The organism is Spirosoma sp. SC4-14, from assembly GCF_037201965.1.
GTDB lineage: Bacteria > Bacteroidota > Bacteroidia > Cytophagales > Spirosomataceae > Spirosoma.
The window spans coordinates 7338439-7453781 of the sequence record NZ_CP147518.1 but is presented as its reverse complement, the minus strand read 5'-3'; the positions used below and the strand labels follow the sequence as shown (position 1 = coordinate 7453781).

The 115343-nt window shown below is 47.0% G+C and carries 93 protein-coding genes and 1 tRNA gene (2 of these 94 only partly in view); 42 read left to right on the top strand and 52 right to left on the bottom strand.

The window, feature by feature from the left end; all coding sequences use genetic code 11:
* The 4 genes in view from WBJ53_RS30765 to WBJ53_RS30750 are tightly spaced (at most 60 nt apart) and all read right to left on the bottom strand, a layout consistent with a single transcriptional unit that may run on beyond the window.
* Positions 1 to 601: the 5' portion of an efflux RND transporter periplasmic adaptor subunit gene (locus WBJ53_RS30765; RefSeq protein ID WP_338873525.1), read on the bottom strand. The gene continues 455 nt to the left of window position 1, outside the view; the window shows 601 of its 1056 coding nt (coding positions 1–601); its start codon is at positions 599 to 601; its stop codon lies beyond the left edge, outside the window.
* A 2-nt stretch (positions 602 to 603) separates the two neighbouring features.
* Positions 604 to 1032, bottom strand: coding sequence for a DUF3995 domain-containing protein (locus WBJ53_RS30760; protein WP_338873523.1), 429 nt, complete (start codon positions 1030 to 1032; stop codon positions 604 to 606).
* Between the two features lie 18 nt (positions 1033 to 1050).
* Entirely contained in the window at positions 1051 to 2430 is a 1380-nt protein-coding gene (locus WBJ53_RS30755) for a TolC family protein (RefSeq protein ID WP_338873521.1), read from the bottom strand.
* Between the two features lie 60 nt (positions 2431 to 2490).
* Positions 2491 to 3102 carry a TetR/AcrR family transcriptional regulator gene (locus WBJ53_RS30750; RefSeq protein ID WP_338873519.1) on the bottom strand — a complete coding sequence of 204 codons (612 nt, stop codon included), beginning with the start codon at positions 3100 to 3102 and terminating at the stop codon, positions 2491 to 2493.
* Positions 3103 to 3529: 427 nt separating this feature from the next.
* Between WBJ53_RS30750 and WBJ53_RS30745 the strand changes: the two genes are divergently transcribed.
* The 10 genes from WBJ53_RS30745 to WBJ53_RS30700 all read left to right on the top strand — a co-directional run bounded on the left by WBJ53_RS30745 (position 3530) and on the right by WBJ53_RS30700 (position 25140).
* The gene (locus tag WBJ53_RS30745; RefSeq protein WP_338873518.1) at positions 3530 to 5467 is read left to right on the top strand and encodes a tetratricopeptide repeat protein; all 1938 of its coding nucleotides are present in this window, start codon (positions 3530 to 3532) and stop codon (positions 5465 to 5467) included.
* Positions 5468 to 5549: 82 nt separating this feature from the next.
* The gene (locus WBJ53_RS30740; RefSeq protein ID WP_338873516.1) at positions 5550 to 6203 is read left to right on the top strand and encodes a response regulator transcription factor; all 654 of its coding nucleotides are present in this window, start codon (positions 5550 to 5552) and stop codon (positions 6201 to 6203) included.
* A gap of 223 nt (positions 6204 to 6426) precedes the next feature.
* Positions 6427 to 8121: a hypothetical protein gene (locus WBJ53_RS30735; RefSeq protein ID WP_338873514.1), complete on the top strand. Its 1695-nt coding sequence runs from the start codon at positions 6427 to 6429 to the stop codon at positions 8119 to 8121.
* Positions 8122 to 8169: 48 nt separating this feature from the next.
* Entirely contained in the window at positions 8170 to 15432 is a 7263-nt protein-coding gene (locus WBJ53_RS30730; RefSeq protein ID WP_338873512.1) for a hypothetical protein, read from the top strand.
* Complete coding sequence (locus WBJ53_RS30725) at positions 15429 to 17429, top strand: hypothetical protein (protein WP_338873510.1); 2001 nt, start codon at positions 15429 to 15431, stop codon at positions 17427 to 17429. The genes WBJ53_RS30730 and WBJ53_RS30725 overlap by 4 nt, the downstream gene beginning before the upstream one ends.
* Before the next feature lie 14 nt (positions 17430 to 17443).
* Positions 17444 to 20587 (top strand): fibronectin type III domain-containing protein, encoded by a 3144-nt coding sequence (locus WBJ53_RS30720; RefSeq protein WP_338873508.1) that lies wholly within the window; start codon positions 17444 to 17446, stop codon positions 20585 to 20587.
* On the top strand, positions 20584 to 21024 hold the full coding sequence (locus WBJ53_RS30715; protein WP_338873506.1) for a hypothetical protein: 441 nt from the start codon (positions 20584 to 20586) through the stop codon (positions 21022 to 21024). Before WBJ53_RS30720 ends, WBJ53_RS30715 begins: the two co-directional genes overlap by 4 nt.
* 317 nt (positions 21025 to 21341) lie before the next feature.
* Complete coding sequence (locus WBJ53_RS30710; RefSeq protein ID WP_338873504.1) at positions 21342 to 21932, top strand: thioredoxin family protein; 591 nt, start codon at positions 21342 to 21344, stop codon at positions 21930 to 21932.
* A gap of 140 nt (positions 21933 to 22072) precedes the next feature.
* The gene (locus WBJ53_RS30705) at positions 22073 to 22624 is read left to right on the top strand and encodes a hypothetical protein (protein ID WP_338873502.1); all 552 of its coding nucleotides are present in this window, start codon (positions 22073 to 22075) and stop codon (positions 22622 to 22624) included.
* Between the two features lie 401 nt (positions 22625 to 23025).
* Complete coding sequence (locus WBJ53_RS30700; protein ID WP_338873500.1) at positions 23026 to 25140, top strand: SurA N-terminal domain-containing protein; 2115 nt, start codon at positions 23026 to 23028, stop codon at positions 25138 to 25140.
* A 70-nt stretch (positions 25141 to 25210) separates the two neighbouring features.
* Here WBJ53_RS30700 and rdgB read toward each other — a convergent pair whose 3' ends face one another.
* The 3 genes from rdgB to WBJ53_RS30685 all read right to left on the bottom strand — a co-directional run bounded on the left by rdgB (position 25211) and on the right by WBJ53_RS30685 (position 27897).
* A complete protein-coding gene (gene rdgB, locus WBJ53_RS30695; protein WP_338873498.1) occupies positions 25211 to 25789 on the bottom strand; it encodes an RdgB/HAM1 family non-canonical purine NTP pyrophosphatase in 579 nt (192 codons plus the stop codon).
* A gap of 72 nt (positions 25790 to 25861) precedes the next feature.
* The gene (locus WBJ53_RS30690) at positions 25862 to 26779 is read right to left on the bottom strand and encodes an FKBP-type peptidyl-prolyl cis-trans isomerase (RefSeq protein WP_338873496.1); all 918 of its coding nucleotides are present in this window, start codon (positions 26777 to 26779) and stop codon (positions 25862 to 25864) included.
* Between the two features lie 101 nt (positions 26780 to 26880).
* Positions 26881 to 27897: a bifunctional oligoribonuclease/PAP phosphatase NrnA gene (locus WBJ53_RS30685; protein WP_338873494.1), complete on the bottom strand. Its 1017-nt coding sequence runs from the start codon at positions 27895 to 27897 to the stop codon at positions 26881 to 26883.
* Between the two features lie 133 nt (positions 27898 to 28030).
* Between WBJ53_RS30685 and WBJ53_RS30680 the strand changes: the two genes are divergently transcribed.
* Positions 28031 to 28450 (top strand): nucleoside-diphosphate kinase, encoded by a 420-nt coding sequence (locus tag WBJ53_RS30680; protein WP_338873492.1) that lies wholly within the window; start codon positions 28031 to 28033, stop codon positions 28448 to 28450.
* Positions 28451 to 28548: 98 nt separating this feature from the next.
* Here the strand turns inward: WBJ53_RS30680 and nth are convergent, their stop codons facing one another.
* The 3 genes from nth to WBJ53_RS30665 all read right to left on the bottom strand — a co-directional run bounded on the left by nth (position 28549) and on the right by WBJ53_RS30665 (position 30123).
* Positions 28549 to 29193 carry an endonuclease III gene (gene nth / locus WBJ53_RS30675; protein ID WP_338873490.1) on the bottom strand — a complete coding sequence of 215 codons (645 nt, stop codon included), beginning with the start codon at positions 29191 to 29193 and terminating at the stop codon, positions 28549 to 28551.
* A gap of 104 nt (positions 29194 to 29297) precedes the next feature.
* Positions 29298 to 29549 (bottom strand): hypothetical protein, encoded by a 252-nt coding sequence (locus WBJ53_RS30670; RefSeq protein WP_338873488.1) that lies wholly within the window; start codon positions 29547 to 29549, stop codon positions 29298 to 29300.
* Complete coding sequence (locus WBJ53_RS30665; RefSeq protein WP_338873486.1) at positions 29524 to 30123, bottom strand: RNA polymerase sigma factor; 600 nt, start codon at positions 30121 to 30123, stop codon at positions 29524 to 29526. Before WBJ53_RS30665 ends, WBJ53_RS30670 begins: the two co-directional genes overlap by 26 nt.
* 477 nt (positions 30124 to 30600) lie before the next feature.
* Here WBJ53_RS30665 and WBJ53_RS30660 point away from each other — a divergent pair, with 477 nt between their 5' ends.
* From WBJ53_RS30660 to WBJ53_RS30650, 3 genes are all read left to right on the top strand, one after another.
* Positions 30601 to 32790, top strand: a complete 2190-nt coding sequence (locus tag WBJ53_RS30660; RefSeq protein WP_338873484.1) for a tetratricopeptide repeat protein — start codon at positions 30601 to 30603, stop codon at positions 32788 to 32790.
* Positions 32791 to 32922: 132 nt separating this feature from the next.
* A complete protein-coding gene (locus WBJ53_RS30655) occupies positions 32923 to 35259 on the top strand; it encodes a DUF5916 domain-containing protein (protein ID WP_338873482.1) in 2337 nt (778 codons plus the stop codon).
* Positions 35260 to 35444: 185 nt separating this feature from the next.
* Positions 35445 to 35639, top strand: coding sequence for a hypothetical protein (locus WBJ53_RS30650; protein ID WP_338873480.1), 195 nt, complete (start codon positions 35445 to 35447; stop codon positions 35637 to 35639).
* Here WBJ53_RS30650 and WBJ53_RS30645 read toward each other — a convergent pair.
* The 3 genes from WBJ53_RS30645 to WBJ53_RS30635 form a co-directional block, all read right to left on the bottom strand.
* Entirely contained in the window at positions 35636 to 35821 is a 186-nt protein-coding gene (locus WBJ53_RS30645; RefSeq protein WP_338873478.1) for a hypothetical protein, read from the bottom strand. The two genes, WBJ53_RS30650 and WBJ53_RS30645, sit on opposite strands and share 4 nt — an antisense overlap.
* 498 nt (positions 35822 to 36319) lie before the next feature.
* On the bottom strand, positions 36320 to 36895 hold the full coding sequence (gene lpcA / locus WBJ53_RS30640) for a D-sedoheptulose 7-phosphate isomerase (protein ID WP_338873476.1): 576 nt from the start codon (positions 36893 to 36895) through the stop codon (positions 36320 to 36322).
* 115 nt (positions 36896 to 37010) lie between these two features.
* Positions 37011 to 38810, bottom strand: a complete 1800-nt coding sequence (locus tag WBJ53_RS30635) for a hypothetical protein (protein WP_338873474.1) — start codon at positions 38808 to 38810, stop codon at positions 37011 to 37013.
* 131 nt (positions 38811 to 38941) lie between these two features.
* Between WBJ53_RS30635 and upp the strand changes: the two genes are divergently transcribed.
* Positions 38942 to 39589: a uracil phosphoribosyltransferase gene (upp, locus tag WBJ53_RS30630; protein ID WP_338873472.1), complete on the top strand. Its 648-nt coding sequence runs from the start codon at positions 38942 to 38944 to the stop codon at positions 39587 to 39589.
* A gap of 81 nt (positions 39590 to 39670) precedes the next feature.
* Here upp and WBJ53_RS30625 read toward each other — a convergent pair whose 3' ends face one another.
* The 4 genes from WBJ53_RS30625 to cysM all read right to left on the bottom strand — a co-directional run bounded on the left by WBJ53_RS30625 (position 39671) and on the right by cysM (position 45162).
* Positions 39671 to 40312: an outer membrane lipoprotein carrier protein LolA gene (locus WBJ53_RS30625; RefSeq protein ID WP_338873470.1), complete on the bottom strand. Its 642-nt coding sequence runs from the start codon at positions 40310 to 40312 to the stop codon at positions 39671 to 39673.
* A gap of 145 nt (positions 40313 to 40457) precedes the next feature.
* Positions 40458 to 43043 (bottom strand): DNA translocase FtsK, encoded by a 2586-nt coding sequence (locus WBJ53_RS30620; RefSeq protein ID WP_338873468.1) that lies wholly within the window; start codon positions 43041 to 43043, stop codon positions 40458 to 40460.
* Between the two features lie 122 nt (positions 43044 to 43165).
* Positions 43166 to 44239: a quinone-dependent dihydroorotate dehydrogenase gene (locus WBJ53_RS30615; protein ID WP_338873466.1), complete on the bottom strand. Its 1074-nt coding sequence runs from the start codon at positions 44237 to 44239 to the stop codon at positions 43166 to 43168.
* A 50-nt stretch (positions 44240 to 44289) separates the two neighbouring features.
* Positions 44290 to 45162, bottom strand: coding sequence for a cysteine synthase CysM (cysM, locus tag WBJ53_RS30610; RefSeq protein ID WP_338873464.1), 873 nt, complete (start codon positions 45160 to 45162; stop codon positions 44290 to 44292).
* 266 nt (positions 45163 to 45428) lie between these two features.
* Between cysM and WBJ53_RS30605 the strand changes: the two genes are divergently transcribed.
* On the top strand, positions 45429 to 45902 hold the full coding sequence (locus tag WBJ53_RS30605) for a LytTR family DNA-binding domain-containing protein (RefSeq protein WP_338873462.1): 474 nt from the start codon (positions 45429 to 45431) through the stop codon (positions 45900 to 45902).
* 82 nt (positions 45903 to 45984) lie between these two features.
* On the opposite strand, the gene WBJ53_RS30600 is transcribed toward WBJ53_RS30605, so the two are convergent.
* The 4 genes from WBJ53_RS30600 to WBJ53_RS30585 form a co-directional block, all read right to left on the bottom strand.
* Positions 45985 to 47691: an AMP-binding protein gene (locus tag WBJ53_RS30600; RefSeq protein ID WP_338873460.1), complete on the bottom strand. Its 1707-nt coding sequence runs from the start codon at positions 47689 to 47691 to the stop codon at positions 45985 to 45987.
* Positions 47692 to 47817: 126 nt separating this feature from the next.
* Positions 47818 to 48021: a hypothetical protein gene (locus WBJ53_RS30595; RefSeq protein WP_338873458.1), complete on the bottom strand. Its 204-nt coding sequence runs from the start codon at positions 48019 to 48021 to the stop codon at positions 47818 to 47820.
* On the bottom strand, positions 48018 to 48611 hold the full coding sequence (locus tag WBJ53_RS30590) for an IS5 family transposase (protein ID WP_338873456.1): 594 nt from the start codon (positions 48609 to 48611) through the stop codon (positions 48018 to 48020). Before WBJ53_RS30590 ends, WBJ53_RS30595 begins: the two co-directional genes overlap by 4 nt.
* A gap of 684 nt (positions 48612 to 49295) precedes the next feature.
* The gene (locus WBJ53_RS30585) at positions 49296 to 50483 is read right to left on the bottom strand and encodes a hypothetical protein (protein ID WP_338873454.1); all 1188 of its coding nucleotides are present in this window, start codon (positions 50481 to 50483) and stop codon (positions 49296 to 49298) included.
* A gap of 208 nt (positions 50484 to 50691) precedes the next feature.
* Between WBJ53_RS30585 and WBJ53_RS30580 the strand changes: the two genes are divergently transcribed.
* Both WBJ53_RS30580 and WBJ53_RS30575 read left to right on the top strand, forming a co-directional pair.
* Positions 50692 to 51369, top strand: coding sequence for a recombinase family protein (locus tag WBJ53_RS30580; protein ID WP_338873452.1), 678 nt, complete (start codon positions 50692 to 50694; stop codon positions 51367 to 51369).
* On the top strand, positions 51350 to 52240 hold the full coding sequence (locus WBJ53_RS30575) for a hypothetical protein (RefSeq protein ID WP_338873450.1): 891 nt from the start codon (positions 51350 to 51352) through the stop codon (positions 52238 to 52240). The genes WBJ53_RS30580 and WBJ53_RS30575 overlap by 20 nt, the downstream gene beginning before the upstream one ends.
* Before the next feature lie 390 nt (positions 52241 to 52630).
* Here the strand turns inward: WBJ53_RS30575 and WBJ53_RS30570 are convergent, their stop codons facing one another.
* The 5 genes from WBJ53_RS30570 to WBJ53_RS30550 form a co-directional block, all read right to left on the bottom strand.
* Positions 52631 to 52837, bottom strand: a complete 207-nt coding sequence (locus WBJ53_RS30570) for a hypothetical protein (protein ID WP_338873448.1) — start codon at positions 52835 to 52837, stop codon at positions 52631 to 52633.
* A 144-nt stretch (positions 52838 to 52981) separates the two neighbouring features.
* Positions 52982 to 53329, bottom strand: a complete 348-nt coding sequence (locus tag WBJ53_RS30565; protein WP_338873446.1) for a hypothetical protein — start codon at positions 53327 to 53329, stop codon at positions 52982 to 52984.
* Between the two features lie 315 nt (positions 53330 to 53644).
* A complete protein-coding gene (locus WBJ53_RS30560; protein WP_338873444.1) occupies positions 53645 to 54154 on the bottom strand; it encodes a hypothetical protein in 510 nt (169 codons plus the stop codon).
* Positions 54155 to 54479: 325 nt separating this feature from the next.
* Positions 54480 to 54551, bottom strand: a tRNA-Arg gene (locus tag WBJ53_RS30555).
* A 105-nt stretch (positions 54552 to 54656) separates the two neighbouring features.
* Complete coding sequence (locus WBJ53_RS30550; protein WP_338873442.1) at positions 54657 to 55808, bottom strand: AI-2E family transporter; 1152 nt, start codon at positions 55806 to 55808, stop codon at positions 54657 to 54659.
* 285 nt (positions 55809 to 56093) lie between these two features.
* On the opposite strand from WBJ53_RS30550, the gene WBJ53_RS30545 reads away from it, so the two are divergent.
* Both WBJ53_RS30545 and WBJ53_RS30540 read left to right on the top strand, forming a co-directional pair.
* Positions 56094 to 56801, top strand: coding sequence for a response regulator transcription factor (locus WBJ53_RS30545; protein WP_338873440.1), 708 nt, complete (start codon positions 56094 to 56096; stop codon positions 56799 to 56801).
* An 81-nt stretch (positions 56802 to 56882) separates the two neighbouring features.
* Positions 56883 to 57917, top strand: coding sequence for an ATP-binding protein (locus WBJ53_RS30540; RefSeq protein WP_338873438.1), 1035 nt, complete (start codon positions 56883 to 56885; stop codon positions 57915 to 57917).
* 4 nt (positions 57918 to 57921) lie between these two features.
* Here WBJ53_RS30540 and WBJ53_RS30535 read toward each other — a convergent pair whose 3' ends face one another.
* Positions 57922 to 59187 (bottom strand): aspartyl protease family protein, encoded by a 1266-nt coding sequence (locus WBJ53_RS30535; RefSeq protein ID WP_338873436.1) that lies wholly within the window; start codon positions 59185 to 59187, stop codon positions 57922 to 57924.
* 237 nt (positions 59188 to 59424) lie between these two features.
* Between WBJ53_RS30535 and tpiA the strand changes: the two genes are divergently transcribed.
* Entirely contained in the window at positions 59425 to 60189 is a 765-nt protein-coding gene (tpiA, locus tag WBJ53_RS30530) for a triose-phosphate isomerase (RefSeq protein WP_338873434.1), read from the top strand.
* 57 nt (positions 60190 to 60246) lie between these two features.
* Positions 60247 to 60750: a cupin domain-containing protein gene (locus WBJ53_RS30525; RefSeq protein ID WP_338873432.1), complete on the top strand. Its 504-nt coding sequence runs from the start codon at positions 60247 to 60249 to the stop codon at positions 60748 to 60750.
* A gap of 18 nt (positions 60751 to 60768) precedes the next feature.
* Here the strand turns inward: WBJ53_RS30525 and WBJ53_RS30520 are convergent, their stop codons facing one another.
* The 4 genes from WBJ53_RS30520 to WBJ53_RS30505 all read right to left on the bottom strand — a co-directional run bounded on the left by WBJ53_RS30520 (position 60769) and on the right by WBJ53_RS30505 (position 65443).
* A complete protein-coding gene (locus WBJ53_RS30520; RefSeq protein ID WP_338873430.1) occupies positions 60769 to 61824 on the bottom strand; it encodes a DUF4097 family beta strand repeat-containing protein in 1056 nt (351 codons plus the stop codon).
* Positions 61808 to 62464 carry a hypothetical protein gene (locus WBJ53_RS30515; protein WP_338877255.1) on the bottom strand — a complete coding sequence of 219 codons (657 nt, stop codon included), beginning with the start codon at positions 62462 to 62464 and terminating at the stop codon, positions 61808 to 61810. Before WBJ53_RS30515 ends, WBJ53_RS30520 begins: the two co-directional genes overlap by 17 nt.
* Before the next feature lie 15 nt (positions 62465 to 62479).
* The gene (locus WBJ53_RS30510) at positions 62480 to 63055 is read right to left on the bottom strand and encodes an RNA polymerase sigma factor (RefSeq protein ID WP_338873428.1); all 576 of its coding nucleotides are present in this window, start codon (positions 63053 to 63055) and stop codon (positions 62480 to 62482) included.
* A gap of 216 nt (positions 63056 to 63271) precedes the next feature.
* Complete coding sequence (locus tag WBJ53_RS30505) at positions 63272 to 65443, bottom strand: S46 family peptidase (RefSeq protein ID WP_338873426.1); 2172 nt, start codon at positions 65441 to 65443, stop codon at positions 63272 to 63274.
* Positions 65444 to 65713: 270 nt separating this feature from the next.
* On the opposite strand from WBJ53_RS30505, the gene WBJ53_RS30500 reads away from it, so the two are divergent.
* Positions 65714 to 65902, top strand: coding sequence for a hypothetical protein (locus WBJ53_RS30500; RefSeq protein ID WP_338873424.1), 189 nt, complete (start codon positions 65714 to 65716; stop codon positions 65900 to 65902).
* A 66-nt stretch (positions 65903 to 65968) separates the two neighbouring features.
* On the opposite strand, the gene WBJ53_RS30495 is transcribed toward WBJ53_RS30500, so the two are convergent.
* Positions 65969 to 67309: an NAD(P)/FAD-dependent oxidoreductase gene (locus WBJ53_RS30495; protein ID WP_338873422.1), complete on the bottom strand. Its 1341-nt coding sequence runs from the start codon at positions 67307 to 67309 to the stop codon at positions 65969 to 65971.
* A 221-nt stretch (positions 67310 to 67530) separates the two neighbouring features.
* Here WBJ53_RS30495 and WBJ53_RS30490 point away from each other — a divergent pair, with 221 nt between their 5' ends.
* Together WBJ53_RS30490 and WBJ53_RS30485 are read left to right on the top strand one after the other, a co-directional pair.
* Positions 67531 to 69939 (top strand): TonB-dependent receptor, encoded by a 2409-nt coding sequence (locus tag WBJ53_RS30490; RefSeq protein ID WP_338873420.1) that lies wholly within the window; start codon positions 67531 to 67533, stop codon positions 69937 to 69939.
* Between the two features lie 2 nt (positions 69940 to 69941).
* Positions 69942 to 70895 carry a DUF4249 domain-containing protein gene (locus WBJ53_RS30485; RefSeq protein ID WP_338873418.1) on the top strand — a complete coding sequence of 318 codons (954 nt, stop codon included), beginning with the start codon at positions 69942 to 69944 and terminating at the stop codon, positions 70893 to 70895.
* Between the two features lie 95 nt (positions 70896 to 70990).
* Here the strand turns inward: WBJ53_RS30485 and WBJ53_RS30480 are convergent, their stop codons facing one another.
* On the bottom strand, positions 70991 to 72094 hold the full coding sequence (locus WBJ53_RS30480) for a chorismate mutase (RefSeq protein ID WP_338873416.1): 1104 nt from the start codon (positions 72092 to 72094) through the stop codon (positions 70991 to 70993).
* 274 nt (positions 72095 to 72368) lie between these two features.
* Between WBJ53_RS30480 and WBJ53_RS30475 the strand changes: the two genes are divergently transcribed.
* Complete coding sequence (locus WBJ53_RS30475) at positions 72369 to 73604, top strand: proline dehydrogenase family protein (protein ID WP_338877254.1); 1236 nt, start codon at positions 72369 to 72371, stop codon at positions 73602 to 73604.
* 77 nt (positions 73605 to 73681) lie between these two features.
* Entirely contained in the window at positions 73682 to 74467 is a 786-nt protein-coding gene (locus WBJ53_RS30470) for a lipoprotein signal peptidase (protein WP_338873414.1), read from the top strand.
* 80 nt (positions 74468 to 74547) lie between these two features.
* Here the strand turns inward: WBJ53_RS30470 and WBJ53_RS30465 are convergent, their stop codons facing one another.
* The 5 genes from WBJ53_RS30465 to WBJ53_RS30445 form a co-directional block, all read right to left on the bottom strand.
* The gene (locus WBJ53_RS30465; RefSeq protein WP_338873412.1) at positions 74548 to 76119 is read right to left on the bottom strand and encodes a hypothetical protein; all 1572 of its coding nucleotides are present in this window, start codon (positions 76117 to 76119) and stop codon (positions 74548 to 74550) included.
* Between the two features lie 317 nt (positions 76120 to 76436).
* On the bottom strand, positions 76437 to 77090 hold the full coding sequence (locus tag WBJ53_RS30460; RefSeq protein ID WP_338873410.1) for an OmpH family outer membrane protein: 654 nt from the start codon (positions 77088 to 77090) through the stop codon (positions 76437 to 76439).
* Positions 77091 to 77109: 19 nt separating this feature from the next.
* Complete coding sequence (locus WBJ53_RS30455; protein ID WP_338873408.1) at positions 77110 to 77712, bottom strand: OmpH family outer membrane protein; 603 nt, start codon at positions 77710 to 77712, stop codon at positions 77110 to 77112.
* Positions 77713 to 77947: 235 nt separating this feature from the next.
* The gene (gene bamA, locus WBJ53_RS30450; protein ID WP_338873406.1) at positions 77948 to 80542 is read right to left on the bottom strand and encodes an outer membrane protein assembly factor BamA; all 2595 of its coding nucleotides are present in this window, start codon (positions 80540 to 80542) and stop codon (positions 77948 to 77950) included.
* Between the two features lie 98 nt (positions 80543 to 80640).
* Positions 80641 to 81378: an isoprenyl transferase gene (locus WBJ53_RS30445; protein ID WP_338873404.1), complete on the bottom strand. Its 738-nt coding sequence runs from the start codon at positions 81376 to 81378 to the stop codon at positions 80641 to 80643.
* A 735-nt stretch (positions 81379 to 82113) separates the two neighbouring features.
* Here WBJ53_RS30445 and WBJ53_RS30440 point away from each other — a divergent pair.
* From WBJ53_RS30440 to WBJ53_RS30425, 4 genes are all read left to right on the top strand, one after another.
* Positions 82114 to 83070 carry a fasciclin domain-containing protein gene (locus WBJ53_RS30440; RefSeq protein ID WP_338873402.1) on the top strand — a complete coding sequence of 319 codons (957 nt, stop codon included), beginning with the start codon at positions 82114 to 82116 and terminating at the stop codon, positions 83068 to 83070.
* Between the two features lie 41 nt (positions 83071 to 83111).
* Positions 83112 to 84167, top strand: coding sequence for an MBL fold metallo-hydrolase (locus WBJ53_RS30435; protein ID WP_338873400.1), 1056 nt, complete (start codon positions 83112 to 83114; stop codon positions 84165 to 84167).
* An 86-nt stretch (positions 84168 to 84253) separates the two neighbouring features.
* Positions 84254 to 85138, top strand: coding sequence for an FKBP-type peptidyl-prolyl cis-trans isomerase (locus WBJ53_RS30430; protein WP_338873398.1), 885 nt, complete (start codon positions 84254 to 84256; stop codon positions 85136 to 85138).
* A 257-nt stretch (positions 85139 to 85395) separates the two neighbouring features.
* Positions 85396 to 88395, top strand: coding sequence for a TonB-dependent receptor (locus WBJ53_RS30425; RefSeq protein WP_338873396.1), 3000 nt, complete (start codon positions 85396 to 85398; stop codon positions 88393 to 88395).
* Positions 88396 to 88490: 95 nt separating this feature from the next.
* Here the strand turns inward: WBJ53_RS30425 and WBJ53_RS30420 are convergent, their stop codons facing one another.
* The 7 genes from WBJ53_RS30420 to WBJ53_RS30390 all read right to left on the bottom strand — a co-directional run bounded on the left by WBJ53_RS30420 (position 88491) and on the right by WBJ53_RS30390 (position 94314).
* Positions 88491 to 89270 carry a 3-hydroxyacyl-CoA dehydrogenase gene (locus WBJ53_RS30420; RefSeq protein ID WP_338873394.1) on the bottom strand — a complete coding sequence of 260 codons (780 nt, stop codon included), beginning with the start codon at positions 89268 to 89270 and terminating at the stop codon, positions 88491 to 88493.
* 28 nt (positions 89271 to 89298) lie between these two features.
* Entirely contained in the window at positions 89299 to 89988 is a 690-nt protein-coding gene (locus WBJ53_RS30415; protein ID WP_338873392.1) for a YjjG family noncanonical pyrimidine nucleotidase, read from the bottom strand.
* 6 nt (positions 89989 to 89994) lie between these two features.
* The gene (locus WBJ53_RS30410) at positions 89995 to 90300 is read right to left on the bottom strand and encodes a (2Fe-2S) ferredoxin domain-containing protein (RefSeq protein WP_080058459.1); all 306 of its coding nucleotides are present in this window, start codon (positions 90298 to 90300) and stop codon (positions 89995 to 89997) included.
* Between the two features lie 183 nt (positions 90301 to 90483).
* Complete coding sequence (locus tag WBJ53_RS30405) at positions 90484 to 91527, bottom strand: class I SAM-dependent methyltransferase (protein ID WP_338873387.1); 1044 nt, start codon at positions 91525 to 91527, stop codon at positions 90484 to 90486.
* Positions 91528 to 91572: 45 nt separating this feature from the next.
* On the bottom strand, positions 91573 to 92274 hold the full coding sequence (locus tag WBJ53_RS30400) for a hypothetical protein (protein ID WP_338873385.1): 702 nt from the start codon (positions 92272 to 92274) through the stop codon (positions 91573 to 91575).
* Positions 92275 to 92369: 95 nt separating this feature from the next.
* Positions 92370 to 93842 (bottom strand): Gfo/Idh/MocA family oxidoreductase, encoded by a 1473-nt coding sequence (locus WBJ53_RS30395; RefSeq protein ID WP_338873384.1) that lies wholly within the window; start codon positions 93840 to 93842, stop codon positions 92370 to 92372.
* Positions 93843 to 93969: 127 nt separating this feature from the next.
* Positions 93970 to 94314 (bottom strand): hypothetical protein, encoded by a 345-nt coding sequence (locus tag WBJ53_RS30390; protein WP_338873382.1) that lies wholly within the window; start codon positions 94312 to 94314, stop codon positions 93970 to 93972.
* Between the two features lie 239 nt (positions 94315 to 94553).
* Here WBJ53_RS30390 and WBJ53_RS30385 point away from each other — a divergent pair, with 239 nt between their 5' ends.
* The 5 genes from WBJ53_RS30385 to WBJ53_RS30365 all read left to right on the top strand — a co-directional run bounded on the left by WBJ53_RS30385 (position 94554) and on the right by WBJ53_RS30365 (position 99400).
* The gene (locus tag WBJ53_RS30385) at positions 94554 to 95717 is read left to right on the top strand and encodes a histidine kinase (protein ID WP_338873380.1); all 1164 of its coding nucleotides are present in this window, start codon (positions 94554 to 94556) and stop codon (positions 95715 to 95717) included.
* Positions 95718 to 95721: 4 nt separating this feature from the next.
* The gene (locus WBJ53_RS30380; RefSeq protein ID WP_338873378.1) at positions 95722 to 96474 is read left to right on the top strand and encodes a LytTR family DNA-binding domain-containing protein; all 753 of its coding nucleotides are present in this window, start codon (positions 95722 to 95724) and stop codon (positions 96472 to 96474) included.
* 64 nt (positions 96475 to 96538) lie between these two features.
* Positions 96539 to 97471, top strand: coding sequence for a sugar phosphate isomerase/epimerase (locus tag WBJ53_RS30375; RefSeq protein ID WP_338873376.1), 933 nt, complete (start codon positions 96539 to 96541; stop codon positions 97469 to 97471).
* Between the two features lie 193 nt (positions 97472 to 97664).
* Entirely contained in the window at positions 97665 to 98915 is a 1251-nt protein-coding gene (locus tag WBJ53_RS30370) for a hypothetical protein (RefSeq protein WP_338873374.1), read from the top strand.
* A gap of 89 nt (positions 98916 to 99004) precedes the next feature.
* Positions 99005 to 99400: a hypothetical protein gene (locus WBJ53_RS30365; RefSeq protein WP_338873372.1), complete on the top strand. Its 396-nt coding sequence runs from the start codon at positions 99005 to 99007 to the stop codon at positions 99398 to 99400.
* 50 nt (positions 99401 to 99450) lie between these two features.
* Here the strand turns inward: WBJ53_RS30365 and WBJ53_RS30360 are convergent, their stop codons facing one another.
* The gene (locus WBJ53_RS30360; RefSeq protein WP_338873370.1) at positions 99451 to 99978 is read right to left on the bottom strand and encodes an ABC transporter permease; all 528 of its coding nucleotides are present in this window, start codon (positions 99976 to 99978) and stop codon (positions 99451 to 99453) included.
* Between the two features lie 117 nt (positions 99979 to 100095).
* Positions 100096 to 101529: a glycoside hydrolase family 125 protein gene (locus tag WBJ53_RS30355; RefSeq protein ID WP_338873368.1), complete on the bottom strand. Its 1434-nt coding sequence runs from the start codon at positions 101527 to 101529 to the stop codon at positions 100096 to 100098.
* A gap of 237 nt (positions 101530 to 101766) precedes the next feature.
* Here WBJ53_RS30355 and WBJ53_RS30350 point away from each other — a divergent pair, with 237 nt between their 5' ends.
* The 3 genes from WBJ53_RS30350 (at position 101767) to WBJ53_RS30340 (ending at position 107248) form a co-directional block, all read left to right on the top strand.
* On the top strand, positions 101767 to 105375 hold the full coding sequence (locus WBJ53_RS30350; protein WP_338873366.1) for a ThuA domain-containing protein: 3609 nt from the start codon (positions 101767 to 101769) through the stop codon (positions 105373 to 105375).
* A 113-nt stretch (positions 105376 to 105488) separates the two neighbouring features.
* Positions 105489 to 106496 carry a histidine kinase gene (locus WBJ53_RS30345; RefSeq protein WP_338873364.1) on the top strand — a complete coding sequence of 336 codons (1008 nt, stop codon included), beginning with the start codon at positions 105489 to 105491 and terminating at the stop codon, positions 106494 to 106496.
* Complete coding sequence (locus WBJ53_RS30340) at positions 106493 to 107248, top strand: LytTR family DNA-binding domain-containing protein (RefSeq protein ID WP_338873362.1); 756 nt, start codon at positions 106493 to 106495, stop codon at positions 107246 to 107248. Before WBJ53_RS30345 ends, WBJ53_RS30340 begins: the two co-directional genes overlap by 4 nt.
* Before the next feature lie 17 nt (positions 107249 to 107265).
* On the opposite strand, the gene WBJ53_RS30335 is transcribed toward WBJ53_RS30340, so the two are convergent.
* From WBJ53_RS30335 to WBJ53_RS30315, 5 genes are all read right to left on the bottom strand, one after another.
* Complete coding sequence (locus WBJ53_RS30335; RefSeq protein WP_338873360.1) at positions 107266 to 108072, bottom strand: AraC family transcriptional regulator; 807 nt, start codon at positions 108070 to 108072, stop codon at positions 107266 to 107268.
* A gap of 104 nt (positions 108073 to 108176) precedes the next feature.
* Entirely contained in the window at positions 108177 to 109208 is a 1032-nt protein-coding gene (locus WBJ53_RS30330; RefSeq protein WP_338873358.1) for an SDR family NAD(P)-dependent oxidoreductase, read from the bottom strand.
* A 128-nt stretch (positions 109209 to 109336) separates the two neighbouring features.
* Positions 109337 to 110665, bottom strand: coding sequence for a ferric reductase-like transmembrane domain-containing protein (locus tag WBJ53_RS30325; protein ID WP_338873356.1), 1329 nt, complete (start codon positions 110663 to 110665; stop codon positions 109337 to 109339).
* Positions 110666 to 110686: 21 nt separating this feature from the next.
* The gene (locus WBJ53_RS30320) at positions 110687 to 111664 is read right to left on the bottom strand and encodes a zinc-binding alcohol dehydrogenase family protein (RefSeq protein WP_338873354.1); all 978 of its coding nucleotides are present in this window, start codon (positions 111662 to 111664) and stop codon (positions 110687 to 110689) included.
* Positions 111665 to 111752: 88 nt separating this feature from the next.
* On the bottom strand, positions 111753 to 112331 hold the full coding sequence (locus WBJ53_RS30315) for a Crp/Fnr family transcriptional regulator (RefSeq protein ID WP_338873352.1): 579 nt from the start codon (positions 112329 to 112331) through the stop codon (positions 111753 to 111755).
* Positions 112332 to 112544: 213 nt separating this feature from the next.
* On the opposite strand from WBJ53_RS30315, the gene WBJ53_RS30310 reads away from it, so the two are divergent.
* The 3 genes in view from WBJ53_RS30310 to WBJ53_RS30300 are tightly spaced (at most 7 nt apart) and all read left to right on the top strand, a layout consistent with a single transcriptional unit that may run on beyond the window.
* On the top strand, positions 112545 to 112943 hold the full coding sequence (locus WBJ53_RS30310) for a DUF2147 domain-containing protein (protein ID WP_338873350.1): 399 nt from the start codon (positions 112545 to 112547) through the stop codon (positions 112941 to 112943).
* Complete coding sequence (locus WBJ53_RS30305; protein ID WP_338873348.1) at positions 112940 to 114268, top strand: TolC family protein; 1329 nt, start codon at positions 112940 to 112942, stop codon at positions 114266 to 114268. Before WBJ53_RS30310 ends, WBJ53_RS30305 begins: the two co-directional genes overlap by 4 nt.
* A gap of 7 nt (positions 114269 to 114275) precedes the next feature.
* Positions 114276 to 115343: the 5' portion of an HlyD family efflux transporter periplasmic adaptor subunit gene (locus tag WBJ53_RS30300; protein WP_338873346.1), read on the top strand. Its footprint extends 33 nt past the window's final position; only the first 1068 of its 1101 coding nucleotides appear in the window; it begins with the start codon at positions 114276 to 114278; the stop codon falls past the right edge of the window.

The following is a 115343-nucleotide window of genomic DNA, read 5'->3' as shown; positions in this document are numbered from 1 at the left end:
CCCGTACGACCCAGTCGCTCCGGCGATTGGAGGAAAGTAAATAAACCGATCCGCCGGGAGCGATAAACTCACCTGCATTGGCAATTTTGCGCGTTACGGTCCCATCGACTGTTGCCCGAATTTGGGCATAGCTGCGGTTAAACTGAGCGATGGTCAGATTTTGCTTTGCTACATTCATGCCCGTCGTTGCATTCTGTAATTGTTCGAGCGTGGCAGCCGTATCGGCATATAAGCTTTTGACCCGACCAAGATCGCGTTCGGCTTTTTCGGTGGCCAATTGTGCCTGACTAACCTGGGCGTTAATTTCGGTGAGGTCGAGTGTGGCCAATAGTTGCCCTTTATGTACGGTCTGGCCTTCTTCAACAAACATTTGATTGATAATACCGCCAATTTTAAAGGAAAGGCGGGCTTCTTCAGCCGACGAAACGATACCGGAAGCTATTACGGGCTCGGCTCTGACAACGGTGCTCACCGGCGTTAGCTTCACGGGAACAACTGCTTCATCGGTTTTGACTTCGGCCGGTTTATCCTCGGCTTTGGTACCGCACGACCATAAAATGACCGCGAGCAGAAAAGAAAGTAAAATGTGTAGTGTTTTCATGACTATTTCAGAAAGGCAATAAGCAGAAATGTATTGATGCTCAGAAGAAGACACAATGGAGAATAAAACCGACTATCGAGATAAGCAAAGCGACTCCCATACACTTGCTTGAAAAAGCCAACATACCTAAAGTCGCCGATAGCACGAAGCAGGAAAACGCCAGCTAGAAACCACAGTCCGTATTGATCTAGCCAAGGCAAATTGAATGAATTAAATATGGCTAACTCATTTATTTTATACAGATAGAACAATGCCATACAACCCAAAATGACGGCAACAATAAACGTAGCTACAGGGCCAGGTCGAAGCACTTTTGTGTTATTATGTTCAGGCAAGGCTGCCATTAGCCCCCATTTCCCACCAACTCCCCAATAGATATGAATTGCACTGATAAGAAACAGGATTAGGCTATTTATATAAGCTATTATCATATCGGTTATGCTTAAGTGTTACTGAACCGCTACTGCCCGATCCAGAGCCGCACGTTTGACAAGCACATCCATACGCGCTACCGAATGCTGCAACTGAGCCGTTAGCCGGTCGTTCTGGTAGCGGAGAAACTCAATCAGCAGTGCCTGCCCATTCCGATATTTGCTATCGACAACCCGAAACGACTGGTCGGCATTGGTCATCCCGCTTTGTGTGGCAACCAGGCTCTGATTAGCTGCATCCAGATCATAATACGCCTGCAAAACCTGCAACTGAATCTGGCGCTGTGCTTCGGCTATGCGGGTTTGCAGCGCATTGGTCTGAATTTTTGCCTGCTGAATTTTTGAGCGCTTTTCGTAGCCGCGAAACAGATCCCACTGCAAACCAACCTGTGCTACCACATACGCCTGATTCTGAAACGTATAGCCAAATCCCTGAAAACCAGTACTACCTCCGACATACAGATTCGGGATTTTGGCATTGGCTTCGTTAAGCCGAACCGCTGTTTGGGCGGCTTCTAATGACTGGCCAAGCTGAGTAAGTTCCTGGCGCCCGTGCAAAGCCGTCTGTTGTAAATCGGGCAGATTTTCTTTCGATTCGGGTAGAATTTTGGTAAGCGACGAATCAACGTCAATGGCTGTTGTAAGATCGCGATTCAGTAAAAAATTGAAGTAGGCCTGAGCGGTTTCCCGATTCTTTTGGGCTACGGCTAATTGCTGATCGACTTTGCTGACCTCGTAACGGGCCGACGTAACGACCTCTTTCGTGGCTACGTTGTTACTAACCAGCTTTTCGTTCAAACGAGCCAGTTCGTTTAATACCGTGCGTGCGCTTTCGAAAATGCGAATAGCCTCCAGCGTTTGCAGATACTGGTAATAAGCAGTAGCAATAGTATACCGCAGCTCGTTCTCAACAACGCGTTTCCGAGCCTCCTGTGCCGATAATAACTGCTTTTGAATGAGATAATTATACTGAATGTCGGTGTTGAAGATAGCATAGCTCACACTGAACTTAGTGTCGTGGAAGTTATTGGGAGCCAACAACTGATTGACATTCTGGATGTTGGTTGGGAAGTTATCGGAGCCAGTGAGCTGATTCAGCGTTTTGTAGGCTGGATTTAGCAAATCACCTACCGGAAACTCCAGCCGCCGACCGCCTGCTGCTACCGAGTAGGTTGGGTTGAAAGCAATGCGTGGATAGAAGAGCGACTTTGCCTGGTTCAACGACTCCGTTACGCGACCAATCTCAAGCGATTCCTGACGGAGTGCAAGATTGTTGGTCAACCCTTCGCGGATGTAGCTCTCGACAATCGGCGACTTGCCGTTTAGAGAAGGCTGAGCCAATGCTGTCAGAGGAAATAGCAGGCCCAAATAGCGGATGCGTCTGAGAATGAATTTCATGATCGTTTATTAGTTAATGAACAGTGTTTAGCATATGGGTAAAAAAATTTGCGGTCTTTTTTACAGACCGTGTCGTAGTGTTTCGCAGAACAGATTAAAGGCTTCGTCCATAATGAGTTGGCGGTCGCACTCTGGAAACATTCCCAGGCGTTTCCGTAAAAAAAGAGCCGTATAGCCATGAATTGAGCTCCAGATCATCATCGATGTTGCCTGAACATCGTGTCGCTGGAAAATACCAGCGTCCATACACTCTTCAACAACCTGCATTAGCAAGCCAAATGCCTGATCGCCCTCAACCCAATCTTCTTTGTCGAGCTTATCCATTGGCGCTGTCATAATAAACATCAGATCGAACAGTTCTGGGTTTTCGACAGCAAATCGAATGTAAGCCCGACCCATTCCAACTAGTTTTTCGAACGGGTCGGTCATTGTCAGAATAGGCTGAAATTCAGCCACCATCTTAATAAATCCGCGTTGATGCAGCGCGAACAGAAGCTCGTTCTTATCCTTGTAATACAGATAAATAGTGGCCGGGCTGTATTCAATTTCGTCGGCAATGTTGCGTAGACTAACTTTTTCGTAGCCGTTTGCCAGAAACAACTTTTGGGCAGCGTCCAGAATCAGCTTCCTCATCTCTTCCCGTTCCCGTTCTTTCCGCTCAGTAATTCCCATTGTAACTTTTCGTTTACAAAGCAAAGATAATGAACAGTGTTTAGTAAACAATCGTCGTTTATAAAAAATGAGAAAAAAATGAGCAACCGGTAACTGTAGTGTCTGCTGTTACCGAAAACTAAATCAATTGCTTTGCACTACTGATTTAGTAGTAATTAGCCATCTGACTTTATGGTCCACAATGATATACAGGTATTTAGTTGGTAGATCGATTGGGGGGCTGTCAGATTCTGGAGTCGAAACCTATTCGGTTGTCGGTTCTGACCCGTTCGGGTTTAGGCAATGCTGCGCTGATATGGATGGGAGTTCACCGGAATTTATATTTGATTAGAAAAGTGGCTATGAGGGAGTACATTAAGCATTCGGTCGGCACTGGGTCAGGGAACCCGTCTGCAGGTGATGGACGGACTGCTACAACCTGTATTGTATGAGCAACACGTTCCTGAAAGCCTGTCTTGTTTTCTGGCTGCTAACGCAGTTTCTGGCGACCTGTGGCTGGGCACAACTTCCTAAGAGTCTTGATTCGCTGGCGCAGTATCTGAAAACGGCGCGTCGGGATACGAACTACGTTAATGCCCTGAATGATTTTGGCTGGAAACTGATTTTTGAGAAAGCGGCCTACGATTCTACCATCGTTCTGGCTCGTCAGGCCGAATCGCTGGCCGTACGGCTAAAGTTTAACCGTGGAATTTATACGGCTCATCATCGGGAAGCTGCGGCCTATTTTCACAAAAATGACTTGCCTAAGGCGCTGGCGTATTTCCAGAAAACGCTGGAAGATGTGAAGCGTTTTGGTTTGTCCAAACGGCAGCAGGTAGTGGCCATGGGCAATGTTGCTCTGGTTTATAGCCACCTGAATCAGCCGCAGAAAGCGATTGATACTGCTTTGGCTGCTATCCGGTTTCAGGAAGCCCAGCAGTTGCCCGAAGAGTGTCTGTCGGCTATTTATCCAACAATTGGACTCATGCTCAAACAAACGGGGCATCCGGCGCAGGCATTACCCTATTATCGAAAAGCAGTTGCTATTGATAGGGCTATGCATGATTCTACTGGAATAGCCATCTCCAACAATCATATTGGGAATATTTATGATGATCTGAATAATCCTGCTCAAGCCTTAACATCCTACAAGGCCTCATTAAGAGGAGCCGAAGCTGTTGGTTATGAATTGCTACAGATTGATGCGTTGCAGAATATAGGCCGAATGTATGATAAGCTTGGGCAGGCCAAACAAGGATTGCCTTATTTGTTTCGAGCCGTGAAGCTTGCCGAAAAACAGAATGCCGATGCATCGGTAACCAGGGCTAATTATAACATTGCCGGTCTTTATCAGTCCTTGCACGACTACCCAAATGCCGAACGGTATGCGTTGAAAGCCCTCGCAATGGCTGAGAAAAATGAAGATGGTGAAGCTATTGTATCATATCGGAAGGGAATTGCAGAAATTTATGCCGAACAGAAAAAATACCAGCAGGCTTATTCATTCCTGAATCAGAGCTACAACTTTACCGACTCAATGGCTACCGCGCAGGCCAAAGTAGAAGTCCAGAAACTTATTGCTGGCTATGAGACGGAGAAAAAAGAAGCTCGTTTACGGTTGTTGCAAAAAGAAGCGCAACTCCGTCAGCGCGATCTGGAACGAAGTCAGTTTCAGGCTACTGCCTTGCTGGTGGGTGGCGCTCTGTTGCTACTGCTGGGTGGGGCTGTTAGCGCCTGGCTGCTCAACCGGGCTCGACTCCGTCGGCTTCAGGAAGCCCAGCAACTCCGCCAGCAAATTGCTCAGGATCTGCACGACGAGGTGGGTAGCACGCTGAGTAGTATCTCCCTGCTGAGTGGTCATACCGATACGCTGCTGAGTCAAAATAGACCGGAGTCGGCTCAGAAGATGGTGCAAAAAATTTACCAGGATGCCCGCCAGATTCTGGAGTCGATCGATGAGATTATCTGGACCATCAATCCGGGCAATGATTCGTTGCCGCAGATTGCGCTTCGCCTGCAAGAGTACGCTCAGCCCCTTATGGAGTCGAAACATATTCGGTTTTCGTTCGCGATAGACCCTTCTTTTGATATGATACCCATCTCAATGGAAGTTCGCCGGAATTTGTATTTAATAGGAAAAGAAGCCATTAATAACCTGGTTAAATATTCGGGAGCTACCGAGGCTACCGTTCGCTTTGAAAGCCAGCAAGGTCGACTACAGGTGTTAATTCAGGACAACGGGCATGGGTTTGACCCGGCGCGGCCCAGTGCTCGAACAGGCCAGCAGAGTATGAATCAGCGGGCCCAGGCGATGTCTGGGTCGCTGGATGTACACTCGGGCACCGGCGCAGGCACGACCGTACGATTGTTGGTCCCTATCGGATAATTATCCGATAGTATGCCAGAGCAGAACGGTCTACCTTTGTTTGCGCCTTACGTTGATACTGTTACAGGAAACCTTGCTCCCTATGATCCGCATCGCTCTATTTGATGATAATGATTCATTACGCGAAACGCTTGCGCTGGTGTTTGATGCTACAGACGATCTGATTGTTACGGGTCAATATCCGGATGCACTCGATGTGGTAGCCGTTGTTGGGGAAAGTCGGCCCGATGTTATTCTGATGGATATTGATATGCCGGGCCGAACGGGTATCGAAGCGGTTCAACTGATCCGTGAGCAGACGACATTTCCTAAAATTCTGATGCTGACCGTATTTGACGATGTCGAGCGGATTTTTGCCGCTATCTCGGCCGGAGCCGTTGGGTATTTACTAAAAAAGACGCCCGCCGATAAAATTATTGATGCCATTCGAGAGGTGGCTTCGGGTGGTGCTGCCATGACACCTTCCATTGCTATGAAGGTGCTCGATGCTTTCCGGGCGCAGGGCAATCAGAATAAACCGGGCTCCAGTAGGGGAAATACATACCAGTTGACCGATAAAGAAAAGGACGTATTATACCGATTGGTAGAAGGAGACAGTTATAAGCTGATTGCCTATCACTGCGGCATTAGCATGGGAACTGTTCGTACGCATATTGTTAATATCTATGAAAAATTACACGTAAACTCCAAATCCGAAGCCGTGATCAAGGCGATGAAAACGGGCTTGTTTAAGTAGCTTTCTCTACGTGCTGACTGCTCCAGACTACGCAATTCTACGGAGTCGCTAATTCTAATAGCTTCCTTAATTTGGCATTAATGACCTGTTAGTCAGTGTGTTGCCTCCTAGGGTGTCGTGCCGCGTAGTTTCCCGGTCATATATTTATCCGATTGACGGGCGAATGGGTTTAGGGTAGTTTTGATTCAGATTTTCAATGCTACCTCTAACGATCAATCGCCTTATGCGCCTATGTCTACTGCTTGCTTTGGGCTGGAGTAGTTGTATGGTTCCGGCCACTGCTCAAACCAACCCATCGCCCAATGGGGCATTGCCTGCAAAGGTATCGGGCGGGTTCAGTGCCTATGCCGGATTCTACGCTGGTTCCGGCATGGTGGCCCGCAATCAGCCAACCCCGTTTGGCCTGAGTGGTTCCATAACGGTTGCATTGCCAGGGGGCATTTCATTACCATTTTCGGCCGTACTCGGTAATCAGGGGAATAGTTTTCGGCAGCCCTTCAATCAGTTTGGCGTATCGCCGACCTATAAATGGGCTACCATCCATGCTGGCTATCGTAATGTTACGTTTTCACCGTTTACGCTGGCAGGGCATACATTTTTAGGAGGAGGTGCTGAACTGAATCCGGGCAAATTACGGCTGGGGGCAGTATATGGGCGTTTCAATAAAGCAATTTCAACCAACCTGGCCCAGCCCGATATTATTCCGGCCTACCAACGAACGGGCTATGCTCTAAAAGTTGGTTATGGCAAACCCGGCAACTACGTCGATCTGTTGCTGCTTCGGGCCCATGACGATTCGACCTCCATTACTTCCCTACCGCAGTCGGCGACCCAAAGCGTTGCACCTGCCGAGAATCTGGTCGTTGGGGCTACTTCGCGGCTACTCATTCGGAAACACATTACGGTAGAACTCGATGCTGCCGTTAGCGCCTATACCCGCGATGTTCGGAGTACGGTGGTGGCGGCTGAAGGGAGTAATGCTGTTACCCGGTTTTTTGGCCGGATGTTTACAGCCCGAATTTCGACCCAGCTCACCCAGGCTACCCAGGCTGCCATTGGCTATCGCACTAAAAACGCAGGCATCAAACTTCAGTACAAACGAATTGATCCCAATTTTCAGACAATGGGATCATACTACTTCCAGAGCGATATAGAAAGCTATGCTATTGCACCTAATTTGACCTTGCTGGAGGGTAAACTGCGGCTGTCGGGGAGTTATGGAATACAGATTGACAATCTGGCTAAAAACAAAAATGCCCGAACAGGACGAACCATTGGCTCGCTGGTTGTATCCTATAATCCGGCAACGGCTTTTGGTATCGATCTGCAACTTTCTAATTATGGAATCAGCCAGCAGGCCGGACTTCGGCCCATTATCGATACAATCCGATTAGCCCAAAATAATTTTTCGGCAACGATCAATACGCGCTATACAATTCAGAATGAACAGGTTGTGCAGTTAGTTACGCTAATCGCCACTCGCCAGCAACTTACAGATCTGAATGAACGAACGGCCGCTTTTACCAATAATACAAATACCAATCTCAACCTTGGCTATTTCTACCAGTCCATCAGGAGTGGACTGGGAATTAGTTTACTGCTTTCCTATACAGAATCGAATCTGTCAATGGGTATGCAGACCACTTTCTACGGGCCAACGCTGGGGCTAACGAAGAATTTTCTGACCAATAAACTAACAACGGCACTCAATGCCAGCTATCTGATTAATAAACAAACTGATGGCGGTGGGGCAATGCTGAACGGGAAAATTCTGAATGCGTCGGGCAATGTCGCCTATCAGCTGGCAAAACGCCAGAATCTGAGCCTTCAACTAGCTTATCTGAATACGGATACAGGCCTATTGGAACAACGCTACAACGAAATCAGAGGGACGCTTGGCTATGGAATTTCATTCTGAACTGAACACGACACTCCCAAATTCTGACCTATTCATGTTATCAGAACAATGAAACGTGCGCTCTTTATTACCGCTTTCCTACTGTTGTTTCGGGTGGTTTCGGCCCAGCAGCAGGTGCAGGTACTTATTAATAGTAACCCGCCCTACAGTGCCTATTTGCAGGACTATGCCGGAGCTGGGCAACAACTGCAGATTCGACTGATCAATACCACTGGTGGGTCGCTGGAAATTCGGTTGCAGGGCAGCGTAACGGGCGACAATGGCGTTTCGATCCGAACCCTGCCAAACTATCGTCCGCCGGTTCCTTTGGTGCTACCTGCTGGCACAACGCTACTGACCCGCCGGGATCTCGAAGGGTTATTTGATCTCAATCAGATCAGTGTTGATGGGATGGACAAGAACCTGTTGTATCAGGGAAAACCTTTGCCCGAAGGCGATTATCAGGTTTGTGTTCAGGTATATGATAACCGCACCAGTCAGATGCTGTCGGCGGGCGAACCGCTGGGTTGTAGCCCACCCTTTCCGGTCAGGGCCATTGAGCCTCCAATGCTGATTTCGCCCCTATGCGATGGCGAAGTGCTGCCGACAACACCGCAGGCTACCGTTTTTACATGGACACCACCCGCCGGAATTTTACCGACACAGGTCAGTTATACCCTTCGGGTGGTCGAACTGCCACTCAGCAATGTAGACCCTAACGTATTTATCGATGCTATAAATCTGCCTCCTTCGGGTATCGAAATAAAGAATCTGTCCACCAGTACTTTTCTATATGGCCCCAGTTACCTGCCACTTAAACTGGGTAAGCGCTATGCCTGGCGCGTGCAGGCGATCGATAAGTTTGGTCGGCTAAACCTGTTGAATGATGGCAAAAGCCCTGCCTGCGCCTTTCAGTACGGTTCAGTACCTGAAACGAGAGAACGCTTAAATCCCTATTTGACGATTACGAAACCAACGCCTGGGCGGGCCAAACAACTTGCAACGGTAGAGGTCGGAACGAATAACCCCTTTAGTATTGCCTGGGAAATTGATAAAGGTCTGGAAACAAGCCTGCGTAAAGCGTATAATGCACAACCTGGCAAAACCCTTTTCGACCGCATTGCGAGCCTCAACTACCGAGTCCGTATCCGGGCTATACAGAACGGAAAGCCCGGTGCTGTTGTCCTCGACCGGCAGGTACGAACACCCTATCTGGAGCTGGAACGTAGTGATTTGCCGACTGGTATGAGTACTGGCCGGATTTATCGGGCCGAGGTTGAATTGGTTGGCATAGCCGACAATCAGCGCCGGCAGGCGAATCTGTCGGAGCGGCCATTAGCGGCTGAACCTCGTTCGTTTTTGCTTGTTGCCAGCGATAAGGGTGATCCGGCCGATAGCCTGACCGTGACGGGTATTCTGGCTTACCGATATCCCGGCGAATCGGGCGGGGTTCATGCGCTGCCGAATACGAAGGTGGTTCTGATGAAGGTTTATCCGAATAATTATCGTGAAAATGTTGCCTATGGTCAGTCCGATGCAGCGGGTAACTATCGGATTCAGGTACTACGGTCCCGATTACATAGTGCCGATACGACCCAGACGTTTACCCGCTGTCTGGTCGATGCCATTAATCCGTTTATTCAGCCCATTGCCGAAGTCGGTAGTTATTATCAGACCAATAACCAGAACACATTTCAGATTGCCCGATCCGAAATAGGGCCTTATCAGGTAAGTGGTGTTAGCTGGCTGGCGTCGGGTTATCAGCTTAGCGTAACGGCCAGCCAGTCGTTTCAGAACTGGCCGGGCGTACCCGATGTGAACCTGGCTGGTCAGTATCTGGTCTTATACCGAAAACCAGGTAAGGCGAACGATTATGATAAGTACCGATTACCGGTTGAAGGACAGGTTGAAAAGTACAGGCTGACCGATGATGTGCCGGTTTCGGGAGGGAGCCAATCGGTGGGCAAGGCTTCTCCGGTTGTTAGTATGGGTCAGCAACAAATTTCCGGAATTGGCCTGCCGTCTTTACCTGCCGAAATGATCCGGAAAGAAGTAGAGTCGCTGGGTTATGAGTTTATTGGGCTGGCTCCTCTCCAGCAGAATGGCACGGCTTATGGCACCACCTTCAACCGGCTGATCTATGCGGTTAGTGCCTTCGACACGTATATGATCTATTGCCCCGGTTGTGGGCAGAAGCCCCAGGATGCTGACCCCGTTGTGTTTCTGACTCCCAAAGGTAAACTGGCAACTACACCAGCCCGAATAGAAAAATATGCCTTCAATATTCAGACAAATGAAGCACCGACAGCAGTTTTCAGAGGTAGGCTATTCTATAAGTTTGCTGATCCGGGTAAAGACGGGGCCAACAGTCGTCCGCTCGCCAGTATGTCTGTCCGGCTACAGGTGATTTATCAGGAAGTTGGCAGTAAAAAAATGTACGTAGAAAGCCCACCGCCGGGTCTGGAGGAGTTTCACAAAACGTTCAGTCAAACACTGGGAGTAAGCAAAACCAACTCGGCTGGCGAGGTTACGTTCACTGTGAAAATGACCAAACCTCTCCCGCTTGGCAAGGTGAGTGCCGATTATCAGACGCCAAAGTATTCGGGCGATATTCTCCTGCCGGGCGAGAGCGTAACCAAAACCGGAACCTACATTCGAACTCTGCGTGTATTGGTCGATAATTCGTATTACGCGTATCCGATAGAAGATTTTGGAAACACGGACGACGAAAAAATTAACCTTCAGACTCCGAACCAGCTCGGCGATTTAACAGCTAAAGTTCGCAGCTTCAATCTGGCTATACAGTTGCGTTCGGATACGACCGGAACCGTTGGCGCGCAGAAACAGAAGGCGGGTATCCAGCAAAACTTATTTGGTATTAACGTTTATGTACTCCGTCGGCCGGGCTATGCCAAATCGGGGAGTGGCAGCATGTTGCCGCCTGCCGACGAAGGCCAGGGACTGACCGAAACATACCAGTATAATGGAGTTAATTATCCGGTCGTTGCCAAGGGTAAAACGGCCGCCGACGGTAAGGTAAACTTTTCGCGGATGGTAATAGCCCTTAGCCAAGACGATGCCTACCTGATTGCTACCGAATCGGGCATAAGTGGCTTGAATAACTACGGCCTGGTGAGCCTGAAGAGTATGCTGGTTAGTGAAAGGTACTTGCCCGACTACCTCGACAGTCCAACACAAAGTCAGCAAAAAGAAGCCCGCAAATTGAATTGGGTGAATTGTTATACGCCCAACGGTGCACTTGTTGGTTCTGTGGTGTGCAACTATTGGCTGAATTATAGGGTGGGCGACGGACCCGTAAATAGCCAATATGTTATTGGTATCTATTCGAACAATGCACAGGCCTCTCTTTTTGCCGATCAGTATACTTATACCACATCCGACCTTGTTCAGCGCTACCTTCAGCCGGGCGATCCGACAATTAATCTGCGTGTGGTCGATAAAACAAATCCGACTCAGGGTCTTAAAAATGCCTGGATAACGCTGACTTATGATGAAGAGGGTTACGGAAAACGAACAAAATTCGGCTTAACCGGCCCTGATGGCTGGCTTTTAAAGCCGTTTGAGCTGAAACCCGGCAAAAATGCATCGATGGTGATCGAGAAGGCTGGGTATTGCTATTACGACTCGGTAGCCAACCAGATTGTAGCCGATAATAAAATAAAGATTGGTGATCTGATGCTTGGGCAAAACAGCTATTTCGATCGGCTGTTGATGCAACCCAATACGATAATTATGGGCCGTACGGTCGATGCCGATAACAAAGCAATTTTTGTCGGTTTGACCGATAAGAAACAGACAGTTGAAGCCTATGTTCAGGTCGATAATGGTTACCTGTTCAAAACATTTCGGACCAATATGGGAGAGTGGCGGTTTAACGTCGATGCGCCGTCGACGGCTGATTCACTCAAAATTTTCCCGGTAAATAGGAGCTACTTTGGCGAACAGCGCCACATTAAAACACAATTGCCTAAGCCCGTTACGGGCAACGACAAACGCTATCTCATTAATGCGGGTGATATTGTCGTCTACGAACGCGATCATCGGATCAATTTTCAGATTCTGGACGCTCTGACCAACAATGGCATAGGAGGAGCAACTGTTAAACTTTTTGGCAAAAACAGCCAGGGCTACAAATTCGGCCCAAGTAATACGCTTGGCTTAATCGAAACTAAATTCAAAAATATTTCTGTCGAAAATCTGTTCGTAGAGGTATCGTCGCCTGGTTATGTTACCCGAACCGTATCGGTAACAAATGTAGAGACTAAAACAGCAGATCTCCGTCTGGTTGCGCTCGAGCCAGCCCGCACCGTGACGGGAATTGTGGTTGTGGCATCGGCTGATGGCAAAGAAACACCGCTCGAAGGGGTCGAGGTTTTTGTGCCATCGGGGAGCAATACACCCGTCAAATACAGCACCCGATCGGGGAAAGGTGGCGTTTTTTCGCTCGATGTATCTAAAACGTTCGATGGCTCGATGGTTCCGGTCGAAGCCTCATACGACAAGTTGAGTCAGGGTAGTTTAACGACCTATGTGGGTGCCAGTAGCAAACAGTCTATTCCGCAGGCCAAGGGCGAATCGCTCAAACTAACACTGACAACCTTCACAAAATTCAGGATTGCTACACTTTGGGGCTTCCCGGTCAATGTCGAAAAGCTGGATACCAAAACGATGAGCGTAACGGGCGAAGTCGATTTAACTAACCCGGCTTTGGGGCCTTTTGCCCTGCTTGACTCCAAAGTGAAAGTGCGGTTTAAAAATGTAGTGTTCAAAGCCAATCCCGACAATCCTGAGGAAGGTATTCCTGCGAGCGAAACAGTTGAATTAGAAACGGGGCTGCTCGATAATCTGGTCTATCATACTACGGCTGCGGTAGAGCTTCAGAATATTAGCTACAACGTTCGGCTGACATCGCCGGATGGGCAGTATGGCAAACTGAAAATTGTACGGACGCCCGGCAAATCAACGGGTACAATTATGGCTCAGGCGCAAATAATTGATAATTCGTTCAATTTTTCGGCTGCTCTGCTCTCTTACGAAAAGGGTCAGTTTTTTTTATACGACCCGGCAATTAATGGCCAACCCGGTACTAAACCCGTACTAACGGCCTTCGACGCGAGCTTAACTAACATAAAATGGACTCATTTCGGCATTGCTCAGAAAGACGGACAGCCTATGAAGTTGAAATTGCTCGGGTTCGACGCCGTAAGTCAGTTAGACGGGTCACGGTTAGTGGGCGATGAAATTCATCTGAATCCTACCATGACCTGTACGATCAAAGACGCTAACCCCTCGAAACTGACAGTAACGATTGGCGATCTGGTCCTGAAAAACAATACAGTTGATGCCAAAACCAGCCAGACGCCACTTACATTTAACCTGGGAGGAACGTGGAGTGTTGCCGTTCGGAACTGGCAGCTCGATTACAAACAGGGCGGATTTTATGCGACCGAAGGTATTGTGAAAACCGGTAAAGTCGACGTGCCGATTAAGCTGTTTAATCTCCGTAGCGACTTTTTTAAGCTGGAAGTTGAACCAAAAAACAACTTCGAACTAGCCGGTATTGCTCAACTAAAACTTGGTGGGAAAGCCTATTTTGGCTATGATGCGCAAACTGGTTCCGACATGAAAGGTCACTGGTCGGTGGTGGTAGTACCCGATGGAAATTCAGCCGCGGCTATACTGCCTGCCAAATCGGTGCCCGGACTCTCGCAGGACCTGACTTTCGCTACCCTGTCGTTGCTGGATAATGGCGAGGATGTGGTATCGTTTGGGTCCGGTAGTCAGGCTGTTAATTACTTCAACATCATCGACGTTCGACCCGTAACAATCGAAACCGGCACCAACTACTTTGCCTTCGATGCGGGTATGTCGGCCAGGATTCCCAATGCCCCACAGGATGTGCCGATGCGGTTCATCTATTCCAGACCCAACGGTGGGGCCGTAAAACTGAAAACAATTGTGCCGGGAGGCTACAAATTCGAAACCAAAGGTTATCTGGGTTTCGACGCCGGTAAGGATGTTGCAGCCGACGGTAGCCAGAGTACGGCTCTATATTTTGCCGATGGTATTATGGCAATTCGGGGCAAAGCCGAAGAACCCGATAAACTGCTCCTGAACGATGTGCTGCTGGTACATACCAACGGCTACACCCATATTACCCACAACCGGAATCTCGATTTGCGGGACGAAGCCAAACTTGGCTTGCTTCGGGATAACCCTGCCGACATTATCGATTCTAAAAATGATGCCAATTATTACACAGAAAGCGGTTCGTTCAGGAAGCTGTCTATGCCTATTGAGGGCTCTCGTGAGCTTCGGCAACTCTATTGTCATCAGGCAGTTTCGGGCGGACAATGGGGGCTGATGACCTTTTCCGGATTGCCTAAAGGCTTCGATATGCTCGCCGAGCAGGAACAGAACCGATTATCGTTTACGGCCTATGGTGAAATAAGGGCTGATAACCAGCAAATTAAACTCGACGGTATTGATACCGGAATGGGGGGGCTAAGTCTGGTTTATGACCGTCGGGAGCATCGTTTTACGGGAACACTTGCCATGAGTCATCTGCCCGTGCCCCCAACGATGACCTTCAGCGGAATAGCCCAGGTTCGACTGGATGGAAAAGGGTTCTACCTCGTGGCTTCGGGCAATGTGCAGAATGTGCCACTCATTGTTCCGGTCGATATGAAAGGGGGGCTGATGCTGGGGTTCTACGACAGTCAGGATCTGGGCGATGCCAATGCTGTCTTGTTTGCCAATAGCCACCGGAAAGCCTTACCCTGTGCATTCGCGCAGCGGTTCAAAGGCTTTTACGTTACCGGCGAAATTCCGGTTCCCATTATTGGCGAATGGAAAGAGCAAAAAAGTTTGCCAGGAGTGGGCGAATACAAACTAGGGCTGGATGCTTATGCCGATGGCTATCTGTTTGGCAACTATAGCAGCGGGAACTGGAGCTATGGTTCGGGCCTGGGTGTGGGGGCACATGCCTATGCCTACGGTCGTATTCTGGTTGTGGAGGCATCGGGTGAGGTACACATAAACGGGGCGGCAGATGCTGTTTTGACGGCAAATCCGGGCGATAAAAGCATTGCTCTAACACTGGGTATGCAACTTAATGCTGGTTTCTTGGTAAATCTGAAAGTTGACCCGCCCGGCGACCTGCTGGACTACTCAACGGAAACAAACGCTGATTTCTGTCTAAAACTGGGTGCTACAGCAGCCTATAGGTATGGTGAAAAACCAGCCATAAAACCCGATGTAAGCTGCACATTCGATAAATGCACAGGAGGCTGTGCTACCAACGACCAATGAAAACCCAACTTTCGTTTATAATACTGCTGATTTTAGGGCTGTCGTCAGCCGTATCAGCCCAACAAACGCGGGCTACGGCTGGCCGCTACGGTGTGTTTATTCAGACCGACCGATTACTGCATGGACCCCGTTATATAATCGAACGACTCGAAACGAATGTTGGTCAGACAGATTGGAAACCTGTATACACAACCGATGAATCGCCCCATAGCGCTACCGATCTGGTTGCCCGGCTTACACTGCTGACACGCAAAAATCCACTATATGAATTACCCGCCGATTCACTTATTGAATTACTGTATGCGCGGTATCGGGATGTGTCTACGGTCGATTCTCTGGAGTCATACGGGTGGAATCCGCAGTATCTGGAAGCCTTTGGTATTGGCTTTTTAGATACGGCAGTGGTGCAGAACCGTCGGTACGATTATCGGATTCGTCCCCTGACAGTAGCCGGTAGTGGAGCAAGTCGAAGCCCTGTTACGGTCAGTGTTCCTGGTCCAACGATCGCGGCTACGGCCCGTTCCATACGACATAGTGCAGATGGGAGTGTAGTGAAGATTACGTACCTGTTGCGGAGAACTACCCCCGATCTTGCCGGGGCGCGCTTGCTTCGGGCTACCTACAATCAGACCGGCTTTGCCGAATGTGGTGCCGAATGGGGTTTTCGTAAAGGGAAAAAAGACTCCCTGTTTCTGGAAATCACCGACGCGAATGCCCGCCATAAAATGGTGTATCAGTATGTTGTTTTACTAAACGATTTTCTGGGTAATGAAAGTCGCCCATCCGATACATTAACCATTGCCAATCTGCGTCCGCTGGAGCAACTACCGGCTATTTTGAGCTTTCGAACATCTTCTGAAGAAGCTAGCAATGCAATTCGGCTTTCGTGGCAACTGTCGTCTGTGAAGGATGTTCGGTCGATCGAAATCTGGCGTAGCGATCGGTATGATGACGGCTATCGGCGGATTGCGTCGGCGTTACCCACCGACACGACGTATAGTGACAATCGGGTCGATCCCATCAGGGGCTATTACTATCAGATTCGACCCAACGGTACCTACGATGCCCTGCCTGCTTCGGTGCGGGTATCGGGAATGCTTCGGGCCAATCGTTTGGCTTTGCTGCCGCCCTCCCATCTGAAATTAACCCAGCTAAACGATACGTTGTACTTCCGCTGGCAACGTGCCGATGTAGATACCCGTGGCTACTATATCTATGTATCGAACAGCGCAATGGGCTCCATGATGCCGTATTCCGGTATTATTCTTTCGACCGATTCTATGGTTCATTACCGTATTCCGGTCAGTAAACTAGCTGTTGGCGTTGGTTATCGGTGGGCAGTTGTGGCAGTCAATACAAGCTATAACACAGGGCCTTTGAGTCAGATCGTATATTCCGATCCACGTTTGCCAGACAGAGTTGCCACACCCCTCAACCCTGAACTTGTCGTTAAAGAAGGCCACGCGCTACTGATTTGGGAGAATATGCGGGATATTGATCCTTATGTGCGGGGCTATGTGGTGGAGCGGCAGACTGATGACGAAAAAACATTTAAAGAACTCTATCGGCAAACCCCTGCCGACCGCGCTCAAAACAGTTATGAAGATGGCAGTGTAGAGCCTGGTCATCGCTATACATACCGGATTTGGGCTTATGGGCTGAACGACAAACGAAGTGCCTTTAGCCCGGAAGTCGTCTATTTTGCGGCATTAAGCCCCGTATTGCCCGTGCGTGGAGTGGTTGCGGTCGTAACCGATAAAGGGGTGCGGGTAGGGTGGGATGCTCCTCTGGATAAGTCGCTGGAGAAAATTCTGGTGTATCGATATACCGCCAAAACAGAGCGCCCCCGCCTGATGGGCACCTTGCCAGGGCGTCAGATCGAATTCATTGACCGGGAAGCTACACCGGGTATTTCCTATTTCTATTCGATAGTAGCCGTTCAGACCGATAATCGCGAAAGCGCGCCTACTGATCCCGTTGGGGTGGAGTGGCAATAAATCTAGTTACACTCATGAAAACGCGTTTATTCATACTCGTTTGCCTTTTGTTCTGCACAGTATCAGTACGGGCGCAATCGAACACGCCCTCCAATCTGACAGGTTCGGCGGTAGCTTATAACCAGATTAATCTTTCGTGGAGTGATAATTCGACGAACGAAACCCGGTTTGACATTGAACGTAATGACTTTAGCGGTTTTATTAAAATTGGGGAAGCTGCGGCTAATGTGACTTCATATCAGGATAAAACAGTTCAGGCAAATGGATCGTATATGTATCGGGTTCGGGCCGTATTGGCTACGGGAACATCTCGATATTCGAATGAGATAACCGTTAACACACCTACTCAGCCTCCTGGCGCTCCCGCTGGGCTGACGGTTTCGGCGCAGGGGAATACGAGCATCAAACTTAGCTGGAATGCCGGAGCGGGCGGAACCGCTGCTAACTATTTAATTGAGCGTAGTTTTAGCGGGCCTGGCAACGGGTTCACGCAAGTTGCTGTTGTTGCTTATAGTCGTACTCCTTCTTATACCGACAATGCCGTTTCGGGCGGTACTCAATACTGCTATCGGGTTCGGGCTCAGAACGATGGAGGTACCAGCGGTTATTCAACTACGGCCTGCCAGACTACGGCTAATCTACCATCGAACTTATCGAACCTGAAAGCCCAGGCCGTTGGGGCGAGTTCTATTACGCTGAGCTGGACACCCTTCGGAAAAGAGTCGGGAATTGGTATTGAGCGTCGTACGGGTCAAACAGGAAACTGGACAAATGTAGCCTCTACGCTGGGCGATAATGGTAGCTATACCGATAATGGATTGGCAGAATCAACAGAATATTGTTATCGTATTTCGCAATCGGGTCATGATTATTCGACGGTTGTTTGCGCCACAACCCCCTCCGCTGGACCTAACGCGCCAGCCCGGTTAACGGCTCAGGCTGTTTCAAGCTCGCAGATCAATTTGCAATGGGCCGACGTATCGGACAATGAAACAGGATTTACGATCGAAACCAGTTCGAATGGTAACGATCCCTGGATAAAAATAGCGAATATCGGAGCCAATACCACCGCCTATGCCCATACGGGCTTGCCAGCCAACACCCGTTATTTTTACCGGATTCGGGCGTTCAATGATGCGAGTGTCTCTGGATATTCAAATGTTGCTAACGCAACAACACAGGCCCCACCCATTACAATTCCGGGCTCACCCAGCAATCTGGCAGCTACAGCCGCATCATTTTCACAAATCAATCTGACCTGGTCCGATAATGCCGATAATGAAACGGGTTTTGAACTCGAACGAAGCACTACAGGCGCTGACTCCTGGAGCAAACTGGCAGACCTGTCGGCAAACACAACAACATTTACTGATCCGGGTCTACAACCGCGCAGCCGCTATTACTATCGAATCCGGGCAAAAAATTCGGCTGGAAACTCGGCTTACTCCAATAGTGCTGACGCTACCACACCCGACTTGCCACCCGGCACACCTACACGGCTTACCGCTACGGCAACATCGCCTGATCAGATCAATCTGGTGTGGGTCGATCTGGCCGATAATGAAACCGGTTTTCAGCTTGAACAAAGTACCGACAACCGCAATTGGGCAGGTATTGCGGACCTACCAGCCAATTCAACATCGTTTCAGAAAACAGGATTGATGCCCTCAACCCACTATTATTACCGGGTCCGGGCGATGAATGCCGTTGGTGTGTCTGATTTTTCGAACGTTGCAGAAGCCACAACTCAGGATAAACCCCTGACTCCTCCCCTGGCTCCCGATCGTCTGTCGGCTACGGCTGTGTCGGCAACACAAATTAACCTGGTCTGGAGCGATTTGTCGGATAATGAATCCAGTTTTGATATTGAGCGCAGTGCTGATGGGATTACCTGGGCAAAGCTTGCCGATGCTGCCGCTAATGTAACGGTTTATCAAAATTCAGGACTAACGCCCAATACGCGTTATTACTATCGGATTCGGGCCATAAATGTGGCTGGACAGTCGGCCTACTCGGCTACTGCCGATGCAATTACACCTGATGTGCCGCCGGTAGCTCCTGCTCAACTCATGGTTGTACCAACGTCGGCCAGTGAGATACGTATTAGCTGGGCTGACCAATCGGGTAACGAAACCAGTTTTGAGCTCGAACGCAGCAATAGTGCTGGTAGTGTATTCGCCAAACTTGCTGATTTGCCCGCTAACTCGACCAGTTATGAAGATCGGGGGTTAACCCCAGCTACGGCTTATTGTTATCGGGTACGAGCGAAAAATGCCATTGGCGAATCCGACTATTCAACGGTGACTTGTGTAACTACGCCAGATTTGCCCCCTACTGCGCCCAATCGGCTGATTGCCAAGCCAGTATCGGCCATGCAAATCAACCTGGCCTGGGCTGATAATGCCGATAACGAAACCGGTTTTGAGCTCGAACGCAGCAATAGTGCTGGTGGTGTATTCGCCAAACTTGCTGATTTGCCCGCTAACTCGACTAATTATGAAGATCGGGAGTTGAACGACAATACCGCCTATTGTTATCGAATTCGGGCTAAAAATAGCGTTGGTGCATCGGCTTATACGGATGTTGTCTGTGCCACAACGCCTTTAGCTCCACCGCCATCGCCTACTAACCTAATGGCTCAAACGCAGGACTATGACCAGGTAAAGCTGTCGTTTTCGCCCTTGTCTGCCAATGCCGTTACTGTTTCTATTGAGCGATCGACTGAGCCAAATGCCGGTTTTATGGAGATTAATCAACAGCCTGCTACACAGACGACCTATACAGATAAGGGATTACAGGAATTTACAACCTATTATTACCGAATTCGGGCAATTAATTCGGCGGGCAATTCAGCTTACTCGAATGTGGCCTCTGCGCGTATCAATGAAGTGATTATTGCAATTGAAGACGAGCTGGATGCGCATACAACGCTGTATATGAGCGAACGAACGCTCCACATCAGCACGGACTGGCACACTGCTATGCAGGCGACGATCCAATTTACTACAGCAACAGGACAAGTGTTATTTACCGAAGAACGGCGTGTTAACCTGGCCGGGACATGGCATTATGTACTGGATCGATACCCGGCTGGTAGCTATATCATTGCTATGGTTGCTAACAATCGCCTATTCTCCAAACGAATTTTACTGCCATGAAAACGCAACTCGTTTTTTCGTTTTTACTGATAAGCCTGATCGGATGCCGGGCAAAAAACATAACGCCAATTACGGATCTGCTTCGAAAAATCTGGCAAGCCGAAAGCGTTACGGAGTCGCAACAGCTTGTATATGCAAAAGGGGCTACCAACAATATAAAACCGGGTTACATTAATTTTCGACTCGACCTGAGTCAGCCTGGAGTCGTACATCTAAAAGATATTGACGGCCGACTGATAACGGGCACCTATACCGTTTCAACGGACAACAAGCGGTTGATTCTGGATAGTCTAATTCCAAAGCCGAGCAATACGGGCGGCATTATCGAATACTATATTCTGGCCGGATCGGATGGGGGGAGCCTTAAACTGGAACGGACAGCCGAAAGCCGTAAAACGGGCAATACTGTAAATCAGTATGCGCTCATTCCTGAATAAAAAAGCATTAAAACTCACCGAATCCCCCTGAATTTTGTCAAATCCCAAAAGTTAATATACTATACTATCTGCGAACAACTACGAGAATTAACTACTCAGATTGTTTTTTATTTAGTTTTAATGCCTGAAATTATTGGCTGTTGGTTACACGAACTATCGGTTGGTTCATTAGCTTTGAACACGAAACGCTTGTCGATACAAAAGTAGGTACTTGGCCCAGAACCAGCCGGTTAATCTTTTGGCGTCATTCATTATCTAATAGGCAAATGCTAAAAGAATTATTACTTATGAACCGCCCGGCAAGACCGATAATGACTATGGTATTGACTTTAGGAATTGCAGTTAGTTTATATGCTCAGGTTCCTAAAGGGTATGCAATAGGTGATGCGGTGGCTAATTTTCAGGCGAAAAATGTAGATGGTCGCACTGTTTCGCTGGGCGACTACCGATCTCAGAAGGGATTAATTGTTGTCTTTACCAGCAATCATTGCCCATTCTCGAAAGCCTATGAAGATCGGCTGAGTGCCATTGATCGAAAATTTGCGCCACAGGGGTATCCTGTGCTGGCTATTATGCCTAACGACCCGACAATTTACGAAGACGATTCCTTCGAAAATATGAAAGTCAGAGCGCGTGAAAAAGCCTATACGTACCCTTATGCAATGGACGAAAGCCAGAAGGTAGCACGGGCATTTGGAGCTACCCGAACCCCGCAGGTATATGTGCTTAAACAAACCAACGGTCAGTTTATTCTCGAATATGTTGGTACTGTTGATGATAATCCACAGGATGTAGCCAATGCGCAACGGCATTATGTTGACGAAGCTGTTACCAATTTGCTGGCCAACCGCCCAGTTCCGTCACCTATAACAAAACCCATTGGATGCGCAATTAAGTGGAAAAACTGAAATAAGAAGCCAGGAGGGCTGAAAGGGGCAGAAGCGAAACTTTGGTGAACACGCGTTTGACCGTTTTAAGCCCTTTTGTTTTTAATTCTGGCACATCATTTGTCAACTTGATTGGTGACAATCAAACTACACAAAACGTTATGAAAAAGTATCAACACAACCTGGACCAGTTGAAGCATATTTTTGGCGCACTCATTCTGGCAGGGTCATTGTCTTTCTTTCAGGCCTGTAGTTCGGATGGAAAAAAGGAATCTCGCACCGAAGACGCTCTTGAAAATACTGGAGATGCCATTTCGGCCGATGCAAAAGACGCTGCCGATGAAGCAAAAGCTGATTTGAAAGACGCTGGCGAAAATGCCGAAGAGAAAACAGACGAAGCGGTGGCTGATTTTAAACGCGAACGCGATGAAGCTGTCGCTAAAATGAATGTTCAGAAGGATAAGCTAGATGCTAAGATCGATGAGTTGCGGGCCGATATGAAGCGCGAGAGTAAAGAAGCCAAAGCAAAATCGAAAGAGCAGTTAGCCAAACTCGAAGACGAACGAAAAGAACTTGGGGATGACATTGATAAGGCCAAAAACTCGACCGCCGATGCCTGGAAAGATGTAAAAAAAGGATTTAAACAGGCTGGCCGTGATATTGGTGATGCATTCGATAAAGCTGGCGATAAGCTGGATAATGACAAAAATTAAACGAAATTTGACCACTTTTCAGTGGTATGTAAACGCCGGCTCACACTTGTGGTCGGCGTTTTTTTGTAGATCGAACTATGTTCACAGCTTCCATTAACAACCCGGTTTATTATTTACTGGTGGTGCAGACCAATTAACTATCGTTCAGCAGTGTATGGTGAATGTTAACCACATCGGCAACTTGGTTTACCTGAAAAGTGGCCATAAAGCCACAGTGTATCTAAGCCGTCGGTAACAGAGGTTTAGCAAAGAATTGGTTGCCCGATTTACTGTGCAAAAAGCAACCGGCACTCTATTTGCGAAGATCCTGCATATAATGTCTGCTATCTAACTGTAAATCTGCTTGTATTCCAGCGGGGAAAATTGTTATTTTGCGGGCTAAATTGTACGTATAAAGCGAAATGTCTGTCATTAACAAGATCAGAGAACGTTCAGGCCTGGCCGTAGGCATTATCGCCGTCAGCTTGATACTGTTCATCGTGGGGGGGGATTTGCTCGGCGGTCGTAGTTTACTGTTCGGCGGAAACCAACAGGAGGTCGGTGAAATAGCCGGTCAATCCATTGATTACCAGGAATTCAATGCGAAGGTCGATGAACTTCGGGCGCAGTATGAGCAACAAACCGGCCGCGCTCCGGCAGAGCAGGACATGGTTCAGCTCCGCGAACAAGCCTGGAATCAGTTTTTATTTGAGATTGCCTACGCGAAAGAGTTTGATAAGCTTGGCCTAAAAGTATCGTCGGAAGAACTTGTCGATATGGTTCAGGGCAATAACATCAGCCCCGCCGTGCGGCAGGCATTTACAAACCCGCAGACGGGTGTATTCGATAAAAGCACCATTATTAACTACCTTAAAGGGTTAAAGAACCTGCCCGCACAACAGCAGGCTGCCTGGGCTAGCTTCGAGCAAAACCTGAGTTCTGATCGGCTGCGTGAAAAATACGAAGGGCTGATGCGGTTGTCGGTATATGCTACAACTGCCGAAGCTCAGAAAGAGTATCAGGCTCAGAATGCAAAGGCAAATGTCAAGTTTCTGTTTGTTCCGTATTATACCATTAACGATACAACCGTGAAGGTTACGGACTCGCAGTTGCAGGACTATTTGAACAAACATAAAGACGAATATCCGGGAGCTAACACGCGTTCTATTCAGTACGTAACGTTCTCGGTTGCGCCTTCGAAAGAAGATAGTGCAACCCTTTATAATCAGATCAAATCACTGGCTCGTGGTTTGGGAGCAGCTCAAAACGACTCTGCTTTTGCGTTGCAAAATAGTGATGTTCGGGTACCTCTATACATGACCGCTGGTGAAATGCCTGAGCAACTTCGGGCTGCCATTCCAACATTCTCGCCTGGTGGTATTTATGGTCCATTCCGCGAAGGCAATACTTATTTTATTTATAAATACGGCGGACTGAAGAAAGACACCAGCTTCACGGCCCGTGCCAGCCACATTCTGATTCGGCCAACTGCGCAAACCGATTCGGCTAAGGCCGAAGCTCGCCGTCGGGCAGAAAGCATTCTGAAACAAATTCAGGGTGGAGCCAGCTTCGAAGCGATGGCGCAAACCAATAGTGCCGACGGTTCGGCTCAGAATGGTGGCGATCTGGGTTATTTCAAAAATAACGGACAGATGGTGAAACCATTTGAATCGGCTGTATTTGGTGCCACATCGGCTGGCTTGTTACCTCGCGTTGTTGAAACGGATTTCGGTTACCATATCATTAAAGTAACGGAGCCCAAAACCAACACCTTGTATCGAATTGCGGCTATTGGTAAAACCATCACGCCGAGCCAGACTACCCGCGATGAAGCTCTTCGGAAAGCCGATCAGTTTGCTTCGGAAGTGCATACGAAAGAAGAGTTTGATGCGAAGGTTAAAGAAGATAAATCAATCGTGATGGCTACGGCTGATCGGATTCCCGAAAATGCGACAAACATTAACGCATTGGCGGATGCCCGTTCAATTGTTCGTTGGGCATTTGACGACAAAACCGACCTGAATTCGGTTTCTGAACCGTTTGAAGTTGGTGATCAGTATGTCATTGCCGTTTTAACTAACAAAACCGATAAGGACGAAGTCAAGGTAGATGATTACCGGGCTGAGTTAACGGCTAAGGTTCGTAATGAATTGAAAGGCGAGCAGATTATCAATAAACTGGCTAATGCCAGCGGTACGCTCGAATCAATTGCTGAGAAATACGGCGCAGGCGCTTTAGTTGAAAATGTTGACGACGTAAATCTGGCAACTGGTTTCCTCCGTAGTGCAGGTGTTGATCCGGTTGCGTTAGGTAAAGCATTTGGTTTGAAAGTAGGTCAACGTTCGAAACCTTTCGCTGGCGACGCTGGCGTATTGGTCGTTGAAACAACGAAGATAACCCCCGCTCCGCCCATTGCCGATTATGCTCTTTACAAAACGCAAATTGAGCAAAATAACTCATCGCGGACAGGTTTCTATATCAATGAAGCCATTAAAGATGCCGCCAAGATCGAAGATCGCCGGGCTAAGTTTTATTAAGCCCTGATTTTTTCTTCAAGCAAAAGCCCCGGCCAATAACTGGCCGGGGCTTTTGCTTGAAGAACGATTTCTAGTTGATTTGCTCTTTTAAGTAAGCAACCATTTTTGTTAGTGCTCTTGACCGATGGCTTATCGCATTTTTCTCTTCAATACTCATTTCGGCAAATGTACGGTCGTAGCCATCCGGTAAAAACAGCGGGTCGTAGCCAAAGCCGCCGGTTCCGCGAGTTTCCGTTAATAGTTGCCCTTCTACAATGCCCTCAAACTGATGCTCAATTCCGTGCAGGAGCAGCGTAAATACGGTGATGAACCGAGCTTTTCGATTCGTCTGGCCGTCCAGATTGGTTAGTAGTTTCTGGATATTCTGTTCTGCATTGCGGCTACCCGAATAATGGGCACTGTCTACACCGGGTTCGCCATTGAGAGCGTAAACTTCCAGACCTGAGTCGTCGGCAAAACAGGAAACACCATAATTAGTCCAGACATATTCGGCTTTTTGCCGCGAATTGCCCGGAATAGTTCCTGTTGTTTCGGGGAGTTCATTCCTACAGCCAATGTCGTTAAGGGTTTTGAGGAGAAATGCATCTCCTAGCCAGGCCGACACTTCGGCTAATTTGTGTTGGTTGTTGGTAGCGAAGCAAAGTTCCATATGCAAAAAGAAAAGCCGTTCGGAGGTAAAACTACGAACGGCTTTATAAGAAGTGCAAGCAACTAGATTAGTTTACCGGCCAGGTTGTGGCATTCCGGGCTGTCCCATCTGCCCTTTTTGAATGTCGACCAGTTCAATATCGAACAATAATACTGAGTTTGCCGGAATTTTTGGATTGGCTCTTGGGCCATAGGCCAGCGTTGAGGGGATGATCAGGGTAACTTTTTCGCCTTTATGCATCTTCATTACGCCTTCTTCCCAACCCGGAATAACCTGCCCTACACCAATTGGAAACTGAACGGGTTCGCCACTGGCTTGCGGATTGAGGCTTTTTTCGGAGCTATCGAAAACCGTTCCGTTCAACAATTTGCCTGTATAACGAACTTTAACAATATCGCCCGGTTTGGGAGCTGGCCCGTTGGATGGTTGTGTGACAATATAATAAACACCCGACTCGGTTTTCTGCCCTTTTCCGGTCAGGCCATGTTTGGCCACGTAGTCGTCAATGACTTTAGCGTCGATACCCTTCTGTTTTTCAAAGTCGGCTGCCTGCGTTTTTTTATACTCGTCTTCCGACTGCACATTCAACACCTTAACCGCAATGCCGATGTCACTCCCTTTCTGAACACCAGGAGGAAGAGGTTGCATAGCCCGCGTAAACAAGGAATCGGCGCTAACGTAGAACGTAGCACTATCGCCTTTGCCAAGCATAGTAAGCCCTTCTTCGTAGCTACCTTTAAAGGGAGGAACCTGTAGCAGCATCTGAAAAGGAGCACCTTCTTTATGGGTGTCGCGCAGAACTGAATCTTTGCTGTTGAGTAGTATCAGGTGAAGGGTTAAAATATCACCAACTTTTCCTTTACGCGGGCTGTCGGCTTGCTCGTGGATCTGATACTTCAGGCCGTTATCCGTTACCTGAACGCGGTTTTTACCGCAAGCCGCTGCAATAGCGACGATCAGGGCGGCTTTCCCGAAATGTTTAAGAGACATGAGAAAATGGTTGTTTTATGCTAAAAAAATAAGTTCGTAGTTTATCATTTTACTGTTTACAGCTTGCTCTAACTACGAACAACAAACGGTAAACCGGGCATTTAAACAGTTTCCAGCAACTGCTGCTGGTACTGGGGTAATATATTGAGTAGTCTTTGTTCGGTTTCGGCCAAACTTAACTTCGACCGACCACCGGCCGCATTCCGATGGCCTCCACCATCGAAGTGTTTGCTGGCTAGTTCGCGCACCGAAAAATCGCCGATCGATCGGAACGAAATCCGGATTTCATCATTTCTATCGATGAGAATGGCAGCCATAACAACCCCTTCCACCGAAAGGGCATAGTTAACCATGCCTTCCGTATCACCAGTTTTAGACCGATACCGCTTTAACTCCCCATCGGTTAAGGTAATATAGGCAAACTTATAGTCGGGAAGAACTTTCAGCTTTTCGTTAAGAATATAGCCCAGCAGCCGTAACTTATCGATGGATACATTATCGAAAATGCGCCGATGAATGGTACTAACGTCGATATTCAGATCAACCAGATCAGCAGCCATTCGATGCACAGCGCCGGTAGTGTTCGAATGCCGGAACGAGCCCGTATCGGTCATTAGCCCAGCATACAGGCATTCGGCAACCGGAACATCAATGAGTGCTTTGTCGCCTAACTGGACGATTAGCCTAAATATTAGCTCGGCAGTGGCGGCCGCAGTGGGGTCCCAGAAAATCAGATCGGCAAAGGATTCGGGTTCGAGATGGTGATCGATCAGAACTTTTTGGGCCCGCGATTGCCGAACCATGGGAGCCAGATCGCGGATTCGGTCGATGCTTGAAAAGTCGAGACAGAAAATCAGATCGGCCTCTTCCATCAGTTGACTGACCTGCACCCGAACTTTTTCGTCGAAGGCAATAACTTCGTCGTTGCCTGACATCCAATGCAGGTTTTGCCCATAGTCAGTTGGTGTAACAACGGTTACCCGATGGCCTTTTTTTCGGAGATATCCAGCCAGGCCGAGCGATGATCCCATCGCATCGGCATCGGGATTCTGGTGAGTGGTAATCAGCACAGTTTTTGGTTGTTCGATCGCTGCGCCAATCGCTTCAATGTCTTGCATACATAAACAGCCGTAGCTGTAATCGAAGCTCAAAAATACGAATAATTTGGATACCAGCGGGGTTTTAAACTGACGTGGCATTTCGGCGAAAGTGCTTACCTTTGCGCCAAATAAAATTTGGATAGAATCCCCGATGGCTACGAACCAAACGTTCACCATGATTAAGCCCGATGCTGTAGAAGATGGGCATACCGGAGCAATTATTAAAATGATTGAGGAAGCGGGTTTTCGCATCGTTGCAATCAAAAAAACGCAACTGACGCCCGAACGGGCCGGACAGTTCTATGCTGTTCATCGCGATCGGCCATTCTATAATGACTTAAGGACGTATATGTCGTCGGGGCCGATTGTGCCAATGATTCTGGAGAAAGACAATGCAGTAGCTGATTTCCGTAAGCTAATCGGCGCTACTAATCCAGCTCAGGCTGAAGAAGGCACCATTCGCAAATTGTATGCCAAGTCGATCGAAGCCAATGCTATTCATGGCTCTGACTCGGACGAAAATGCTCAGATTGAGGGAAGTTTCTTCTTCGCTACAACCGAGCAGTATTAAACCAGGCCGGGGTTTATAGGATCTATCGGACAGACGTTGATTTGTTTGAAAGCGGTTCAATGAAGCGAAAATAAAAGCAACGCCAGTTCCAACCCATCCTATAAATCCCGCTTCTGATAATACTTACAAAAATCTGTTAAGGCACAGACCTCGCACTTAGGGGCGCGGGCCAGACACACATAGCGGCCGTGCAGAATGAGCCAGTGATGAGCTTTTGGGACATATTGCCTGGGAATATACGCCATCAATGCTTTTTCGACAGCCAGTGGTGTTGTTGCTGTTAAGGGCGCTAAGCCAAGCCGATGCGATACTCGAAATACATGAGTATCGACCGCCATTGTGGGCTCGTTAAAAACGACCGACAGAATTACGTGTGCGGTTTTTCGGCCTACACCCGGCAGAGTTTGTAATTCCTCGACCGTTCCTGGAATTTCTCCGCCAAATCGTTCCATAAGCGCTTTTGCCATGCCAACCAGGTGTTTTGCCTTGTTGTTAGGATACGATACGCTACGAATGTAGGTGAATACCTCCTCAACTGACGCGGCTGCCAGCGATTCGGGTTCTGGAAATCGAGCAAATAGGGCAGGCGTAATTTGATTTATGCGTTTATCAGTGCATTGGGCTGATAAAATAACTGCAACCAGCAATTCGTACGGATTGCCAAAGGTCAATTCTGTTTTGGGTTCGGGGTAATGCTCCGTGAAGTAGTCGAGAAACCGCCTAAAGCGTTCTTTCTTTTGCATAGACATACTGGACGTTCAGCATCAGACGCTGGATAGAAAGTCAGAAGGACTCTATCCAGCATCTGATGCTCAATGCCTTGAACACAACAAAACCCACCCGCCTGCTACGAATGACGTAACCGCTTTGGTGGGCTGGTTGAATGATGTTTGGAGTAAGTGAGAATAGCCTGAACCGTGCTTTCGCGGGGCTGTCGTTCAATCTTATTCATCAAAGCCCGCAATTCGAGAGCTTCCAGAAAGAACGTCATCAGTTCCGGTTCCGACATCATGGCGTCTTCAATGAGAAGATTTTCCTCGGCTGAGGTCTCCTCATAGACATACCGGATTACATCATCTTGGGTAAATGTTTTTATCATAACTCAGCGAACGTTTGCTCAGTTGTTTGCGCAGGTTAATTAGCGCATACCGCATACGTCCCAATGCTGTGTTAATGCTGACGCCGGTTGCATCGGCAATCTCCTGGAAACTCATTTCCTCGTAGTGCCGCATTATGAGCACCTGACGTTGTTGTTCGGGCAATCGCTGAATCAACTCACGCAAATGCTCGTGTGTTTCCTGGCGAATCTGTAGTGATTCTATCGAATCCTCTGCAAACTCAAGCGTGTTGAACACACTGCTTCCGTCTTCAAACACCACACTGGGGTAGCGTTTATCTTTTCGGAAATAGTCAATGGCCAAGTTATGAGCGATTCGGATAATCCAGGGTAGAAATTTGCCTTCCTCGTTGTATTTACCCGACTTGAGCGTGTCCACAGCTTTAATAAAGGTGTCCTGCATCAGGTCTTCGGCTACATATTGATCTTTGACAATCAGATAGATAGTCGTGTAAATCTTCGATTTGTGCCGCTGCACTAATTTTGCAAAGGCTTTTTCATTACCACGGATATACAGGGAAATCAACTCACTGTCGTTTACCTGGGCTTTTTCCATTTTCAGTAAGACAATTAGGTAACGTAGAGCTGTGTTCCGATAGTGTGTGTGGGGGTTATGTTTTTTTATAAATCCAGATAATGAGAGTATCAAAGTAAAGCCTTTAGACGCTCATTTGCAAATGAATAATGCAAAAAATTTGCCAAACGCTCCTTAATATTTGGAAAATTCTACCACTTACATCCAGGTTTTTTGTTTAAGAGGCTTTCTGATGGAAAGAGTTTATTCAAAGAAAACTTTGTATTTACGAAGGAAAGCAATGTATAGATTCGCCCAGAGGGGAAAATGTTTAAAGGCTCTATGAAAAAAGATTGGATATTTATTTATCGGTAATAAACGAAAATGATCAAAAGAGGGTCGTTAATCATATTAAGCTCTACAGAAATACAAGTTTTTTGCGGTAAGATCTTGATTATCTGCTTTTAGTATTTACTTTTAACACCCGTATTGAAGATTACCCTGGTTGAGTAACTACTCATGAGAAGTCTGACAATTTTGATCATTCTGTTCTGCGGGATTGGGCTTTGTCAAGCGCAAACGCTCCCCGTATTACCTGAGATCAATTTTGACCGAAGAAGCGATGTCCGTTATATGGACAGTTTGCGTTTGCTGGGGCATCAGTATCTACGGCTATCAGACCGATTAGCACATACATCACGGAATGATACAATTCGGCTGGAAGGTTTACGGTATCTGGCAATTGTGTTTAAGCAATGGCGAAATAACAAGACCGACAGTAGCCATTATTACGCAGGTAAACTCGTACAGGTAGCGCAACAACTGCATAATCCACTCTACCAGGTCCGGGGCCTGATGCTGGAAGAGTATTTCTACCGGGTACAGAAAAACGATTACCCTAAGGCCTTACAAATTAATCAGCAGGCATCAATACTCTGTGCTGGTTTACCCAGGGCAAGTTCACCTTTGTGGCAAGTGCAGATGAATATGGGCGATATTTATGTTTTACTGCGCGACTACCCTAAAGCTTTGCAGAGCTATCAGAGCTCATTAGATCTGCTTCCCTTAAATACGCTTGTTTCCAGGCAGAACCAAAAGCTCTTGATGGCCCAGGCCGTCTCTCAGATTGGTGAAGTGTATGAACGACAGCAAAAATTTGATGCCGCCAGAGGACAGTTCGAAGAAAGCCGCCGATTAACACGGGAAACCACCTCGCTGACCAATATTATCTATGCCGACGAGCGACTCGGAGATTTTTATAATATGCGCCAACAACCCGGCAAAGCAATTCTCTACTATGACGAAGCGCTTGCCGGATGGAAGCAACTGAACAGTTCGGTAGGGCAGGCGTCGGTGTGGGCCCGGCTGGCAGAGTGTCATGCTCAGACAGGAAATTCGGCTTTGGCAATATCCTATGGCGAACGTGCAATGGAAGTGGCCCGGCAGCAGGATAACCTCAGAATTAGACAAATGGCCAGTCATGCGCTCTATCGTGCCTACCGAACAGACGGGCAAACGCAGAAAGCACTGGAGCAGTTTGAGGAATTTAACATGTTTAAAGACAGCCTCAACAAACAGAAACGAGTTGAAGAAACGCTTGCCTTACAAAATGAATATGCTATTCGACTCGTTCGTGAAGAAGCCGAAAAACGGGAACTTATTCAGCAGCGTCAGTTGATGGATGTTCGTCGGCAGGCCGAAATTGCCCGGCTCAGGGCTGAAGCCGAACGGGAACAAATTGAAGGCGAAAGTCGGATGAATCAGCTTCGACAGCGTATCGAAACCGAGCGCCTGCGGGCCGATTCGCAGCGCAGTCGCCTTGAACAGCGAGCCCGTATCGAATCGCTTAGCCATACCATTGAGCAGGAATCGCTGATGCGATTGTTTCTGGTATGCGGCCTAATCATGCTGCTGGTATTTGTGGCTGTCTATTATCGAAAAAATCGATTGATTGCTCGCCAAAAGCAGGAAATTGAAGAGCTTAATCGCGGCTTGGAAGATAAAGTTGCAGAGCGAACGGCTGAGCTGAAATTAGCCAATGACCAGCTTCGGGCTAAGAATCGTGAAATTGAAGAAGCCTTATTGCGGGGGCAAACGCTGGAGCGAAAACGTATGGCTGCCGATCTGCACGACAGCCTTGGGGGATTATTGGCCGCCATCAAGGTTAGCCTGTCGGCTCTGAACCCAACCCAGATGCCAGAGCGAGAGCAGCAGATATACCGCAACCTGTTAGGAATGACCAAAGAAGCTTTTGCCGAAGTTCGGTATCTGTCGCACAACCTTCAACCCGACGAGCTGGAAAAGCAGGGACTCTCAGAAGCGCTTACCCGATTAGTTAACAAACTCAACCTATCGCAGAAAATTACGTTTCGGCTCGATAAGGAACAATTGCCCCGCTTAGATAAAACTACGGAGTTCAATCTCTACTCGATCTGTATCGAACTGTGCAGTAATATCCTGCGTCATTCCGAAGCCACCGAAGCCGACATCATCTTTCGCCGTTTCGCAAATGAGCTGAATATGATCGTAAAAGATAATGGTTGCGGAATGGACCCGGCCGATGCTACCGGAATGGGATTACGGAATATACAAGCCCGCATGGATGCAATTCGGGGCCGTTATGAGGTCCATTCGGGGACTAGCGAAGGTACTACGTTTATTTTTATTCTGCCCACCTCGTCAGACATGGCACCATCGCCTACGGTTTAACTCCAAAGTCTGCAACGGGTTGCTACGACTAACTAAAACACAGTTCGTCATGACCAATTGCCGTTCGACGAAAAAAAGGAGACTAGGGACTTTTACTCATTTATTTTTGGCATAGTGATTCATATTGCCACTATGCTGCCCAATTTCCTGGTTTTCTTCATCAGCCTGTTTTTTCTATCTATTAATGGATTGGCTCAGCCTGCTGTTTTCAATGCAGGTACCGTGCAAAAAGATTCGGTTCAACTTGATTCGATTGCCAACAGAACTAGTGCTGGTGCGTTGAGCGGACAGACGGCCATTTTTGCTCCCTCTAAAAAACGTCGGATAATTTACGCCACTGAAGTCCAGGACCGACTGAAAATTGACGGGCGTTTAGATGAAACCATCTGGCAACACGCAGTTCCGGCCCAACAATTTGTGCAGGTTGATCCCAAACAAGGGCAGGCCGCTACGTTCGATACGGAGGTGCGGGTGCTTTTTAACCGACATTATTTATACATCGCGGCTGTTAATCACGATTCATTAGGGCGTAAGGCAATTCGGACACCTAATTTCAAGCGTGATTTCTCGTCAATGGCCCATGATCTTTTTAGCGTATCGATCGATGGCTTCAACGACCAGCGGAATGCAATGGCATTTGCAACCAATCCGTATGGTACACAGCGCGATTTATTAGCCTTTGACGATTTTCTCTACGATATGGATTGGGACGGCTTATGGAAAGTTCGGACAAGCCGAACTGATTCGGGGTGGGTAGCTGAGATGCAGATTCCCTGGCAAACATTACGCTATGCCCGGTCGGCCGACTCTGTTCAGACATGGGGTATAAATTTTTCCCGTAATCGTCGCTATTCGAATGAATTGTCGGCATGGTCGCCTTTTCCACGGGCATTTACATCGACCCGTATGGCCTATGCCGGCATAATCACGGGGCTGAAGCCTCCTCCTCCATCCCCTAATATTCGTATTCAACCCTATGTACTTTTGTCTGACGATCGATACCGTGGAACTGAAGTTGGTAATAGTCAGAGCACTAAAGTGAAAGTAGGTGGCGACGCCAAGTGGGCAATTAATCCGAATACTGTTCTGGATCTGACACTCAATACCGACTTTGCTCAGGCCGATGTTGACCGGCAAGTCAATAATCTGACTCGATTTTCGGTTTTGTTTCCCGAACGACGCGCTTTTTTTCTGGAGAATGCCAGCCTGTTTGGTACCGGTTTGCCGGGCAATGCCAACACTGGCGAAGGGGGGAGTATGGTAATAAAACCATTCTTTAGCCGGACTGTGGGGTTGGCAACCCTTGCTGACGGTACTAGCGCCCCCGTTCCGATTGATGTTGGAGCTCGGTTGGTTTATCGGTCCCTTAGTCGAAATTATGGTGGCATGTATATTCGCCAGCGAGGAATCGATGGTAGTCCGGCAACCGACTTTGCCGTAGGGCGTTATGTTGAAAATGTTGGAAAACAGAACCGGATTGGCGGATTAATTACCTTCAAAAACGTTCATGACAATGATAGCCTGCATGGTCATCAGAATAGCACATTTGCGTTTGATGGCTTTTTTCGGTTAGGGCAATCGCTTTCATACAGTGCCATGCTTATGGGATCGATAACATCGACTCAGGCTAATCAGGGAACGGCTGGGTATAGTCAGTTTACGTATCGTTCCAACCAGCTTGTAGGCTGGCTCACACAATCATTTGTGACGAAGAACTTTAATCCTGAGATGGGATTTGTTTCCCGCAGTGATGTGATCAGCACAACACCAGGATTTTATCTGGTGAATCGATCGAGTTGGCTACCCAAGTGGGTCCGTAATTTTGAGCCCGGCTTTTTTGTTGAGCTGTATCATAAACTCTCAACTGGTTATTTACAGGAGGCTCAGTACAACATGAATCCCATCTGGTTAACGTTTCAGAATGGTGGGAATATTGGTTTATTTGTGAATCCTACCTTTCAACGGTTAGATAATGGCGATTACAGACCGCTGAGTTTATCGATTGAGTCCGGAAAATATCGTTATACGCGCTATTCGATTATGTTCAGCAGCGATCCTTCCAAAAAAATATCCTATCAGTTCATGGGTGAAACCGGCCGTTACTACGACGGCCAGCTAAACTATGGCCGTGCTTCGCTACTAGTAGCTCCTATTCCACATGCGGCTTTTACGATGAGTGCTGAAGTAAATGAATTCAACCAGGTAGGAGGTTATACCGGAACAATTAAACTCTACAGCGTTGAAAGTCGCCTGGCTATGAATCCTCGTTTGCAGCTAATCAGCTTTTATCAGCGGAATACATACACAGACAAAAATGTTTGGAATATTCGATTGGCCTGGGAGTTTCAGCCTCTATCATTTCTCTACATCGTTTACAATAATGGCGCTTATGCTGGATCAATACGATCTGCCGACCGCCAGCAGGAGCAGCATATTATTGGAAAACTGTCTTACTTAAAGCAGTTTTAGGTGTTGCTTATTTGTTGAGTATGGCATACAAACCGCCCGGCTACGGGGCGGTTTCTTTTTTTATGGTAACTTAATCGATAGGATAACCAAGAAAAAAAATGTAAAAGTATAGTTACGGCACGATTCGTGATGTAAATCAATCGTTAACAGTTATACATCAGCCAATTGAGCCATTTAGTACTACTATGAAAACGACCGATAGACAACAAATTGCCGACGAAATACGAGCAAAAGTCATAGAGTTGGAAATGCTAATCGAGAAGGCAGAAGCGATGGGTTTAACCGTAAAACTATCGGGCCGTACAATGTATAATGGCATATTCAGGCCAGATTCGCCTTTAAGTGTAGAGGTAAATCATTATCAGACAGAAAAATATTAAAGCTTAATGTTGAGTGTTTCAAGCAACGTGGCAACCAGATGAATAGCATCGTCAGTTACACCTACAACAGTGCCACAGGCCGAACATTGAACAAAGTAGAGCTGATAAACACTGTTTTTGACGGCGGCCGGTTGTAGCTCAAAAGCTGTATGCTGACAACGCGGGCATCTGGATTTAGCCATAGTTTTTATTTATTTAAAAGAGGAGTTTTCATAAAGCGCTGGTGGGTACAGATTCATAATGCGTATTGTATGGCCACAAATCAAACATCAAGTTTGCGTAATAGCAATCTAAGAGAAAATAAATAGCTAAATAGTTTTAGATTATTTTTTACTATAAGTACTATTTGTTGACTAATAATATTTTTTACGGTGGTTTACTATGAGCTATTATTTAGATTTAACATAATAATAGTCAATAAGTTAGTCAGGGCTGAATAACGTTCAGCCAATATAAACGCCTTTTCTCTTCTAACCTAACTGAAATACTCCATCTGGCAAACCATAAAAAAACGATATAGTTAATCTGTATATCGTAAAAGAAGTGTATAGTAATCAGTTATTTGTTGCTATTTATTAAAATACAATATAGTGTGTGTAAATTCAGTTTTTTAGGAACAATTGATTTGCTAAATCTTTTATTTGTAAATCGTAACAAATGCGAATCCTGGTCTATTTTGGTTAATGAATTATTAGCTTTTCAATTAGCAGGATAAATAAGTGAATTACTTTAATATGGATTTCCTGAATCCGATCGGCATAACCAAAATGCGAAACACGTATTTCAACGTCAGCTTTTCCGGCTAATTTTCCACCATCTTTTCCGGTCAATAAAACAACGCGCATACCCTTCTGTCGGGCTGCTTCTACAGCGCGAATAATATTGGCGGAGTTGCCACTGGTACTTAAACCCAGTAAAACGTCGCCGGAGTTTCCGAGGCCTTCAATAAAACGGGAAAACACAAATTCATACCCATAATCATTACTGACGCAGGATAGATGGCTAACATCAGAAATAGCGATTGCCGCCAACGACCGGCGGTCGTTTCGGTAACGGCCAGAAAGTTCTTCGGCAAAGTGCATTGCATCGCAATGTGAGCCACCATTGCCACAGGAGATAATTTTGTGGCCGTCTTTTAAGGCATCTGCCATAAGCGAAGCCGCCCGTTCAATAGCCGTAAGATTATCGGGATTGGAAAGAAAGGTATCTAAAACTAACTGAGCTTCAGTTAGTTCTTGGCGAATAATGTCGAGCATTCGAAAGCAGGTTTGAGTTTTCTGCTACCAGTTTTCAGTTGTTGAAAAAGCAAATAGTCGCCAAAGTTGGCTACTTGGTTCTGAAAACTCAAAAACAAAGGCTAAAAAAACAGATTTAAAATACCCAGTTCCGATATGGAAGGTTCCAGCGAAGGGCAAAACTAGCCAACCGATCCGTATAGGCATCGGGGCGGTACTGGCTGTCTTTGAAGCGATACATAAGACGACCTTCAAGAAAAATATTGTGTCGGATCATGTAAGAAGCCCGAAGGTCGGCGTAGGTGACAACCGTTTTGCGGCCCTGGCCAATAAAGTTACCTTCGTCGCGGACATTGCTTTTATAATCCAGCAAAATATCTCCACCATAGTTGCGGCCTGTTGGGTCGGCACCGTACATCATTATACCAAAAATGCCGTTAGCGAACCATCGTTTTTGCTGATACCGAACAATGCCTATGCCTTCAACAAAATTAGCACCTAATGGGTGGGCCATTGGCTGGCTATAGTGAGCGTAGTTTCCCTGCCCCGATGATGAATACTGCGTACCAAAATGAGAATAGGTATAAGGGCGAGCCAGGTTCATTTCGGCCTGAAGATCGAGGTTGGGAACATTAAACGCATCAATATATTTGGCACCTACCTGAAGGGCAAACTTATTTGTGTAACTACCCTGGCCAGATACCAGATCTTTCAGCCGGAATTCATCTAACAGAAACTGGCTATAGACCAGAAATTGAGTCAGGAAGGTAGCCTTAAAGTCAATTCCGATCATGGCGTTATCGGCACTGCCCCGGTAGGATTCCACAAAGCGGTAAAAAATGATGGGGTTCAAATAATTGATGTCGAAGCGGTCGCGACTAAAGACTTCGGCTTCAAACAGCCCAACATTGATTTTGGGAGTAATGTTGATACTGAGGTGATGCATTGCCGCGAATTTCTGCGGAATGAGCATGCTTTTTTGCAGACTGTCCTGAGTGTTCTGTAATTCGGTGAAAAGGTTGGTATACTGAATTTTTGACCCAAGCCGGGTTGTCAATTTCAAAAACAGATAGGGAGCACTGTTGTCGGAGAGAAACAGCGATCGGAACCCATTCCCAATAAAATTACGATCGTGGCCAAATTGAAGGTTGATAATCTTCAACACATTGAGCGTAAAATAGCCGCGTGCTGTCAGAAAATCGGCTCCCCGTTTCAGCGAGTCGGCAGCAGTAGGTCGATATACTTTCACAAAGCCTTCGCCTGGCGCAAAGCCTCCGCCAACGCTGGCGGGCTTATAGAGCTGTGCATAATCGCTGATATACGCTGGATAAATGGCCTGATTGTCGGCGAAGAACGTGTAGAAGCCTAATTTTTTTCCGATTGTTCCCCGAATTTCTATGCCCCGCGTATTAACAAACGGATAGCGGATAGGGTCGTTGGTGGTTGTTTCCTGCCGGGTAACTTGTTCGCCACCTGCCCCAAAACCAACCACCGGATTAACATGCAAATCGAAATCGGGTGTCTGTAAGCTATAGAAATCAGCTACTTTGCGATAGAATGAGCGCAGGAGCGGTTTTTTACTATCGCCAGGAGCAGCAGGAGGCAGCAAATGCATTGTAAACGGATCGCGCTTAACCGAATCTATTGAGCCTCGTACCCACTCCCAGCTATCATTTTGCAGATAGGCGAAATTAAAATAGTCGCTATCGGAATAGTTGCGGGTGGGCTTTGCCAGTAAACTGTCGGTGAGCTGAATAATGCTCTGGCGATTATAGGGCTTTACTGAGCTATGAAATCCTTCAGCCCAGTGGCCCTGTCGAATTTCGAGCCGATCAATAAGGTGGTAATAATCCGTATTGAGCGGAACATATGGACTTTGTGGCCAGGCGGGAAAGGATACTACTAAAAAAACGAAAACGTAAAAAAAACGCTGCATACAAGTCACGGGATAGCTCGCTCCAATCCGTTCTTTCTCTCTATTTGCTTCATCTGAGCGACAAATTAGGCAATTGGTTTGGATATACGCTAGTCATCGGGCTAATTTACGGGGAAAGATACTCTCTGTTTATGTTTGTTTTTGCGCAACAGCCCTCACTAGCCAATCAGTTTGTAGCCGAACTCCGTGATATTTCAATCCAGAAAGACCGTTTACGCTTTCGGCGAAATCTGGAACGAATTGGCGAGTTAATGGCCTACGAAATCTCGAAAACGTTGCCCTATTATAACGTCTCAATTCAAACACCACTGGGCGTTGCTGATACGCAACTGCTTCGTCAACAGCCAGTTCTGGCTACAATTTTGCGGGCTGGCTTGCCATTCCATCAGGGGTTCGCTAATTATTTCGACGGAGCCGAAAATGCCTTTGCCGGAGCCTATCGGGGATACAATTCAACCGATAGCGATGAGTTTGAAATTGCTATGGACTATATTGTTGGCCCCGACCTCAGCGGCAAAACCCTTATTTTAAGCGACCCTATGTTAGCCACGGGCCGTTCGCTAGAAAAAGTTTATCATGCGTTGCTACGCTACGGAATTCCAGCACAAACGCATATTGCTGCCGTAATTGCAAGCCCCGAAGGCGTCCGGTATGTACAGCGTCAGTTGCCGCAATGTCACTTGTGGCTAGGTGCTATTGACACTCATCTAAACGAACACTCCTATATTGTGCCTGGTCTTGGCGATGCCGGTGATCTGGCTTTTGGCGGAAAGGTCTAAAATAAAGTAATGGGTCTGATATATGAAGTAAGAATAGATTGAGTGCCTATTTCATATATCAGACCCATTCAGGACGAACTCTTATCGTAAGTCAACTACTTCTACGCCAGGATACTTCGATTTATCGAAGAGGAAATAAGCGTCCGGAATGTTCACATTAGGTGTGAACTTAGTGATGGTATACGTTGTGCGTTTTCCATCTTTATTTATAATCAGCCAGTTACGAACCGATTTGTCGGCTTTGTCGACGGAGATCTGAATAGTAGCAATCGGGCTTTTCTGCCGGTTTGGGGTCAGCTCAATTACTTCGAGCGTTCGGCCACCCTGTTTCTGTTCTTTCAAAAAACGATAGTCGAAACCTCGCTTATAGATTGTATAGATCTGGGTCGGATTTAATTCGCTGCTTGCTGCTTCATCGTAATCCTGAACATTTACCTCATTTGAATCTTTGATATAGGTAGACATTGTCTGCCCATCGGAAAAGACTTCCTGACCTCCTAGTTTCAGTCGGAATTTTGACCCTTTAACAGCTAACTCACCCTTATACGACTCATTGGCTCCTGCACCAGCACTGGCATAGGTGAAAGTTGCCTGATACGATTTAAACGACTTATACTGTTTGCTCATGGCATCCAGAATACCCTGCGCTCGCTTATCTTTCTGAGCTATGGCTGGTAGCGATAGTGCTAAAACCAGACTCAGCATCCATGCTGCTTTTTTCATTTTTATTTATTTACTCCAGAATTCAGATTGTTTAACACAACTTGTTCGCTTAAGTCAAGTTGTTGATTAGATCAGAACCAAACCGAAAAGTTTAATACTGATTAGATATGTAAATTATTGTTAACTAACTGATTAGCTGTTTGGTTTAGTCCCCTTTAAGCCTTTTTAACAATTCCTCCAGCATCTGAAGGTCCTGCACTAACACATCACGGGCTTTGCTACCCTCGAAGGGACCAACAATTTTGGCGGCTTCGAGCTGGTCGATCAGCCTACCTGCCCGATTATAGCCCAGTTTTAGCTTCCGCTGAATTAACGAGGTACTACCCTGTTGATGGATTACGATGAGCCGGGCAGCTTCGTCGAACATAGGATCGCGATTATCGAGGTCTACATCCTTATCGTCGCCCACACCGCCATCGTCGCCCACAAACTCCGGTAAGGCATAAGCACCATCATAGCCACGCTGGTTGCCTACATAATCGCAGAGATCTTCGATTTCGTTGGTATCCACGAAGGGGCATTGCAAACGGATAATGTCGGAGTTCGATGAGAGCAGCATATCGCCCATGCCAACCAGTTGTTCGGCTCCACCCGTGTCGAGAATGGTACGAGAGTCGATTTTAGAGGTTACTTTAAACGACAACCGTGCCGGGAAGTTGGCCTTAATCAGACCCGTGATTACATTCACCGACGGGCGCTGGGTAGCCACTACCAGATGAATGCCAATGGCCCTGGCTAACTGGGCTAACCGCGCAATGGGTTGTTCGACCTCTTTGCCTGCGGTCATCATCAGATCGGCCAACTCATCTATAATAAGAACAATATAAGGAAGAAAACGGTGCCCTTTGTCGGGGTTTAATCGCCGTTTTACAAACTTAGCATTGTATTCTTTCAGATTCCGGCAGCCAGCATCTTTCAGCAGGTTGTAGCGGTTATCCATCTCAATGCAAAGCGAATTGAGCGTATTTACCACCTTTTTGGTATCGGTGATAATAGGTTCGTCGGAGTCGGGCAGTTTAGCCAGAAAATGCCGTTCGAGCTTATTAAAAAGCGTGAGTTCTACCTTTTTAGGGTCAACAAGCACCAGCTTTAACTGCGATGGATGCTTCTTATAGATCAGCGAGGTGAGCAGAACATTGAGACCAACGGACTTACCCTGGCCTGTTGCTCCGGCCATGAGCAGGTGGGGCATTTTGGCCAGATCGGCTACGTAGATCTCATTGGAAATGGTTTTGCCCAGCACAACGGGCAGATCGAACTTACTATTGGCAAAAATATCGCTCGTAATCATCGAACGCATCGAAACCATCTCCCGGTTTTTATTCGGCACCTCAATACCGATAGTTCCCATGCCGGGCATAGGGGCAATGATCCGAATACCTAAGGCCGACAGGCTAAGGGCAATGTCGTCTTCCAGACTTTTAATTTTTGAGATACGAACCCCCTTTGCCGGCACAATCTCATAGAGTGTAACGGTTGGTCCGATAGAAGCCTGAATAGAATCTATCTCGATACCGAAATTGCGGAGCGTATTCTCGATCCGCTCTTTATTGGCAGTTAGTTCATCGTCCGAAACCTGGGCTTTCCGATTATTCTGGTATTCCGTTAGTAAATCTGTTGTTGGGTACTGATACTGAGGCAGGTCGAGAGTGGGGTCGTAGAGGCCATGAACCGCAACAAGATCATCGTCTTCGAAGGGGTCGGGTTCAAAGGTAGGCGCGGGTGTAATGCCCACTTCTTCTTCTGTCGACTCGTCGGCAATGGCGTCGCGGTTTTTGATGGTTAGTGTAACTCCTGTTGTTTTAGCAATTACCTCAGGCGATGTAGTTTCTGGCTGAGGGGTTTCTGCCTCTGGTTCGTTAGGCGTTGTAAACGAATTCGCTGCATGAGAAGGAGTTGCCATGAACGGATTCGAAAGCACTTCTTCACTCTCATTGTCTTCACTTACTTCACTCTCTTCGTAAGATTGTAAGGTTTCATCCCGGCCATTTAATGGTTTGGATCGTGAACGGCTAAAATCAGGAGTCGAAAAGCTGGGAAATTTTATGCTTCTGACATCGAAGAAATAAATAATGAACAGGAATAAACTAAAGCCAACAAAAGCCAGATTGCCCCAGCCAAACAAACTATACAGAGCAACGTTAAATTCGTAACCAATTCCACCGCACCAGACACTGGCTGTTTGGGCCGAATCGGTTACGAGTACAATATAACCGAAAAGCAAACTACACCAGACCGCCAGAAAAAGCAATCCCGCTGTGGCACGGCCCAATGGGAGCAATTCCCGGCCCAGCGTCAGTTTGTAGCCTGCCAGAAACATAATAATTGGAAAGGCCAGAGAGCCAATGCCAAACCAGCGAAAGACGAAAACGTGGGCAACAAAGGCTCCTACCAGACCTACCCAGTTTCGGGTTTCTGAACCCGACTCGGCCAAGGGTTGCGAAAACGCAGCGCCAACCACACTTTGGTCGGCCTGCCCTGTGATTATATACGATACAAAGGCAATGAAAAGGCCAATGGCCAGTAGCATAAACAGCACGCCCAGGGTAAGCGTTGAGCGCTGATCGGTGAACCATCGATCGAGGGCAGCTCCCCAATTTATCGATGGCCGTTTTGGGCGAAGATTGCCGTCTGAGCCATTACGACCAGGCCGGGGCGTATTTTGACGCGGCCGGTCAGACGATGACTGACGGACTGTATTCTGACGGGGTGATGTCGTTGGTTGTGCCATGCGTTGGGATAGGGCTGTAGCGGCAGTGGTAAATTTCCCAATTTTTAATGAAAAACCGCAGAGAAATACGTAGAATTCGGGGAAAACGCGGGAACGGTCCGTTTCTACAAATCCAACGCGAATCAGACGGTTTGCGTACGTTTTTCGGCCGCTTCCTTCAATAAGGCCCGGTTAATTTTTTTAGTCAGAGCTGGCCCTTCATAAATAAAGCTTGTGTAAACCTGAATCAGACTGGCTCCTGCCCGCAGCTTTTCCAGGGCATCTTCTGCCGAAAAAATACCGCCTACCCCAATAATTGGAAAAGCTCCGTTCGATTGCTGGTGTAAATATCGGATAACCTCCGTTGAGCGGTTGCGTAGCGGTTGGCCACTAAGGCCACCCGCGCCTATTGCCACTATGGTGGCGGTATCAGTGAGTAATCCTTCGCGGCTAATGGTTGTATTAGTGGCAATAACGCCCGCAATTTTTGTGTCGGACACAATGGCGATTATATCATCTAACTGGCCATTGGTAAGGTCCGGAGCAATTTTCAACAAAATAGGCTTGGGATTGGGGCGTCGTAAATTTTCGGCCTGCAGCGCTGTGAGCAGGCGGGTGAGCGGCTCTCGCTCCTGCAGATCGCGCAGGCCGGGTGTGTTGGGCGAGCTAACATTTACAACAAAATAATCGACCGCTTCGAATAAGTCCCGAAAGCAGATCAGATAATCGCTCAGAGCGTTATCATTGGGAGTATCTTTGTTTTTGCCGATGTTTCCGCCCACAATTACGTTTCGCCCACCACGATTTTGCGAAAAAGAGCGCAGTCGCCCACTGGCTGGTCCAACTCCCTTATTGTTAAAACCCATTCGGTTAACGAGGCCGCCATCGGCTTTCAGGCGAAAGAGCCGAGGTTTAGCGTTTCCAGGTTGGGGACGGGGGGTTACTGTTCCAATTTCTATAAAGCCAAACCCCAGATCGCTCAGCTCACTAACAAATTCCGCGTTTTTATCGAATCCGGCGGCCATACCAACCGGGTTGGGAAACGTCAGGCCGAACACCGTGCGGTTTAGGCGCTGATCGTCAATGACAAACAACTTTCGGCAAAGTGCCGACATGCCTGGAAGGGCCAGCGCAAACTTGAGTAGTGAGGTAACCGTATGGTGAATAGTTTCCGCATCGAAACGGAACAGCAAGGGGAGTATGACGCGCTTGTACATGACTGCAAAGGTACTGCCTTGACGCTATACAGTTGCGAAAACTCATTCGTTTAACCGAATAAGTCTGATGACAGGTAGCGATCGCCCCGGTCGCAGATGATGCAAACAATTACCCCCGATTCTATTTCCTGTGCTAGTTGCAAGGCGGCCCAAACGGCTCCTCCGCTGCTCATTCCGGCAAATACACCTTCTATATTGGCTAGTTTACGGGTTGTTTGTGTGGCTTCTTCTGCCGATACTTCAATGACGCGGTCGACGCGCTGCGGATCAAATATTTTGGGCAGATATTCCACTGGCCATTTGCGAATACCAGGAATCGATGACCCATCGGTTGGCTGGCATCCTACAATTTGCACAGTTGAGTTTTGTTCTTTGAGGTATCGCGACGTTCCCATAATTGTACCCGTGGTGCCCATCGACGATACAAAATGAGTAATTTGTCCGTCGGTATCGCGCCAGATTTCGGGGCCTGTAGACCGGTAATGGGCTAAATAATTATCGGGGTTAGCAAACTGATTAAGCATCAGGTAGTTGCCTTTTCCGACCTGCGCTTCGGCATAATCGCGGGCACCTTCCATGGTTTCGGTCAGAATTACTTTTGCTCCAAAGGCTTCCATTGTCAGAACCCGCTCGCGGGTAGAGCTTTCAGGCATTACCAGTTCAATGTCGATGTTGTAGAGCCGGGCTATCATGGCCAGTGCAATACCGGTATTGCCACTGGTAGCTTCTATTAGCTTCATTCCCGGCTTAAGTTCGCCCCGCGATAGGGCGCCCTGGATCATGCTGGCTGCGGCCCGGTCTTTTACACTGCCGCCTGGATTATTGCCTTCGAGCTTACCGTATAAACGAACGTTTGGATTTGGATTCAGGCGATTTAATTCTACTAACGGCGTGTTGCCAACTAAATCAAGCAGGGTTGCCATAACTAACAGGATATGCGGTATTCGTGTCTGGACGTAAGGCCAAAATGGCGTAATAAGTTCGCAAAGATTGTTTTTCGGTAAAATAGATTTGCCATCTTTTTGAATTGTAAAACGATATTTATTTCATGTTTATAAAATTTAGTATCGGCCTAATGAGTTGATAATGAATTTTTTGTAAACTTGCTCTTACACAAAAGTCAGTACAAATAAATTGTTTGTACAACTTCGTGTAATGTATACTTATTCACACCTTTACATTTCCAGCCATGAAAGTAGCTTTGTTGTCTAAGCCGCTTACAAACGCCCATGTTGAGCGTATAGCGCAACAGTTCGACATTCCTTCTCTCACCCTTCCTTTCTGGGGTTATCGCAAAAAAATGCCAATGCACCACATCGTCCGCTTGGAAGGTGAGGGCAATTATACGCTGTTTCATTTTTCGGATGGTAGCCAGCTCATGGTTTCGCTAACACTTAAAAAAATGGAAACCCGGCTGTCGCCTAAAATATTTGTACGGCCACATAAAAAGAACATTATCAATTTACTATATCTGGAAGGCATTTATCCGGCAATGGTGCCTGCTGGCCGACCCCAACTGAGTGCAGGTCTTGTAAACGGCCATCGGGTAGAAATATCGCGCCGAAAAGCGACCAGTTTTATCAGACAGGTAAAAGGGTTCCAGGAAGAGGTGTTGTCTATCTCCAGAAATGCTGATGCCGAAAATACCATACTCGTTGCTTAATGGCATAATTTCTTAAACCGCAAATGCCCTCAACCTGAATGGCTGAGGGCATTTGCGGTTTGAAAATGCGCAGCCTAAAACGTCAGGAGTTCTTCAGCCTGGCTAACTCTTCGTCCCGCAGGGGCCGACGAAGAATTTTACCTACGTTCGATTTCGGCAGTTCGGTTCTGAACTCAATAAGCTTCGGAATTTTGTAGGGCGTGAGGTTTTCGCGGCAATAGGCCTTAATGGCGTCGGCGGTTAAATCAGGGTCTTTTTTTACTACAAAAATCTTAACAATTTCCGTCGATTTCTGATCGGGAACGCCAATGCAGGCGACCTCCAGTACACCCGGACATTGCGCCACCACATCCTCAATTTCGTTAGGATATACATTGAAGCCTGAAACCAGAATCATATCTTTTTTCCGGTCGACGATCTTAAAGAATCCATCTTCGTTCATCACACCAATATCGCCGGTTTTAAACCAGTCGCCCATCATCACTTTGGCGGTTTCGTCGGGCCGATTATAATAGCCTGGAAACACCTGGGGACCGCGGGCGACAATTTCTCCGGCTTCGCCAATAGGGGCATCGGAGCCATCTTCACGAATGATTTTCATGACGGTGCTCGGCCAGGGAATACCGATCGTACCTACCCGAACGGTGCCATCGACAGGATTGGACGACAATACGGGTGAAGTTTCGGTAAGGCCATATCCTTCGCAGGGAGTATTGCCGGTTAGCTTGGTCCAGCGTTCGGCTACCGATGTTTGAAGCGCCATTCCACCTGCCGACGTGACTTTCAGGTGGCTAAAATCGACTTCACTGATTCGGGGGTGATTGAGCAAGCCATTATAAAGCGTATTGACGCCAGTGAAGGCGGTGATTTTATATTTCTTCAGATCGTCGATGAAGGCATTCAGATCGCGGGGATTCGTAATTAACAAGTTCATACAGCCATTTTTAAGGGCTGACAGAGCATTGGTTGTGAGGGCATAAACGTGGTAGAGCGGTAAGGCGGCTACAAAAATGCCTTCGCCTACAACAATACCGCACGGTTGCATCCAGGCATGTTGTCCCTCAACGTTCGCAATGATATTTCGGTGCGTCAGCATGGCTCCTTTGGAAACACCGGTAGTGCCACCGGTATACTGAACAAAGGCCAAATCTGTATTCTGGATGGCCACTGGCTGGAAAGCCTGACGGCTCCCTCGATTCAGGGCATCGTTGAAAGAAATTGCTTTCGGAAGATGATAAGCCGGAACCAGTTTTTTGACGTACTTAACAACCGCATTAACAATCTGCTTTTTAGGGAAACCGAGCAAATCGCCCAGTTGCGTTACAATAACAGTTTCAATTTTGGTCTGGTTGATGATCTTCTCCAGGTTAGCGGCAAAATTGGCCAGAATCACGATTGCTTTTGCGCCCGAATCGTTAAACTGATGCTGCATCTCGCGGGGCGTATATAACGGATTGGTGTTCACCACAGCAAGGCCAGCGCGTAAGGCTCCAAACATGGCTACCGGATACTGAAGCGTATTGGGCATCTGGATCGCAATCCGATCCCCTTTTTTCAAACCCAGGTCATGTTGTAGAAAAGAGGCAAATTGTTTGGAAAGTGTATTCAGCTCACTATAGGTGATTTGCTTACCCATGCACGCATAAGCAGGTTTATTGCTAAACCGTTCACAGCCTTCTTCGATTAATGCCGCCAGGGATGGGTAAGCATCTGGATTTATTTCGTATGGAACACCTTTAGGGTAAAAGCGTTGCCAGGGATATGTCTGTTCGGTTACGGGCGTTTCCATGAGCAGTATTGTAGCTTTTTTAGTAAAAGTAACACTAAATTAGGAAAGGTGTGGTTGTTGGAAGGAATTTCCAAACTGGAAATAGTAGCCTAAGAACGTGTTGGGGAATTATCTTTTGTAATGGGATTATATCCGCTGGAGCATTAGCTGAATGTTAGCCAAATACAGCCAGTTAACCGAAGATAATAACGTATACTCGTAATCTTTCACGATTCGACGGAAGAACGGGGCCGCCCGAGCGGTTAGTCCAAGCAATGGTGCGCTCGACAACCCAACGTTTGGCAACAGGTACAAAACCTTGGGCAGATTCGGGTCGTGACGCTTTTTCAAACCGGGACGCCGGAGCGTTCGATGCTCCACTCGGCCAATGCTTGGGCAAACACTCCATTATAAGACTGGTCACCGTATACCTTCTCCAGACGTTCACCAACTCGCCAAAGTAGATCGCCAATCAGCGAAACAGCAGTAGGGCCATCGGCTTGGTTGGCTGGGTGAACAGTGGCTAGCCAGAGTCGACCTTGCGTATCGACGACAAGCTGTCGTTTGCGGCCATTGACTCGTTTGTTGGCATCTGTACCTCGATACTCACAGATCATAGGATTCAGCTTAACGCTTTGTGTATCAATAGATAAAACAGAGGGGTAGGCTTCTTTCCCCACCCTCTTACGATCCAGTTGGTTCAAGGCTAAATTGATCCGTTCAAACGTACCATCTTGCTTCCACCGGTCAAAATAGTAGTAGACAGCCTGCCAGTTAGGCCACTCTTCAGGCAGGTTTCGCCATTGACAACCTGTTCGCAGGAGCCATAAAATAATGTTAATCATCTGGCGTAAATCGTGTTTTCGCTTGCGTTTAAGATCGAAGAAAGGCGAAATTGCGTCCCATTGAGGGTCGGTCAGTTTGCTGAACTGTTTGGTCATCACTTTGCTGCTTGGTCGCTACAAAGTTGGCACGACTCTCAACCTTTCTCAATTCCCCAACACATTCTAAAACTACAAAAACCTACTGTTTTGTCAGTAGGTTCTGGCAATAGCGGGAATGAATTTAGCTATAAGCAAGAAGACTGATAAACTAGTGTCTATCAGTCTTCTTGCTTATTTCGTGCTCCCGAAGGGTTCTTTTTAAGTAGCTGATATATAGAATGTTGCCAATGGGTATTTATTTATTGTATCAAATTTGTACCAAAATTTTTTAACCGAAAATATAAATATGCTTTATTTTGTATCGATACTTACTACTTTCCTTACTGCATATCTAGCTTTTTCTGATATATTGCTAATAGTTATATTTAATTGGCTTTAATTATCTTAAAAGTGTATAAGCTATACTACATTAAGCTAAATTTAGAAACAATTTTTATTTGTATAATAAAGTAATAAGTATAATAAAATAACTGTCACTAACTATAGATATACCTACACTCAGGTTGGTTTAAAGATTCAATAATATATGGTTAAAATATGATTTTTAGAATCAGCAAGGACTACAAAATTTATTAGGCAAGAAAATTTCTCTAATGCTGAGGGAGTACTAATTGAATTAGTAAAAAATGCATGCATACGATGCAGATTCAAATGTAAGTATACTTGTTTTATAATAGTACATTAGACTCTCAGAGGACTCATATGGGCGAACATGTGATAAACAACTGTTTTCAACCCATTCCGTGAATAGGTGAGCCTACAAAGTTTAATATCGGTAGGCAGATCAGGCCAATCATGTGATAAGTGCACTGTCTCAATCAAGTTATAGGGAGTACTAATGGTTTGGATAAATGAATAATATTTATCCCAAAGCTTATTAAAATCAGATGTTTCAACATAAGCTATGATAAAATTAGCTTTTAAGCCATTAACATCATAAGTAAAAAGTTTGTTTATATGGTTGATTATCAATGGTTTATTGAAATGTTTTTTTAAATTGAACCCTTCGCAGATTGCGACGGCATTACCATCCGTTTTCTCTATTAAAATATCAACTTCCCCTATAGTTTTCAAATTTTCTGAAAATCCATAATCTGACTCATCTTTAGCTATAAAGTTTTGAATAAATTCTGTGGTTAGTTTAGTTCTTGCTTTTTCATATGATGAAATATGTATCCCCAAGCCTTGAACTTTTTTTAATGATTTCAAAATGACATTAACTAAAATTTTTTCTTCGGTAACGGAATCATCAAGAAAATACTCTTTTAGTAAGTTATAAATTTCATGTTCTTTCTCTCTATATACGTTCCACAAGTATATTAGCTTAGGAGATTTAATTTTACTTTCTTCTAATTCCAAGAGTTTTGCTTTTATCTTTTCCCTTGCTAACTTTGGATCTAACCGCTTAATATAATCAGATTCTACTTTTAAAAATAAATCCCAAATTGTACTAAGTATAATATTGACTTTACCTGTCAATAGCCCAAGGTACTGCGCCCTTATATAAAAAATTACTGCAAATTCTAAGGTTTTAAAATCTTTCTTAAAATTTACAATTATTAGATCATCTGCATCTTTTGAATCTATACAATATGTCATTAGTTTACTTGTGCAAAACAAACCTTGGCCGATTGAATTACGAAATGCATTAAGCTTGAGTATTGTATGGCCTATAAAAGTTCTATCAAATGTCAGATCTCTATCAAGGAAGATAGGTTTATATTCTAAGTCTGTTTCGAGGTTTGTGGATAGAAAAGTATCAAGTTCAGACAGGCTATCAGTCAGCCACCTTAAATATTCTTCTATTTCCTGAAGGCTGACTGGTCTTGCTTCAGTATTTGCGACAGTATTATAGTATGAATTATTCATATGTAAATAGTATAAAAGTAAATGTTTGTTACGATTCCTCTTGGGCTTATAACAATTTACTTTCAGAATAATGCTACAACAGGAGTAAGCTTTTAATTCACATTTTTTTATGGCATATTATGAACGGTCGTTTGTAATATGCCATAAAATGCGATATTTGACCATTTAGGTCATGGAATACCTCCCAGATACATAATAAAGGCTATATATGGATTACATCTGCTACTACCGGGTATCAACAAAAGCACAAGGACGTTCCGGCCTGGGCCTGGGCGATCAGCAAGCAATCGTTAGCCGATACTTGCGGGAAGAAGATCAGATCACGGCTGAGTACACGGAAATTGAATCCGGTCGGAAGAGTGAGCGGCCAAAGCTTCAGGAAGCTATCCGAGCCTGTCAGCAGCACAAAGCAAAACTCCTTATTGCGAAGCTCGACCGGTTAAGCCGGAATGTAGCCTTTGTGATGACACTGCGGGATTCTGGAGTTGACTTCGTGGCCTGTGATCTGCCCGATGCCAATACGCTTACGGTAGGTATGATGGTTACGTTTGCTCAGTATGAAGCAGAACGAACTTCAGAACGTACCCGCGCAGCCCTGGCACAAAAAAAAGTGCAAGGCTTTAAGCTCGGTACACCGCAAAATCTTAATTCAGAAGCTATTAAGAAAAGTAAAACGGTAAGAATAGAGAATGCCAAAACCCACAAAGCTAATATTCAGGCTACGGAGTTGGCCACACTCTACCGAAATAAGAATATGACCTATGCCCAAATCGCCGAAAAGCTGAACCAAAGCCATTACCAGACCAGGCGTAACAAGCAGTTTGACGGAAAAGCAGTTTACCGGCTGTTGCAACGCAAAGTGTCTATTGCTTCTAACCTCTGCTAAAACCTCGGGAAAAGAAAAAGTTCAATTAAGGCTAACGATTGCAAATTCAAATAAAATGATTGCTTTATTTAGAAAGTTGACCACTCCTCAGAAGGTTGCATTATTAACTTCATTAATAGGTGGCTTCTCTTTGATCCTTTCCTCTATTATTTCTAGACCAAAAGAAAGTGCACCTAAAATAGCCAATGTCAAATTAATACAATTTGCAATTAACACCGATCTATCTAATTTTATCGAAGTATATAACGAAGTGCATTCGGAAACAAATGAAGAAACTATCGAAACTAGACAAAAAAACGAAAGTGAATCAAATTACTACAACGAAGAAATAAACAAAGCATTCGAAGAAATATCTAAAATAGAAACTATAGAAAAAACAGAAATTATAAATATTAATAGGAGCAACAATGAAGATTCCACTAAGAGCAAAAATCCAATTTTTGATATCACTTTTAACAATAGTGGGGATGAAAATACAATATTAAAAAAAATAAAAATAACTATTATTTACCTTCAACCCGATCAAGGAGATGGAGCTCCAAGTGAGCCATCAAGCGTAGTTAATTCCCTATATAAGTATGTAATTGACATACCGGATTTACCTAGTATGGAAAGTCCTGGTATAAGCAAAGAAGAATTTCAAGAGATGTTCGGGCAATATCAACGTCAATTAGATCATTACAGAAAAACTGGAAATTTTATTGTAGAAAAGAATGCACTGCCCCCAATTTTATTAAAATTTAATGATCCGGCAAGAATTCAATTGGAATTAGTATCTGATGTCGGAATCGCATCCACTTATATTTTAGTAACAGAATTTATATTTTCAAATGGGCAAACTCTGAAAAAACCTGTATTTATGTATTTTTAGCACTTATCTCCAATAATTATTTGTTTGATAGCTAATTGAAACTATCGGAGTTATATATCTACAACGGTCGTTCCTGATTTGTCACCCCTATGTGAATTCGTGACAACATTATATGAGTAAGACGAGTAGCCACTGGAAGGCTGTAGATCATTGCTTTCCACTTATAATCAATAAGTTAAGTCTTGGCTCCTATACTTTGTGTCAAAAACGGCACAAGATTAGCTATGAAGATTATCAATGAATAGATATTTTCTATGACCTTATAGAGTCAATAGATTTTATCTATTTATATTTGTAATGACAAGAGGGTGTCAATTAATGCTTAACAATTTAAGCTTGACGTTATGAACTGCTTATAGCAAAAGAGAGGGAAGCTCCCTCTCTTTTGCGTTATTGACCGTTATAGGCTTTATCTAAATCATCATCTAACCGTTTTTTCATCTGCTGAACGGTAGGCCTTGAATCTCTAATAATATACTCTTCTTCACCCCGCTTGTTTACCTGTTTATAAATGCGGAAAGGGAGCGCTAATTTGCCATGAATGTTAATTGTACCATCTGGCAAATAGTCGGGAATGTCATCAGTTGGCTCGGGCATGGTTTTGTTTGTTTTGCTGGTTAAACCGCTCGTAAAAATTGGTATGCAGGCTCGATACCTGGGGGTGATTGGTGATATAAGTAACATCCCCCATAATATGAGCAATATATACTTTACCATCTTCATCGGTGCAGCAGGGTTTTCTTATAAAATCATTTCTTTAGTCATGAACTGAATTAAGGTATGGAATCTATCGGCAAAATTGTCAATCTGTGCCGCCATATTCTTGGGCTTTGATCGCCTTAATAAATTGATTGTCAGTGTTCGTAAACTACTCATAAGCCGATTCACAGATTGACTGCTAGTCTGTAGTGCATCTTCTCCTAACGTCACGTCTCGTTGATAATGAATTACTTCGACACGCCAGTGGTGGCGGATCGCATCAAATAAATCGTTGGCTTCTTGCTGGTTAGTGGGTTGGGTGTTGCTTAAAAAGTAACTTGTCTCTGTCGTTAGTTGGCTGCCATGCAGCTTTTGCCGAATTCGCTCCACTCGAACTAGTGTAGCTATGCCTGCATCTTTCCATCGGATAGCTAAAGCCAGTGGACTAACTCTAAAACACGAGTAGGTGCGTTGCTTAAGTCGGCCGCACGGGCGGCCCCGCATGCCCACGTTGGGGTATATCACTTCGTTGGTAAGTTGCTTTCTCAACCAGGCTGCTACAGATACAATAACGGTAAAGATGGGCCTGATTTGATTTTACGCCAATTAGATATACACCATTAGCTCCATGAATAGCGTTGATTGTCAAGGGGATGAGATGAAGAGCGTCTAAAGTCAGTTTCTGATTATAGAGCCCAGTGTCATTCAGAAGTTGGCGTACAGTGGGCCGTTCACTTTCTTTGGTGCCCTGATAATACGCTTGATTGACAATCTCCTCGGAGTCATGAGCAAGAGCTGATACACAGGCTTCTCCCGTGTATGGTCGGGCTGGATGCTTCCCCTCAAGTCTTTACCATCTATAGCAAACCACCGTTTCTGGTCAGCATCCAGGGTCAGGCCGAACCACTTAAACAGTAGTTGAGCAAACAGTACGCCATTCACTTTAGCTAATAGTAGAGGAAGTTGGGCGCGTGAAATGGGCTTTTTATGGGTCTGCCGAGTCGCCTTACAAAGTAGTTTATAGTGGTTAACCATATGGTGATGAAGTCCGGAGAGTTTACCATCTCGCCCACAGCATAATGCAAGCACTAATCCACTTATTATCAGAGCCATATCATGGCGTTTACCTCGATTATCCCTGGTATCAAGTCCAGGGGTTTGGTCAAGAAGTTGGTAAAATGTCGTAGTTTTAGCCTGGCAGGGAGCAGTAGTCATGGTTTTGTAGTCTAGCAACCACAAAAGTAGGGCTATAACCACTCCCTGCTATTTCTATAAGAAAGCCCTGTATCGGTCTGTTTCCGGCGGTTGAACAAAATACGATACCTCACTTTATGTGTCATGGGCGATGTTGAATTGATTAGCTTCAAACATCGATCCTCACACTTCTAATAAAAAGCGTATCAAATCTGTATCAAACCCAGCGAACTATAACGGACTATGTTTGGTTCATTTCAGTTCACTATAGCTCTATAATGTGCTCTGTATCAACAAATAAGGCTTATAAATCGTTGATTTATAAGCCTTAACTAAATTCATTTCGTGCTCCCGAAGGGATTCGAACCCCTATCGATGGTACCGGAAACCATAATTCTATCCATTGAACTACGGGAGCAGCTATTCCGTATTTGGGAGTGCAAATATACTAGCTTGCTCCACAAAACGCAAACAGTTTCCCGAATCAGATGGGGTTCTTTGTGCAAGAACTAAGAGTAGGGCGTTAAGTCTTCTCATCGATCTCACCAATTTTTTTTGCCCGTTTGGGTAAATGGTCGGCCAGTTGCTGAAAATTTTTGATAGGCGGGCGCGGTTTTTCGGCTTCGCCAATCAAAAAACCATAGGGCTGTAATGGCTCAACGGCATCAAAAATAACCTTAATAATAGCGGTCATAGGCAAAGCCAGCACCAGGCCCGGAAATCCCCATACGTTCTCCCACAGAATCAGCACAATAATGGCAGCCAGCGGGTTAATACTTACTTTTGAGCCGACAATGTAGGGGGTGATGAAATTGCCTTCCAGCGTCTGAACAAACAGAAAAACGCCAATAACACCCAGCGCTTTCAATGGATTGTCTTGTGTAACAAGCGCATAGGCAGCGGGTAGCAGCGAACCTATCGATATACCGAAATAAGGAATCAGGACCAGGCAGGCCCCAAAAAAACCGAAGAAAATGGCATAATCGATGCCCAGAATAAACAAACCAACGGTCATCAGGGTGCCAATGATCAGAATAACCAGTACCAAACCTGCCAGATAATCTTTAACAACATCGTAAATGCCGCTCATTACCGAATCGATTTTGGAGCGCCGGGTTCCATGGAATACTTTGTAGAAAAACGATCGGAAGAAATCGCGGTACAACAAAAAAAAGAATATGAACAGCAAGACCAGAAAAATATCGGTCAAGGTGCTGGTTGTAGCTAATAGAGTGCTGGTCAGGATTGTACCCCCTTCCGATAAGGCCTGGTTAAGGTATTTTCGAACTTCGGCAACCTGCCGCTGGCGATCGATATTCAGGCGTTCGTCGGCGTAGGTTTGAAGTTCGTTAAGGTACTCGTTGCCGCGTTTGATTAGCTGCGGTAAAACTTCAGCAAAACTGCTGATTTGCAACGATACGGCATATAAAATTCCGACAATGACTGCCAGCGTTAAAATCAGGCATAATATAATAGCTCCTACGCGCGGAATTTTCCAGTTTTCGAGCCGTTGAGCCAGTGGAAAGAGTAATACCGAAAACAGAATGGCAAATACCAGCGGAATTAACAGGCCCTGTAGTGCATGTAACCCATAAACAATAATCACCATTGATAACAATACGCAGGCTATTTTAGCGTATGATGGAAGCTTTACTTCCCGTGCACGAGTATCCATAACGCAGGATAAACATGATTTAGATACTAATCGTTATTTTCCTGTATATTTATTAAAAAAATAACTCGAAGACTATTTTCTGACAGACGATCGTTGAGGGTCGTTCTGATTCAGAACGATTCGATAATTGGCTGTAAGCCAGCAGATAATTTGTTTGTAAATTAGCTGGACGACTGTTAAATTTTTGTTAAGTATGCATTCCGTAGGCGTAACGTTGTGGATAAGCCACGTAACTTCGGGCTGCCTAACATAAAAAACAGGCCATTCTCACCAACTCTGCTTCACATGAGTGCTGCTAAAGCTGCTCAACCGCTGCATCGCATCTTAGTCGTCGACGACGACGCCGACATTGTCGAGATGCTTGAATACAATCTTACCAAAGAAGGTTACGACGTCCGTACTGCTACTGATGGCCGAAAGGCTGTTGAAATAGCCCGGACTTACCTGCCCGAACTGGTAATGCTTGATATTATGATGCCTCATCTGGACGGCATAGAAGCCGGTCGCCAATTGCGCGAAATCCCAGAATTACGTCAAACCTATATTCTATATCTGACTGCCCGCTCGGAAGAATACTCAGAAGTGGCTGCTTTCGATGTAGGGGCCGACGACTACATTACGAAACCGATTAAGCCTCGGGCCCTCATGAGTCGGATCAATGCCTTGTTCCGGCGCGAAGCCCAGAAAGCCGACCCTGGTGAGCAAATCAATATTGTTGATCTGACTATTAATCGAAAAAATTATTCGGTTGCTCAGGGCGATAAATCGGTGATTCTGCCCAAGAAAGAGTTTGAACTTCTGTTCTTTTTGGCGCAACACCCTAATAAAGTATTTAGCCGGGAAGAACTGCTCCAGAAAATATGGGGCGCTGATATTTATGTTCTCGAACGCACAGTTGATGTGCACATTCGCAAACTCCGCGAAAAGATCGGCGATACGCACATTCGGACCCTAAAAGGTGTGGGCTATATGTTTACCGACCAACCTGAATAGCGAAAGAATGAAAGGGCGAAAGAGCGAAAAACAAGTAGAACTTTTTCTCTTTCACCCTTTCGCTCTTTCACTCTTTGTTCCATGTCTCTTAGTCCTCGTTTCATTGCTCTTCTGCTGGCGTCTTTAATTTCGGCTCTTACGCTGGCATTTCTGACGTTTGTAGAAGGAGTAACGAACAACATGTTGTTCGTTGTAGGGGTGTCGTCGTTTGTTATTTCGTTTTTTCTGGTCCTTTATGCAATTGAGCTGCTTGTCTTTCGAGAGGTCAATAAAATGTATAAAACCATTCATAAGCTGAAAATCAGGGATTTTACTATCCCGCGGAAGGCGGTAATCAAAAATACCAATCCATTCAAAAAACTGAACGACGAAATTTTTGTCTATGTCGCTAAAAAGCAGAAAGAAATTGATGAGTTAAAACGACTAGAGCAGTTTCGACGCGAGTTTCTGGCCGATGTTTCTCATGAACTGAAAACCCCCATTTTTGCGGCTCAGGGTTTTATTCATACGCTCATTGATGGCGCTATCGATGATGAGCACGTTCGCGACAAATTCCTTTCGAAAGCAGCCAAAAGTCTCGATGGCCTCGATGCACTCGTAAAGGATCTTGTTGCTCTGTCGCAACTGGAAACCGGCGAAGTGAAAATGAGCTTCGAACGAATTGATCTGGCGCATGTTGTACAGGAAATTTTTGACCAGCTGGAGAAAATTGCATCGGCCAAACGTACTTTTTTAAAATTACGGATCGATAAACCGGGCCCTGTTTGGGTGAAAGCTGATCCGCAACGCATTATGCAGGTTATGACTAACCTGATCGAAAATGCGATTAAGTATGGCAACGATAATGGTAAGGTACTGGTGAGTCTGGAAGAAGACAAAAAGCATGTGCTGGTTGCCGTAAAAGACGATGGCCCTGGTATTCCTCCTGAGCATTTAAGCCGGATTTTTGAACGATTCTATCGGGTTGAAAAGAGTCGATCGAAAGACCGGGGTGGTACTGGTTTGGGGCTGGCCATTGTTAAGCATATCCTTAATGCCCATAAAGCCAAAATTACGGTGATGAGCAAACTGGATAAAGGAACAACGTTTCGATTTAAGCTCGAACGAATGGAATAACGTGTCAGATGAGTCGTTTTAGGGCAAAAGTCGCAACCACAAGTTCACCCTTTCGCCGTACGAGTACTGACACTTCTTTGCCTTCACCTTTCTGTAGGATTTTATAAATATCGCTGATTGTGAGGTTGCTAACCGAATTGTTGTTAACAAACATGAGTTCGTCACCTTCCTGCAACCCTGCCAGATCGGCAGGTGATCCTTCAATAATTTTACCGATATAATAATTGCGGTACTGCTCCCCTTTCGCTCGAAGTTCTAGCCCGCTCATATCATGTTCAAATGTTTCGTGCATTAGCCGTTTGACAGGCTTCATCACAATGTAGCGTTCAGGATAATTGAATGTTACATTGAACCGGCGCAATAGCTCACAGCCTACGTTGCCCTGGCGTTCGGGCATATCGACCAGTTTCATGCCAAAGGCTGAGCTGTCGGGGAATGAGGCCAGTATATTGTCCAGCTCAAATCGACCAAAGCGTATTTTTTCAATCCGGCCCAGACTACCATTAATAACCCCATTCAGACCGCGGCCTAATTGGGCCCGAACCACTTTGGCCGGCAGCGGAACGGCCGATGTGCTGCGCGACCGATCGAGCAACAGGGCATGACCAGCCCCCGTATCCAGAACGACCCGTAGGGGCATTGATTTTTCACCATCATAAACCGAAAGCGCATCGGTGTAGGCTTTGGTATCATGAATTGTGATTGGGTAACGGTCGCCTTTGCGCTTTTTATAGTGGTATTTTTTGGGTTGCATAATCATGATTTCCCGGCGCTGGAAATCAACATTTACTACAAAATTGGCAAAGACTTCATAACCAAAAATGCCATGAACGGGTGTTCCTACATACTCGGATAACTTAAGAATGTCTTCGTCCAGAATAACAATATTGTGGTGTGACGCTCGTAGCCCGCCCATTTTCAGGTCATTGTTGATGGCAATGGAGGCCGTTAGATTATTGCCTTCACCGGCACCAATAAGTTTTACTTTACGGGCTAGCGTAAGCGGGCGTTTTTGAAAAATGGTAGGATCTGTAATAAGCGTATTGCCCACACCCGTATCCAGAATGAACTGAAGTGTATCGGAACCATTGATTTGTACCGGCACAATGATCAGATTCGAATGCAGCTTGAACGGAATTCGTGTCCAGGTGCGATTTCCGGCAATATAAAAGCCATATCGCTCCCGGTCGGGTGTGCGCTGGTGGTGATCATCTCCCCAGGCGACCAGATAGGAGCAAAGCATCCCGATTACCAATACCACCGCTTTCATGTAGATGTTGTTATAACATTGAAATTACGTATTTTTTACTAGAATAACACAAAAATTATAAGGCTGGTTTATTAAGTTCACAACCGGTTATCCGTTTATCATGCCTTCTCCGTAAAATTTGATCTTAACCCAATGGGGCATTCCCCCGAAAAGCCCTAATTTCGCCCTTAATTGCTGAACATTTATGCTGTTCATTTAATTCATCGGGTTGATTCTTAGCACCTTATTTCTTATCGTATGCGCAAAAAAATAGTTGCCGGTAACTGGAAAATGAATAAAACCTTCGAAGAAGCGCAGGCGCTACTATCGGAAGTAATTAATATGGTTAACGACGAGGTTACGGGCGAGGTTGAGGTTGTCGTTTGTCCGCCTGCAATTTATCTGACTTCTTTTCGTCAATATATTACATCGGGGGGGAAACTGGCGCTTGGCGCACAGAACTGCCACGAAAAAGTATCGGGCGCTTATACGGGCGAAATTTCAGCTCCCATGCTCCAGTCAATCGGTGTCGATTATGTAATTCTGGGCCATAGCGAACGACGTCAGTACTTTGGCGAAACCAATGCACAACTGGCCGAAAAGGTAAATATTGCTCTTGAAAATGGGCTTAAACCCATTTTCTGCTGTGGCGAATCGCGCGATCTTCGCGAGAATGGCGACTACATTGGCTTTGTGAAAGATCAGATTACTGAAAGTTTGTTTCATTTGTCGGCCGAATCGTTTGCAAAGGTTGTTATCGCCTACGAACCGATCTGGGCTATTGGTACTGGTCTGACCGCGTCATCGGCGCAGGCCCAGGATATGCATTTTGAATTGCGTCAGCATATTGCCAGCCAATATGGCGATGTGATTGCTCAGGATACCACAATTCTGTATGGTGGTAGTGCCAACGAGAAAAATGCGGCCGAATTATTTGCTCAGCCCGATGTTGATGGCGGCCTTATTGGTGGGGCATCGTTGAAGTCGCGGGAGTTTATGACTGTTGTAAAGGCCCGGCAATAAATACAAAAAAATGCCCTATGGATTGGTGCTGGTACGTTGCCAATCCATAGGGCTATTATGCTTTTGAAAGACGCCAGTTATTATATCAGCGCGCTGAATATGCAGCCTCACCCCGAAGGCGGGTATTTTGCGGAAACATATCGTTCGGCTGAAACCATTTCGTATTCGGTTCTTCCCGACCGCTTCAACGGTGATCGGGTTTTCGGAACAGCCATCTATTTCTTATTGGAAAGTCATCATGTTTCGGCATTACACCGAATTGATGCTGACGAAATATGGCATTTCTACGCAGGAGGCTCACTCATAATTTACATGATTTCGCCAGATGGCACGTTAGACCAAATCCGGCTGGGGAGCAATCCTGATCAGGGCGAAGTATTTCAGGCGGTTGTTCCGGCAGGTTGCTGGTTCGGTTCGAAACCGGCTGAAGGAAGCCCGTTTTCGCTCGTCGGCTGTACGGTTGCGCCCGGCTTCGATTTTTCGGGCTTCGAACTGGCTAATCGAGCCGACTTGCTCAGGGAATATCCTCAGCATCAGGTAGTGATTGAGATGCTGTCCTGACTGCCAGGCGGCCCGGTCCTACTTAAAGTTCACATTGCCAAATTTAGAAACTACCCTGACTTTGGTACCTGAGCCGTTGCCAATTTTACCAACATACTGCTTGGTCATGCGTGGGCCGCTATGACTACTTCGGTCTTCGGGCTGGCTAGTGAAGTGAAGCGCCTGCCCCGACGAATAGTTGAAATTGGCGTAGCTTACCGTTATGTCGAAGTCACAGTTATTGTTATCGTCCAGTGGCAATGTAATAGGCGAGTAGCTAGCCTGAATTTCGACGTTATCGGCGGTTTTAGGGAGCTGCTCGATCCGGAAACCACCCGAAAAACCGAGTTTAATTTTTCCTGATTCACGAAGAGTACCTATCTGAGCGCCCGAATAATTGATTTCTGCATCCAGTTTCCCAACCGTACCAATATTCATTTTGCCAAATTTGTTGTTTAGCAATAGTACATTGACGCGATCAAGATCGAGGCTTCCATAGGCAATGTCGAGTTTCCCCTGATCGAGCGCATGAATATTCGCTTTGCCATACGCTACGTCGATGTCGTTCTGACGGCTGGTAAGTTGATCGGCGCTGAAGTTACCATAGCGGCTATGAACCGACAGCGGAGCATGGAAAGCGGGTATACTCGTATCGCCAAATTTATTTCGGATGGTCAACGCATTTTGCTTGGGCATCATCACTTCGTAATTGATCTTTACAAAATTGTGTTCTCCATTCTTCTTCCAGCTATTCATACTCCAGTTTGAAAGATTGCTCTGGCTAAAGTTTGTGCGGAGCATAATCTGATTCCCCGATCGTTTTTCTTCAATCGAAACGGCATCTAAAAAACGCTGGACCCGCTCGTCGGTGCTTGAATTGGCTACGATGGTAATTTGAACCCTGATTTCACTTTTATCCCACAGCCCAACCGTTATCTGGCCAAACTGATTGTCGACAACCAGATTATCATTAGCGTCAACGTCAAACAGTTTAATAATCGTTTTCTTTCGCTCGATGGCATCGGCCCCCCAGGGGTCCTCGGCCCATGTCAATAACGGGCCCAGGCAAAGCAATAGGCTAAACAGGATTTTCATGAGTCTGTTGTTTTATGCGCTGGATAACGCGCAGCTGTTCGTTAAGCAGGTTGATTTGCAGTTGCAGGTTTTGAATCATTGCCTGAATCAGCATTTCCTGGTTTGGGTTTCGGGGTAAGTCGGCTTTGAGCGACTTATATGAGTTTTCGAGTCGATCCAGATCCGTGGCAAATTCCTGATAGAGTTCCGGATTATCTTCGGTCATTTGTTTCAGCTCGGCTCGTTTTTCGTCAATCAATCGGGTATACTGTACTACCTCTTTTGCATAAGTTGGACTGGCTGCCACAATTTCGGGTTGATTCGTGACACCATATTTATGGTTCATATAGAAAAAGCTACCGGCCAGCAACAAAACAGCAATGGAAGCCGCCACGCGCCAGTCGAGGTTAGGCCAGCCAATTTGCCGCCCCCCCAGTTTGGATGAGTTTTTATGTATTTGTTGAAACGGAGAGCCGGTCAGTGGGCTGGAACCGTTCGGGCGGGAGTTGGCCGACTCACGGGCGGAGTCTATCCCGGTCGAATCGGACGGTTGCTTGTTGAGTCCGGTTTCTATCTTTTTCCACAAGTCAACAGGGGGCTCTTTGTCGTCAAAGTCCTCGCGGTTGTCGCGAACAAAGCGTTCTAAATTATCTTTTCTCATCATCGGTTTTGTTGTTCATTGTAACATTTCTAACAACCGTTTTTTGCCACGCAAATACTGAGTTCGGGATGTTGTTTCGCTGATATTCAATATGTTGCCTATTTCTTCGTGATCATACCCCTCAAAAAGATATAGCGATAACACTACCCGATACCCTTCTGGCAATTGCTGCATTGCTCGTTTTACACGTTCGACCTCTAGTTGGGTACCTTCCTCGTCGTAAGGTTCCGTATCGGCAAAGTCGGGACCGTCGTCTTCGCCAAATCGGTTCGACTCCATGTCAACAAATTCTAGTCGACGGCTGCGTAAATGATTAATGGCCCGGTTCACCACAATCTGCTTCAACCATGCTCCAAATGTGCTCTGACCACGAAATGAACCAATGTGGTTAAAGGCATCCATAAAAGCCTCCTGTAACACATCTTCGGCTTCGGCTTCATGATTCAGAATACGCATGCAGACGTTATACATCGCCTTGACGTATTGCTGGTAAAGCTCATACTGCGCCCGTCGCTCGCCCTGTTGGCAGCGTTTGACTAGCTCAGCATGTCGATCCGGATAGGGCGGCCCGACGTTTCGGTTTGTTTCCAACAGCTTCAGCGTATTGTGTGGTTTAGGTTGTAATCGTAGAAAAGACAGGAGAAAAATGCAGATGTTGCACAGACTTCTAAAAAATAATGTATCTACGATAAATTGATACCCTAAAGTAGGCAATAAAAAAGATGGCCCCCCGTTCTAACTCTCATATATAGTTGATTCAGAGCAGCGAGCAGCACTTTTACTAGAACTGCTACTTGCTGTTCTGAATTATTTTTTTGACGAAACTTTGGTCGCAGCGCCTGCAGAAGTGGTTCCAATGAGTTCGTTGATAAGCCGATCGGCTTTATACATATAGCGCATGGCCGCAATAATGCCGCCGGTATGTACTGATATTGTGCGGTTAGATTCTGGTACGAAAATAAACTCACCGGGCAGGCTTTCCATATTGCCATCGAAAGCCAATCCTACAGCTTCGCGATTTTTATTGATCATTGGACTTCCCGAATTACCGCCGATAATGTCGTTGGTAGAAATAAAGCACATAGGCTGTTTCAGCAGTTCGAGTGGCGGGTTTTTCCAGCGGGCTGGCAAATTCCAGGGGGCTTTATTAGCAAACGAATAGTTGCGGTCATACAAACCGGCGAAGGTTGTTATGATAGGTGCTTTGGTGCCATTATAATCATAGCTTTTTACAACGCCATCGTTAATTCGTAGCGAAAATGTTGCGTCGGGCGGAACGGCCGGACCGTAGACATTGTAAAGCATCCGACCTAACTGCCCCCGCAATACCTCCTGGCGTTGTGAAATTTGCCTTGCCTGCCGGGCGGCTGTTACGTAGCGAGGGAAACCAATACGAGCCAACACCAGCATTGGGTCGTCGGAAGCGGCAATGGCACCCGGACGGGTAGCGAGTTCTTTAATGAAAGCCGGATCGCGGAGTTTCGTTGTTTTAATTAAATAGGCTGCAGCTTCTTTAGGTGTTCGTAAGGTGCCGTCTGGATTGCCCAGGGCTGCTCTTACATAGGGATCATTGTTGCCTAACCCTGTTTGTGCTTCGGCCAAATGAGCGGCCAGGTAGCCTTCTTCTAACTGAAGACTGGTTATCTCGGGCGATACAAGCAGTGAGCGGGCACTTTCGGCATCTTGTGGCCGCGAGGTAAGCAATTCCCCAAATTGTGTCAGAACGTTGGCAAACGTTAATAACTCACCCATAATCCGTTCGCTCGGTGCCAGATAATTGGCGTCTCTGAACAGGCTTCGAAGCTGGGCTGTATTTGCGGCCAGTTCGTCCCAGGTTTTCAATTGGTCGGCAGGTAGGTTTTTGGCTTTGGCTGCCATCTGAAACTGTTGTTCGAAATAGGCTTTTCGGGCTAATAATTCAGGATCGCGAAGGCCCGCCAATTGACCGCTATAAGCTTTCAGACTGTTTTCGTAGCTAAAAATTTCATTTAAAATACTATCGCTTTTGGCCGTGGCATTATAGGCTTGCAGAATGGCCGAGCGATTTTGCAGGAGTTGAATCGTAGACGGCACCTGAAGGTCGCGGTCAAATTCGAGTTCGGCAACCGTTTTTAGGCGTTCGGTATGGCCAGGGTTGCCAATCACAAAAATGGGTTCGCCATCGTGAATACCGTTTGGGTTAAATTTGAAAAAATGCGTGGTTTGCAGCGGTTTCCCATTATCATATACCCGAAAAAACGAACAGTCGAGCGCATAACGAGGATAGGTGAAATTGTCGTAATCTCCCCCAAAGAAACCGAGCTGAAGTTCGGGCATGAATACGAGCCGCACATCGGTATATCGTTTGAAACCGTAAATCGAATACCGACCACCATTATAGAACGTTATGGTTTGTAGCTCCAGGCCCTGCCAGCCCGGTTTGGAGTTATATTCCTGTTTGATGGTCGTAAAAGCCTGCTCGCGGGCCTGAAGCTGAGCCTGCTCGGAGCCTGCACCGTTCATGGCATCCTGCACCTGTTTCGTGATATCGTCGATCTTTACTAACTGATCCACAAACAGACCATCTACTTTTCGTTCTTCGGCAAGTGTTTTGGCATAGAAACCGGTTGCATTCAGGTCTTCGCCCCGGCGAGTTACGTTGGTGCCCGATTCGCGCGCGCAGTGATGGTTTGTCATAACCAGCCCATTCGCCGATACGAACGAAGCTGAGCAATAGTCGGCAAAGCGCAGCGACGCTAGGCGGGCTTCATCGAACCATTTATCGTCGGGCTTGAAATTATAGGTTTGGCTGAAATACTCCTTCGGCGGATTATCGAAAGTCCACATTTTACCCAGATCGAGCGGACCGCCTTTGGCACTGTCGGCCTGGTTAGAAGCCAGAATCGTAGGAGAGAGAGTGGTTTGTGCCAATATGGGATTGACCAAGGTTGCTAACAGCAAACTGGCCATCAAAACGGGGCGTGGGCTGATACGATGCATTCTGGAAAAAGTATGAATGTATTATTGATGATACATTTTGAGGAAAGGGCTATGCCCCAGTTTCTACGAAAACTAAAAATAGTGGCAACAGCGCTCTTAGCCAAGGGCCTTGTTTAATTAAACGCCAATTTAAAGCAAACGTTTTTAGCCGGAATTACTTTCTGGAAGCATAGGTGGCGGCAAAACTTTAATTGAGTGTTAATTCCATTGTGTTAAACCTAAGTCGTTGGTATACTTCTAACCTATGAATTGGTTAAAACAGTATATGTTATGAAAACGCAGAAATTGCTCGGGTACGTTGCCGCCCTTTTGCTGATAATAGCTGTAGCTGGGTGTGGTCCTGCTTACTATAGCACCAATCGCTATGGGTATGGTGGCCGTTATAACCATCATCATCATTATAATCGCTATAATCACCCAGCTCCTCCGCGCCCTAACGGAGGTTATGGAAGATGGTAAGCGGGCCATTATTAATGAATAAGGAACCTCAATTGAGGTTCCTTATTCATTAATAATGGCTGATGATCAACTCATTTCATTTTTCATTATGATCTCCTGACCAACCTTATCGTCTTTTCGCACAAATGGCCGAACAATGATTCGAGTGCCACGCTGGTAGGTAAAGAGCCGGTATAGCCAGTTGCTGAATACAATTAGTTTACTTCGAAAACCAACCAGATACCAGATGTGGACAAATAGCCACGCTATCCAGGCTATAAAACCGCCCAGGTGAATATTACCTGGCAGATCGGCAACGGCCCGACTGCGGCCAATAATAGCCAGTGAACCTTTGTCGAAATATTCGAATGGCTCGGTAGGTTCGTTTTTCATTAACCTACGCAGATTTTTTGCCAGATGAACACCTTGTTGAATAGCTGGCTGGGCAACGCCTGGATGACCTCGTGGGTATTTTTCCAGTTTCATGAAGGCAATGTCGCCAATGGCGAATACATCCGTCAGACCCTGTACGCGATTGATTGGATCGACCAGTATACGGCCTTTTTCAATAGAACTGGCTGGAATCCCATCGATCAGGGCACCCGTTACACCGGCACCCCACACAAGCGTCTGCGTTTTAATTTGTTCTCCGCCTTTGAAGGTGACTGTTTCGCCATCATACGATTCTACGAGTGTGTTTAGTTTTATGATAACACCCAGGTCTTCGAGATAGCGTTGAGCTTTTTGGCCCGCTTCGTCCGACATAGGTGGTAAAACTTTACTTAGCCCTTCTACGATGTATATTTTCATCTGGCTAAAGTCTAGCCCTGGGTAGTCGTTCGGAAGAACGTGTTTCCGCATTTCGGCCAGTGATCCGGCCATTTCGACACCCGTAGGACCGGCCCCGGCAATAACAAAGGTTAGCAAACTTTGGCGCTCGGCCGGATCGGTGGTAATGCTGGCCTGCTCAAAACATTGCAGAAACTGGCTGCGGACATTAAGTGCTTCAGGGACCGTTTTGAGCGGAAATGAGTATTTCTGAATTTGCTCGTTGCCAAAAAAGTTAGACCTGGCTCCGGTGGCAATTACCAGATAATCGTAGTGCAAATCGCCAATGAGCGTAGTAACGGTTTTTGCCACCGGATCAATCCGATTGACCCGGACCATTCTATAATGAAAATCGGTATACCCTTCGAACATTTTTCGAAAAGGTTCGGCAATGGCGTCGGCTTCCAGGCCTGCGGTAGCCACCTGATAAAGTAAGGGCCAGAAACCATTGTAGTTTTGTTTATCAAACAATACGACCTGCACATCGGTATTTCGCAGGCTTTTGGCCAGATTCATGCCCCCAAAGCCTCCACCAATAATTACAACGCGTGGCTTTCTGGTATCGGGTATGTTGAGTGAGAGTTTATCGAATTCAAGCATCGTTCGTTATGAAGTTAGTCGCCCAGGGGTCGGTTCTGTCTCTATTACCTTGTAATCAGTGGTTTTGTTTAGTCAGAATACGAAATGTGACGGAATAGCCGATCGTAAATGTGAGTGGCTTCCATACGACTTTTACGACGAAAAGATTGATTAGTTTTGTGCTTCCTCAGGCCAACGTTATAGCATCGATCCAGCTCTTATCTTTATTCTTTGCGGCTTCTATGCGTGCAGGTCTTCAATTGCTGTTATGTCTTTTCATTCTGCTGCCTGTATGCGCACAAAAAACCGACTCCCGGATAACAATTAGTGGTTATGTACGCGAAGCGGGGAGCCTGGAAGCACTAATTGGCGTCAGTGTCTATGTGCCCGCCACAACCATGGGCACAACTACCAATACGTATGGCTTCTATTCATTAACATTACCGGCGCAGGATAGTGTACAGCTTGCTTATTCGTTTGTTGGGTATGAAACGGAAATCCATACACATACTCGACGTTTGAGCCAAACCCTAAATGTGCTTTTGACTCCGGGGCGGGTCTTGGCAGAGGTTGATGTAAAAGCCGACGTTGCGGGCGAAAAAGTGAGTGAAAGTGCGCAGATGAGCGTTATTGATATTCCAATTAGGCAGATAAAAAAAATTCCGGCATTTCTGGGCGAGAAAGATGTATTGAAAGTGCTGCAACTGATGCCAGGGGTTCAGAAAGGCTCGGAAGGGCAAACCGGTATTTATGTACGGGGTGGCGGTCCTGATCAGAATCTGATTATTCTGGACGATGCTGTTGTGTATAATGCCAGCCATTTGTTTGGGTTTTTCTCTGTTTTTAATGGTGATGCCATTAAAAGTGTGGAATTGATAAAAGGTGGATTTCCGGCTCGCTTTGGAGGGCGGCTTTCGTCGGTAATCGAGATGAACCTGAAAGATGGCAATCGCGAAAAACTGCATGGCGAGGCTGGTATTGGCCTCATTTCGTCGCGGCTAACGCTGGAAGGGCCATTGACGAAAAATAAAAAGAGTTCGTTTCTGATTTCGGGCCGACGTACTTATCTTGACATTCTGGCGGCACCGCTTATCAATGCAGAAACGCGTGGTCAGACTAAGATCGGTTACTATTTCTATGACCTGAATGCCAAAGCTAATTATGAGCTTAGTTCGACCGATAAGCTTTATTTGAGTGGCTATTTTGGTCGGGATAAATTTCATGCCCGCGACAAAACCGCTGAAACAAATACCGGTTTAAGTTGGGGAAATGCGACGGCTACCCTTCGCTGGAATCACTTGTTCAATCAGAAACTATTTTCGAACGCATCGCTGATTTTTAGTAACTATAAATTTGAGATTGCATCAACCGAACTCGGCACAACCGACAATCAGCTCTACTCGCTTCAGTATAACTCCGGCATTCGGGATTTTTCGCTGAAGTACGATGTCGATTATTATCCTTTGCCAGCTCATTCTGTTCGGATTGGTATTCAGAGTACCTATCATCGGTTTACCCCCAGCGCAGTTGTATTGCAAAATGCGGCAATCAGCCAGTATAGCAGCAACGTAAATACGATTGATGTGCTCGAATCGGGTATTTATGCCGAAGATACCTGGCGACCGTCTAGCCGGTGGCATATTAATGGTGGGCTTCGGATCAGTCATTTTCAACAGAAATCAGTCAGCTATACCAGGCCCGAACCCCGATTGTCGGGAGCATATACACTAAAACCCAACCTTTCCATTAAGGCCTCATATGCGCTCATGAATCAATACGTTCATTTGCTCTCGAATACAGGCATTGGGCTACCAACCGATTTGTGGGTGCCGACAACCGATCGGGTAAAACCTCAGCAATCGCAGCAGATAGCGATTGGTTTGGCAAAAGATTATGTCGAAAATGGATTGGCGCTGACTGTAGAGGCTTATTATAAAACGATGCATAATATCATTAACTATAAGGAAGGCGCTAGTTTTCTGTTGATCAATGACCCCACGGCGGCCAACAGCGTTCGTTGGGAGGATAACATTACGGCCGGGAAAGGTTGGTCGTATGGAGCTGAATTTCTACTACAAAAGAAAGTAGGCCGCTTTTCGGGTTGGATTGGCTATACGCTCTCCTGGACTCAGTGGCAGTTTGCCGATTTAAACAATGGCAAACCCTATTATCCGCGTTATGATCGACGGCACGATATTTCGCTTGTCGGTATTTATGAACTGAATAAGCGAACTACGATGTCGGCTACCTGGGTATATGGAACCGGAAATGCCCTCACCGTTCCAGTGGCGCGCTATGATGCATACCGGCCCGGCACATCGTTTTTCTACGGCAACAGTAGAGATGGTGATGGATTAATTAAGACAATTTTGCAGAATAGCCGAACGGTAGATGACTATGGGACGCAGAAAAATAGTTTTCGGGCCGAGTCTTACCATCGATTCGATGTTAGTGTGCAGTTTCATAAGCAGAAGGCGCATCATGAACGCACTTGGGAAGTAAGTGTTTACAACCTCTATAACCGACGTAACCCCTATTTCTATCGGCTTGAAGCCGTCGATCAGTCAGCAGGCAGCACATCGGGCATTGGGCTGTTTCGCTATTCGGTATTTCCTATTGTTCCGTCGGTTAGCTATAACGTCAAGTTCTGATCATGAAGACAATGGCACCTATTCTGAGCTTTTTTGTAGGGCTTGCCTGGTGGTTGTTGGGCTGTGGCAGTTTACGCAACGAAGTAGATCCGAGTGTACTGGGAGCCGATTCGTCGAAACTAGTAGTGAGTGGCTTCCTGTCGCCCCAGGATACCATATTAGCCGTAAAATTAACGCGTTCCCGAACCGTTGTAGGCGACAGCATCGGTGGCTTTTCCTCTAGTGATGGACCGGCAGCCAATGCCGGAAATGTAGTAAACGCCACCGTTACCATATCGGACGGTAGTCGTTCCGTAAGCCTTCGGTATTTTGCCGATGGCCAGCCTTATTATAGTGCCAGCACCGCCTTTATGCCGATTGTTGTCGGTAAAACCTATACGCTGACAGTGTTGACTGCTGCCGGTGAACGGGCAACCAGCAGTTGTATGATACCGGGGCCGGTAGCTCTGAAGCGTATTACGTTCGATTCGATACAGGCGGGGCAGAATCGACGGTATGTTGTTCGGGCTAGCTGGCAGGATCTGTTGGGCGAACCAAATTATTACCAGGTTTTAGGGGTATTTCGGTTTATTACCGATTGTTCTTCCTGTGCAAACGATCCGGGCTATACAGAACGGGAAGAGTTTACTTATCTGTCGTTCGACGACGACAATCGGGGTGTTTTTTCGGATGCGGGCATTGATGGGAGCGAGATTATTTCGGGACGTTCGTATCTTAACGGATCGACGATTAACCAGCAATTACCTTTTATGGCGCAGTACAAAAAAGCATTCGTAACCATGAATCTTTACAATGTGGAGAGGTCTTATTACCAGTACTGGTCGGCAGTGGTGCGCCAGCGCCGGGTTCGTAACAATCCTTTTGCCGAACCGGTACTCATTCCTGGCAATATTCAGGGCGGATTGGGTTGTTTTGCCGGATACAATCAGTCCATACTGGAACTAAAGCTGAAATGAGGACTATCGTTTTAGCCTAATAAGGGCAGGCAGAGCAACAAAAAAGGGGAACCCGGATTTTAGCCCGATTCCCCTTTTTCGGCAGAATTTTAAATTTATACCCCCTGAACAGTGCTGTTTATGATTTCGGTCTGTTTCCGGATCGACTCCATGTGGATAATCTTGTAGATTTCCTCTACTAATTCAGGATACAACCCGAGTTTTGTGCCCAGATCTGTACGTGTTTTCAGGATTTCTTTCCAACGATCGGGTTGGAACAGCGTTACGTTATTGTCGCGCTTGTATTCGGCCAGCCGTTCAACCAGGGCCATGCGGGCAGCCAGCATCTCAACAATCTGACGGTCTACATTATCGATGCTACGGCGCGATTGCTCCATGAATCCCTGAAACTCCAGGTTTTGCGATTCAACCTGACGAATTTGCAGGTGGTCGAGCATTTCGCCAAAAGCGGCTGGGGTAAGCTGCTGGGCGGCATCGCTCCAGGCGTTGTCCGGATCGATGTGCGACTCAACAATCAGACCGTCGTAGTTGAGGTCCATCGCCATCTGAGCCAGTTCGTTCAGATAAGCGCGCTTACCTGCCATGTGGCTTGGGTCGCCAATGATGGGCAACTGAGGGAAAATAGATTTCAGTTCGATTGCCATCTGCCACATCGGCACATTACGGTACTTTGTGGATTCGCCCGTAGCAAAACCACGGTGAATGGCTCCCAATTTTTTGATACCGGCACCGGCAATACGCTCGAAAGCGCCTACCCACAAAGCCAGATCGGGATTAACTGGGTTTTTGACCAGAACAGGAACATCAACTCCCCGTAGAGCATCGGCAATTTCCTGTACATTGAACGGATTGACAGTAGTGCGGGCACCTACCCACAGAATATCAACGCCATATTTCAGAGCCAGTTCGATATGCTCAGGAGTAGCTACTTCAACGGCAAACGGAAGGCCCGTTTCGGCTTTGGCGCGCTGAATCCAGGGAAGAGCGGCTTCGCCCATTCCTTCAAAGCTACCTGGACGGGTGCGCGGTTTCCAAACACCGGCACGAATAACATGAACGGCACCCAGTTCTTTCAACTGGCGGGCAGTTTCTACTAACTGATCTTCCGTCTCGGCGCTGCACGGGCCAGCGATGATCAGAGGTTTGCCGTTGGTCTCAATCCACGATCCAAGCGGCTCTACGGCTAATTCTACTTTCATACTAAACGCTTAATCTGCGAGTATCACCTATACTCTATGGGGAACTTTCGATGCAAATTTATAGTATATTTGCAGAAGGAACTAGTTGTATGTCAAGCTAGTTCCTTTATTTGTCTAAAACTGTTTTCGTTTGTATAGCTGGATGCGCTGGCTTTTTTAACTTAATTGACCGAAATTTCGTTATATATTTCGGTCGTGTTAGCCAACACGTACCTAAGCTATGGATGTAGCACCGTCAGAACGGAGCACTGATATGTCGAACCGAAGTAATCTAATGCCGGAGACCGTCGAACGGTTCAATGGCTCAATTCAGGCTGGGCCGCGTACGGCTGATTTAAAGCCTGTCTCTTTCGAGGACACTTCGATTGCTTTTTCTTCCCAGTCGAATTCCAAGTTAAGAAAGACTTACTGGTTATTTGCGTTGATGAATCGAGGATGGCTGGTAAATTTAGGTACTTTTTTCATAAAGATTGCCCTCAGACTTCATCTTCCCATTAAATTCCTTATAAAAAACACAATTTTTGAACAATTCTGTGGAGGGGAAAGTATTCGGGATTCTGAGAAAACAATACAACAGCTCCACCGCGTTCATGTTGGCACTATTCTGGATTATTCGGTAGAAGGCGAAGAAACCGAAAAAAGTTTCGATGAAACCACGCAGGAAATCCTTAGAACCATCGATCGGGCCAGTAAATCAAACGATATTCCGTTTTCTGTATTCAAAATTACAGGGCTTGCCTCAACCGAACTGCTGGAAGCTGTTCAGATTGGTGATTCGCTCAATAAGGACCAGAAAGCTGAATTTGATAGTGTGCTGAAACGCGTTGATACGCTTTGCCGCCGGGCCTACGAACGGCATGTACGGATTTTTATCGATGCCGAAGAAAGCTGGATTCAGGATACAATCGATACACTGGCGTATGAAATGATGGATCGCTACAACCATGAGCAACCAGTTGTTTACAACACCTATCAGATGTATCGCTGGGAAAGTCTGGAGCGTTTGCGTCGCGATGCAAACGAGGCTCATGCAAAAGGTTATTTTCTGGGCGTTAAACTAGTTCGTGGCGCTTATCTGGAAAAAGAACGGCTTCGCTCGCACGAAGAAGAATATCAGGACCCTATTCAGGCAACTAAAGAAGATACAGATCGCGATTTTAACGCTGCTATTGATTTTTGCCTGGAAAACCGTGATATCATATCGTTTTGCCTCGGTACTCACAATGAATATAGTTGCCAGTATTGTATTCAGCAGATGAAGCGGCTGGGTATTACCCCTAACGATCCGCATATCTACTTTGCGCAACTCCTGGGTATGAGCGACAACATTTCCTATAATCTGGCCAATGCCGGTTATAATGTTGCTAAATACGTGCCCTATGGCCCTGTAGAAGCTGTGATGCCTTATTTATTCCGACGGGCCGAAGAAAATAAATCAATAGCTGGGCAGAGTAGCCGGGAGTTTACTCTGGTTAGCAATGAATTAAAGCGCCGTAAGGGCTGTATGTAATTTGCGGATGGGCATGGCAATTTTGCTGTGCTTTATTGTTTTATAATGGCACGGCAGTAAGGCTGTGCCTGCCTTTTATGATTAAGAAAAGCCCCTTAAAGTTTTTTCTGCTAACGCTGCTTCTAATTGCCATTGACCAGGGGGTTAAGCTGGCGGTTCATTATTATATGGCCCCTGGTTTTGCCGGGCAAATCAAGTTGATTGGCGACTGGTTTAAACTGCACTATGTCCTGAATCCTGGCATGGCCTTTGGGATGCAGTTGGGGTACGAATATGGTAAACTGCTGTTGAGTGTGTTCCGACTCTTTGCTATGGTCGGTATTGGCTACTACCTGGTTCACCTGGCACATCGTGGAGCGCCTGATGGGTTGCTTTGGGCCATGGCAATGATTCTGGCCGGAGCCGTCGGTAACGTTATCGATAGTACATTCTATGGTGTTTTTTTGCATAATGCTCCCTATGGATCGCCTACGCCCTGGTTTCATGGGCAAGTGATCGATATGGTATTTGTCGACATATGGGAAGGGTTTATCCCCGACTGGGTTCCCATCTGGGGTGGTCAATATTATTCAACGCCAATTTTTAATATTGCCGATTCCTGCATATTTGTTGGTGTCTGTATAATATTATTGTTTCAGCGTCGGTTTTTTGGAGGACACACGATCGAAGATGGCCTATTACCAATCGATGGGCCTGATGCTACGCAGGCCGAAGTATTACCGATGGCAGAGCTGGAAGGGGAGGGGCAATCTGAAGAGCAAGCCGAAACATCAGACAACAACCCTTCCGATGATGCAAGCGACGAGATTAAGTCATCGTCTTCGGAGTCGGTGGTTTCAGAAGAGCAAAAGACGCAGGAATAAACCAATCAAGTCAGTTGTGATTAGATATAACGGAAAAGGGGCTGCCTTCGCAGCCCCTTTTCCGTTGAGAATAATAGCGTCTATTGCGTTTCTTCCAGTGGTGTAAAATCCTTGAAGGTGCGTTTAATGGCCTTGTCGGAGGCTTCTTTTTTGCTTTGCCAGTTGGCGTCGAGTTCGAGCGCTACCAGACCGCTTAAGCTCATGGCACTGCGGAAATCGTCTAGTTTCTTAACAAATTCATTACTTCGTCGCGACGATTTCAGCGAGAACTCGCGAGCAAACACATCACCTTTGTTTTGTAGCTCCGATTTTTTCCCTAGAACATAGTTATAGCGGTCAAGCAAATCTTTCATCGACTTCCCGATTACTTCAGTTGCTTCCAGTGTACCCATTGTCAGTACGGCTGTGCCGCCAACGGCCGAAATAATGCGTTGCGAGCTAGGATCACTGGCCGTTACGGCTGGCGATATACCCGTAACAGCGCCTAATGAGGCATTGGCTACCGAGCGATTTCGCTTACCTCCTTTTGCTTTTTTATAATCGCGTTTAAGCTGTTCTTCTTTTTCGCCCAGTTGTTCGACTAGTCCCCAGGCCTGTACTAATGCCTGTCGGTATAAGGTGTATAAATACCGATCTTTTTCGAATTCATTCACCGTGTTCATAATGGTGAATGTAATTCGGCGTTCTTCCCGATTTTTGGCTTTATCAAGCGCGTAGAATGTTATCTGAACGTTTAGCGAATCGTAAGGGTCTTTCACGAAGTCATAGCCAGGCTGCCAGATAAATTCAAACTGGTTGTCGGTATTTTTAACCAGCGCTGTTTTTGGAATATTCTGGTTATCGGACAAAAATCCGAATGTGGCTACATCGTCTTCGCCGTTAGGATCAGTGAGGTAGAATTTCAGATCGACGGTTGCGTTTTCTTTCAGTTTGTAGTGCGATTCTTTAGGAATTACCGCAATAATAGGTGGCAAGTCCATTTCGGTAACCTGTACTTTAAGGCGACCTTTGGTGCGCGTTTTAGCGGGCTGATCTTCCACCCAAAACTCAATATATTGCGGGCTTTGCTTCAGTTTGTTAAACTGATTGAGCGACAACGTCCAGGTAAATTCACCCTGAGAAGAAAGTTTGCTTCCTTCGGGCATCTGATCGGCAATGGGAATGAAAGCAATTGGGTCGCCATCGTCATCATGAACAACATTAGGATCTATTTTGTAGGTGTTCTGCGTCCGATAACTAACATAGAAAGGCTGTAAATCGCCGACAATAGGTGGTCGATTAACGTGCAATACTTTGAAGTCGACCGTATAGGCGGCTGTTTGGCCACGTTGATTGCGTACCTCAAAAGTAACGGGATAGATTTTGGCCGTTTGTATGCGGTCGGCCAGGTCGTAGCCGGGTGTCCAGCTAAAATGGCCCAGCGAATCGAGTTTCATGCCTTCTACCTTATCGCCTTCGAACGAATACGTGACTGTATCGGTAGGGGGAGCGGTAGATTTGAGATCAAACCGAATGGTTTTTCCTTCCGGAATAACATTCCATTCTGTTTGCGTTGGCAAAATTAGTTGCAATGATTTGGGGTCCTGTGCGTAGCTACTAACAGCGGTAATTAATATCAGCACCCACGCTATAGTACCGGCAATTCGGTTCATAAGCAAAAGAGAGAGGTGGTCTGTCTTCAAAAACGTAAAAGTAAGGCGAAGATTTCGTCTGGTTGATTCTATCTGGCAGTTTTGATATTTTTCTTAGTTAAATACCGGGTCAACCCCTTAATAATTATATCTTTCTAAGAGAAAATACTGTGCAAACTGCCAGCTCAAAATTAAGTAAATTCCAGGGAGTAGTATGTTATAAGAGAAAATAGACTCACTAGAATCTATGGGCTGAGAAGTGATTTTGGAGAAAATGCTAAATAAAAATCGCTTCCCAATGCTGGGAAGCGATTGTAAACACTGACTAAGCAGATCAATTAGTTTTTCTTGGGTGTAGTTCCACCCCCAGCATTAGCTGGCTTATTGGCAGGGGCTGCATTGGCGGCTGGTGTGGCTGCCTTGGCAGGGTCGATCCCCAATTTTTTCAATACCAGCTCCGTAATGTTATTCTCTTCTGGAGCAACAAGTAGAATAGGCGTTGTGTTGGCACCGGCATCCAGATTGAAAACGTAGGTATACGCATTTTCCTTAGCTACAGCGTCAATCGCTTTCTGGATTTTCTGTACAACCGGATTTACCAGTTGGCCATATTTGGTTTGCAGCGACTGTTCGGCTGTCCGACCAAATTCCTGAATACGGGCTTGCAGGCTCTGCAATTCGGTTTCGCGGTCCTTACGGATCACATCCGTCATTTGAGCGGCCCCTTTTTCGTAGGCAGCATACTTATCTTCCAGTTCCTTCTGCATCCGTTTCAACTCGTTTTCCGATTGCGTACGCTGGATCGTAAGCTGATTCTGGATATCTTTTGCTTCAGGCGTTTGGCCAAGAATATAGTCGATGTTCGTATAGCCTAACTTCAGCGGGCTTGCTGCGGTGGTGGCCGGAGCCGCTGTTGTTTGAGCTTGTGCCTGTGCATTCAGACCGCCCACCAAAAGGGCTACCGCGAATGCCATGACGAGGTTTTTGTTCATTTTAGTTTACTAGTTTGTACTACTTCGGTTTTGTGGTTGTTTTATTTTCGGGACTATTATTTACTGGCGCACCCGGCGCAGCTGTTGGTTTTGTTGGTTTACTGTTGGCATCCAGACCCAATTCTTCCATCACATAGTCCGTGTAGTCGTGGCGTGGATTCGTATAGAGCATCACAAAATCAGATGCCTTGTCAAATACAAATTCTAACTTTTTCTGTACGGCAACTTTTTCAATGGCCCGGCTAATCAACTCCATCGGAGCTTTCATCAGCTCTTTCTTTTTTTCGAAAAGCAGCCCCTGATAGCCAAACACCTTGTTGTTATACTCGCGGGCTTCGCGTTCTTTATCAACCAGCACGCGCTGCCGTTCGCGTTTCATGTCTTCGGTCAGCAGAATTTCTTCTGCCTGGTAGGCTTTCTGTAATTTTTCTATCTCAAGGTATTTATCCTGAATATCTTTCGACCATTTGTCGGCGAACTTATCAATTTCGCTCAACGCCTTCTGATATTCGGGCATTTTCCCCAAAATAAATTCAGAATCAACATAACCGAACTTTTGCGCCCGCGCTGGCGAGGTTAAGTAAACGGAGCACAAAAGTACGAAAAAAAGGCCCTTTTTCATTGTTAGCCGCTCAATTTTTACGCGAAGTGATTGATTGTCAATTATAGATGCCGGGCTGATTGTTAGATAGGCGGTATAACAGATGGTTTAATACCCTACTTCCCTATCGTTAGTTATGTTGAGGTTGCCCCAAAATTGTCATCTATAACTAACGCTCAGATTCCCTGATTCTTATCTTATATGTTCAATTTGAGCGATAATGCAGAGATTATCGCTCAAATTGAAACGAATTAGTTTATCTGAACTGCTGACCAATGGTGAAGTGGAATTGACCTGAAGCCTTGTCTTTAATTCCTGGTATTTTGTCGAAACCATACCCGTAATCAATACCGATGAGGCCAAAAGCAGGCATGAAAATCCGGGCACCAACCCCAACCGACCGTTTCAGATCGAATGGATTATACTGTTTGTAGCTGGCCCAGTTGTTACCAGCTTCCAGGAACGTTAAAACGAAAATGGTGGCCGATGGATTGAGCGACACCGGATACCGGAGTTCGGCAACGAACTTGTTATATACTACACCACCCTGGCTACGGGCATTTCCGGCCGGAACGCGGTCGTAGTCGGCGGTATATACACTACGATCGTCATAACCACGCAGACCAATGATGTCCTGCGCCAATGCGAACTGTCCTTGCCCTGCCAGACCCGAACCACCCAATACGAACCGCTCAAATGGCCCGATGGCCGTACGCTTGTTATAGCTACCCAGGAAACCCATGTGGGCGCGGGTATTCAAGACCAGCTTGCCAAAAATAGTCTGGAACCAACTGGCATCGAACATCCATTTGTGGTATTCAACAAATTTGTATTTGTCTTCGGGTTTTTCGGTAGTGGTTGTCGTCCGGAATGCCGAGTAGGGTGGTGTAAACGATCCGCTTAATGTGAACGACGATCCCGACCGTGGGAACTGAGGGTTGTCGATGCTGTTGCGTGAGAGCGTAGTATTGAACGTGAAGTTGTTCGATATACCGTTGCTGTATCCGATGTAGAACAAGTCGAGATTGTGTAGGTCGTATCGCTGATAGGACAACGATGTGCTCAGCGAGAAGTAATCATCGGGTACTTTCAACTGACGGCCCAGGCCGACCGTAATAGCCGTATTTGTATAAGAGCCAGTCGGCGTGCGACCTTTCAGACTCTGATAGATGCTATACGGGTTATTGGGGTCGTAGAATGTTTTATAAACCGTGTGGCTGGCACTTACCGACAGCGCATTTGGTTTACGGCCACCCAGCCAGGGTTCTGTAAACGACAAGGAATATACCTGATACTGGCTACCGTTGGCCTGGAAACGAAGCTGAACCCGTTGTCCATCACCAGCCGGTAGCGGACGCCACGCACTAAAGTTCGGAATATTGCGGGCCGAGAAGTTGTTAAATGTTAAACCCAGCGTTCCAACAAAGCCCACGTAGCCACCCCAACCGCCCGATAATTCGATCTGGTCAGATGGTTTTTCTTCAACAGAATATTCAATATCTACCGTACCGTCATTTTGTGGTACGGGGTTAATGCCAATTTTTTCGGGGTCGAAGTAGCCCAGCGTTGCCAGCTCGCGCTGAGTACGAATCAGGTTCGTTTTCGAGAATTTCTGACCGGGCAACGTCCGAATCGAGCGCATCACAACGTGGTCGCTGGTTTTGGTGTTTCCGTTCAGAATGATCCGGTTGATGGTTGCCTGCTTTCCTTCAAAAATTCGTATTTCCAGATCAATAGAGTCACCTTCGATACTTTTCTCGATCGGTTGTGCATTGTAGTACAGATAGCCATCGTCCATGTAGAGCGAGCTTAGGTCCTGACCAGGGTTACCGTTCAGCTTTTTCTCCAGATCCTCGGGATTATAGATATCTCCTTTCTGAACGCCCAGTACATCCCGTAGCCGGGCCGAAGGGTATAAGTAATTTCCTGAAAACTCAATATTACGATAATAATACTGATGGCCTTCGTTGAGGTTCAGCCTAAGATTAATGGTGTTATCGTTGTTATGGATGATCGTGTCGTCCTCAATAACAGCATCGCGGTAACCAAGCTTGTTGTAGTAAGCGATCAGTTTTTGTTTGTCTTCCTCAAATTTCTTCGGTACGAACTTCGATGGAGTAAATAAACGACCGAAGCGTTTCTCTTTCGTGCTTTTCATTTTCATCCGCACGGTCGATTCGTCGAGTTCTTCCAGCCCGTCAAACTCAATTTTGGCAATCTTAACCTTCTGTCCTTTATCGACCATTACACGCATGGTTGCGTTGTTGCGGGCACTATCAGGAATGGTTGTGATTTTTACTTTCGTATTGAGGTAGCCCTTATCGACAAAGAATTTGCGAACAGCCAACTGCGTGTTTTTGGTGATGGTTGTGGTTACAATCTTACCCAAATTCAGTTTTACCTTATCTTTTAGCTGATCCTGCTCCCCTTTTTTAATCCCCAAAAAATTGACCCGATACAGGCGGGGGCGTTCCTGAACCCGGAACATAATCGCTACTTTGCCTTCGCCTGCATGGTTAGCAAACATTTCAACATTGTCGAGCAGTCCCGAATCCATCAATTTACGAACCGAAGAACCCACCCCTTCGCCAGGAATTCGGATTTTATCGCCAATTTTCAGACCTGACAGCGATACCAGTGAATTAGGATCGAGATAGCGGGTGCCCGTCACGGTTAGCCCGGTAATTTCATATTCTTTAGGGTTGGCGTAGTTTAAGAGGTCGTCGTTGCTAAGAGGAGTATCTGTACGACCAACGCCCACGCCCACGCGAACCTGCGCCCGCAGCGTAGCTGGATAAAAGCTAATGAGCACTAAAATAGCCCCCAGTACGAGTTTTATACGGTGTTCCAAGTTGTTCTTTGTTTTCAATCGTTGATTTTCTGCTTATGATATCTAGACGCGGTTAGGAAAGGGCGCAACCAACTACCGTAGGCAGAAATCCGTAAACTCTATTTAACTAACTGTTCGCTGGTTTTACCAAACCGGCGTTCACGTTGCTGATAGTTTAAAATCGCTTCGTATAAATGGTTTTTACGGAAATCAGGCCACAGCACATCGGGCATATAGAGTTCCGAATAAGCCAGTTGCCAAAGCATGAAATTGCTGATCCGCATCTCACCACTGGTTCGAATCATCAGCTCCGGATCGGGAATACCGTCTGTGGTGAGGTAATGACTGAAAAGCGTTTCGTTCACTTCATTTGGCGTTATCCGTCCGTCGCGCACGTCGGCAGCAATTTGGCGTGTGGCTTCCAGAATTTCCCAACGGCCGCTATAACTTAAGGCTAATACGAGTGTCAGACCAGTATTGCCCGACGTTTCGCGCATGGCCTCGGCCAATTCGTGCTGGCAGTCGGTTGGTAAACTTTCGGTATGACCAATCGTTGTCAGCCGCACGTTATTGTCCATGAGGGTTTTTATTTCGCCCCGAATTGTATGAACGAGCAGCGTCATGAGCGCGTCCACTTCAAACTTAGGGCGATTCCAGTTTTCGGTCGAAAACGCGTAAAGCGTTAAAAACTTAACGCCTAATTCGGCGCACCCTTCCGTTACCTCACGTACAGCCTTGATGGCATTTCGGTGGCCGAATACCCGGGCAGCTCCCTGCCGTTTGGCCCAACGTCCGTTTCCGTCCATGATAACGGCTATATGCTGGGGCAGATTGCTCGGGTCAATGTGTTCCTTCATCCCAATGGGGGAGTTTTAACATTAATTAAGAATCAATTCTACAAAAGTACCTATAAATCCTGATAAAGAGTTAGGAGGCATGGTTTTAACAGGCTGCGAATTTACGAAAATGGATTCTTATAGAAATGTCTTTATATTAGGATTATAAGTATTTTACATGGAAGAAATTCAGTAAAATAAACATACCGTGTTTGTAGTGCCCCCAGCAGCCTTTCTCTGAAGGCTTGGAATTCGATTTATCAAAACTTAATTCAATCGACTTTAATTGGGGTTAGACGAGAACTACTTGACCAGACCCGTTTCAGTCTGACAAGGGCCGAATTAACTCTTTGAATGGGAAATCGTTTCTGATTAGCTGTGGTCGGATGGTAATGAAAAGCGGGACGAATGGAACGGTGCAGGTAAAAACCAGCCAATTAGGGGGCAACTGTAGACCGGCCCCACAAATAATAGGCAACACCCATCGCCAATAGGATTATTCCAATAATGATGTAGAGGTACATAGGAAGTTTCTTATTCATAACGAGCCGATTTAGTAGCTGAGATTGATCGGTACACTCTTACATGTAAAGCAGTATTAGTCAGCTATTGTTCAGGAAATAATTGTATGACTGCAAGCATATAGAGCCAACGGCTTACTATTCGGCAACTGCATTATCTTTGCCAATAAGAAACATAACGCAAGTCGGTACGTTTTACGGACGTAAGGTTATAATTTCATCGTTCACCCACAGTATGACTAACTCTTTTTCGGTGCTCCTGAGCCGCCTGGCGGTTCTGGGGCTGTTGCTGACAATAGCACTGGGCTGTTCTAAAAGCGAGAATACCGTTGCTGATCCTAAAACCATAACCGATCAGATTCTGGAAGATAAGCAGTTTAGTCTGCTAAAGGCAGCGATGAATTATTCGGGTGCCGGCGATGCGCTCAAAGGGGCTAATCTGACCTTTTTTGCCCCAAACGATTCCGCGTTTTACAGGTCGGGGATTACGTCAGAAGCGGCTATTACGGCCATGGCGAAAGATCAGGTGAAAAATATCCTGCTCTATCATACATTGTATGCGCCTGTGTCGCTCTCTGCCATTCCATCGGGCGTTAATGCGGTACAAACGGCCAGTCAGTCAATTGCGTATTTGAATAATATGGGCGGGGGGATGGTGTATATCAACAATGCAAAGATTATACAACCCGACATTAAGGCCGCCAATGGCATTATCCATATCATCGACCATGTGCTTTCGCCGTCAACGGGATCGCTGTTGACTACAATCCAGAATACCGATAACCTAACGTTTTTGAGCGCTGCTCTGAAACGGATTGCATCCAGTAATCCATCGTTGATTACGTCGCTGAACAATACGGCCGCTACGAATCCATTAACCGTTTTTGCGCCTAATGACAATGCCTTTATGGTGTCCGGTTATAGAACAATATCGGCTATTGAAACCGCTTCGCCCCAAACACTGTCGTCGTTACTTTCCTATCATATGGTGTCGGGTCTATCACTGCGATCTAACCTGAAAACGGGGTCGGTAACTACATTGCTTGCCAACAATAAAATCAACATAACCGTAACTAACGATGTGGTAACCATTAAGGGTAATAAGAATACGCTGGCTGCAACTATCAGAACAGCCGATATAATTGCCAATAATGGCGTCATTCATATCATCGATCAGGTGCTGCAACCGTAATGAACGGCGTGGGTCATTAATCGATTAATTTACTGTACTGTATGTGGACCCGAGTTCTGCTTCTGTTAGGAGTGCTTCTGCTTGTTATCGTTCTGGCCGCTCTGGTCATTGGCTACCTGATTTCGGCCCCCCGCTATAAAGGTCCGGTTAGCGATCATTTTGATGGGAAAGAATTTTATAATCTGAATGGAGCAAAGGCCAAAGGGTTTTGGGAAGCAATTCGCTGGATGCTGACCCGCGATCAGGGGCGGTGGCCTGCCTATCATAACGACCCACCCGGGCCACCACCGCCAGCGCGTGTCGATGGTCGAGCCGTGCGGGTTACGTTTATCAATCATTCAACGGTATTGCTGCAATTCGATGGCCTCAATGTGCTGACAGACCCTGTTTATTACGAACGGGTAAGTCCATTTCAGTTTGCGGGTCCAAAGCGAAACAATCCGCCCGGCATCCGATTCGACAACCTACCCAAAATCGACGTATTGATTTTGAGCCATAACCACTGGGATCATCTGGATATTGGCACCGTTCGGAAGCTGTGCGACCGCGACCGACCACACGTTTTTTGTCCACTCGGTGTAAAAGCTTTTCTGGAAAAGGAAGGCTGTCAGAACGTGCAGGAAATGGACTGGCGGCAATCGGTGGCTTATAACGACAGCACGACTATTCATTGCGTACCAGCGCAGCATTTTTCGGGCCGGGGCCTGTTTGATCGGGATGCAACGCTTTGGGCTGGCTTTATTATCGACAGCAAAGTGGCGGGTAGGCTATATTTTGTCGGCGATACCGGTTATGGGCCGTTTCTGAAAGAAATTGGTCGGCAGTTTGGTCCGTTGCGACTAGCTCTGATTCCAATTGGCGCTTATAAACCCCGGTGGTTTATGTCGCCCATTCATTGTTCGCCCGATCAGGCTGTGGAGATTCATGAAGACGTTCGATCAGAACAGAGTATAGCCATTCATTTTGGTACTTTTCCTCTAGCCGACGATGGTGCCCGCGATCCTATTGACGATTTAGAAAAGGCTTTGGCTGCAAAAAATATCCCGGCCAATCGCTTCAAAGCCTTGAAAACGGGAGCAAGTCTGATCGTAAATTGAAAAAAAAGCACACTCTTCCCAACGCTACGCCACGAAGCAGGGTCTATAATCGTATTACCTAGTATCTCTATTTGAAAATCAATTCCATGCGAAAGTTTCATTTATCAATTCTTAGTGCCTTGTTTATGCTTGGATTGGCCTCTTGTATGAAAGAGAGTGCTGATCCGTCGAGTGAGTATTTTAAGCAGAACGATCAGCAGATTAAAGCGTATACCGACACCAGCAAATTAAGCTGGCAATCTACATCCTCAGGATTATATTATGCCATTACAACGGCGAATTCCACGGCGAAAAAAGCTACGGTTGGCGACCAGGCTGAATTTTCGTATAAGTCTTATAACCTGAGTGGTGCGTTAGTCGATAGTACTACTGCTGGTAGCCCTGTTTATTATCCGCTGGGAATTCAGGCTATTCTGGCTGGTCTTGAAGAGGGGTTGTTGCTTATGCATGAGGGAGAGCGTGCTACTTTCCTGTTACCTTCCTATCTGGCCTATGGAAGCGCGGCTGTCAATGCCAATTTGCCTGCCTATTCGGTTGTTCGGTTTGATGTTAAACTAGCCCGCTCGCGTACCGAAACCGAGCAAATTCAGCAGTACATAGCCGATAAGAAACTGACCGTTACCGATTCGTCGTCTACCGGATTGAAGATTATTAAGACCGTAACGAACCCTACCGGCGCTACATTGACAGCGGGCCAGACCATCACGATCAAGTATAAAGGGAAAATGCTTCGGTCTGCAACTGCCTTCGATAGTACAGGGGCCGGTACATTTGATGCAACGCTTGGGCAGAGTAAGTATGTAGCTGGGTTTGAAGCGGGGCTGTCAAAACTACGGGTTGGCGAGTCGGCAACGATCATCTTTCCGTCGGCTCTTGGTTATGGCACTACAGGTGTAGTTAGCGGCAATACATACATCGTTACACCCTATGCACCGTTGCTGTTTGAGCTACAGGTAATATCTGCTAAATAAATTTATTTCTTCCTGTTGTTGCTTTAGCCCACATTCAAATGTGGGCTTTTTTTGTGCGTAACAGCCAGTAGAGGGCCATTTTAGCAAAATAAGATCAATTATATACTTATTCGGTATGGAATAAGGGTATTCAAAATATTATTAATATAATTTGGTGACATACAAAATGATATTTTATTTTGCCTGTTTACAAGCAAATATAACTCATGCGTAACTACAATTACATGAATCGTTTTATGTCAAGTATAACCTTATTTATGGTTACACTTACTGCTGTTTTGGCCCAGGGCGTTAAGGGCCGTGTTACTGATGGTACGACAAGAGCAGCTATTCCGGGAGCTACCATTGTTGTTATGAATTCCAGCGTCGGAACCACTGCCGATGCAAACGGAGAGTATACGATTAAGTTAAATCCGGGTAATTATACACTTCGGGTAAGCTTTGTGGGCTACGAAACATTGAGCATTCCGGTTGCCGTAACCAGTGGCGAACCGGTGGTGGCCAATGCCGCACTGAAAGAAACAACAGCAAACTTATCGGAAGTAGTTGTAACCGGAACAAGAAGTACGGGTCGTGTAAAAACCGAAAGCCCCGTGCCGGTTGATATTATTAGTGTGCAGCAACTTACTACTCAGGCTCCACAAAACAACCTGAACCAAATTCTGAACATGGTTGCGCCTTCATTTACCTCTAACACAGCAACCGTAGCCGATGGTACTGACCACATTGATCCGGCGCAGTTAAGGGGATTAGGACCCGACCAGGTGCTGGTATTATTGAATGGAAAACGCAGACATACGTCATCGCTGGTCAATGTAAACGGTACGCCAGGTCGTGGTTCGGTAGGTACCGACTTAAATGCTATTCCTGCGTATGCCATCGATCGGATTGAAGTTTTGCGGGATGGTGCAGCCGCTCAGTATGGTTCTGATGCTATTGCTGGTATCATCAACGTAAAAATGAAAGAGGCTACCGGAAAGTTAGCCATGTCGGTATATGGTGGCGGTAATTTTTCGCAGGGTTCAAACAACTTTACGGGTGGCATGGATGGCCGAAATTTGCAGATCGATGCCAACTATGGTGTTCGTATTGCTAAAGCAGGGTTCATCAACTTTACGGGATCAGCGCAGGTTCGGGGCTATACACGCCGGGCCTTGCCCACCACAGGTACTATATTCAATGGCTATAATGCAATTGAATACAGAACGTTGAAAGCAGGTGGTAATGTGAATACATTGCCTACCAATATCGATGCTATTAAACAGGGGGCTTTAGGCGTCAATTACTTCGATGCCGCCACTCAGGCAAGCATTGCAGGAGCCAGTACTATCGCTGACCTGCAAAAGATATTGGCTGTTGATGTAACCGAAAATGAACTGGTAGCCCGTGGTTTAACAAGAAGCGATTTCAATATGCGGATCGGCCAATCGAGTCTGAAAAGCCTCCAGTTTTTTGTGAACTCTGCTATACCCATTAACGAAAACCACGAATTCTACGCGTTTGGTGGCTATGGTCGTCGCACAGGTGTTGCGGCTGGTTTCTATCGCCGTCCGAACCAATCGCGTGCTTACACAGGAATTTTTATAAATGGCTTCCTACCCGAAATTCACTCTGAAATTCTGGATGGTTCATTTGCGGCTGGTCTGCGCGGAAAGCTGGGTTCGTTTAATTATGACCTGAGTAATACGTTTGGTTCAAACACGTTCAACTATGGTGTAGAGAATACCGTAAACGCAACACTGTTAGACAAATCGCCAACCGTATTTAATGCCGGTGGACTGAACTTCAAACAAAATACCATAAACCTTGATTTTAGCCGCAAGCTCGATGTTCTTGCCGGGCTGAACATCGCTTTTGGGGCAGAAGGTCGGTTTGAAAGCTATCGGATTAAGGCGGGCGACGAAAATTCGTGGGCACGCTACGATGTAAACGGAAATGTGATTACAACGTCGACCCAGGTTGCTCCATCTGATTTCTTTGGTGCAGCTCGTCCGGGAGGATCGCAGGTATTCCCCGGTTTCAGACCCGAGAATGCGGCTGCAACGAAAGATGCAAATCGCCAGAGCATGGCCCTCTATGCCGATGGTGAATTAGATGTAACAAACAGATGGTTGCTGGAAGGGGCTGTTCGGTTTGAGAATTATTCCGACTTTGGAAGTACGACAAACTTCAAGCTGGCCACTCGCTACAAACTGACCGATAATTTCAACATTCGTGGAGCCGTATCAACAGGGTTCCGGGCTCCTTCGCTGGCTCAGATTTACTTTAACTCAACATCGACTCAATTTGTTGGTGGCGTTCCGTTTGAAGTAGGTACGTTCAGTAATAACTCGCAACCTGCCAAATTACTGGGTATTCCGCAACTGAAGCAGGAACGGTCGAAAAGCGTTAGTGCTGGCTTTACGGCTAAAATACCCAGCGCAGGTCTGACCATTACTGCCGATGGTTATTTTATTCGGATTAACGATCGGGTCGTTCTAACCGATCAGTTTGCCCGGCCAAGTGGCACTGTGACCGGCTCGGCTCTGGTACTGCAAAATTTGTTCGACCAGGCTAATGCAACCGCAGCTACGTTCTTCTCGAATGCAATTGATACCGAATCGAAAGGCATTGATTTGGTAATTTCGCATCGCGCATCGCTCGGTGGCGGGGTTTCATTGAAAAATGATTTAGCCGGAACCATATCGAGAACCAAGCAGGTGGGCGATATTAAAGCCTCGAAAATCCTTGCCGACAATGGGCAGATCAACAACTACTATTCGGAAGCAAACAGAATTTATATGGAGCAGGCAGTGCCACGGGTTAAATTTAACCTGAGCCATACGCTGACACTGAACAAGTTTGATTTCTTCCTGCGGAATGTGTATTTCGGAAAAGTGACCGATCCAAACACAGTTGATGTGAATGGCGATGGCATGATCGGGGCTATTGTTGTTAACGGGAAAGCCGTTGAAAATGAACACCCCGTTTGGGGAGGTCGCGTGATTACCGACTTGTCAATTGGCTATCAGGTGAATAATGCCTTGAAGGTGGTTGTTGGAGCGAATAACATCTTCGACATTTATCCTGACAAAAACTATGGTCCAGTATCGGCCAAACGCCCAACCGGTGTCGATGCCAATGGTACTATTGTGTACGGGGCAGCGGCTACAACAGTGGACCTGTCAAATGCCAATCAGTTTGTATATTCACGAAACGTATCTCAGTTTGGTATGAACGGCCGGTTCCTGTTCGCCCGTTTGAACTTTACTTTTTAATGGGCGAAACGTTCTTATAACTTATTGCCGTATTTATAAACAGAAGAGCCGCTCATTCGGGCGGCTCTTCTGTTTATAAATACGGCAATGCATGTCTATTTCGGAGCCATTCGAATGGCTCCATCGAGCCGGATGACTTCGCCATTGAGCATAGGGTTTTCGATAATGCTTTTTGCCAACAGAGCATATTCGGTCGGGCGGCCCAACCGCGATGGAAATGGTACCTGCTGGCCTAACGATAGCCGCGCTTCTTCGGGTAAGCCAGCCAGTAAAGGCGTCTCGAAAAGACCCGGCGCTATGGCCATTACGCGGATGCCCGACCGGGCCAGATCGCGGGCAATGGGCAGCGTCATGCCCACAATACCACCTTTCGAAGCCGAATAGGCCGCCTGCCCAATCTGACCGTCGTAGGCCGCTACCGATGCCGTATTGATAATTACTCCCCGTTCGCCTTCGGCATTGGGTTCGTTATGCTCCATGGCCAGCGCTGCCAGCCGAAGCACATTGAAGGTGCCGATCAGATTGATCGATACTACTTTCTGGAATACGGCCAGCGAGTGAGCGCCATAAACACCATCGACTTTGCCTACCGTTTTGCGGGCTTCGGCTATTCCTGCACAGTTGACATTGATGTGCAACCCGCCAAACGTTTCGACGGCCAGATTCACAGCCGCCTGTACATCGTCCTCATCGGTGACGTTGGCTTTCACAAACCGGACCTTGTTGCCCAGTTCGTCGGCCAGATTATGACCGCGGTCTTCGTTAAGATCCACGATAACAACATTGGCGCCGTTGGCAGCCAGCAGGCGGGTAGTGGCTTCGCCCAGGCCAGAAGCTCCTCCGGTTACGAGGGCGGTTGATGAGTTTAGTTGCATAGCTCGTAATCGTTCGGGTAGGGCGGTACTACAGAATAGCCATCAGTTCTTTCCAATGACGAATGTCGTAAGTAGGTTGATCATCGACAAGCATACCCTGCGGATTATAGAAAATGGTATCCAGCCCAACTCCTTTTGCTCCCAGAATATCGGCTTCATAGTTGTCGCCAATCATAATACTTTCGGCCGTAGATGTACCGCTGATTTCCATCGCATACTGAAAAACCAGCGGATTCGGTTTTTTGGCATTTGCCGTTTCGCTCGTAATCACATGGGTGAAGTAATGAGCAATTTCGGAACTGTCGAGCTTAATAGCCTGAATTTCGGCAAATCCGTTGGTGATGATGTGCATCGTATAACGCCCTTTCAGGTAATCCAGAATTTCCCGTGCCGATTCGAGTAAATGCGCTTTTCGGGGCAACAGCCGCAGGTATTCGGCATTCAGGTCGGCATGAACGGCCGATTCATCGACACCCAGCGATTGGAACACCAGCGGAAACCGATGTTGCCGGATATAGGTGTGTTCGATAAGATTACGGTCGAAGTCGGCCCATAACTTTTTGTTGATCGTAATGAAATGCCGACTAAATTCTTCCGACGAAGGAATACCCAGTTGGGCAAGGTTAAACGTCTCGAACAACTCGGTAAGCGATTCGGCTGAGTTACGGTCGAAATCCCACAGCGTATGATCCAGATCGAAGAAAAGATGTTTGTACATCGGAACTTAAAAATCTAACTTCAGGCGCTCAACAGGCTGATTGTTGACCAGATGGCTATCAACAATTTCGTCGACATCGGATAGCTGAACGTTGCCATAGTAAGTTCCTTCGGGATACACGACCAGCGAGGGGCCAAAAGCGCAGGCATCGAGGCAGCCGGTTCGCTGTGCGCGCATTTCTTTCAATAAGCCACGTTCGGCAAGAGCTGCTTTAAAGGCATCCACTAGCTCGTTGCCATGTGCTTCTCCACAGGATTTTTTAGGCGCTGGTTTCTGATTGTTACAGATAAAGACGTGCTTTTTATATTTCATAAAAGTGAATTTTCTCAGGCGTTTGGCATAGAACCGTGCCATGGTTACCCTGCTTATCAGGACACAAACCGTAGCACAGTTCTATACCAAACGCCAGTTTCTATAAGACAAAGGTACGTAACGAACCCAACGCAGTAGGTTGTAGTTCAAAAACATTCCAATAACAAATCCGGTCAGACGAAATTATTTTTTGGCAACGACCATGGCCCGGCCGGGAATTGTGCGGTATCTGACTACTTTATGAGACGTTAGGCCTGCCAATTGCTGCCAGTGCTGAATTTCTTTAACACTGTAGTTCCCGGCGGTGCTACTCAAGCCATAAAACAAATCGGTGCTGCTGCCAACCAGATCGGGTTTAGCACCGAGTTGGGGCCGGATAAATTCATTGACGATAAAGACCCCGCCCGGTCGTAGTGCCTGCGCTACCTTTTGCGTAACGAGTTGGTTTTGTTCAGACGTGAAATGGTGAGCCAGACTGGACAGCAGTACAATGTCGAATTCATTCTGGCCAAAATCGTCGTTGAGAGCATTGCCGGGTTGATGAATAATGCGGTTGCCCATACCTTGTTGCGCCAGGAGCGGAGCCGCCTGTTCAATGGCCTGGGGCAAATCCAGAATAGTAGCAGTTAAGGCTGGTAGCTTGCGGCAAAGCGCAACCGAGTGTTGTCCATGCGATCCGCCAATATCGAGCATACGAGTTGCCGATTTCGGAACCGGCGCACGACGACCAAATTCGCGGGCTTCGGTAGTAGTGGCGGCTGCCATTGCTTCCTGATAATAGTGCCATTGGTTGGCCGAAAGCGTATCGTGATACTGAATGCCCTGGCCAGTCTGGAGATAATCGCCCAGGTGATTCATCCAGTCCCAGACGACCCGATTGTTAAAAATCATCATCCCATAAACCGACATTGGGTCGTTTTTGAGCATGAATCGACGGGCCATTGGAGTTAATGAGAACAGCTCATTGCGGTAGGTAAAATAGCCCATTGCCGTTAGCAGCCCCATCAATTCGCCCAGTGCTTTTCGGTTTAAATTCAGTGAACAAGTTAGGTTGTCGAGCGTTTGGGGGGCGTCGCTGGTGGCTTCAAAAACACCTTTGTCAGCCGCTTCCAGTACGGCTTTGGCCAACACGGGCATGATTTGAGCATGAAGGAGAGGAATCGGGACCAGATTGGCCCGTAAGGCCAGCCATTCAAGTGGGTTATCGGGCGAAATGGTAAGTTGCATAGAGAAGAACTGTGTTTCTATACAACTAGATAAAACGATTTTTGGCTAACTCCTAGTTGTTGTTGCACCAAGTGCTTTATGTAACTCAGTCCAGGCTCTGACCAATTTCTGTTCTATTCGTTGCCAGTCGGTTTCGGTGGTGCCTCCCAATTGCTGGCCAGATTCGTCCCGCAGGCGCATGGCTTCGGCCCGCCAGCGTCCATAGACTGCAAAGTGAGGGACGGGCTGATTATATTGAACGGCAGCTGTCTGTGCCAATGCTTTAGCCAGATCGTTGTAGGAATAATGTTCGCGCTGGCGATGTATAATCCACCATTCAAGCTCCAGCCGAGCTACTTTTTCAATAGAAAACGACTCTATGCTTATTGCCTGAATAGACTGGTAATAGGCAATCAACGGCGGAAGTGCCTGCATGTAATCGGCTCGGGAATGGCCTTTCTTAAAGTCGAAAGCTGCTTTTGTGGCCACAAAAGCGATTCGGAACGATCGCCAGAATGGAGCATGGAAGTGTTGGCGAAGGCTGGCGGCCAGTTGCCAGAATAAGAGCAGAGGCTTCTTCTCATAGTAAGAGCGCCACATAGCCGTTTCCTGACGAGCCATTACCTGCGGATCGAACTGCCGGATACTATGCCGTTGCGGAACAAACAGATCGATGCTTACCCAAAGTAGTAGAGCCAGAACAATGCCACGCCAAAGCCACGGGGTGGCTGAGGGCAAATGAGTCGGATTTGTGGTTAAGGTTTTCATAAGCCAGAATAGGTTCTTCTGGCTTATATACACTGCTGGGGAGTTTTTGGGTTTTCGGAATTACCCGGCAGCAAAAGGTTTGCCGGGTAATTCTGTTACGATTTTTTAGCGGTCTCTTTCGACGTTGCCAGCGTTTTTTTAGAAACAGTTTTGGGCTTAGGTTTGGCCTTTGCTGCCGGGTTTTGCTGCGTCATGGTAACAGGGTCCCAATAGACCACTTTCTTCTCAAAATAGCTTTCGTTGCAGGCTAACACGGGAGCGGCTGCCCGAAAACCAAACACCGGGTCTTCAATGGTTCCCTGACTTCCCTGACGTATGTTGTCGAAGAAATTGCCGAAGTGCTTAGCATGAGCGTCATCGCCTTTTGGCGCTTCAAATTTAATTTCTTTCACGGGCTCGGCCTTACGGGTGTCGGGTGGATACTGCGCGTCGTACTGTTTTACAAATTCCTGCTGAACAGGCTCCGTGAACGTAAAGAAACTATCATAACCACCATAACCAGGTGCAATGGGCAGTTTCTTTTTGGTCATGATGAGGTTGTTTTCTGAAAACTCGATCTGTCCTTCGCTACCAATAATGCGCGTGACATCGTTGATCTTGCCCGCATTGGCGAAATTTACCCGTAGCACCATCTGGAAGGCTTCGTGCTGGTCGGTTTTCGGATAATCCATAATACACGACATAACATCAGGTACATCGCGACCATCTTTCCAGTAGGAGAGGTTTCCCGACGAATAAATACGCGTTGGCCCGAGGGTATTGGTTACGTAATGAACACCCGTGATCAGGTGAATGAACAAATCACCAGCTACACCCGTACCGTAGTCTTTGTAGTTGCGCCACCGGAAAAATCGCTTGGCATCAAACGGGTGTTTGGGGGCGTCGCCCAGAAAACGATCCCAGTCGAGGGTTTGAGTCGATGCATCGGGCGGAATCGAATACTGCCAGGCACCAATGGCACTAAAACGGTCGTTGTTGGATTCGATGTAGTTGATGGCCCCAATTTCGCCAGCGGCTACCAGTCGTTTGGCTTCCTGAAAAGCAGCACTACTAATACGCTGGCTACCCACCTGCATGGTTTTTCCTGATTTTTTCCAGGCGTCGATCACGGCTTTGCCTTCGTTGAGGTGCTGTACCATTGGCTTTTCGCAATACACGTGCTTACCGGCTTTCAGGGCCGCAATGGTAATGTGGTCGTGCCAGTGGTCGGGCGTAACAACCAGCACCGCATCGATGTCGGGCCGGGCCAGCACTTCCCGAAAGTCGCGGGTAGCAAACAATTCGCTGTCTTTTCCGAAAGCGGTCTTGGCGTGTTCGAGCCGACCGTCGTAGAGATCTGCAACAGCAACCAGTTCAACATCCGGGTTGCGCAGGGCCGCCCGCGTGTCGAAATTACCCTGAATACCCATGCCAATCGTTGCCAATCGGATCTTATCGTTGGGGCTTATTTTTTTTAGATTCGGGATGTAGGCGGGAGCTACGCCGAATGGCCTGGCAATGCTCTGAGTGGCAACGAGTGCCGAAGCAGCCGACAGGCTTTTTATGAATGTACGTCGGTTGGATTGCATGATGAGTGAGCGGTTTACGCGTATACGCTGTAAAGCGCTCTTCCGACGGGATATACCCACTGCATAATCCACCAAAAAAATGGCTTGTGCAGTGGGTTGCACAGGCCATTTTAGAGACAGGGTTACGTTACTTTTTTTCGAAGCGAATAGAAACCCACTGGCGGTCGGTTGGAACCTGATGCGTGGCATTCCAGACGAACATAGCTTGCTCAAGGGCAATGTTTAGCCGACGTTTTGTTTGTTGGCGGGCAATGTTCAGTTTTTGATTTAGGGTTTCTTCATAAATCAGTTCCTGGTCGTTGGTGTAGAAGCGAACAGTACACTCGCGACTTTTAGGCTGGCTCTCAACTACCCAGAAGCCTTCGCGGGGTACCATTGATTCTCTGACTTGTTGAGATTGAGCCGTAGCCAGCGAAGCTGTGGCAACTAAAACAGTGGCAATGGCAGTGCAGAATGATGTTATAGTGTTCATAGTGTTGTTGTATTTTTGGTTGACGTTGAGCCAAAAGTAATGGGCTAAAAAATAGGCCGCTCGGCTTTTCGCCCGATGACGCCAATTCACTACCAAACATCAACTGATTGTCTATCAGTAGTATTTTAGTGGATTTTATGTCGTTTGGCGACACTAGACAGTTGTCTGTCGACAATTGGTGCTGCTAGTAGGTGAACTCGTTCCGTTTGTCTAACTTCGGGTACGTAACGGGCTGATGTATGCAACCTTTGACCAACGAATTTGTCTTCTCCGACCGACCTCGTGTGCGACTGGCCCGGCATGGCTTGTTCTGGGCTGTGTGGGCACTATTTTTTATGCTGACATATGGGTTTTTACCGGCCAATTACCTGATTCATCAGGGAGTTAGCTGGCCTATTGCCTTGCTGAAAGGCTTTTTGGTGGCGGGTGTCGACGCCATTCTGTTCATGCCTGCCCATATGTTTCTGACCTACTGCATTCTTTATTGGCTTATTCCCCGTTTCCTGTTGACGAGTCAGTATGGCTGGGCATTTGTCAATATTGTCCTTCTGGTTGTAGCTACCTCATTTATTTCGGCACTGCTGGCCCAATATATTGTTTACCCCGTACGGTTAATTCTAAATAACCGCCAGTCGGGGAATACATTCTTCTTTGCTATGATGGCCGGTATGCGCGGAGCAACCACAATTGGCGGTTTTGCGGCTGCCATTAAACTGGTGAAGATCTGGTATCTGAAGCAGCAGGCCTATCAACAGATTGACCGCGAAAAATTGCAGGCCGAATTGCAATTGCTGAAATCGCAGGTACATCCGCATTTTCTGTTCAATACATTAAACAATTTATATTCGCTTACGCTCAATAAGTCGGATCGTTCGCCAGCGGTAGTACTGAAATTGTCGGATTTGCTACGATATATGCTCTACGAGTGTAATACATTAGAAGTGCCTCTGCAAAAAGAGCTTGCCTTTATGCGCAGCTACATTGGACTGGAGCAATTGCGCTATGGCGATCGGCTGGATATGTCGGTCGATATATCGGGCCAGTATGAGCAAAAGCAAATTGCACCCCTGCTCCTGGTTCCGTTTCTCGAAAATGCGTTTAAACATGGTACCAGCGAACAACTGGAGCAGGCCTGGATGCATGTGGATCTGCAGGTGCAGGGAAATACGCTAAAATTTAAAGTGATCAACAGCCGGGAAGCAACGCCCCACAATGAGGCTCATGTGGGGGGCATTGGCTTACAGAATGTGCAGAAACGGTTGCAACTGCTTTATCCGAACCGCCATGATCTGCGCATTGTAGCCGAGGAAGAAACCTTTATGGTTGCCTTAACGCTGGACTTGTCGCCAGTTGTTGCTGAACCATTGCCGCCGATTTCTCACGTTGTAGAAGTTGTTCATTAACGTTATGCCAATCCGTTGTTTGCTGGTTGATGATGAACCACCCGCTCTGGAAATTATTGAGTCGTATGTCGAAATGGTCGACGGATTAGAGGTGGTCGGAAAATGTTATAATGCCATTCAGGCCTTTGGCATATTGCAGTCGACGGCGGTTGATTTACTGTTTCTCGACATTAAAATGCCTAAACTGCTCGGTACCGATTTTGTCCGTAGCTTACGGCAGCCACCCAAAATTATTTTTACGACGGCCTATGTCGATTATGCACTGGAAGGCTATGAACTCGATATTGTCGATTATTTGCTGAAACCAATTCCGTTTGAGCGGTTTCTGCGGGCGGTGGCCAAGGTGATGAAAACCGAATTACCAGCACTCAGAACTAGCCAGCCCGACATGGGTCGTGTTTCGGTAGTTGAAAAGCAGCCCGAACTGGCACCTACGAACTCGTTTCTCTATTTCCGGGTCGATCGCAAAATGGTGAAGGTATTCATACACGATATTCTCTACGTCGAAAGCCTGAAGGATTATGTTAAAATCATAACTACATCGGCTCGGCCATTGGTTGTAAAGCAAAGTATCAGCTCGCTGGAAGAGATGTTGCCCGAATCGAATTTCCTGCGAATTCACCGCTCATTTATTGTCGCTATCGATAAAATAGCAGCCTATACGCCCAGCTACGTCGATATAGCCGGGCAGGAGCTCCCAATCGGCAGGCTTTACCACAAAGAGGTTGGCCGGATATTGAAAGTAGGAATGGAATGAGTCTGTTTGAGTAAAAGCCAGGCTATTGTATTCTTTCTTCGGTGTTGTTTTGCCTGATTAGCCCATGAAATCGCTTACACGTCGTCGTTTTTTGCAGTCATCCGCCGTTTTGACTGGCGGTCTCGCGTTTCCGGCATTTGCTGTTGCCAGGCCAGCACCGAATCCGCTTCGCCTGGGTGGACCAATTTTTCTCAAAAGCGATGATCCAGACGAGCTGGCTCGCGAACACCGACGGTTGCAATATAGTGCTGCCTATGTACCGAAAGTTGGGCTAAACGATGTTGTGCGTATTAAAGCAATACGGAAAGCGTTTGCAGCGCAAAATGTGCTTATTGCCGAAGTAGGAGCCTGGGTGAATATGCTGGATGCCGATGCCGGAAAACGTCGTAAAAATCTGGACTACGTAACGGAACGGCTGGCGCTTGCCGACGCCATTGGCGCATTAAGCTGCGTAACTATTGCGGGTTCCTATAATCCTAACCAATGGGACGGCCCCGATGCCCGCAATCTGTCGAAGGATTATTTTGACGCTACGGTCGAAAACTGCCGGAAGGTAATCGACGCCGTGAAGCCGAAGAAGGCCAAATTCGCACTGGAAATGATGGGATGGAGCCTGCCCGACGGTCCGGAATCCTACCTGAAATTTATTAAAGCCATTGATCGACCCGCATTTGGGGCTCATATCGACATTGCCAATATCATTAATACGCCACAGCGTTTCTACAACAATGCGGCTCTGATTAACGAAACCTTCCGATTGTTAGGGCGCTGGATTGTAGGCGTTCATGCCAAAGACGTGTATGGAAAAGATGTGCACTTTGCCGAAACCATGCCGGGCCATGGTTCATTGGACTACAGGGCTTATCTGCAAAATGTAACGTCGCTACCGCAGGAAGTGCCGTTTCTGCTGGAACATCTGCGTACGGCCGAAGAATACGACGAAGCCCGCCAGTATGTGATCAGCCAGGCCACAAAGGCACAGATTTCACTTGCCTGAGAGACTGTCTGTCGAAGATTCTATAAAAAGGTACCATTCTTCAATTGAACTCATTGTCAAGATGCTATTAAAAAATTAGATTTATTTTGCGCTAAATCAGCAAATAGGGTAATTAGTTATACATATCGATGTGCTTTGTCTTTACGTTATCGAAAGACAACCAGTTCAATAGCTTCTATTTGTTGATACGTTAATGAAGCCTATTTCCCAACTTCAACGGTTTCTGGCCTGGAGTGCAGCGCTGCTTTTAGTGAGCATTATCGTTTTTTTCTACGCCCGAATGATTTGGGCGATTCCCCTCGATTTGTCGGATTCCTCTACGAGCGACTTGCTGACCAATGCCGCCATCTGGTTGGCTAGTGTAGCGGTGGTTTGTGTTTGCCTTTTATATGGTAAAGCCTGGGTTAAAGGAGTCATTCTATCCATAATGAGCTTTCTTATCACCTGGCTTCTGCTCGAAGGCGTGTGCGCGCTTGTTCTGCGCTGGAAAGAAGGGCCTCGGGCGTCGGCCATAAAACCTGGTTTTGCAAAGAACGGTCCCGGTTCGAGTAAGCAAACGAATGGCTCGCTTATTCATTACGATAGCTTAGGCATGAGCCGACCGGCTCCGGGGCAGTATGAAATCGAATATGCAGGCAAGGATGCTCCGATTCATCAGAAAAATGTAGTGACGTATCATGTCGATAGTTTATCCCGGCGTATTACTCCATTTACTAATCAGCACGCTGTTGGCAAGTATGCTCTGTTTATGGGATGCTCGTTTACGTATGGGGAGTCGGTGAGTGATTCGAGCACGATACCTTACTTTTTTGGTCAACAAACGGGCTATCATCCCTACAATTATGGTGTATCGGGCCATTCGCCAACACAGATGCTGGCCATTCTGCAAAGCACAAACCTTCGAAACCAGATATCCGAAAAAGAAGGAATTGCGTTTTATACGTATATTGACGATCATCTGGCCCGCGCAACACCCAGTACTGTGTGGGCCAATAATGCCGACGGCTATCTGCCCCACGTAAATCCTCAAACGCTGGTTGTTGATGGAGCGTATGGCCAAAAGCACCCAACCCGGATGAAATTGATTCGGTGGATGTATAAGAGCAATGTGGTTAAACTTTTTAAGATAAACTTCCCCAAACACTACACTACCCAGCACTATCAGCAATTTGTTAACATCGTCAGAAAAGCAAAGGAGCTTTACCGCAACCAGTTCGGTAACGATAATTTCTACGTGGTTGTGTTTCCAATGTATCCTATGGACCCTGAGCTAAAGCAATTAATTAAAGAGGCTAATCTGAACATAATCGACTACTCGGCGTTGCTGACCTGGAAAACTGCATACGATGGTATGCACCCCAATGGCGATGCATATAGGCAGGTGGCCCGGCAGTTAGCTACTGATTTGCACATCAGCAGAAGCGACACCGTCATAGTACGTTGAATTTTATGATAGGCAGTCAGGCAACGCTTTTATGAGAATATGTCTCTTACTCATTGAAAACAAACCCCTAAATCCTTTTCACTATGTTTATGAAAGTTCTACTGGCGATCTTATTGATGATTGCCGTTGTAAGTCCAGTTGCTTCGGCGCAAACGACACCAACAGATAATACGACCGTAGCGGGCAAATGGTCCGGTTCATTTGATGGCGACTCGTCCGGCAAGTTTGAGATGGTCCTCAATCAGGACAGTAGTGGTAAACTAACCGGGCAGGTCATTATGGTAACCGACGATGGTAGCCGCTATCCAATCGATCTGAAAACTGCCGTGTGGGAGAAAGGGCAATTGACCGCTACCTATGAAAACCCCTCCGATGGAGGACAGGTCAGTTTTACGGGCAAATTTGCCGATAGTGACTTAAAAGGAACCTGGCAGACCAATGCAGGGCAGGCCAGCGGAATGTGGCAGGCAAGCCGGGCCAACTAGAAAAAATCTCCGCCGGTCGTATTCCGGTCTTACGATCGGCGGAGAAAAGCTTATAAATCAGGTATTTCCCGAATCCGTACTTTTAAGTTTGGCCGCTCGCCATCAGGTACAATAGCAATAAATGTATTGCTTACGGTTTCGCCGTTGCGGAGCATATGACCGGCCTGAATCTGCGTAGTGGTGATAACTTCTTTTCCTTCCGAATTTTTAATTTTCTGCTGATAGGGCACCATAAAGGGTTTGGCCATAACCTTGCCCCCTTTCGAGGTCAGGCGCTTTCCGTTGGCATTCAGACAGTCGAAAGCGGCTAGCTCATTCAGGTTTTCCTGACCGAAAAGCGTCTGTTTAGGAAAAAAGATCTTTGTACAGTTACTCTTGTTGGTAACGTAGATGGTTAGTTCGTAGCGCATAAACGGCTCACCACTTATTTCGACCTTGCGCTCATTGTTGATTTCATAGCCATAGTCGACACCATTGAGTTGAGCCGGTTTGCCTGCCTGGAGATCATAAGCCTGCTGGGCAAACAAGGGCGAATGGACTGCTGCCATCAATAAGCAGCCATTGAGGAAACGGTTCATTTTAGGGTTATTGGTTAATGAGATAAAAATAACAATTGGTTAGTATATGACACAATAGGTTTATACCAAACATAGCTTCAAATCCAGTTTAGTATAAACCCGACAGAGCCGATGAGGCTATACTTCTTTACTCAATAAATGCGGCCGCTCGGTAGCAAGTTTTAGCATCAATTCACCAAAGAGCGTATTGGCCCAGGCAAACCACTTGCGGGTAAATTTAGCCGGATCGTCCTTATCGAACGATTCGTGCATAAAGCCCGTATTGGCGTGAATTTTTTTGAGATAACGAAGCTGTGCCAGAATCTCCTGATCGTTGGTAGACGTCAGTGCCCGCATGATGAGGCTCATAGGCCAGATGTTGTTCACCAGCGTGTGCGGGCTGCCAACGCCTTCGGCCGCTTTTCCTTTGAAGAAATAAGGATTATCGGCACTTAACACAAACGACCGGGTATTTCGGTAAATCGGATCGGTTGGAGCACAGGCTCCTAAATAGGGCAGAGCCAGCAAATTTGGTACATTAGCGTCGTCCTGAAGCAAATGGTTGCCATACCCATCCACTTCCATAGCATACATTTTTCCATGTTTAGGATGCGTGTAAACGGCATACCGCTTCAAAGCGTTTTCGACCTCGCTGGCTAATGCCTGACAATCGCTGGCAAAACCGGCTTCTTTCGGGTAAAACTGCTTTACCATCGTAGCCAGTTGCCGGAACGACACAACGGCAAACCAGTTTGAAGGAACATAAAAAGGAAATACAGTAGCATCGTCGGACGGACGAAAAATGCTGTTGATCAGCCCAATGGGGCGCGTTGGATTGCCGTAGCCATCGCCCGGAACAGTATCGGTCGACCAGCTCGTTTCCCGGCCGAAGCGGTATGGCCCCCGGTTGTTTTTCCGCTGCTGTTCCCGGCAGGTTTTCAGCGCCAGTTGCATGGACTGCAACCAGTCTGTATCAAAGGGGCTACTGTTGCCCGTGGTTTTCCAATAATGATAGGCCAGTCGGATTGGATAACAGAGTGAATCCAGCTCCCATTTCCGTTCGTGGAGACCGGGTTTCATGGCCGTCAGATCTTTTTTCCATTCCCCTTCTTTGGTAGCATCGGCATAGAAGGCATTGGCATATGGATCGAGAAGAATACAGCGGGTTTGCCGACGAATAACGCCTTCAATAAGCTGCCGCAATTGCTGATCCTGTTTAATCAGTGGCAGATAAGGCCAAACCTGAGCCGTACTGTCGCGGAGCCACATGGCATCGATGTCGCCCGTTATCACAAACGTATCGGGTTTCCCATTCGCAGTACTAAACTGAACGGTGGTATCCAGCGTATTAGGAAAGCAATTTTCGAACAGCCAGGCCAGTTCGGGGTCTTTACTGATTTTGTGCATCCGTTCGATTGTCTGATCGACGGCCGGGCTGCTAAAATTTCGCTGACTGACCGGTGTGCGAACCGTAGGGAAATCGACTGTCGGAGAAGGCCAGACGGATTGATTGGTTAATAACAGGCCCGCACTGGCGGCTGTTGATTGCTGGATAAAATGACGGCGGTTCATAAAACGAGATCGTGTAGATTACAAAAATAAGCGACCAACACCAGCTAGCCGATTCTTAGTCAGTATCTGTGTTTTTATAAACCATTTTTAGGACGATTACAATATACCTTTTAAGAAAATCGGGTAGATTTTGCCGGGATACGCCTTATTCGATCGTTGTCTATATCGATAAAAACAGACTATTGATAGGAAAATATGTCTGGTTTTATCTAAGCCCTACTCAATTCCTGTTCTCCTATGATTCGCTTACTATTATCGGCCCGTTGCTGGCTTCAGCTCCTGGGAGCGGTTGGTCTCAGCATGAGCTTAAACGCTTGCCTGAGCACACATACGGCAACCAACCAGGCGGGTTCCGGTTCGGTGTCGACGTCCACAATGGCTACTGCAACAGAGCCTGTTTCACAAGCCCCGGTTCGGGCTAATCCGCCCCGCGTACTGGTCTTTTCGAAAACGAAAGGCTGGAAACACACGTCGATTCCGTTCGGAATCGCAGCCATTCAGAAGCTCGGCCGCGAAAACAACTTCCTGGTCGATACAACAAAGAATGCCGACTATTTCAACGACGATAGTCTGAAACAGTATGCTGCCGTGGTGTTTATGAGCACAACGGGCAACGTTCTGAATCAAACCCAGCAGGCTGCCTTTGAACGCTATATTCAGGCCGGTGGCGGCTATATGGGCGTGCACGCGGCTGCCGACACCGAATACGACTGGCCGTGGTATAATAAGCTGGTAGGTGGCTATTTTGCCAGCCACCCGAGCAATTCCAACGTGCGCAAGGCAACGGTCGATGTGCTCGATAAAAAACACATTTCTACCGCTCATCTGCCCGACCATTGGGAGCGTACCGACGAGTGGTACAACTACCGTTCGCTTTACTCCGACCTGAATGTATTGGCCAATCTGGACGAAAATACTTACGATGGCGGCATCAACGGTAGCAATCACCCCATTGCCTGGTATCATGAGTTCGACGGTGGGCGGGCGTTTTATACGGGTGGTGGCCATACCGACGAAAGTTTCAGCGACCCCTTGTTTGTGCAGCATCTGCTCGGTGGACTCAAGTGGACAATGGGCGATGGCAAGGCGCTGGATTATTCGAAGGCCTATGCCGTAGTGATGCCCGAAGAAAATCGTTTCGTAAAAACGGTGCTGGTCAACGACCTGAATGAGCCGATGGAACTGGCTGTTGCCGACGACGGCCGTATCTTTTTCACCGAACGGAGCGGTAACCTATCGGTCTATGATACGAAGACGAATAAAGGGAATGTGATGCATAAATTCGCGGTGACGACCAAGCAGGGCTTTGGTGTGCAGGGAATTACGCTCGATCCGAAGTTTTCCGAAAACCATTGGCTGTACATTTATTACTCGCCCGATACCGATAAAGATCCGACCTATAACCTCTCCAGGTTTGTGGTCAACAATGGCAATACGCTCGATCTGGCTTCAGAAAAAATTCTGCTGAAAATTCCGGGCGAATTTGAAGCAAGTGCGCACCACGGTGGCTCGCTGGCCTGGGACAAAGAGGGCAATCTGTTCCTGTCGACCGGCGATAATACCAATCCGTTCCCATCCAATGGCTACGCACCAATCGATGAGCGTCCCGATCATTTGACGCTCGATGCACAACGGTCGGCGGCTAACACCAACGATTTGCGGGGTAAGGTACTGCGCATTCGTCCGCAGGCCGATGGCACCTATACCATTCCCGACGGCAATCTGTTTCAGGCCCCCTCCGGCCCCAAAGGAGGAACTGGCGGCTGGTCGGCTACGAATCCTCCTCCAAAGGGAGATGGTGGGCTTACTCGCCCTGAAATCTACACGATGGGCTTGCGGAATCCTTACCGAATTGCGGTCAATCCCAAAACATCGGTGCTGTACTGGGGTGAAATTGGGCCGGATGCCGGAAAAGACAGCACGATTGGTCCACGCGGTTACGACGAGTTCAATCAGGCCAAGAAAGCCGGTAACTACGGCTGGCCATTGTTTATCGGAAATAGTCAGCCATACCCCGATCTGGATTTTGCTACTAACGTGGCCGGTCCCCGGTTTGATCCTAAAGCGCCGGTCAATAGTTCTCCCAACAATACTGGCTTAAAAAACCTGCCACCGGTCAATTCAGCTATGATCTGGTATCCATATGCGGCTTCCAAAGATTTTCCTGAACTGGGGCAGGGTGGTCGCAGTGCAATGGCGGGCGCATTTTATACCTACAACAAAAACTCACCGTCGAAAACCAAGTTTCCGGAATACTACGACGGTGCCTTGTTCATTTTCGACTGGATGCGCAACTGGGTGGTAGCTGCCCGCTTCGATAAAGATGAAAACTACCTGCGAAACGAGCCATTTATGGCTGGTAATGGCGACTTTCGGCGGCCCATCGACCTGGCATTTGGTAAAGACGGTGTCATGTATATGCTCGAATACGGCTCTGTTTACGGTGCTGACAATGATGACGCCCGACTCGTAAAAATCGAGTATAATACTGGTAACCGGGCTCCCATTGCCCGCGCTGCCGTGGTCGACTCGGTGGCTATGGCTATCCGGAATGCCCGTTCCTATTTAACTTCCGATGGCCGAAATGCGCCCGTAATTCGGGAAGCGATTGGGCAGGCACCCCTGCGCGTGAAATTTAGCGGGCGCGGTACCGATCTCGACGATGAAGATGTACTGACCTATGCGTGGTTATTTGATGGCAAAACCGTTGGTTCTACAAAGCCGAATGCTACCTATACCTACACAAAGCCGGGTGTCTATAATGCCATTCTGAAAGTGACCGATCAAACCGGGCTTGTTGGTATGGATACTATTCTGGTTAAGGTTGGCAATGCCCAGCCCGAAGTAGCCATTGCTTCGACCGGCAATAAATCGTTCTACTGGCCCGACAAACCGTTTACCTACGCTGTGAAGGTAACGGATAAAGAAGACAAAAAGATTGACCCGAAGCGTGTTAAGGTCGTATACGAATACAGTGCCCAGCCGAGTGGAGCACCATCGACCGGTTCGCAGCAGGGACACCAGGATCTGGCGTCGATTGGCAATGGCTCATTAGGAAAGACCCTAATTGCCAGCAGCGACTGCAAGGCCTGCCATACCATTGATAAACCCTCGGTGGGGCCTACCTTCCTGGCAGTAGCCGACCGCTACAAAGGGCAACCCGGAACGGTTGAGCGGCTGGCCAAGAAGATCATCGAAGGCGGTGGTGGAAACTGGAGTAAAGATCACCTCATGAGTGCGCACCCACAGGTACCTGTTCAGGATGCCCAGGAAATGGTGAAATACATTTTCTCGCTAACCGATGCCCGTAAGCAAAAAGCTGTACCACTACAGGGTACGCTGGCTCTGAACGACCATAAGCCTGAAGATGCCCGTGGGCAGTATACTATACTAGCTTCCTATACCGACAATGGCGCGCTGGGAGCTAAAGCGGTGGGGCCGCTCACCGGCACCGATGTGGTAACGCTTCGCCCGGCCAAAATCAAAACCATCAATGCCGACGCCTATGTGGGTTTCCCACGTTGGGGCAATCGGTTGAGTGCTGGCAATCACAAAGCCTATGTGCTGATTAAGGATGTCGATCTGACCAATATCAAGTCGCTCACCTACGAGTATTCATCCCTGAATAAGGACGGTGAAATAGAAGTGCGGCTCGATTCCTACGCGGCTCCGGTCGTAAACCGAACGCCCTATAAAGCAACCGGCGACTGGAAGAACACGAAGGAGGTAACGGCTACATTCGATAAGCCCATTATGGGCAAACACGATGTTTATATTGTGGTTGTGAAGCGCGATAAGCCTAACGATGGTATTATTCAGTTGAATAGTATCCAGTTCAATGAGTGATCAGAGGCTGATTTTGCTGATGCAATAAACCGATAACCGTGGCAGTTTAAGAAGCTGTCACGGTTTTTTGTTAATCGTATTTTGCCATTCTTTTGTAGTATAGCCAACTCGTTATGGATCGTTATCATCTCAAAATAGGCTTCTATCTTACATTAGCGCTGGCCGTTCTGGCGTCGCTGCCGAGGGTTATACGCTTAGGGAATAGCGATCTGGACGCCTTTCTGGAGGCTGTCGTATATACGTTCGTATTTGAACTTTGTAGCTGGTTGCTTCATCAGTATTTTCTCAATAACCACTGGTTAAGCCCCTTCTTTAGACCCCGCTGGACTATTGGTATTGTGAGTGTAGGGATAACCGTTTTCGTTTATTTATCGATTGAGCAACTGAGTAATGCACTCTTTAGATACAGTATTATCTGGGATTCGGTAGCTCCCATACGGCGGTACATCTGGTTAATCATGCGGGGTACCCTGCTATCGTCGTTCCTGTTTTTTGTGGCGTACTATCTGCAGCAGAACGAAGAATCGCAGGTGGCAAAGCTGGAAAATGAACGATTAAAACAAGAGAATCTGAAAGCTACGCTCGACGTGCTCAAGCAACAGATTAGCCCCCATTTTCTGTTCAATTCGCTCAATACACTAAAAAGTATGAGCCACGAAGAACCCGTTAGAGCGTTTACGATTCAACTCGCTAATGTGTATCGCTATTTGTTGAGTTATACCAATACCGATGTGATTTCGGTTAAAGACGAACTGGCTTTTGCCGAATCATATCTGTCGATCCAGAAAGCGCGTTTTGGCGATGGCCTGCGGTGCCATATTAAAATAGCAGCCACGCTTTATGATCAACATATTCTGCCGTTTGTGCTTCAGCTATTGATCGAAAATGCGATTAAGCATAATACGGCTACACTGGCCAGACCATTGATTATTAACATTGTAAACGATGGCAATGTCATTGTCATAACCAATAATCGGCAGCCTAAGCACCTGGCCGAGCCGTCGCCAGGACTGGGGCTGAAAAATATTCAATTGCGATATGATATGATTGCGCATCAGAAAATCGACATCATTGCCAACGAATCGACCTGGACCGTGAAAGTTCCTTTGCTGAATCCATGAACGTAGTTGTAATAGAAGATGAGCTGCTGGCAGCTAAGGAGCTTTGTAATTTGCTGGCCAGCCTACGTCCCAACTGGACTGTGGTGGCCACGCTTCAGTCGATTGATGAAACCGTGGTCTGGCTGGCGCAACATCCGGCACCCGATCTTATTTTCTCGGATATTCAACTGGCCGACGGGCTGAGTTTTCAGGTATTTTCGACGGTCGATGTTACTTGTCCGGTCATTTTTTGCACCGCTTTCGACCAATATGCTATCCGGGCTTTCGAAGCTAATGGCATCGACTACCTGCTTAAACCCATTGAACTGAACCGGCTGGCGCTGGCCATCAAAAAATACGAGAATCTGATTGCCAGCAACACTCCTGCTTTACCTACGTTTCAACGGCTACTCGAACAACTTAGCCGACCTGCTTCTCCAACCTCATTGCTGGTATATCACCGCGACTCGATTACACCACTGAGCGTGTCCGGCATATTGTTTGTTCACTACGAAGAGGGAGTCGTTTCGGCAACAACCGTAACGGGACAGCGCTATGTGCTCTCCCAAACGCTCGACGAACTGGAAAAACTTCTGTCGCCACACTTGTTCTTTCGGGCCAATCGGCAATTTATCATTCATCGTCAGAGCGTACAGAAAGGCGAACGTTATTTTGGCCGTAAGCTCATCGTGAAGCTTACCATACCTACCACTGAGCCGGTTATTATCAGCAAAGCAAAAGTGAGTGAGTTCCTGAACTGGCTACAGCAATAGGTGGTGAGCCTGTAATGCTAATCGAAGGTCTGGGTTGGAGCGTAGCCAAAGCGTTTTTTGAAGGCATATCCGAAATGAGAGAGGTTTTCAAAGCCAACTTCCAGATAAACATCAGACGGTTTCCGGTTCTTTTCTCTGATCTGATAATGGGCAAGCTCCAGTCGTTTTTCGGTGAGCCATTTTTGAGGAGTAGCCTGAAATGTTCTTTTAAAATCGCGTTTGAACGTACTCAGACTGCGGCCCGTCAGATAACCGAATTTGGCAAGCGGCAGGTTATACATATAGTGTTGCTCCATAAAATCGGCAAGGCTTTTCCGGCCGGGCTCACCAAAATAGGCTAACAACGGATCTACACCCGGATCAATCGTTCGAAGAATTGTTATAGCCTCTTCTATTTTTATGGAAGCAAGCATTTCCGGTAACGATTCGTTGAGGTCAAAATAGGGAACCAGAGAAGCAAGGCAGCTTTTCAGCAGCGGGTGCTGGCCAAATGTGCGAAACACTGGCGGTTCAACCTGCTTGACATCAACCCGGTTTTTTGTGTAGAAATCGGTTAATCGTTTCTCTGTCAGGTGCATCACCACTGATTGGTGCGGTAAATTGCCTTCAGGATAGTTGATGACAGTAACCAACTGATGGCGTGGAAACAGCAGGGTGTCTCCCGCTCCAAACCAGTATATCCGGTCGCCCTGAATAATCTTGGTTGTTCCCGAAATAAACCAGACCAGCAAATGCTGTTCAAACAGCACATCGGCTTTATAAAACTTATCGTTGAAGCGGGATAGTTTAAGGTCGGGATGTATATAGTGTGTCTGATACCCCATTTTCTATTAAGATTGCAACGAGAAACCTGATCGCTGTATGAATGAAAAGTTAGAATCTAAAACTCTAACTTAACGATAAAGAGCAGGTTCTGTATGTTTTCCTGTTAGTCTGCTACAAACGTTACATCTGTTAGCTCCTCGCTCAGCGACCATAATCGTTTCGCGCTGTCAGCATCGACCGAATAAGGCTTTACCCCTCGCAGGCTAAGCGGGTCATCGTAGCGATGCTCAATGTTTCCCAGGTCTAATTCGGCCACATCGCAGTTTTCACAATATACACCACCCAGGTCGGCTAACCGCAGGTTAGTGGCGCACCAAACGGTTGTAGCCGCTCCCTGCGAAATCGTTTTTAGTGTTTTGGCAACATCGGGAAGCAGATTGCCGTCGGCATCGTGCGTGCCCAGTTGCCGGAACAAATCCATTGGAGCAACTCGCCCCAGGTCGGTCCCATTAACTGAGCCAGGATGTACTGAAAAGGCGCGAATACCAACGTGTTTACCCCGATGGTCGAGTTCTACCGCAAACAAATTGTTGGCGGTTTTCGACTGGCCATAACCCAGTAAAGTTTCATAAGGCCGGTACCTGAAGTTGGGATCGTCAAAATCAAACGAAGCCATCTGGTGGCCAAACGAAGATACATTGACTACCCGTGCATTACCTGCTTTTTTTAGAGCGGGCCAAAGCCTGGCCGTAAGCTGAAAATGTCCCAGGTGGTTCGTTACTAATTGCGATTCATAGCCTCTGGCATCTCGTTGGAGCGGAACCCACATGATGCCTGCATTATTGACCAGAATGTCCAGTTTTTTATGAATACTCAGGAATTTTTTGGCAAAGGCGTCAATAGAAGCTGGCGCCATCAGATCCATTGCTTCAATGGTTACGTTGGGAATACCTTCGAGGTTTTTGAACGCTTTATGAATGTCGCGGGCCGGCACGACCACCGTAGCTCCGGCCGCAACAACCGTTTTTACCGTTTCGAGGCCAATGCCTGCATACCCGCCGGTTACAAGGATGGTTTTTCCCGTCAGGTCGATGCCCTGAATAACGTCGGTAGTGGTAGAGCTAGCCGTAAAACCTGACTTGATGGGTTTTTGTAGTTTGCCGTTGTAGTTGTCTACTGTTGCTGTTTGTTCCATTGTTGATTGCTAATTTGTTGGAACAAAGGTAGATGGAGCGGTTTTTTTAGGTTTTGTTTTAAAGACCAAATTTGTTTGTTTTTCGGGCCACCAATTGAAGGACTTGCCGTATTTAAGCAAAGGCTGGCTTAGCGCATCGTGAAGCTGTCGTAATGGAACTGACGTTTATCGAAACCATAATCTGCCAGTCCGTTAAGCAGGCATTGGGCAAAAGTGGGTGGACCACAAAACCAGATACTTGTTTGGTTAAGATTACCAACCGTCTGTCGAAGGATTTCTGCTGTTAGATACTCTTTTTGGGTAGAGTTGAGGTGGTAGAAATGTATACCATTTTGCTGGCATAACGCTTCCAGCGACTCAGGAAACAGCGTTGACTTATCGCTTCGGGTCGAATACCAGAAGTGAATGGGTTGCTGGCTACCGCCCTGACTGGCCAGATAATCGAGCCGGGCCATAAAAGGCGTAATGCCAATGCCACCCGCAATCCAGATTTGCTGCGTGCCCGGGGCATCGAATCTAAACTCGCCATAGGGACCTTCTATCGTAACGGGTTGCCCTATCTGTAGCTGATTGGTTAAAGACTCTGTGAAGTCGCCCAGCGATTTAATTGAAAAGCGCAGCTTATGCGGGTCGTTGTCCCATGAGGCAATCGTAAAAGGGTGTGGCTCCGTATCGTGTAGAAAACGTAAAAACGCATATTGGCCGGGCTCATAAAAAAAAGGATTCGGGGCCGTTGTTAACCATAAGTCGAGGATTCCATGCTCGTGCTGGTCGATCTGTATAATCGTTGCGATGCGTTTCCGGGCAGTGCCAATGCGCTGGAACAAGCCAGTTAATGCAGCTATAAGGCCAGTTGTAAGCAGAGCCAGAAGCAGATAACCTGCTGGCGAGGATAGCCAGTGTTCTTTGAGTTGCGCGGTCGCACCATGATATGCTGCCAGCAGAAACAGAACCGGAAAAATTTTGTGCGATTTGCGGAAAACACGGTAGGGGATTTTCCGGCACAAAGCTATTCCGACCAGGATAAGCGAGCCATAAAAAGCAAGCTGAGCCAGCGCAACCCCACTCTGAAAAAGCTTAATTTCCAGTTCAGAAAACCCACTGCCATCTGATAAGTCGCCGGGATTGGGAATGAACCCCCATTCGACGAGCCATTGGGGTCCTAGTTCGTCCAGCCAGTGCAACATAAGCAACAGCGTAGCGACAATACCCGCCCACTTATGCACTACATAGGCTTTGTCCAGACCCCGCATCCGCTGATTTACCCACGGAATACGCACCGAAATGACCATCGACAGCACCATGAGCGACATGGCCGATACGCCTGTCAGGTACACAAACTGCTCCCGGAATTCCCAGATTGTAGGATTCTGTATTATATGTTGGGGACCGGGCGACAGGGCAAAAATGATTATCGCAACCACCAGTGCCCCGGTGATTCCTTGTGTCGGTTTCATGAAAATGGAGGGAAGGAATGGCTAGTTCATGGTAACGACCAGCCTTTTGCCACTGGGTATGGCTGCGGTATAGATAGATTCAATATCGGCCAGTGGAACAGTAACCGTCTGAATGGTAAGTTGACCCGCAGCGGCAAGTTGAAACATTTCTGGCAAGATTTCCTGAAACAGCCTACCTACATCCTGCCGGGGCCAGCTACCCAAACCCGAGCCGGAAAGTTGAAGATCGACGCTCCGCAAAATCGCTGCCGATAGCTGAATCGTATCACCTGCCATGCTGCCTACCGACACAAAACGAATGGGATGCGTAAAGGCTCCTCTGCCTTTTAGCGCTGTTAATAGTAATTCGGCCGAATGCCCCCACAAATAGTCGACGATTACATCGATGGGTGTGCTGGTATGCAATGCACGAAGTTGACCCATGAAATCGTTGTCGGTTTGATCGACCGAAATCACTTCATCGGCACCCATGGCCAGCAAAGCCTGTAGCGATTCCGGATTGCGTCCCGTAGCAATCACTTTTTTGGCACCATAGTGTTTGGCTATCTGCACTGCCACCCGGCCTGTAAAACCTGTTGCTCCATTAATCAGTACCGTTTCGCCCGGTTGCATACCTGCCCTAACGCGCAGGCCCATAGCAGAACCCATAACGGCATTTGGCAGAGCTGCCGCTGTTGCATTGTCCAGCGAATCGGGTATAGGCACTGTAAAGTCGTTTCGGACTACAGCCTCTTCGGCACCCATACCGTTTTCGCTTATCGCATAAACCCGCCTGCCATCGGCCAGCAGCCCTACACCATCACTGCCCACAATGGTGAGTAAATCAGCCGTATTGCTATCCGAAGAATAATGGATGCCACTTGCCCGGCTTCGGTCAATGTTTTTAATCGCAGCTGCTTTAACGGTTATCAATAGGTCGTCGTGGCGGGCAACAACAGGATTGGGTACTTCGGCATAACGGGGGGTGCTTTCGTTAGGATAGAGGACAGCAGCTTTCATGTTGTCTTACTGGTTAGTTATTGATGAGACAAAAGTAGGTAGCTGCTCTGCCGTTGAACGATAACATTTGTTATCAAATTAGGCGCAGTTATGCTTTCTGCCGGACGAGTTTGGCCTTAATTCGGCTCAGATGCACGCTGCTTATGCCCAGATAGGAAGCAATGTAGTGTTGAGGTACACGCTGAACAATGTAAGGTCGTTGGGTTAACAGGTTCAGATAGCGTTCCTGGGGCGTATCCCGAATGAATGAAAAACAGTGTTCCATATAATTCAGTGTACGCTCAAAGAGGGTATCCAGAAGTTGATTCCGCATTTCGGGGATTTCATTCACTTCTTCAAGGATTTTATCGAGATCTGGTTTGTCGATCCACCACAGTGTGCAGGGTTCAATGGTTTCAATGGAAACGGGGCTGGGAATATTCTTTTTAAAACTCTCAATGGAAGATACCGTACTATTCTCGAAAAAGAACTGAAAGGTTATATCCTCGCCTTTTTTGTCGAACCATACGCGCAGGCATCCTTTTTCAATCAGATAAGCTTTGCGGGAGATGTCGCCTTCCCTCAGCAGAATTGTTCGGGCCGGAACCTGAATTCGGTTGAAATGACGAATGTAGTCGTCCCATTTTTCCTGCGATAATGGGAAGTTAGCTCTGAACTTTTCCAGCATAGACGATTGGCTGGCAAAGCCAGCGGTTTAGCGATAGAACAAACTGTTGATCGGTACTGCCTGCACAGACCACTATGCAGGCAAAAACAATAATATAAGTCAGGATACGAGATGGCTGTCCGTTTCAGCTGCGCTTTTGCCCGTTTCATATCGATTCTGACAATAGCGGCCTTTGCTATCGGCTAGGTTTGCGCAACAGTAACACAGAAAACAATGAAACGCAATACTGTTCTAATGGCGCTGCTGACTCTTTTGCTAATCGTTTGGGGTGGGCATGCAATAGCTCAGACTACGTTGACGCCCGATGCGATTCTTGGTATCTACGAAAACGAAACGGGTGAGCGTCAGATGGAAATTTTCAGGCAGAACAATCAGTATTTCGGCAAACTAATTTCGGATAAATCCGATTCTGAGAGGCCGTTGAAACCCGGTACCATTGTGCTGAAAGCGTTTACGTTTGCCAAAAACGAGTGGGTGAATGGCACTGTTTACACACCAAAGCAGGGTCGTGATTTTAAAGCAACTCTTACCATGGTCGACTCGCAAACGCTCCGTATCAATGCCCGATATGGGCTTATGTCACGCAGTAAAGACTGGAAACGGGTCAAATGAAAACACGACGTATTAGGCGCTGCTGGCTGATTTTACTGAGTGTTTCGGTTTCGGCAACAGCCCAGAAGCTAACCGTTCATTCGCTGGACGAAGCCTGGCAGTATGCTAATCAGCATAATTCGGCCATTGCTACTGCCCGCTCAAATGGACAGATTGCTCAGAAAGGTGTTCAGAATGCCTACGGCCATCTATTGCCTACGATAGCCGTAACGGGCGGGTTTACGGATAATCTGACGCTACAGCCGACGCTTGTACCGGCCAGTTTGTTTGGCGGATCACCGAATGTGTTCAACGAGGTAGTGTTTGGTAAGCAGTTTTTGTACAATGCTATGCTATCGGCGCAGCTCGACTTGCTCAATCTACCCCGCTGGAATCAGATTAAAGCAGCGAAAATTGAGCAGGAACTGGCACTGGTGCAGCAGCAGAAAACCAAAGCCAATGCATATGCTACATTGTCGGATGCCTATTATGCCGTGTTGTGGTGGAACGAGGTTGCAGTACTAACCGAGCAGAACGACCAGGCAGCCGATCGTATCTGGCAGATTGCCCAAAATCGGTTTCGCGAAGGAACAATCAGCGAAGTAAGCCTGAATACGGCTCAGATTAATCGGGAGAAAACCCGGCTCTCGCTCGAAACGGCCCGCTATAATCAGGAGCAGGCCGAAGAACAGTTGAAAGCCTTTCTGGAACTACCGGCCGACAGCAAGTTAGCCTTAACCGAAACCCTGACTAAGAAGGTATTAATGGTGAGCGATTCCAGCGACTTTACGACGCATCCGGATGTGTTGCTGGCTCAGGCGCAGGTACGTAAAGCGAACCAGTCGCTCAAAACAGCGCAGAGTGCTTTTTCGCCTACGTTGAGCGCTCTTTATCAGGGAAATATACAATTGGCTGCCAACTCGTTTCTGTCGTTCGAAAACGCCAGCCATTTGCCTCAGCAATATATTGGCCTTCGACTGAACATCCCTATTCTGGCCGGTACCGACCGAAAATACCAGACCGACGTAGCGCATTTGAATCTGCTCAACAGTCAGCAACAATATACCGCTATTCAGCATCAGATACAGCATCAGGACCAGCGTATGTTACAGGGCTATGCATCGGCTCTGAATACCGTACAGAAGTCGCAGCGGATAATGGAACTCTATGCTCAGAACGACCTGCACGCTCAGCGTCGGCTGGCAGAAGGGATCATTCCTCTCGACGAAAGGCTCCGGGCTTTCTCCGACTGGATCGGCTATCAGAACGAATATGTACAGCACCTGCTCGATTATTTGAATCAGCGCGTACAGCTTACAATCAGACAACGAACGTTTAACGAGTAAAACTACTATGAGATGCTATCAGTCTGTCTGTTGGGTGCTATTGCTCCTGATTGGCAGTTGCAACAGAAATCAGAAAAAAGAAGTCGTTACGCCCACGCTGGCGCCTATCCGCGAAGCCATTTTTGCAAACGGTCATCTGGAAGCGCAAACACAGGTGGTGCTGGCGGCTTATACCGACGGGTATGTAAACGAACTACTGGTCGAAGAGGACGATATTGTGTCGGGAGGGCAGATACTGGTGACCGAAGATCATGATCAGGCTTCCATTCAGGAGCAGAATGCGCTCGAAAACCTACGCTATGCCCAGAAAAATGCCGCAGATAGTGGGCCACCACTGTTGCAACTGGAAGCACAGCGGCAAACGGCTCAACAGAAACTACAGACCGATAAAACGAATCTGGATCGGCTGGAACGGCTGCTGCAAACCAACTCGGTGGCGAAGGTCGATGTGGAGAATGCCCGTTTGGCGTATGAAACTTCGCTGAATTCGTTGCGCCAGATTGAGCAATCGATTGTGTCGACCCAGCGGAGTCTGGATCAGGCCGTAGCCAACAACCGCAGTCAGTATGAAATTGCTAAATCGAATGTGCAGTACGATAAGCTGGTGGCTCCGGCCGGGTCGTATCGGGTGCTGAAAACCTATAAAAAACCAGGCGAACTCGTTCGGCGGGGTGAGCCGCTGGTAGCGTTGGGCAGTACATCGGGATTTGTCATTAAACTGAGTGTCGATGAAAACAGTATTGCCCGTATCCAGAAAGGACAGTCTGTGCTGGTGCAACTCAATACCCGGAAAGACTCAACGTATAAAGCCACCGTTCAGGCGATTAGCCCGCTTTTCGATGAGTCGACGCAGGCCTATCCAGTCGATGCCGTTTTTGTGAATCCACCCGCCGGACTGATTGCAGGAACGCCTTTGCAGGCGAACATCATTGTGGCCGAAAAAGACCGGGCATTACTGATTCCGAAAGCCTGCCTGAGCCCCGATTCGAAAGTGATTCGGGCCGAGCAGGGCGATACAATTGCAGTAAAAACAGGAATTGTTTCGACCGATTGGGTTGACGTGTTGAGTGGGTTG

Bases quoted from the DNA above. Each gene is read 5' to 3' on its own strand.
- WBJ53_RS30305 (WP_338873348.1), top strand. From the start codon at position 112,940: ATGAAAACACGACGTATTAGGCGCTGCTGGCTGATTTTACTGAGTGTT.
- WBJ53_RS30660 (WP_338873484.1), top strand. From the start codon at position 30,601: ATGAGAAGTCTGACAATTTTGATCATTCTGTTCTGCGGGATTGGGCTT.
- WBJ53_RS30735 (WP_338873514.1), top strand. From the start codon at position 6,427: ATGCGCCTATGTCTACTGCTTGCTTTGGGCTGGAGTAGTTGTATGGTT.
- tpiA (WP_338873434.1), top strand. From the start codon at position 59,425: ATGCGCAAAAAAATAGTTGCCGGTAACTGGAAAATGAATAAAACCTTC.
- WBJ53_RS30670 (WP_338873488.1), bottom strand. From the start codon at position 29,549: ATGATAAAAACATTTACCCAAGATGATGTAATCCGGTATGTCTATGAG.
- WBJ53_RS30570 (WP_338873448.1), bottom strand. From the start codon at position 52,837: ATGCCCGAGCCAACTGATGACATTCCCGACTATTTGCCAGATGGTACA.
- WBJ53_RS30725 (WP_338873510.1), top strand. From the start codon at position 15,429: ATGAAAACCCAACTTTCGTTTATAATACTGCTGATTTTAGGGCTGTCG.
- WBJ53_RS30500 (WP_338873424.1), top strand. From the start codon at position 65,714: ATGAAAACGCAGAAATTGCTCGGGTACGTTGCCGCCCTTTTGCTGATA.
- WBJ53_RS30625 (WP_338873470.1), bottom strand. From the start codon at position 40,312: ATGAAAAAAGCAGCATGGATGCTGAGTCTGGTTTTAGCACTATCGCTA.
- WBJ53_RS30655 (WP_338873482.1), top strand. From the start codon at position 32,923: ATGCTGCCCAATTTCCTGGTTTTCTTCATCAGCCTGTTTTTTCTATCT.
- WBJ53_RS30710 (WP_338873504.1), top strand. From the start codon at position 21,342: ATGGTATTGACTTTAGGAATTGCAGTTAGTTTATATGCTCAGGTTCCT.
- WBJ53_RS30425 (WP_338873396.1), top strand. From the start codon at position 85,396: ATGGTTACACTTACTGCTGTTTTGGCCCAGGGCGTTAAGGGCCGTGTT.
- WBJ53_RS30430 (WP_338873398.1), top strand. From the start codon at position 84,254: ATGCGAAAGTTTCATTTATCAATTCTTAGTGCCTTGTTTATGCTTGGA.
- WBJ53_RS30365 (WP_338873372.1), top strand. From the start codon at position 99,005: ATGAAAGTTCTACTGGCGATCTTATTGATGATTGCCGTTGTAAGTCCA.
- WBJ53_RS30485 (WP_338873418.1), top strand. From the start codon at position 69,942: ATGAAGACAATGGCACCTATTCTGAGCTTTTTTGTAGGGCTTGCCTGG.
- WBJ53_RS30330 (WP_338873358.1), bottom strand. From the start codon at position 109,208: ATGGAACAAACAGCAACAGTAGACAACTACAACGGCAAACTACAAAAA.
- WBJ53_RS30350 (WP_338873366.1), top strand. From the start codon at position 101,767: ATGATTCGCTTACTATTATCGGCCCGTTGCTGGCTTCAGCTCCTGGGA.
- WBJ53_RS30520 (WP_338873430.1), bottom strand. From the start codon at position 61,824: ATGAAAATCCTGTTTAGCCTATTGCTTTGCCTGGGCCCGTTATTGACA.
- WBJ53_RS30445 (WP_338873404.1), bottom strand. From the start codon at position 81,378: ATGAAGGAACACATTGACCCGAGCAATCTGCCCCAGCATATAGCCGTT.
- WBJ53_RS30480 (WP_338873416.1), bottom strand. From the start codon at position 72,094: ATGAAAGTAGAATTAGCCGTAGAGCCGCTTGGATCGTGGATTGAGACC.
- WBJ53_RS30335 (WP_338873360.1), bottom strand. From the start codon at position 108,072: ATGGGGTATCAGACACACTATATACATCCCGACCTTAAACTATCCCGC.
- WBJ53_RS30360 (WP_338873370.1), bottom strand. From the start codon at position 99,978: ATGAACCGTTTCCTCAATGGCTGCTTATTGATGGCAGCAGTCCATTCG.
- WBJ53_RS30540 (WP_338873438.1), top strand. From the start codon at position 56,883: ATGTCTCTTAGTCCTCGTTTCATTGCTCTTCTGCTGGCGTCTTTAATT.
- nth (WP_338873490.1), bottom strand. From the start codon at position 29,193: ATGCAAAAGAAAGAACGCTTTAGGCGGTTTCTCGACTACTTCACGGAG.
- rdgB (WP_338873498.1), bottom strand. From the start codon at position 25,789: ATGGAACTTTGCTTCGCTACCAACAACCAACACAAATTAGCCGAAGTG.
- WBJ53_RS30635 (WP_338873474.1), bottom strand. From the start codon at position 38,810: ATGCAGCGTTTTTTTTACGTTTTCGTTTTTTTAGTAGTATCCTTTCCC.
- WBJ53_RS30585 (WP_338873454.1), bottom strand. From the start codon at position 50,483: ATGAATAATTCATACTATAATACTGTCGCAAATACTGAAGCAAGACCA.
- WBJ53_RS30535 (WP_338873436.1), bottom strand. From the start codon at position 59,187: ATGAAAGCGGTGGTATTGGTAATCGGGATGCTTTGCTCCTATCTGGTC.
- WBJ53_RS30310 (WP_338873350.1), top strand. From the start codon at position 112,545: ATGAAACGCAATACTGTTCTAATGGCGCTGCTGACTCTTTTGCTAATC.
- WBJ53_RS30355 (WP_338873368.1), bottom strand. From the start codon at position 101,529: ATGAACCGCCGTCATTTTATCCAGCAATCAACAGCCGCCAGTGCGGGC.
- WBJ53_RS30460 (WP_338873410.1), bottom strand. From the start codon at position 77,090: ATGAACAAAAACCTCGTCATGGCATTCGCGGTAGCCCTTTTGGTGGGC.
- WBJ53_RS30495 (WP_338873422.1), bottom strand. From the start codon at position 67,309: ATGCTTGAATTCGATAAACTCTCACTCAACATACCCGATACCAGAAAG.
- WBJ53_RS30375 (WP_338873376.1), top strand. From the start codon at position 96,539: ATGAAATCGCTTACACGTCGTCGTTTTTTGCAGTCATCCGCCGTTTTG.
- WBJ53_RS30740 (WP_338873516.1), top strand. From the start codon at position 5,550: ATGATCCGCATCGCTCTATTTGATGATAATGATTCATTACGCGAAACG.
- WBJ53_RS30410 (WP_080058459.1), bottom strand. From the start codon at position 90,300: ATGAAATATAAAAAGCACGTCTTTATCTGTAACAATCAGAAACCAGCG.
- WBJ53_RS30490 (WP_338873420.1), top strand. From the start codon at position 67,531: ATGCGTGCAGGTCTTCAATTGCTGTTATGTCTTTTCATTCTGCTGCCT.
- WBJ53_RS30550 (WP_338873442.1), bottom strand. From the start codon at position 55,808: ATGGATACTCGTGCACGGGAAGTAAAGCTTCCATCATACGCTAAAATA.
- WBJ53_RS30465 (WP_338873412.1), bottom strand. From the start codon at position 76,119: ATGAACCGAATTGCCGGTACTATAGCGTGGGTGCTGATATTAATTACC.
- WBJ53_RS30615 (WP_338873466.1), bottom strand. From the start codon at position 44,239: ATGTACAAGCGCGTCATACTCCCCTTGCTGTTCCGTTTCGATGCGGAA.
- cysM (WP_338873464.1), bottom strand. From the start codon at position 45,162: ATGGCAACCCTGCTTGATTTAGTTGGCAACACGCCGTTAGTAGAATTA.
- WBJ53_RS30705 (WP_338873502.1), top strand. From the start codon at position 22,073: ATGAAAAAGTATCAACACAACCTGGACCAGTTGAAGCATATTTTTGGC.
- WBJ53_RS30720 (WP_338873508.1), top strand. From the start codon at position 17,444: ATGAAAACGCGTTTATTCATACTCGTTTGCCTTTTGTTCTGCACAGTA.
- WBJ53_RS30700 (WP_338873500.1), top strand. From the start codon at position 23,026: ATGTCTGTCATTAACAAGATCAGAGAACGTTCAGGCCTGGCCGTAGGC.
- WBJ53_RS30515 (WP_338877255.1), bottom strand. From the start codon at position 62,464: ATGAGAAAAGATAATTTAGAACGCTTTGTTCGCGACAACCGCGAGGAC.
- WBJ53_RS30680 (WP_338873492.1), top strand. From the start codon at position 28,031: ATGGCTACGAACCAAACGTTCACCATGATTAAGCCCGATGCTGTAGAA.
- lpcA (WP_338873476.1), bottom strand. From the start codon at position 36,895: ATGCTCGACATTATTCGCCAAGAACTAACTGAAGCTCAGTTAGTTTTA.
- WBJ53_RS30755 (WP_338873521.1), bottom strand. From the start codon at position 2,430: ATGAAATTCATTCTCAGACGCATCCGCTATTTGGGCCTGCTATTTCCT.
- WBJ53_RS30390 (WP_338873382.1), bottom strand. From the start codon at position 94,314: ATGAACACTATAACATCATTCTGCACTGCCATTGCCACTGTTTTAGTT.
- WBJ53_RS30545 (WP_338873440.1), top strand. From the start codon at position 56,094: ATGAGTGCTGCTAAAGCTGCTCAACCGCTGCATCGCATCTTAGTCGTC.
- WBJ53_RS30405 (WP_338873387.1), bottom strand. From the start codon at position 91,527: ATGCAACTTACCATTTCGCCCGATAACCCACTTGAATGGCTGGCCTTA.
- WBJ53_RS30650 (WP_338873480.1), top strand. From the start codon at position 35,445: ATGAAAACGACCGATAGACAACAAATTGCCGACGAAATACGAGCAAAA.
- WBJ53_RS30315 (WP_338873352.1), bottom strand. From the start codon at position 112,331: ATGCTGGAAAAGTTCAGAGCTAACTTCCCATTATCGCAGGAAAAATGG.
- WBJ53_RS30370 (WP_338873374.1), top strand. From the start codon at position 97,665: ATGAAGCCTATTTCCCAACTTCAACGGTTTCTGGCCTGGAGTGCAGCG.
- WBJ53_RS30320 (WP_338873354.1), bottom strand. From the start codon at position 111,664: ATGAAAGCTGCTGTCCTCTATCCTAACGAAAGCACCCCCCGTTATGCC.
- WBJ53_RS30395 (WP_338873384.1), bottom strand. From the start codon at position 93,842: ATGCAATCCAACCGACGTACATTCATAAAAAGCCTGTCGGCTGCTTCG.
- WBJ53_RS30525 (WP_338873432.1), top strand. From the start codon at position 60,247: ATGCTTTTGAAAGACGCCAGTTATTATATCAGCGCGCTGAATATGCAG.
- upp (WP_338873472.1), top strand. From the start codon at position 38,942: ATGTTTGTTTTTGCGCAACAGCCCTCACTAGCCAATCAGTTTGTAGCC.
- WBJ53_RS30690 (WP_338873496.1), bottom strand. From the start codon at position 26,779: ATGTCTCTTAAACATTTCGGGAAAGCCGCCCTGATCGTCGCTATTGCA.
- WBJ53_RS30385 (WP_338873380.1), top strand. From the start codon at position 94,554: ATGCAACCTTTGACCAACGAATTTGTCTTCTCCGACCGACCTCGTGTG.
- WBJ53_RS30580 (WP_338873452.1), top strand. From the start codon at position 50,692: ATGGATTACATCTGCTACTACCGGGTATCAACAAAAGCACAAGGACGT.
- WBJ53_RS30415 (WP_338873392.1), bottom strand. From the start codon at position 89,988: ATGTACAAACATCTTTTCTTCGATCTGGATCATACGCTGTGGGATTTC.
- WBJ53_RS30380 (WP_338873378.1), top strand. From the start codon at position 95,722: ATGCCAATCCGTTGTTTGCTGGTTGATGATGAACCACCCGCTCTGGAA.
- WBJ53_RS30560 (WP_338873444.1), bottom strand. From the start codon at position 54,154: ATGACTACTGCTCCCTGCCAGGCTAAAACTACGACATTTTACCAACTT.
- WBJ53_RS30730 (WP_338873512.1), top strand. From the start codon at position 8,170: ATGAAACGTGCGCTCTTTATTACCGCTTTCCTACTGTTGTTTCGGGTG.
- WBJ53_RS30685 (WP_338873494.1), bottom strand. From the start codon at position 27,897: ATGCAAGACATTGAAGCGATTGGCGCAGCGATCGAACAACCAAAAACT.
- WBJ53_RS30645 (WP_338873478.1), bottom strand. From the start codon at position 35,821: ATGGCTAAATCCAGATGCCCGCGTTGTCAGCATACAGCTTTTGAGCTA.
- WBJ53_RS30750 (WP_338873519.1), bottom strand. From the start codon at position 3,102: ATGGGAATTACTGAGCGGAAAGAACGGGAACGGGAAGAGATGAGGAAG.
- WBJ53_RS30715 (WP_338873506.1), top strand. From the start codon at position 20,584: ATGAAAACGCAACTCGTTTTTTCGTTTTTACTGATAAGCCTGATCGGA.
- WBJ53_RS30455 (WP_338873408.1), bottom strand. From the start codon at position 77,712: ATGAAAAAGGGCCTTTTTTTCGTACTTTTGTGCTCCGTTTACTTAACC.
- WBJ53_RS30605 (WP_338873462.1), top strand. From the start codon at position 45,429: ATGAAAGTAGCTTTGTTGTCTAAGCCGCTTACAAACGCCCATGTTGAG.
- WBJ53_RS30440 (WP_338873402.1), top strand. From the start codon at position 82,114: ATGACTAACTCTTTTTCGGTGCTCCTGAGCCGCCTGGCGGTTCTGGGG.
- WBJ53_RS30600 (WP_338873460.1), bottom strand. From the start codon at position 47,691: ATGGAAACGCCCGTAACCGAACAGACATATCCCTGGCAACGCTTTTAC.
- WBJ53_RS30340 (WP_338873362.1), top strand. From the start codon at position 106,493: ATGAACGTAGTTGTAATAGAAGATGAGCTGCTGGCAGCTAAGGAGCTT.
- WBJ53_RS30435 (WP_338873400.1), top strand. From the start codon at position 83,112: ATGTGGACCCGAGTTCTGCTTCTGTTAGGAGTGCTTCTGCTTGTTATC.
- WBJ53_RS30745 (WP_338873518.1), top strand. From the start codon at position 3,530: ATGAGCAACACGTTCCTGAAAGCCTGTCTTGTTTTCTGGCTGCTAACG.
- WBJ53_RS30760 (WP_338873523.1), bottom strand. From the start codon at position 1,032: ATGATAATAGCTTATATAAATAGCCTAATCCTGTTTCTTATCAGTGCA.
- WBJ53_RS30505 (WP_338873426.1), bottom strand. From the start codon at position 65,443: ATGCATCGTATCAGCCCACGCCCCGTTTTGATGGCCAGTTTGCTGTTA.
- WBJ53_RS30400 (WP_338873385.1), bottom strand. From the start codon at position 92,274: ATGAAAACCTTAACCACAAATCCGACTCATTTGCCCTCAGCCACCCCG.
- WBJ53_RS30345 (WP_338873364.1), top strand. From the start codon at position 105,489: ATGGATCGTTATCATCTCAAAATAGGCTTCTATCTTACATTAGCGCTG.
- WBJ53_RS30590 (WP_338873456.1), bottom strand. From the start codon at position 48,611: ATGACCAAACAGTTCAGCAAACTGACCGACCCTCAATGGGACGCAATT.
- WBJ53_RS30470 (WP_338873414.1), top strand. From the start codon at position 73,682: ATGATTAAGAAAAGCCCCTTAAAGTTTTTTCTGCTAACGCTGCTTCTA.
- WBJ53_RS30325 (WP_338873356.1), bottom strand. From the start codon at position 110,665: ATGAAACCGACACAAGGAATCACCGGGGCACTGGTGGTTGCGATAATC.
- WBJ53_RS30475 (WP_338877254.1), top strand. From the start codon at position 72,369: ATGCCGGAGACCGTCGAACGGTTCAATGGCTCAATTCAGGCTGGGCCG.
- WBJ53_RS30665 (WP_338873486.1), bottom strand. From the start codon at position 30,123: ATGGAAAAAGCCCAGGTAAACGACAGTGAGTTGATTTCCCTGTATATC.
- WBJ53_RS30420 (WP_338873394.1), bottom strand. From the start codon at position 89,270: ATGCAACTAAACTCATCAACCGCCCTCGTAACCGGAGGAGCTTCTGGC.
- WBJ53_RS30620 (WP_338873468.1), bottom strand. From the start codon at position 43,043: ATGGCACAACCAACGACATCACCCCGTCAGAATACAGTCCGTCAGTCA.